We start from the raw sequence: 111,333 nt of genomic DNA on the forward strand, positions 1-111,333 counted from the left end.
TATGGCCCTGGTACGAGCGCTGAACAAAATGACGAAAGCAGGTATGCCTGAAAGCGTGCGTATTGCCTGAAAACACAACCCGCTACGGGGGAGACTTACCCGAAATCTGATTTATTCAACAAAGCCAGGTGCAGGTAGAGCTTCTGGATTCTCAATCAAATACTGTTCTATTCTTACTGCTGCATCAGTGATAGCTGCCCCGTAGTATCTTATCATACGTTCTTTAACCTGTTTTTTATTCTGTTGTACTTTAATCGTATTGATAGTACTGAATAGTAAATCATTTCGTATCTCATCTTCATTGCTTAATACTGTAAACACATCATATACACTAATTTTATCTCTTACTTTAAGTTTAGATACGGCATCCTTCATTATATCTTTAATATCCTCACATGGAATATCTTTATATAACTTGTACTGACTAATTAGTGATTTTAGATTTTTATTATCAAAGCTTGAATGTTTTCTTGCCATTTTATATGTTCCCTTTTAAATTAAAATCATGAAACATAAATACGTTTGTTAAGATGTTTTATATTTCATGATAACCCGGTGATGTTTACCGGGATTTTTTATTTCACAATGTTTGTATATGTATTACGAGAAGCCGTCACATTGAACTTAGTGTTAAAGTACTGAGTTAATTTTATCAATGAGTATTGACCACTTGCATATACATCTTTGATTTCTTGTTTTTGTTCTTCACTGAATTTTGTTCTTTTATTATTTCTTTTAGATTTGCGGATATTATCTGATTGGGTTAACCACTGTAGATTACTTTCTTCATTGTTATGTTTATTATTGTCGATATGATCTACAACTAATGATTTACTACTAGATGGTTTCAGTACAAATGCTTCTGCAACTAATCTATGAACTTCAATTGGTAATGATTTACGACTTCCTTTCATACCAACACTAAGTGTTACTTTATAATAATTATTACTTTTACTTAAACTGTTTGTTAGTACTAGACCAGTTTTAGTATTTCTTACATTACCTTGATTACTTACCTCATAATTAATATATTGTGTTTGTTTCCAGATTTCCATTTTGTTATTCCATTAATTTAGTACTAACTAATCCGTGTTAGTACTTCCCAATACTTTTTACGATAGTATCAAACGTTGTTAATTACTTACTGTTTAATATTGAGTACTGATTTATTATATAAACAAGTGCTTCACTAATTGTTTTAGCTTTACCATCATCGACAATCCTTAGTAGTGAGGTAATTTGACCTTCTGTTAGTCTTACATTTATTTGTTTTGTTTTATTACTCATATGGTTTCCTTGTGCTATACAAAATCGCCATTTCCCCATGCGATAAAAACCCCATGATTGCCATGGGGCTAAATTTTCATTGGAGGAGATTTTTATTAGACACTCTTATTATAGAATAAAATTTAATTTCATCCTGGTTTTCTTTTTTCATTACATATCTATTTATCATTTTCCGTATGGAAACATAGCCAAATACGAGAAAAAACAGATAAAACTATCAATATTAGTAGGTAAGCAAGATAACCCATGAACAAATATTCAATCAATCCTGTTACCATTACTAAGAAACCAATCAGTACTACTACTACTGTCATAATCCAATTTAACATTTAAATCCCCTCTTACGTTTCATTGTAAGAGTATTTATCATAAGACATAAAAAAAGGTATACCATTGGTACACCTATTAAATTGTAGTATTCAGTAGTGAGCATATTTAAACTACTAAAATAATTTCATCTTCTAGTACAATCAATGGTTCATAATACTTTCCATCGCTACCTACTGTAACAACTACAATCTGATCTTCAATAATACCAATCACTTTTACACCACGTTTTTCATTAGTACCTGGTGTTTTAATATAAACGATATCATCAATTTTTATTTTAACTAAACTTCCATTACGATTTAAAGCACGCATTATTACTACCTCACATTGTTATTAATTTAAAATTTTGACAAAAATAATGGAATAAAGAACCACCCTAACTTACATTGCTTTATAGCTGGAAAGCAACCAAAACAGTTTGAGATACTTCATTAATGATTCATTTTTCGTGTAGGTAATGCCTAGCATCTTTATATCGGTAGAAGGCAACCGATATTCTATCAAAAGCAGCTTTGCAACAACACGCCATTCGATGAAATTTATTATTTCATATTTTTTTATTTTAGCAAGCACTAATCTTTCATAGAAATAACCCGATCACTCTCAACACCTCTATTCATGCGACCTCCAAATACTTAAATTATTTTTGATTGAATACTTTTGAGAACTATAAGTTTTAATAGTACTTGAATAGTACATAATCAATAAAGCCCCAAAGTATGGGGCTAGTTTTGTTATCTGAAAGTATTGATAGTTGGTGGATAGGTGTATGACATTCAGTATTTCTTTAGCCATTTTCAGTACTGCTACTGTAGTATCCCCAGAACTACTAAGACTGGAATATAAATTGCTCATTACAGTTCATCCATACGGATGTTACTGATTCCTCACCTTCTAATTCACGTATATAATCACGTAATAATACGTATTCAATAAAGTTGATAGGTCTACTATCTAGTGTTCTAAACACTGGTAGTTCATCCCCTTCAGTGTATGTTAGGCTGAATGAGTCAGTTTTATAACTTCTTACATTATCACGCTGCTCAATAATGAATTCAGTCAGCATCTCACCACCACCTCGTTTATTATTAATCACTAAAACATGTGTAAGGTAGTCATTGAAATAATCCAAATGTATAAAGATAGCATTAGCAATAAGTCTATATCTGATCGTCTTAAGCACTAATCGTAGCTCCTTACGAACCTTAGCCCGTAGCTCTACGTTCATAGGGTCTAATACCTCATCAATGTTGAAATCGAGTTTTGGTATCTCTCGAACATCCTGTAATGCTATTAGTTCATCCTCTACCTGAATTATTCTATCCTGTACCTCAGTTAATCCATCACTAAGAATTAGACCTGCCCGTAACTTATTATTCTTACGCTCTTCAATACGAGTAATGAATGCTTTTTCTTCCGCACGTAATGAAGATAGTTCCTCACGTAATGTATCTACTGGGGAACTATTGTTTTCTTCTTTTTTCATCAATTGTTCAAAATCGACATTCTTCACTGTTTCTAGAATGTTCTTTTCAATCCTGATATATTGAATTGACTTAGCATCACAAGCTTTCTTCTCTTCACGTGTACGACAGATAACATACTTTGTTCTTACATGATTATAGTGAATAGCAATATTCCCACCGCAGCAACCACACTTGAGAATCTTAGGAAACAAGTTTGTTATGTAATCATCTTGAGCAATTGATAAATCTTTTCTGATGCGATTAGCTACACCATTTAATGATAACTTCTGGTTTACGCGTTCAAATGTTAAGTTGTCGATGATTTTCATCTTAACAACCTTTTTATCTCGCAGTACTCTTAAGACATTGACAGTACTCCAACCAGCTTCTAACTGCTTAACTATCGAACCAGTTCCAACACCATCTTCAAATAGTCGGAAAATCTTCTTCACAACTTCATGGTCTAATAGTAAATCTTCGCGTGGTTTCTTCTTCTCAAGACCAACGCGGTCCATCATACGGTTAGCTGTAATAAATAGCTCATCCTCAATCACAACTGGATATACGCCACGATATACCTCATCGTTATAACGTTTGTGCTCACCCAACAAACGACGATCACGAACCCAGTTTGAAACAGTCACCATCTGAAGCAAAACGCCCCTCTGTTTGTAATGCTTCACAATCTCACCAGTACTCATGCCAGCGGCGTACATCTGAAAACATGAACGAATCAACTCTACCTTCTCTTCATTTACCGCGTACTTACCTCCCTCATTGACTAGCCATACAGGCATTCTATTTGATATAACCTTACCTTCTTTGATGGCTTCTTTGATCTTTCTATCCCACGCAGCCTTTGCACGTACTGACTTCATAAGCGATTCATTGTGAGAACGCATCTGTATCAGTTCCATGATAAGTTTCGAGTGTGGATCATCTTTCCGTAACACAGTACTGGCAGAAATATCATGAACCTCGACACCACTGTTCACGATGAACCTGATAGTGTCCTCTGCCCAACTGGAACGGCGGCTAATACGGTCGAGTGACATAACTATGAGTGCGTCCCCTTCTCCGTACTTGCGATTTTGCACATCCTGCAAAAATATCCCAAGTTGTGACTCTGGTGATATATTAGAATTTTTAAACGCACTAACCCCTCTATCCTGAATGAATATTCTATCATCATTGAACAATGCAGCATTTCTATCTAAATAACCTTCCAGAGCTGAACGTTGGTCATCCAGACCACCACCCCCTTCGATTTGCTGAATGCTTGATACTCGCTCATAACATATAGGACGGAGCATAATTTTTATCCCGTTGAAGAACTACGCTAAAAGTATTAAATCAAAATGTTCCCATAGTATACGAAAGGACGGCATGCCATGAATATATTCGATCACTATCGCCAGCGCTATGAAGCTGCCAAGGACGAAGAGTTCACACTGCAGGAGTTTCTTACCATCTGCCGGCAAGATCGCAGTGCCTATGCCAATGCGGCAGAACGTCTGTTGATGGCCATTGGTGAACCCGTCATGGTTGATACGGCTCTCGAGCCGCGGCTATCCCGTCTCTTTTCAAACCGGGTTATCGCACGCTATCCGGCGTTTGAAGAGTTTTACGGTATGGAAGACGCCATTGAGCAGATCGTTTCCTACCTCAAGCATGCCGCCCAGGGGCTGGAAGAGAAGAAACAGATCCTCTATCTGCTGGGACCGGTGGGCGGGGGTAAATCATCGCTGGCTGAACGGCTGAAAGCCCTGATGCAGCGCGTGCCTATCTATGTGCTGAGCGCCAACGGCGAGCGCAGCCCGGTTAACGATCACCCGCTGTGTCTGTTCAATCCGCAGGAGGATGCGCAGATCCTTCAGAAAGAGTATGGCGTCCCTACCCGCTATCTCGGCACTATTATGTCGCCATGGGCGGCCAAACGCCTGCATGAGTTTGGCGGCGATATCACGAAATTCCGCGTGGTCAAAGTCTGGCCATCGATTCTCGAACAGGTCGCCATCGCCAAAACCGAACCGGGCGATGAAAACAACCAGGATATTTCGGCGCTGGTGGGTAAAGTGGATATCCGCAAGCTGGAACACTATGCGCAGAACGACCCGGACGCCTACGGCTACTCCGGTGCGCTGTGCCGCGCCAACCAGGGGATCATGGAGTTCGTCGAGATGTTTAAAGCGCCGATCAAGGTGCTGCATCCGCTGCTGACCGCGACTCAGGAAGGTAACTACAACGGGACCGAAGGGATCTCCGCCCTGCCGTTTAACGGGATCATCCTTGCCCACTCTAACGAATCGGAATGGGTGACCTTCCGTAATAACAAAAACAATGAGGCCTTCCTCGACCGCGTCTATATCGTCAAAGTGCCTTATTGCCTGCGGATCTCCGAAGAGATCCGTATCTATGAAAAACTGCTCAACAGCAGTGAGTTGACTCATGCGCCATGCGCCCCGGGCACTCTGGAAACGCTGGCGCGCTTCTCGATTCTGTCGCGCCTGAAAGAGCCGGAAAACTCGAGTATCTACTCGAAAATGCGGGTCTATGACGGCGAGAGCCTGAAAGATACCGACCCGAAAGCGAAATCCTATCAGGAGTATCGCGACTATGCCGGGGTGGATGAAGGGATGAACGGGCTCTCCACCCGCTTCGCCTTTAAGATCCTCTCAAGGGTGTTTAACTTCGACCATGTTGAAGTGGCGGCCAACCCGGTGCATCTGTTCTATGTCCTGGAGCAGCAGATTGAGCGCGAACAGTTCCCGCAGGAGCAGGCCGAGCGCTATCTGGAGTTCCTCAAAGGCTATCTGATCCCGAAATACGCCGAGTTTATCGGCAAAGAGATCCAGACCGCCTATCTGGAATCCTACTCCGAGTATGGGCAGAACATTTTCGATCGCTATGTCACCTACGCTGACTTCTGGATCCAGGATCAGGAATATCGCGATCCGGACACCGGGCAGCTGTTTGACCGTGAATCGTTGAATGCCGAGCTGGAGAAAATTGAGAAGCCGGCCGGGATCAGCAACCCGAAAGACTTCCGTAATGAAATCGTCAACTTTGTGCTGCGCGCCAGAGCCAACAACAGCGGACGTAATCCGAACTGGACCAGCTATGAGAAACTGCGCACGGTTATTGAGAAGAAAATGTTCTCCAATACCGAAGAGCTGTTGCCGGTCATTTCGTTTAACGCCAAAACCTCAACCGATGAGCAGAAAAAACACGACGACTTTGTCGACCGCATGATGGAGAAAGGCTACACCCGCAAACAGGTTCGCCTGCTGTGCGAGTGGTACCTGCGGGTTCGTAAATCGTCCTGATGCGTCCAGCCCGGCGGTGCGCCGCCGGGTCAACTGCAGCTGAATGATGATAAGTAAAGTTGGCTAATGCAGTACAGGAGGGCATATGACCTGGTTCATAGACCGACGCCTGAACGGGAAAAACAAAAGCGCCGTCAATCGTCAGCGCTTTTTGCGCCGTTATAAGGCGCAGATTAAACAATCAATCTCCGAGGCCATCAACAAGCGCTCGGTGACCGATATTGAGAGCGGAGAATCCGTCTCGATACCGACGGACGATATCAACGAGCCGATGTTTCATCAGGGTCGCGGCGGACTACGCAACCGCGTCCACCCGGGCAATGACCATTTCGTGCAAAACGATCGGATCGAACGCCCGCAAGGGGGCGGCGGCGGCGGTGGCGGCGGTCAGGGGCAAGCCAGCGCCGATGGCGAAGGGAAGGATGAGTTTGTCTTCCAGATTTCAAAAGATGAGTACCTGGATCTGCTGTTTGAAGATCTCGCCCTGCCGAACCTGAAGAAAAATCAGCACCGGCAGCTAAACGAGTTTAAAACCCATCGCGCGGGTTTTACCTCTAACGGGGTGCCGGCCAACATCAGCGTGGTGCGTTCGCTGCAGAACTCGCTGGCACGTCGGACGGCGATGACCGCCGGCAAGCGCCGTGAGCTGCGCGCTCTGGAGGAGGATCTGGAGACCATCAGCCGCAGCGAGCCGGTGCAGCTGCTGGAGGAGGAGCGCCTGCGCAAAGAGATTGCCGAACTGCGGGCTAAAATTGAACGGGTGCCGTTTATCGACACCTTTGACTTACGCTACAAAAATTATGAAAAACGGCCGGAGCCCTCCAGCCAGGCGGTAATGTTCTGCCTGATGGACGTCTCAGGCTCGATGGACCAGGCCACCAAAGACATGGCCAAGCGCTTTTATATCCTGCTGTATCTGTTCCTCAGCCGGACCTATAAAAACGTCGATGTGGTCTATATCCGCCACCATACCCAGGCGAAAGAGGTGGATGAACACGAATTCTTCTATTCTCAGGAAACCGGCGGCACCATCGTTTCCAGCGCCCTCAAGCTGATGGATGAGGTGGTGCAGGCGCGTTATGACCCGGCGCAGTGGAACATCTACGCCGCCCAGGCGTCGGATGGCGACAACTGGGCCGATGACTCCCCACTGTGCCACGAACTGCTGGCGAAGAAAATTCTGCCGGTGGTGCGTTATTACAGCTATATCGAAATTACCCGCCGGGCGCACCAGACCCTGTGGCGCGAGTATGAACACTTGCAGGCGACCTTTGATAATTTCGCCATGCAGCATATTCGCGACCAGGAGGATATCTACCCGGTATTCCGCGAGCTGTTTCACAAGCAGTCCTCTAAAAGTGAAGCGTAGTTAAATAAAATCAGCCAGTTAGCGTCACCTGCTGGCTGATTTATTTTTTAAATGCTTTTATTTCTCTATTAATCAATACGCTCATTTTTTGTGCAGAATAGATGCAAATGCCTCATCGCAAAATGCTTCTTTCCCCCTTGTTGTACATTCCAGGTACAAATCCCTAACCCTGTGTATTATAACTGCCTAATCTGCTTCAAACATTCACGCGATCGTCAGCGTTGCACTGTTTCCACTCTCAGGAGCCTGCTATGACCCCTTTTTATCAATTGACCGCCACCCGCCTGCGCGGCCAACCTCTCTCCATGGCTGACTATGCTGGCAAGGTGGTTCTGGTGGTGAATACGGCCAGCCATTGTGGTTTCACGTCACAGTATGCTGGCCTGGAAGCGCTCTACAAAAAGTACGCGGCTCAGGGGCTGGTGGTGCTTGGTTTTCCGTGCAACCAGTTTGGCAAGCAGGAACCCGGCGGTGCGGATGAAATCGAGCAGACCTGTCACGTTAACTACGGCGTGAGCTTCCCGATGTTTGCGAAAGTGGACGTCAACGGCCCCGCTGCACACCCGCTGTTTCGTTATTTGAAACAAGCGTTGCCCGGCGTGCTCGGCGGACGGATCAAGTGGAATTTCACCAAGTTCCTCATCGGTCGCGACGGCACACCCCTCACGCGTTTTGCGCCGTTCACGACACCGGAGAAAATGGAGGCCTCCATTGTTGCCGCCCTCAAGCGCTGAGTGTGCAGTCATTCCACGTTCACCCAACGGTGGCTGTCTGCCCATACAAGATAGATATTGGTTCCTGGCCTGTAGCCGACCGCGCCAGCTGTCGCCGGAACGCCCCATTTCACGTCAGGGGCTGTAAACGCGCAAAACCGTAAGATGCTATATGCGAAGCGCCTGTTTCTGGTTGACGAACTTATCAGTTGCGGGAGAATAATGCTGACAAACGCATGCCAGCTTATTCCCGTCAGGATCGCGCAGGTAGGCCACATAAAAGTCGGGGCCATAGGCGGGGCGTGTGCCCGGTGCGCCTTCATTTTGCCCTCCTGCAAGAAGGCCAGCGGCATGGAACTGTCTGACAATCTCTGCGTTATCAGCCTGGAATGCAAACATTGTCCCGTTTCCCGCCGTTGCGGAATGTCCGTCAAAAGGAGAGCAAATACAAAAGCTGAACGCCTTTTCCGGATTATTTTTATCTCCCCACATTGCCCAGCTTTCTGTCCAGGCCGGCAGACGTGAGTAGCCAAGAACATTAAAAATAGCGTCATAAAAATCTACTGAGCGCTGAAAATCATTGGTACCTATCGTGATATAAGCCAGCATCTTATGACATCCTCTTTGCCGTTTCCCAGAACAGGCAGGATACCTCTTAACGTAACAATAAACGATTTCCTCTGATGCGCCTGACGCCGTTTTGCCGTCTGAGCATCGGCGGTTTCGACATAGCCCCACCTGTTAAACGCTGGCGCAGTTGACCGGTCCAGGGTTAATTAACCGGTGACGTCAGTCGATCTCACGCGGCCAGCAACCGTCTGTTGCTGGCCGATCTTCCACCTGCCCGGTCATCAGTCTACAGCGGCGACACGGCCTCAACTTCATGCTGAAACACGTAGGGGTCGGAGAGGAGTTCGAATACTTCATCGTCCGGATAGGTGACCGCGACGTGATAGTCTTCGCCTGCGAAGGCTTTGACCGCCGCGAGATCCTGCCAGTAGGTGGCGAGAAAGAAATGCGCCCATTCGCCCTGATTTTCCCGGCGCACCAGGGCGCCTCTGTTGCCGGCGATGCTCTGAGCGTGTTCTACGCCGGTCCGCTCGAGGTGGCGGGCAAACCCCTCAGCATGCTGCAATGGCACACAGCCGTGCCAGGTCCTGACAATCATTTGCGTTCTCCTGTGGTGATAAACGTCTCACCCTAACATCGACAGGCATTTCTGGGGGAGCGCGACAATGCGGCGCTGGCCACAACACTAAATTATTTTGCCGGACGGGGATATCCTCTCACTCTGCACGATTTTCGACTGCGGAGCAGCATTGGGCCGAATATTGCGCGGCGAGTATCGCTGTTAGCTGGCGCGGAAAAAATCGTGGCTCGTCAGCCTCGGGCAGTCGTATCGCTACACGCCCCTTCAGGGCATCGCCAGCCGATCTTGATGGGCCGCAAAGAGGGTGATGAGATGGTCGGCGATAACCCGCACGCGTCTGGACCCGGCCAGGTCGGAATGCATCACCAGCCAGAGAGTCTGATCCGCGCCGATCTCCGGCTGCAGGCACTGCAGGCCGCTGGCCCGTGCCATAAAGTGCGGCAGAACGCCCAGTCCGAGGCCCGCGGATACCGCGGAAACCTGGGCCACGAGCGTATTGGCTTCGACTTTACACGGCCGCCCTCTCAGGGTGCGCGCGATCCATTGGGCGGCCGGCAGGTGCTGGTGAGTTTCCGGCCACCCCACAAAGTCCGCCTCGCTCAGCGACAGGCCGTCCGCACCGGCCAGATAGCCGGCGGCGCCATAGACGCCAAACCCCACCGTCCCCAGTCGCTTTAACGTCAAATGCCCGGCCTCAGGCTTGACCATGCGAATCGCCAGATCGGCATCCCGACGGTGCAGGTTCACCGGCTGCACGCCGCTCAGCACCTCCACCCGCAGCTCGGGATAATGGTCCAGGAGCCCTTTCAGGGAGGGCAGAATAAAATGCGTGGCCAGGTTATCCGAGGTGGCCAGGCGGACAACCCCGGCGACATGCCCCTGCAGTTGCGCCGCTTCGCCAAACGCCAGGCCTGCGTATTCCAGCGCCTCGGCCCGCGCGAGCAGGGCTTCGCCATCATCGGTCAGGCGATAGCCGCTCTGATGGCGGCTGAAGAGCGGAACGTTCAACGCCTGCTCCAGCCGATCCAGCCGGCGGGAGACCGTGGCTATCCCCATGTTCATCTTGTCGGCGGCGCCGCTCAGCGTTCCCGCCCGGGCGATGGCGAGGAATATGCGCGCATCATCCCAGTTAAATTCTGCGGTCATCTGTTTTCCATTTATGGAAAACGACTCTCCGTTTTCCGCTATTTTTTATCAGTTTCGCAGGGATGATACTGCACGCCACTCGCGGAGACAACCAGGCCATCCGGTCGCCTGCTCTCTCCTCACCTGAACGTCCGTGTACCGCGCGGAACGCTCCTTTCCTAAGGATACGCCTGATATGAAAGAGATTGCTTTACCCCTCCACCCGGCGCCGGCGCGCGTCTGGATAGCCGTCGTTGCACTCGGGATCTGCGCCTTTTCAATCGTCACCAGCGAACTGGCGCCGGTGGGCATGCTCAGCGCCCTGGCGGCGGATTTTCACCAGACTGAATCTGGCATGGGTCTCGCCGTCACCGCCTATGGCTGGGTGGGCGCCCTGGCGGCTCTGCTTTCCGGCGCAATGCCGGCGCGTATTTCCCGCAAGGCGCTGCTGGTCGGGCTGATGCTGATCCTCGCGCTTTCCTGCCTCGCCGCAACCCGGTCTTATTCGATGTTCGCCCTGATGAGCGCCCGCATGATTGGCGCCCTGGCGCATGGCGCCTTCTGGGCCTTAATTGGCATCGTCGCCGCGCAGATGGTGCCGCCGCACCGGCTGGGGCTGGCCACGGCGATCATTTTTGGCGGCGTGTCGGCGGCAAGCGTAGTGGGGGTGCCGCTGGCGAGCTTTATCGCCACCCTGGCGGGCTGGCGATACGCGTTTATGGCGATGGCCTTGCTGTCACTGGCCGCCGCTGCGGTGCTGTGCTCGACGCTGCCCGCGCTGGCCGCCCCAGCCCCCGTCAGGCTGCGCGTTTATCGTGATATTTTCCGCAATCCGCTGCTCGGTGGCCTGTATGGCGCCACGGCATGCATCATTACCGCTCACTTTGCCGCCTTCACCTACATTGAACCGCTGCTGATAAATCTGCAGGGAGTCCCGACGACCGCCCTCTCCGGCCTGCTGCTGCTGTCAGGGGTTTCCGGGCTGCTGGGTAACGTTATCGCGGGGAAGCTCATCGATCGTCATCTGAAGGGGCTGATTTTCGCTGCGCTGCTGCTGAGCGGGGGCGCGCTGGCGATCCTTGGCACCGCCCGTTTTGCGCCACTGCCATTCTGTTTTAGCGGGCTACTGTTAGCCCTGTGGGGCGCCGGCATCGCGATTGTGTTCGTCGGCTTACAGACCTGGCTACTGCGCAGCGCGGGCGCGGTCGCCCAGCCGGCGTCAGCCATTTACGTGGCTATTTTTAATGCCGCCATCGGCACCGGGGCGCTTGTCGGCGGCCAGCTGATCGCCTCAGCTGGCCTGTCGGGAATGGTGTGGCTGGCGGCGGGGATCATGGTGGGCAGTACGCTGCTGATCGCTCTGCTGAAAGCGCCCTCAGGCCGCTAAACGCTGCCCTGTAAAACCGCGTTTTCACGGTTCAGCGTGAAGACCTGCCACACGACGCGGGTCGCGCTCAAGGTAAAAATGGCCGTCGCCAGCGTATTTTCCTCATCCGGATCGTCGGGAGACAGCCGGTAAATCGGTAACAACGGATCCTGCTGGTCGGAGAGCATCGCTTTCGCTGTCACGCCATCCAGCGGCGGGTTCGTCGCCAGCCACGCGTCCAGGCGCCGCTGGCGCGAGCCGGAGCTGCCGGTCACGATCTGTTCAATAGCCGCAAGCTGGGGATGGATCAGATGGTTGGCATGCCCGCTGGTGGCGGACAACGCGAGCACCGAGCTGCCGGAGCCGGTGGCTTCCACGCTAAACAGACGGCTATCGCCCATCTGGCCCAGGGTGTGGTGAAACGCGCCCGCGCGAGGCGTGGCGCTCAGCAGAGTGACGGCTTCCTCTAAGGTGGTGGCGTTCAGCGAGGCGCGGGCCAGAATCTGGCGCGGCATCCCGTCCGGACGATGCACGGCGCGAATATTGTTGACCGTATTGACTATCCCCTTCTCATTCACTGCGAAGGTATGTCCGCACAGGGAGCCGGGATAGGCGAAGCTGGTAAAGGCGAGGCCCACGTCCGGGGTTATGCTGACGATGGCGCAGTCTTCACGCAGCTGCGGGAAGCCGTCTTCATTGTGCGCAATGATCAACTCGCCCTCTGCGCTTCTCCCCGCCAGGGTGGTGCAGCCATCCGACGTCGAACGCACCAGATCGCCGCGACAGTTCCAGGCGAACACCTCATCCACCGGCGCCTGCAGCCCCTCCGCCATGCCCTCCAGCTCCTGCCAGATCAGCGGGAACTGAGCCTGCACGGCTGCGCGCATGCGCTGGGTCTGTTCCGTCGTTTTCAGGGCGGCCACCGTTTGCCACAGCGCCGTTTGCCTGATTTTTGTCTGCCAGGCCTCACGACCAAACGCGCCAAGCTGCTGACCGACCGCAAAAGCGGAACCTCGGATTGCGATTGTTTTCATATTGTCATTATTCACTTATGTTCAGGATACGTGTTGCAAAAACTCTTGCAGACGCGGATTGCTGCTGGCCGTGAGCAGCGCCTCAGGTGAACCATCTTCGGCAATAGTGCCGCCATCAATAAAAATCAACCGGGAAGCCACCTCTCTGGCAAAGCCAATCTCATGGGTCACAATCACCATCGTCATGCCCTCGTCGGCCAGCGAGCGCATGACCTTTAACACCTCATGCCGCAGTTCAGGATCGAGGGCGGATGTTGGCTCATCAAATAACATCATTTTGGGTTTCACCGCCAGGGCGCGAGCTATCGCCACACGCTGCTGCTGACCGCCCGAGAGCTCGGCAGGATAGTGGTTAGCGCGTTCACGCAGCCCCACGCGATCCAGCAACGCCAGCGCCTGCTCCCGCGCTGTGGCCTTGCTCTGCTTGCGCACGCGAAGCGGACCGAACATGACATTCTCCAGGGCGGTCAGATGCGGGAACAAATGAAACTGTTGAAACACCATACCGGCTTCGCGGCGAATATCACACTCATTCGCGTGCGGATCCGTAATATGCATGCCCGCCACCAGCAGCGTGCCCGAGGAGATCTCTTCCAGTTTGTTAATACAACGCAGCAGGGTCGATTTTCCCGAGCCGGAAGGACCGATGATCACCACCACCTCGCCCGCTTCAATCTTTAAATTGATATCGTGCAGCACCTGAGTGGCGCCGAAGTTTTTCGCCACCGCGCTAAATTCAACCATGCTCATAAAATATGGATCCTTTTCTCAACTTGTTTTAGCAGGAAGCTCAGGCACAATGTCAAAAACAGATAAATCATCGCCACCGCCGTCCACACCTCCAGCGCCCGAAAGTTGCCGGCAATAATCTCTTGTCCCTGACGGGTTAATTCTGCCACGCCAATCACAATAAACAGCGACGTATCTTTAATACTGATAATCCATTGATTGCCTAATGCCGGGATCATCCGCCGAAAAGCCAGCGGCATAATGACATGCCACAGGGTGCTGCGCGGCGATAACCCCATCGCGAGGCTGGCTTCTTTAAATCCTTTATTGATCGACAGAATCGCGCCCCGGGTGATCTCCGCTATATAAGCCCCGGAGTTAATCACAATGGTGATAATGGCGGCAGGAACCGGGTCAATACGCACCGGCAACACCATCGGCAGGGCGAAGTAGATAAACATCACCTGCACCATAATTGGCGTCCCGCGGATTAATTCCACAAACACCAGCGATACCGTTTTGGATATTGTCCCACCTAATGCGCGGCAGGTCCCGGCCAGCAAACCAATGATTAATCCACCTAACAAACCTGATAACGAAATAATTAGCGTCAGCTGCAAGCCTTGCATCAGCAGCGGCAATGCATCCCAAATATAGCGACTGTCAAAATTCATGCTTCTACCCGTAAAGAAAATATGAGGTCGGATCGCTCCGACCTGGCAGGGTTATTTCGGCTGTTTAGCAAACCACTTTACGTAAATCTTGTCGTAGGTACCATCGGCGCGCAGGGCCTGCAGGGCCTGGTTGACTTTTGGCGTCAGGCTGCTGTTTTTCTGCATCGCAAAGCCATACTGCTGTGGCAGAATGCTGTCCGTCTCACCAGTGGATTTGACCTTGCCATTACCCGCCGTCTTCACGTAGTAAAGGACATTCGGCGAATCATGAACGACGGCATCGAGATTACCGGCCTGCAGGTCAAGGTAAGCGTTATCGATATTCGGGAACTCGATGTAATTCGCTTTATATTTGCTTTTCATAAAGCTGGCTGCCGCCGTCCCCTGCTTAAGGCCGACTTTTTTCCCGGTCAAATCACTGAATTTAACAATGGAATTGTCGGTACTTTTCACGGCTATTAACAGGTCAGCATTATAATATCCTTCACTGAAGTCCACGACCTGCTTGCGCGCATCGGTAATCGTTATTCCCGCCATCGCCACGTCCAGATTACGCGACTGCAGACCGGGGATCAGGCCACCGAAATCCATCGGCCTTAATTCGTAGCTGATATGCATTTTCTTCGCAATCGCGTCCCACAGATCGATATCAAAGCCGACATATTTATCGCCTTGTTTAAATTCAAATGGAACAAAGGCAGTATCGACACCCACCGTTATTTTATCTTCTGCTGCTGTAACAAAACTGGCTGAACAAATAACTAATGCCAGCGTCAGCTTTAATTTCTTAAATAATCCACTCATAATTACCCTCAGCGTCAGTGAAATAGCCTACAACGAACGTCACCCTGCGAAATATCTCGCCGGAAGAATCAATAACAAGAGCTGATATACCGGGCGCAGTTTTATGCGCCCGAATAAAAACGATAACTTATGCAGAAAACAGAGAGTCAGAGGTAGCCGGTGCTGGCGTCTGGGCGCTGTTCATCACCATGGAGAGAAAACTGTAATAACCGTTTATTCCAATCAGATCCACCACGCCCTTCTCGCCCCATAACTCAATGGCTTGTTGCCAGGTCTCATCGCTGACCTTTTGCTGTTGATGCAGCTGCTGACAGAAGTCATAGACCGTCTGCTCATCGGGCCGGAGATCCACGGGCCGGCGCCTTTCCTTAATCGCCTGCACCGCCGCGGCAGCAATCCCCTTCTCGCGTGCTATCGGCGCATGGATCGCCCACTCAACCGGCTGCGACCAGTGCCGCGCGGTCAGCAAAATCGCCAGTTCAGAAAGACGCTGGCCCAGCGCGCTGCGATAGCGCAGGTACTCCCCCATACGCTGGGCATGGGCCATCAGCTCGGGGCTCCGCAGCAGCGGTTCAAAGGGCGGCAGCAAGGCGCCGCGCGGTCCGTTGATAATCTCTTCCGCTAACTGACGCTGCTGAACGTCCCATTCCTGTTCCGCCAGGGGCGGTAAACGATTGCTCATAATTTCCCCGTCTCTTCACGGATCACGCAGTTCAGGGTATCGACCACAAAATCGAGCTGCGCCGGGGTGATGATAAACGGCGGTGCAATCAGAATGTGGTCGCCAGACTGGCCATCGATGGTGCCGCCCATGGGATAGACCATCAGTCCACGCGCCATGCAGTTTGCTTTGATCGCAGCGTGCAGCTTCAGGGAAGGATCGAACGGCGTTTTGTCGTCTTTATCACGCACCAGCTCGACCCCCGCAAACAGGCCGCGTCCGCGCGTATCACCGACATGCGGTAACTCCCCCAGCACCTCGCGCAGCGCCTTGTGCAGATAGGCGCCCTGCTGTTTGACGGCGTCCAGCAAATTATCCCGCGCGATCACTTGCTGCACCGCCAGGGCTGCCGACGCGGCGGTGGCATGACAAATGTAAGTGTGACCATGCTGGAACAACCCGCTGCCCGCCTTCAGCGCGGAGACGATAGTCTCACTCGCCAGCACCGCCCCAATCGGCTGATAGCCTCCGCCGAGTCCTTTGGCGATGGTCACTAAATCGGGCACCACGTCATCCTGTTCAAACGCATGCAGCGTCCCGGTCCGCCCCATACCGCACATCACCTCATCCGCGATGTACAGGATGCCGTATTTGTCGCACAGGCGGCGGACCCCTTGCAGATAGCCCGGCGTCGGCGGCGTGGCTCCCGTCGTCGCCCCCACCACGGTTTCGGCACAGAAACCGATGATCGTTTCCGGGCCGGCCTCAAGGATGGCTTGCTCCAGCTCATTGAGCAGGCGCTCGGTATATTGCTGTTGGGTCTCGTCAGCCCGACGATCGCGGTACTCATTGCAGGCGGAGACGCGGATAACATCCATTAATAAGGGAGCAAACTGACGACGGCGCCATTCGTTCCCCCCCACCGCCAGCGCGCCCAGCGTATTACCGTGATAGCTCTGTTTACGGGCGATAAAGCGGGTGCGCGATGGCTGGCCGATCTCCACAAAGTACTGCCGCGCCATCTTCAGCGCCGTCTCAACCGCCTCAGAACCGCCCGAGACAAAGTAGGCGTAGTTAAGCTCGCCGGGCGCCGTGCGGGTGAGATGTTCGGCAAGCTGCTCGACGGCATCGCTGGTGAAAAAGCTGGTATGCGCATAGGCCAGCCGATCGATCTGGCGGTGCATCGCCGCCAGCACATCAGGATGCGCGTGTCCGAGGCAGGAAACCGCCGCCCCGCCGCAGGCATCAAGATACGGTTTTCCCTGGGCATCAAAGATATAGGCCCCTTGCGCACGTGAAGCCACCATCGGCGTGCTACGCAGGCTGCGGTGAATGACATGACTCATACTGGGTTCTGCTCCTGAATCCGCTACATGAATTGAGCGTATCTTGCAGGATCCATTTGGATCACGTCAACGAATTAAAGATATAAATGCATCCGTTATTCTTATAATTGATACATTTGAATCATTTATCAGGACTTACCGGGGATCACGTAGGCGCCAGACTCAATAAGATAGCGTTCGGCATTTTCAATTTTACTCACCGCCTCCCGGCCGTGGCGCACCACCAGCATCGCCAGCAGGCACTCCGCCAGGCCCATGCCGGAGACCACGGAAGGGAAAAATGACGGACTGTCGATGGAGAACAGCAGCGTGCAGTCTGCCGCCTGCGCTAAGGGGGAAACCGGCGAGTCGGTAATGGCGAGGATCTTCGCCCCGGCCTGCCGGGCTGCCTGTAAAACATCCAGTGATTCGCGTGAATAGGGAGCAAAGCTGGTGAGTAAGACGCAGTCCCGGGCGGTTAGTTCGCGGGTAAAGACTTCGATATTGCTGGCCAGGCCATCGATCAATGACACCTGGCGGTTAAACAGTCGATAGACATAGAACAGCGACCACGCGATCGGAAAGCTGGCGCGGAATCCGCAGATATAGACATTCTCCGCGCTATCGAGCAAGGTCACCGCCTGCTCCATCTCCTGGGCATTTTCATTTTGCGTAAAGGTCAGATTCGCCTGATGCGCCTGAAAAACCTCTTTATACAGCTGCGTTTGCGTTCCGCGGGCCATCATTTTTTCCGCTTTTGATACGTATGTATCATTGCGCAGCCCCAGATCGTCAATGAAATCACTTTTCAGCTCGCTCCAGCCGCGGTAGCCCAGTCGCTGCGCCAGACGCAGCAGCGTCGCCGGTTTTACCCCGGCTTCCGCCGCGAAGGCACGCATTGATAACACCACCAGCTGACTGGCATTTTGCAGTGAGAACTCGGCGGCGCGTTGCAGCTCGGGCGACAACCCGCCGAATTCATTAATGATTTTTTCCCTGAGATTCATGGCAGCCACTGACTGGTTTTAAGTGAAAGCTATCTAATCATATTTGAGATCAAGACTCTATAGGCTGGTCTAACACCCGGGGGCCATCCTTTGCGCTCCTGAGCATGGCGAACCGCGCTGCCCGTCACTTCTCCAGCCAGTCGATAAAAAACGCCATAAACGCCGACACCTGCGGCGGTTGCAGCTTTCGCTGGGGAAAGACAAACTGCAGCCCAACCTCCTTGCGGTCTAAGGGGCTGAATCCGGTGAAGCGATCGGCAAACAGCACCTGAAGCCGCCCCTCCTCGACATCCCTCTTCACATCCCACCATGATTTACCGGCGATCCCCGACCCGCTGAGCGCCCACTGCCGCAGCAGCGCCCCATCGTCGCAGACCATCGCCGGCGTCACCCGGATGATCTGCTCTTTTCCCGCCTCCTCAAAGCGCCACTCGTTCATCACCACACCATGCCGCTCCAGCGCCAGGCAGCGGTGATGATGCAGCGCCTCGGGCGAAGCCGGCGTTCCACGGGCGGCAAGGTAAGCCGTCGAGGCCACCAGCACCCGGTGGTTAGGACGGATGTGGCGGATGGCCAGGCTGCTGTCCGGCAGATTACCGACGCGAATGCTCATATCCAGCCGGTTGGCGACCAGATCCTCCACGCGCTCGCCTAAGTAGACGGAAAAGGTCACTTCCGGGTGACGGCGGGTAAAGTCGACGATGGCCGGGCTAAGGTATTGTCGGCCAAAGTCGGAGGGGGCGGAAAGGCGAATATCGCCGCTCAGGACGCCCTCTTTTTGCGTCAGCAACGACTCGGCGTGGCGCGCCTCCTCCAGTACGCGCCGCGCGGCATGATAAAAATCTTCCCCCGCGTTGGTCAGGGTGATAGCGCGCGTGGAGCGATGGAACAGGCGGGTCTGGTAACGCTCTTCCATCGCCTTCAGGCGGGCCGTCATGGTGGCCGGCGAAAGCGACAACCGTCTACCGGCGGCGGAGAGTCCCCCCGCCTCGGCGACTGCCACCAGTAGCGCCATATCTTCCAGCTTGCCCATTTTTCGTATATCCCGAAAAGTGAATCTATTTTTCGTCTAATTATCAAAATCAGGTCCCGACTGTAAAGTGATTTCCATTCCACTCGCAAGGGACACCACTATGAACACGCTCTCACTTTTTGATCGTCATCGCATCGGTACGCTGCCGCTGAAAAACCGTATCGTCATGGCTCCCATGACCCGGGCGCGCGCGCTGCAGCCGGGAAATATCCCCTCCGCGCTGATGGCGGAGTATTACCGCCAGCGCGCCAGCGCGGGATTGATCGTTACGGAAGCGACGCAAATCTCTCCCGAGGGACAGGGGTATTCCTGGACGCCCGGCCTGCATTCCGCAGACCAGATTGCCGGCTGGCAGTTGACGACCCGAGCCGTACATCAGGCCGGCGGCGTTATTTTTTCTCAGCTCTGGCACGTGGGACGCATGTCGCACGCCCGTTTTCATGCGGATGGTCAACCCGTGGCCCCCTCGGCGCTGGCGCCGGACGCCCAGGTCTGGGTGGTGGATGAGCAGGGCCGGGGCCAGATGGTGGACTGTTCACCGCCGCGGGCGCTCTCCCGGTCGGATATCCAGCGTATTGTCGCCGATTACCGTCAGGCGGCGCGCAATGCGATCGCGGCGGGGTTTGACGGCGTGGAAGTACACGGCGGCAATGGCTATCTGATCGACCAGTTCCTGCGGCGGACCGCCAACCAGCGTACCGATGAGTACGGCGGCAGCCTGAACAACCGGATCCGTTTTGCCCAGGAGGTGCTGACCGCCATCGGCGACGCAATCGGCCGCGAGCGGACGGGCATCCGCCTTTCCCCCTTCATTACCCAGCGCGGGATGAATGACCCGCAGGTGATCGACGCCATCCTTGCCCTGGCGGCCTGGTGCGAACAGCAGGGCATCGCCTTTATCCATCTGGCGGAGGCGGACTGGGACGATGCCCCAGCCGTTCCCCGACACTTCCGCGACACGCTGCGCGCGACCTTCAGCGGCACGCTGATCGTGGCCGGGAATTACGATCAGCAGAAGGCGGAGCGCATTCTTGACGCCGGTCTCGCCGACCTCGTGGCTTTCGGCCGGCCGTTTATTGCCAATCCCGACCTGCCGCAGCGGCTTCTGCACCGCTGGCCGCTGGCGACCGTCAGCGATCCCGGCACGCTGTTTGGCGGCACGGCGGCGGGCTATACCGACTATCCCTTCTATACGGAGCATAAAGAGTGAAAATGACCCGCAAAATGTTACCTGCCGGCCGTGGTGTCGCGGTTGCCCGCACGCAGGCCAGACGCGGCCTCACGCGCCATCGCTGCGCCACCGCGCTGCTGCTTGTCGCAATGTCCGGCTCCGCGTATGCAGCCCAACAGGATCTGCTGAAGCCGGCGCAACTCATCGCTGACGACAGCCTTCCCGCAGCCACACGCGCCGCCAATGAATATGTCGCCAGGCAGTATGCCACGTTCTGGAATACCGGTGATGCCGCGCTGGCCCGGGCGGCGCTGGCGGAGAATTTTATCGATAAAACGCCCCCGGAAGGTCGCCGACAGGGGCCGGAAGGGGCGATCCTCGCCTCCAGAGCGTTTCGCCAGGCGGTGCCGGATTTACGCTGTGATGTCGAACAAATGATCGTGGCCGGTGACCGGGTGGTCTCACACTTACATTTTCATGGCCGCTTTACCGGGACCTTCGGCACCCGGCAGGGTAAGGGACAAAATATCGATTTTATCGCCACCGATATCTATCAGATCCGCGGCGGTAAAATTACCGCCAACTGGCATATTGAAGATAACCTGACGCTGATGAAACAGCTGGGCGCGCAATAAGCCGCCCCCGGACGGTGCGTCAGCGATCGCCAACACGGCGAGCCGCCCCGGTCTCCGCTGGGACGGCTCGCCTGGCGCCAGCCGGCGCTTAGATTTGCGCCAGCCCGCCGTCGACATAGATCTCTGCGGCGTTAATAAAGCTCGACTCATCCGACGCTAAAAACACCACCGTCCGGCCAATCTCCTCCGGCTCGCCCAGCCGCCCGAGCGGTACGCCGGCGGCCAGAGCATCGAACAAGCCCTGGCGATCCGCCTCCGCCACCAGCCCTCCCAGACCCGGGGTACGTACCGGCCCCGGGCTGACCACATTGATGCGGATCCCGCGGTCGCTAACCTCCAGCGCCCAGGAGCGCGCCAGGCTGCGTACTGCGGCCTTACTGGCGCTATAGATGCTGAAGTTAGCCGTCCCTTTTACCGCCGCCGTAGAGCCGGTCAAAATCACCGAGGCGCCGTCGGTGAGCAGCGGCAGCGCTTTCTGCACGGTGAACACCACCCCGCGCACGTTAGTGGCAAAAATCCGGTCAACGTGCGCTTCGGTAACGGCGCTGAGCGGCAGCATGTCTCCGCCGCCGGCATTGGCGAACAGTACATCCAGCCGGCCGGACTCGTCGGCAATGGTCGCAAATACCGCGTCAAGGTCGCTTAACACGCCGGCATCAGCGCGGATCCCGCGGGCGGCGGGTCCGATGAATCTTACCGCCGCATCCAGCTCCTCCTGACGGCGGCCGGTGATGTACACCTTCGCGCCCTGCTCCGCCAGCGCTTTCGCCGACGCCAGGCCAATCCCGGCGCTGCCGCCGGTGACTAACGCCACTTTATCCGCAAGTTTTTTGCTCATGGTGCATTTCCTTGGTTAGAGTATAAACAGGCCAGGCTCGCGAAAGCGCCCCGCCGGGTATGGAAAGCACTGTAATCGTCCCGGCGAGGCGGAAAAATGGCCTAATCTGAAAAACACTCTTCCCCTCGGTGGATAATCACCTCCAGTAACCAGGATAAAGCGAATAATGGACCGGTTTTCAGCTCTTAAAGCCTTCACCCGCGTTGTCGAAGCCGGCAGCTTTACCCGCGCCGCGGACTCGCTGAATATGCCCAACGCCACCCTCAGCAAAACCATTCAGCAACTGGAGGCGCATCTTGGGGTTTCTCTCCTGCAGCGCACTACGCGGCGTATCACCGTGACGCCGGAAGGACGGGAATACTATGAAAAGGCCCGGCGCCTGCTGGAAGACCTGGAAGAGATCGACGCCGCCTTCAATACCGCCCGCAATAAGCCAAAGGGCCATCTGCGGATCGCCATCGGCGGGTCGACCGCGCGCGATGTGCTGATCCCGCTGCTGGCGGACTTTATGACCACCTGGCCGGATATCCGTATCGATTTGCAAGTGGCCGATAAGCCCTCGGACCTGATCGGCGGCAATATTGACTGCGCCATCCGCGGCGGACCGATGGAAGACTCGACGCTGATTGCCCGTAAAATCGGCGAGGCGGCGCTGGTTACCTGCGCCACCCCGGGCTATCTTCAGCGCTATGGTACGCCCGCCTCACCGAATGAACTGAACCATGGCCACCGGCTCATCAGCTACCTGTCGCCGGCCAGCGGCAGAGCGTTTCCGTTTCGTTTTGCCCGTCACGGCGTCAGCACCGAGCTGAAGACGGAGCACCATCTCGGCATCAATGAGAGCAACGCGCATATTGCCGCCGGCGAGGCGGGCTTAGGCATTGTGCAGACCTTTACCTATTCGCTGAAACCGGCGCTGGCGAGCGGCAAGCTGGTGGAGATCCTCAGCGCCTGGCGCCCGGCCCCCTATCCTTTTCACGTTGTCTATGCCCGGCACCGGCACGTCCCGCCCCGGCTCCGCGTCTTTATTGACTGGCTGGCGGCGGTTTTTCCGTCTGCGGTGCAGGGATAGCGCGCGTTATCTGACGCGGAGCAGGTCGCCGTATCGCGTGGTGTAGCGCGGCGATAGCATCTCTCGCTTCATCTGCCACTGCTGCTGGACCCCCTGGCCGGCAAAATAGAGCGCCCCCCTGCCGTTTTTCGCATTCAGCTGGTCGAGCACCTGCATCAGCCTGGCGCTGTTCTGCCGCGGGGCAAGCTCGTCGAACAGGTTCAGCTGGGCGACGCCCTGGCTGTAGAAATCGCCGAGCATCACCCCGGCCTTCTGATAGCGATGCCCCGCTTTCCAGATGGCGTCCAGGCAGTTTGTCGCCGCGGCGATAATATCCCGGGAATCCTGCGTCGGCGTCAGCAGCTTCAGTGAGGCGCTGTTGCCGTAATAGGGTTCATTCAGCGCGAAGGGGCTGGTTTTGACAAAGGCGGAGACGAACCGGCAGTACTGATGCTCACCGCGCAGCTTTTCTGCTGCCCGCGCGGCATAGCTGCAGATCGCCTGGCGCATATCCTCATAGGCCGTAATGCGATCCCCGAACGAGCGGCTGCAGATAATTTCCTGCTTAGCGGGAGCAAACTCCTCCAGCGCCAGGCAAGGCTCGCCGCGCAGCTCCCGTACCGTTCGCTCAAGCACCACCGTGAAGTGCTTGCGGATAAAGCGGATATCGCTCTCCGCCAGCTGGAGTACCGTGCCGATCCCCATTGCCTCGAGCTTTTTACCGATCCGCCGCCCGATGCCCCAGACCTCACTCACCGGCAACAGCGCCATCAGCTTCCGCTGCCGCTGCGGGCAGGATAAATCCACCACCCCGCCCGTCTGCCGCTGCCACTGCTTCGCCGCGTGGTTGGCCAGCTTCGCCAGGGTTTTGGTCGGGGCGATCCCGACGCCCAGCGTCAGATGGGTGCGCTGCTGCACCGTGGCGCGGATTTCCCGGCCAAAGTCGGTCAGATCTTTGCAGTGGCGCACGCCGCTGACATCGCAAAAGGCTTCATCGATACTGTAAATTTCGCAGCGCGGGGCGAGCTCTTCCAGGGTGGTCATTACCCGGTTGGACATGTCGGCGTACAGCTCATAGTTGCTGCTGAACGCCACGACGCCGTGGCGAAGAAACGCCGCCTTCTGCTTAAAGTAGGGTTCGCCCATTTTCACAAACGGCTTCGCCTCCGCCGAGCGGGCGATCACACAGCCATCGTTGTTCGACAGCACCACCACCGGCCGCCCCTTCAGGTCTGGCCGGAATGCAGTCTGGCAGCTCGCATAAAAGGCGTTCACATCACAGTGCGCGAACATGATCAACCCGCCGCCTTGATGATGTAGGTCACCACGCCGAAAATATCGAGCGTCTCCTCGCGGCCGACCACGATGGGCGAATAGGCCGGGTTCATCGGGTTAAGCTGCACCCGGGACAGAAGTTGCAGCTTTTTTACCGTAAATTCGCCGCCGACGGCGGCAATGACGATATCGCCATGCTCCGCTTTACGCGCGCTGTCCACCACCAGCAGATCGCCTTCGTCAATGCCGGCATTGATCATGCTGTCGCCTGCGGCTTTGACAAAATAGGTCGCGCTGGGATGCTGCACCAGCAGCTCGTTGAGGTCGATTCGCTTCTCGACATAGTCCTGGGCCGGGCTGGGAAAGCCGCACTGCACCAGGTCGGCAAAAAAGGGAAAGGAGACAATCTGACGTAGCTCAACCGGCGTGTAAAAGTTCATTTTTTAACCCATCACACAATACTGAATATATATACAGTAGTTTTGCCTGTTTTGCCGGTCAATATCGGCTCCAGCTATCAATCGCCAGCACTGAAATAACTCCTTGATGTCAATGGGGGTCCTCTTCAGCGCCCGCGAACCGTTTGCTGCTTTTGCGCGCAGCCCGCCCGCCGCGCAAGGTGGTAGATGCGCCGCGCCGCGGCATTCTCTTGACACTGTACATTAATACAGTAAAACTAACGCCCGCGATCAGCATACAGAGGACAGAAGATGTTTGTGGAACTGATTTATGACAAGCGCAATTTTGCCGGGCTGCCGGGCGCCAGAGAGACCATTCTTAACGAGCTGACCAAACGCATGCAGCGCATTTTCCCGGAGGCGGAAGTGCGCGTGAAGCCGATGATGACGCTGCCGGCGATCAACACCGACGCCAGCAAGCATGAAAAAGAGCTGATCAGCCGCACGGTGCAGGAGATGTTTGAAGAGGCGGACATGTGGCTCACTGAAGAGTAATGCCGCCCGTTAGTCGCGGCGCCCCCCTCTTTAAGAGCTTTCCCGGATGTGGCAGAGCCACGGGCAACAGTACAATAGCGGCGGTTGCAGACTGGCAATGCAACCTTCGCTCACCTGCTGGCTCTTGCATACGGCCAGCAGGTGAGCCCTACCTGTCTCCCCTCATCGCCTCACAGCGTCTCCGGTAGCGCCGCTATAATTCTATCCACCAGCTCGCGATGCTCATGCACCTTCCCGCATTTAACAATAATCTGTCTGGCGTTGTCATAGCCCGGGGCCCACAGCCGATTATTAAGCAGAACGTCCTTGTAGACCGCGATCAGCGGTTTGTTCCACGCCGCTGCCATGTGCACCACCGAGGTGTCCGGGGAGATAATCAGCTCCGCCAGGGCGATCAGCGCCATCGCATGGTGTAACGTGTTAAATGGGTTAATCACCACCTCCGGCGGCAGCGGGATGCGGATCTCACGCCGGTGATCGAGCAGAATAACCGCGATCCCCGGATGGCGAGCCAGCAGCTTGTCGAGCAGTTCGACCAACTGCGTCTGCGAGAGACTGCGGTCGCCATGGCCGGCAAAAATATTAATCACTACCGCTTTTCTGCTCAGCGATGCCAGATACTGCGCCACCTCCTGCATAATCGGCCCGGGCACCGCCAGGTCGTAAGCGTCCAGCCCGCGGGTGTCCAGTTTGAGATAATCGGCGATCAACTCGAACGTTTTCGTCACGTGCCAGCGCTGGCAGTCAAAATCAAAAGAGTGGGAGTAATGCTTAATCGACGGCCATTTATTAAACCCGAGCACCGATTTCGCTTTTATTTGTCGGAAAAGCCGCAGGCGATGCACGGGAATATCGAACAGCGAAGGGTCAATAATAATATCGTACTTATTATTAGCCAGTTCATTAATAACATCGCGGGGAACGTTATGATTAAATTTTCGCAAAAAATCGGCTGACGTAACCGGGTCAGCTTCATAAATATAGCGGATCCGCGGGTTATAACGCATCACCTGGCTATTAGAGGTCGTCAGCAGGAAATCAACGATATAGCCTGACTGATGCAGGCATTTCACCAGCGCGGAATCCACCACCACATCGCCGACCGCCCCCTCATTGCGCATCAGTAAGACGGTTTTCGCGGACGACAAATCCACCGGCTGACGGCGTCGGCGATCCCAGAGCGCTTTCGCCACGCCCACCCGCAGGGCATTACGTACTTTCTTAGTAAAGTAATTTCGCCGTCTGTTGAGCTCCCTTATTTTATTAAACTTCTTGCGTGGGGAGCCCTGCATGGTTGCATCGTGCATCATCCTAACCTCATTACGGCAATCATTAATATTCTGTGTCGTCCGATAGAGACTGAGCGAAATAAAAAAAGTTCGATTAAAAATGAAAATCATTCTTTTTTTTATTTACAAAACTCATCCAGCCCTGCGGGATTGCACCACAGCACTGTGAAGCAATAATGAGTGAATAGTGAATTTGCCGGCCCACCGTTGGCAGGCCGGCGCAACAGCGCTAAGCTGGCTGCTTTATGAAGTCAGGAGGACGCTATGCTTGAAGCAGTAGAAGGTAATATCCATCAGCGGCTGTGCGCGCTGCTCGACGAACATCAGGCGCGCTATCGGGTGATGGCGCACGAGGCGGTCGGCCAGTGCGAAGCCGTCTCGGCGATCCGCGGCACCGCGCTTGGCCAGGGCGCGAAAGCGTTAGTCTGTAAAGTCAAAGGAAACGGCGTCAACCAGCATGTGCTGGCGATCCTCGCCGCCGATCGGCAGGCCGACCTCACCAGCCTGGCCCGGCATATCGGCGGCAGCAAAGCCTCGCTGGCCAGCCCGGCGGAAGTGGAAGCGCTCACCGCCTGCGCGTTCGGCGCCATTCCCCCCTTCAGTTTCCATCCGGCGCTGCGGCTGGTGGCCGACCCGCTGCTGTTTGAGCGCTTCCCACAAATCGCCTTTAACGCCGGGCGCCTGGACCGATCGATCATTCTCGATACCGAAGACTATTTACATATCGCCCGACCGGAGATCGCGACCTTTCGCCGTCTTAGCTAACCGGGCATCGGCCCTGATTTCCGCCGCATGGCGTAAAAATCCTGTTTATTCACGCCACGATGCGTAGAGTCAGCAGGATATTTTTTGGCATTCTTTTTTTGGCAAGGACCTCTGTACATGTTTGATACCACCCTGTTGATCCTGCTGGGTCTGGCGGCGCTCGGCTTTATCAGTCATAACACCACCGTAGCAATCTCCATCCTCGTGCTGATTATCGTGCGCGTCACGCCGCTGAACGCCTTCTTTCCCTGGATTGAGAAGCAGGGCCTGACCGTCGGGATCATCATTCTGACTATCGGCGTGATGGCGCCCATCGCCAGCGGCACGCTGCCGCCATCGACGCTGATCCACTCCTTTATGAACTGGAAATCGCTGCTGGCGATTGCGGTCGGGGTGTTTGTCTCGTGGCTTGGCGGACGCGGCGTCTCGCTGATGGGCTCCCAGCCGCATCTGGTGGCCGGGCTGTTGGTCGGTACGGTGCTCGGCGTCGCCCTGTTTCGCGGCGTCCCGGTCGGGCCGCTGATTGCCGCCGGGATCATCTCGCTGTTTATTGGGAAGTCGTAGCCAGGCTGCCGTGATAGCGGCCCGGCGTCTGCCCAAGCCCTTTCTTAAACATGGTGATGAAGGCGGTGGTGGAATCGTAGCCCAGCGCCTGGGCCGTCTGCTGTACCGTCTGCCCGCGGATCAGCTGCTGCAGTGCAAGGATCAGCTGCAGCTGATGGCGCCAGCGGCGAAAGCTCAGCCCCGTTTCACGCACCACCAGCCGCGCCAGATTGCGCTCGCTCATCGCGAACTCCGCCGCCCACTGGTTCAGGGTCTGCCAGCGCGCCGGATCCTCAGCCATCATCGTCACCATCTGGCGAATTTTCGGGTGGTTCGATACCGGCAGCTGCAGGTGCTCCTGCGGCTGACGGGGCAGCTCATCAAACAGAACCTGCACCAGCCGGGCCGTGGCGGGGGCGGCCAGCGACTCCCCGCCGCGTTCCGCCAGGGCGAGGATCAGCTCCCGCACCAGCGGGGAAATCTTTAACGTACAGCAGCGGTCCGGCATCGGCGCGGCGCCCGGCTCGATGAACAGGAAGCACACCTGGGCGCCGGGGGTGGCGCGGTTACTGTGGGAAAGCTGCCCCGGGACCCACACCGCATACTGCGGCGGCACCATCCACATCGCGTTCTCCACCTCGCAGGTTAAGGCGCCGTGCAGGGCGAGGATCAGCTGCCCCTTACGGTGGGAATGCGCCGGAATATACTGCTCCGCCTCCACCACCCGAATACGAAAGGCAATGGCCGATTCGTGGCCACTGTCCGGTTCATAACCATCCAGACCCAGTCCGATCATCATGTTGTCCGATATTAGCGATAATCTGTCATTTTAGCTTGATTTAAACAGAGGACAAAGTCGCTATCGTAACCCCCCTCTTTAGTTACTTTGAGAATGATATGTCTTCTGTGACCTCCTCCACCGGCCGCCGCTCCGCGCTGCTGATTGCCGGTATCCTGCTCATCGCCACCACCCTGCGCGTGGTCTTTACCGGCGCGGCGCCGCTGCTGGACGCGATTCGTAGCGACTATGGCCTGACCACCGCGCAGACCGGGCTGCTCACCACCCTGCCGCTGCTGGCCTTTGGCCTTGTCTCGCCGCTGGCGGCAGGGGTTGCCCGCCGGTTCGGCATGGAGCGCAGCCTGTTGCTGGCGATGCTGCTGATCTGCGCCGGCATTGCCCTGCGCTCCCTGCCCTCCGCTGCATGGCTGTTTATCGGCACGGCGGTGATCGGTTGCGGCATTGCGCTGGGAAACGTGCTGCTGCCCGGGCTGATTAAACGGGATTTCTCGCAGCATGTCGCGCGGATGACCGGCGCCTATTCCCTGACGATGGGCGGCGCAGCGGCGCTAGGCTCGGCGCTGGTGGTCCCCGTGGCGATGGCCGGATTCGGCTGGCGCGGGGCGCTGCTGCTGCTGATGATCTTTCCGCTGCTGGCGCTCCTCAGCTGGCTGCCGCAGTCCCGGCGTCAAGCGGAGGCCCCGCTGACCGGCTCAGGCGCCATGCATAACCGGGGGATCTGGCGGTCGGCGCTGGCCTGGCAGGTGACGCTGTTCCTCGGCATCAACTCGCTGGTCTATTACGTGATTATCGGCTGGCTGCCGTCGATTCTGCAGAGTATGGGCTATAGCGAAGCGCAGGCCGGCTCGCTGCATGGCCTGCTGCAGCTGGCGACCGCTGCGCCCGGCCTGGCGATACCGCTGATCCTGCATCGGCTGCGCGACCAGCGCGGGATCGCGGTGCTGGTCGCCCTGATGTGCGCCATCAGCGCCGCCGGGCTGTGGCTACTGCCAGGGCTGGCGATCGGCTGGACGCTGCTGTTCGGCTTTGGCTCCGGAGCCACGATGATCCTCGGCCTGACGTTTATCGGCCTGCGCGCCAGCTCGGCGCACCAGGCCGCGGCGCTGTCGGGGATGGCGCAGAGCGTCGGCTATCTGCTGGCCGCCTGCGGGCCGCCGCTGATGGGCAGGATCCACGATGCCAATGGCGACTGGCATATTCCGCTGCTGGCGGTGGCGCTGATTTCGCTGGTGATGGCGATCTGCGGCGCCCTCGCCGGGCGCGACCGGGAGATTCATCCCTGAAGATGACCGGCAGCGGGCGCTGCCGGTAGGGTTATTGTGCCGCGGCGCGCAGCAACGCCTGCACCAGCGGCGCAGGACGCCCGTCCAGCGCGTGGCGCTCATGCTGGAACAAGGTGGCGACAAAAAACGGGTGCGTCACCAGCTCGACGGCGCGGATCTCACCCTCTTCATCCCAGCCGGTGACGCGCAGATCGCCCTGCTCCAGCTCCGCGGCAAACGCGCTGTCCACACCGTAGCGGCAGTGGTAGCCCTCTTCAATGCTCTCCCGACCATAGGCGCGGGCAATCAGCGTATTCGCCCGCAGCTCGACGACGGCAGAAGCCTCCACCAGCGAGCAGCTGAGGGGCGCGATCACCATCCGCCCTTCGCTGTCGGTTTCCGCATGACCGGCATCCTGCCAGCCGAGCACGTTACGGGCGTATTCAATCACCGCGTGCTGAAAGCCGCCGCAGGTGCCGAGGAAAGGAATGCTGTTTTCACGGGCATAGCGGATAGCGGTAAACGCGCCTTCCGGGTGACGATACGGGCTGCCGGGAACGACCCAGACGGCATCGTACTCCGCCAGCGCGTCGCCGGAGGCGATCGACGGGGTGGCGAGCCAGTCATATTTCACCGGCTGCTCCAGCACGGCGGCAGCATCGTCTATTGCCAGGGGAATGGCCTGATGGGCAACAATATCGGGGTGATAATCGCCGACAAGGGCGAGGCGTAAAGGGGTTTTCATAGCAGGTTCCTTATGTCTGGACGAGACGAGCAGCACAAGGCACGTCAGGATAGCGATCCCCTCTGTGGAACACAATCCTTATTTTCCCCCCACCGCCGTGGCCAGCGGGTGAGGTATACTGGAGCAAGCGCAAAAGGGAGAGAGGATGAAAAGTAAGCTTTTGGTCAGCGCCTGCCTGATGGGATTCCAGGTGCGATATAACGGTAGCGAGAAGGCGCAGCTGGCGGCGACCCTGTCCCGCTGGCAGCAGGCGGATCGTCTGGTGATCCACTGCCCGGAGCTGGCGGCCGGTCTGCCGACGCCCCGCCTGCCGGCGGAGATCCTCGGCGGCGCCGGCGGCGATGTGCTTGCCGGGCGGGCGCGGATCGTGGAAAGCGACGGCCGCGACGTCACGGGACATTATCAGCTGGCCGCCTGGCTGGCGCTCAGCGCCGCCCGGGAAGCGGGCTGTCAGGCGGCGTTACTCACCGACGGCAGCCCCACCTGCGGCAGCCAGTTTATCTATGACGGTTCCTTTCGCGGGCGGCGCAAAGCGGGCGCCGGCGTGGCCGCCGAGCTGCTGCGCGCCCACGGCATCACGGTATTTTCCGACGGGCAGATCCCGCAGTTGCTCGCCTGGATGGCACAGAGGGAGCAGGATGATGATTCAATGTAAACGGGTGTACGATCCGCAGGAAAGCAGCGACGGCTACCGGGTGCTGGTCGACCGTCTCTGGCCGCGGGGGATTAAAAAAGAGGCGCTGGCCTGTGATGAGTGGTGTAAAGAGTTAACGCCGTCCGCTGAGCTGCGGAAAGCCTTTCACGGCGAGGCGATCGATTTCGACCACTTCAGCCAGCGCTATCTTCAGGAGCTCGACGCCCATCGCGACATGGGCCTGCGGCTGGCGGCGCTGGCGCAGCGCCAGACGCTGACGCTGCTGTACGCCGCGAAGAACACCGAGCAGAATCATGCCCGGGTGCTGGCCGCCTGGCTGGCGGCCCTGCCGGTTACGATTTAGCCGGATGGTCCCGGCGCCACAGCGCCCACTCATCAAGGGTTTCGCCGCTGGGCAGCTTGCACTGGGTGCTGACGCCCTGCGGCGTTTGCACCGGCACCCGGGTGCCGCCGGATTGCTGACAGTAGACCGCCGCGGGATTGGGCATGCCGATGGTTTTCGTCGGCGCGGTGGGCTGCGGCTGGGCACAGCCGGCCAGCGCCAGGGGCAAAATAGCCAGTAACTTTTTCATCTTTTCTCCCTTTCTCCAATTCCCGGGGATTTTAGCCTGAATCTCCATGGTTTCTCCATCTTGCCTGCACTTTTCCCCCGTAGAGTAGCCCCTGTTCTCGAACTGACCAGAGAACAGATCATTCCATAATCAATGAGTTTTTCCCCGTCGCCCCCGACGGGGCTTTTTTCCCGGCGAGTCGACAAGTATTCCCCAGAAAGATGTGATAAATTTAAAAATATCACTGTTTATTCGACGCTGATGTCCGTTTGCAGCCCAATATGCTGGGGTGACGTTTGGCGTGCTGGAGCTGTATTATTCATGTCAGATTTTATTCTTGCCCGGGTGTCGCAAACCCTCGCTACGGAACAGTCCCTGGAAACCCTGGTGCGCCAGCTGCTGGAGATGCTGGAGGCGGTGACGCGAATGGAGTCCACCTACCTTACCCGCATCGATATCAACGCCCAGCGGCAGCAGATCATGTTCGCCCACAACAGCAGCGAAATGCAGATCCCGGAAGGGTTTTCCGTCCCCTGGGATGAATCCCTGTGCAAACGCGCCCTTGAGGATCAGTGTACGTTTAGCAATGACGTCGCCCGTCGCTGGCACTCCTGTATCGCCGCCCAGGAGCTGGGGATCGCCACCTTTTTAAGCATTCCTGTGCGCCTGGCCGACGGATCTCTGTTCGGTACCCTCTGCGCCACCAGCCGGCAACAACAGCCTTATAACCTTGAAGGTGAACAGGTCATGGGCCTGTTCGCGAAGCTCATTTCCCACTACGTGGAAAAAGACACCCTGGTGCAACAGCTGCAGGCGGCAAACGTCGCGCTGGAGCTGCACTCGTCTACCGATGAGCTCACCCAGCTCCCTAACCGCCGCGCGCTATTTAAGCAACTGGCGCTACGCTTTGCCTCCGCCCGCGCTCAGCAGCAACAGGTCGCGCTCATTTTTATCGATCTCGACGGTTTCAAAGCCATTAACGATCGGTTCGGCCATCCGTGCGGCGACAGCTTTCTGGTGCAGGTCGGTGAACGACTCACCGCCGTCGCGCGCCGTGAAGATATCGTTGGCCGCCTTGGCGGCGATGAGTTTTTGATCGTCGGTAGCGCCCAGCCGCCTGCAGCGCAGCAGGCGTATGTCACCACCCTGCGCCAGGCCCTGTGCGGGGTCTACTTCCTCGGCGAACAGCGTATCAACTATGAGGGCGCCAGCTTCGGGGTGGTCATCTGCGATCCGCAGAGTATCGATGTTGAAGCGGCCTTACGCGCTGCCGATGAGGCGATGTATCAGGATAAGAAGTCTCGCCGGCAGGAGAATTTTATTCATATTGACTAAAGTCACGCGATATCCAGTATCATGCAGGGCATCATTCGTGGGTACAGGGACACTATCATGAAATTGGGTATTCTTTTCCCGGTGGCGATCTTTATCATCGCCGTCGTCTTTCTCGGCTGGTTTTTTGTCGGCGGCTATGCGGCGCCGGGCGGGGCATAATGAAAAAAAGCACCATTATTATGCTGGTTGTCGCCATCGTGGCGGTGGCCGGCGCCCAGTTCGGCTGGTGGTGATCGCCGCGACGATATTGCGGAGTTGTCCTATCCCATCAATAAGTTAACGCTTTACACTCACGTTATCCGCCGCGGCATTCTCGGCCACGGGGAAAGAAAAATAGCGGGAGAAGTAAGGATGAAAAAGCCGATCGTGTTACCGTTGATTATTGCGCTGTGCACGCTGTTATCGGGATGCATTGTTGACGATGGGTATCACCACCATCGCCACCACCACCATCACCATTATCATGACGATGATTAATGCTTCACGCTGTTGATGAGCCGATAAGACAGGGCGAACCGCGGTTCGCCCGTTGACGCTTAATCCTGACGCTCGTCGCCGAGGAAAATAAAGCCGAGCGGAATAGCGAAGAGCGCGGTAAAGACGATGCTGTAAACTGTCACCATCGCCCCCTGCAGGAAGAACATAGACGTCGTCCACTCCGAGTACGGCATATTGTACTCGCTCACCACGCCGCCAAAGGTCGCCCGTCCCACCACCGCCAGCGCGATAGCAAACACCGCCGCGAGCGACAGACAGTATTTTTTGCAGTTTTTATTGCTGAGGAGTTTTTGCAGAATCATCCGGGCTTCCTTTTTGCTGAGCGATAAACGGCTGTATATGTAACACCAATGCAATAAAAAATGAAGGGTTTTTGTTACAGGACAGAATAAGAGGCGGCGGGCCGGTCTGTGGGTAACCGGCCCGTGGGGATCAGGACTGCAGGGTAGCCAGGCGCGCGGCGAACCCAACGAAAACCAGGCCAATCAGGCTGTTGCCAAGTTTAGCCAGCTTCTTGCGGGTTTTGACGTAGCGGGTGACAAACGAGCCGGAGAGGATCAAAAAGCTCATATAGCAGAAGCTAATCACCTCAAGGGTCAGCGCCAGAATAAAGAACGCCACCCCGGGCGCTTTGGCGTTGACATCGATAAACTGCACGAAAAACGACACATAAAACAGAATCGCTTTCGGGTTGGTCAGGCTCAGGGTCAGGGAACGCTTGAGGATCGCGCTCGCCGGCTCTGCGCTGGCGTCGGCCTGGCCGTCACGCTGGGTCAGCACCGCATAGAGCATTTTGCCCCCCAGCCACAGCAGGTAAATCGCCCCGAGGTAACGGACGACGTTAAACAGCACCGGCGTGGTCTTAATCAGCGTCGCCACGCCGGCAAAGGCCAGAAACATCAGCACCGCGTCGCCAATAAAGACGCCCGCCGCCGCCAGATAGCCTTTCTTCACGCCGTGGGCAATGCCCGTCTTCAGCACAAAAAACGTATTAGGGCCAGGGACGAGGATGATAAACACCGCCCCGACCAGGTAAGTCAAATAATTCAGAACACCAAACTCAGCGAACACTCTGCACTCCTTCGCGCACGACTAAAACATGATCCGGCTCACGTTACCCCAACTGTCGGGATTTTGAAAGCGCAGCCTGTGCGGGAAGGTTAATAGACGGAAGGTTCACCCAGCGGGCGGGTTTTAAAACGGCGATGCACCCACAGATACTGCTCAGGGGCGCGGAGGATCTCGCGCTCAATCACCTTGTTGATATAGCCGGCGGCGATCTGCTTATCCTCACCGGGATAGTCATTCATCACTTCGCTAATGTGCAAGCTGTAGCCCTGGCGATCCAGCTTGCGCACCATGCTAATGCTCAGCATTTTCGCCCCCGATAAGCGGGAAAGCACATAGGTGCCGTTGGTGGTTGCCGCTTGCGGGACGGAGAAAAACGGCGCAAACACGCTGCCCTTGGGGCCGTAATCCTGGTCCGGAGCAAACCATACCGCCTCGCCTGATTTTAAGGCATGTACCAGGCCGGTCAGGTTGTTGCGATCGATCATCGCTTTGTTCGAGCGCAGGCGACCGCGGGTTTGCACCCACTCCATCAGCGGACTGTTATGCGGACGATAGGTGGCCATCATTGGACGACACAGCCCCATGGCGCGCCCGCCCAGCTCCAGCGACATAAAGTGCACGCCGACGACCATCACCCCTTTCCCGCCGCTAAGCGCATGATTAAGGTTGGCAAAGCCCTCGACATCAAACCATTTTTTGACCCGTTCGTCGCTCCAGAACCAGGCCATGCCGGTTTCAATCAGCCCCATTCCCAGCGACATAAAGTTTTGATCGATCAGGGTCTCGCGCGCCGCCGGCGACATCTCCGGGAAGCAGAGTTCAATATTGCGCCGGGCGATATGTTCGCGGCGTTTGAGAAAACGTCGGGAAAGACGACCCGCGCTGGTGCCGATAAAATGCAGCAGCGGATAAGGCAGTTGTACAATCAACCAGAGGATGCCGAGCCCAAACCAGGTCAGCCAGTTGCGCGGGTGTAAAAGTTGTTTATTAAATACGCAGGCCATGATTTTTCCTGTAAACATTAATTATGTGGTAACGCTTAAGGAAAACAGAATCCATTTATCATCATTAGGCGGTACGTACAGCATGTAGGACAATACTAATCCGCTGAAATTCCCTCCGGCAAGTAAAAAACAACGTGCTGACAAAAAAACATAATTGCGGCACAAATGTTACTAAATGTAAACTTAAATCTTATCCTCTTCTTAATATATTCATCGTGCATATCATTTTCACGCTAATCATCAGCGTTACTACCGGACATAATCGAAACCCGACGCGAGAACGCCTTGTCTGCCGGGGTCTGATGCCCGCTCAGCCACACGGCCCGCAGCCTGCCCGCGTCTCCAAGCTCTTCGTCTGTGCCGTGAAAAAATAAAAGGGTTCCCCCTTCAGCGTGACTCATTTTTTATCCGTGAGCATAAGGAATATTAAAATCGCCTTAAGGGAATAATTAAGAATAGACTTATTTAAAGATGCTTTAAAAATAAGCGCCCTGGCAATTGTTTGCGCGTTAATACCGCCCTTACCCGCCGCTGAAAAAATATTTCTTTACGCCTTACCGGCATAAAGCACCGCGTTTAGCGCGGACAGTGACCCGACATCGGGTCACTTTAGGGCAAACCGCAGCGAAGACGTGATGGACGCCCCGGCGGCAGAGGATCAGTAGGTGTGGAAATATTGCTGGATCAGCAGCGGATCTTTCGTTTGCGTCAGCGCCGTCATCAGCAGAATACGCGCTTTCGATGGATTGAGGGAATCGGCCACCAGCCCGGGCTGGCTGTCGTCCGGCGGCACCACGCCGCTGCCGGTGCGGGAGGCGCGCACCACCACGATGCCCGCTTGCTGCGCTTTTTTAATACCGGCGGCGCTACGTACCGACACCGAACCTGCCCCCGTGCCGGCGTAAATAATACCGTCGGCATGATGGGCGATCGCCGCATCGTACATATACTCCGGGTCGTCCTGGTAACCATAGATGATTACCACTTTCGGCAGGGCCTTCAGCTGACGCACATCGAAGACCGAGCGCAGAGTGTGGACCTTATCCACCCGCGTTTCAAACTGGGGTTTTCCCCCCACCACGACGCCAAGATAACCCTCCTCCGACGCCCGGAAAGTATCCAGCGAGGTGGCATTGGTTTTGGTGACGAAGCGCGCCGCGCCGATGCGGTCGTTAAGCACCACCATTACCCCGCGCCCGCGGGCATCCGGGTCGGCGGCGACGGTGACGGCTTCCAGCAGATTCATCGGCCCGTCGGCGCTGATCGCCGTCGCCGGACGCATCGCGGCGGTAAAGACCACCGGTTTATTGCTTTTCACCGTCAGATTGAGGAAATAAGGGGTTTCATCGAGGGTGTCGGTGCCATGCGTGATCACCACGCCATCGACATCATCCCGGGCTAATAACGCATTCACCCGCTTCGAGAGCTGCAGAATAATATCGCTGGTCATATTCTCACTGCCGATATTCGCCACCTGCTCACCTTCGACGTGGGCAATTTTACTGATTTCCGGCACGGCGTTAATCAGCGTCTGCACGCCAATTGCCCCGGCTTTATAGCCCGTCGTCTGGGTATTGCTGGCCGCCGAGCCGGCAATCGTCCCGCCGGTGGCTAAAATGACAATATGCGGTAAACGCGTCTCGCTAAACGCCAGGCTGCTTATCGTCAGTAACGCAATGGCAAGTAATGCTCTAAAATTCATACAGGTCACTCCCTTCATAGACATTAATCAAACTTACGCTTGCTTAATGCAAAGGGCTTGCCAGAATTGATATCTTTTACGGGGGGTAAATGGTTAACTATCAGACAATAATAAGGTTCTCGCCTCAACATCGCCCAAATCTGGTGCATGACTGGATCTGAACCGGGCAGGCGCCATGACCCCATACATTATGAGATTTTACCCGTTCAGCAACACACAACACGCATTGCGATCAGATTATCGACACTTCCGTCACCCTCAAGGTCATTTATGCCCGCCAGGTGACGCGAACGGAGAACAGAAATGCGCATTGCCCTGAAGTCGGCCCTGATGCTGACCACCAACGTCATTCAGATCATTAACCCTGAACTGCACCGGCATATGCAACGAACGGCCTTAATCGCGCTGACGCTGGCGCAAAGGCTGGAGCTGCCTGCCGAGCGTCAGCAGACCATTTTTTGCGCCGCGCTGCTGCACGATATCGGCGTACTGGGTGATAGACGCACCATCCATTCGCTGGATGCCATCGATAATATCCACGATCCGCATCAGCGCCAGGGGGCGGCGATGCTTGAGGGGTTAGCAACCTTCCAGCCCATCGTCCCCTTTATTCGCGACCACCACTTTAGCCCGGAGCACCGCGGCAGCCGCGAACAGCATATTGTCTATTTCGCCGATGCCTTTGAACGGCTGCTGCCGGCGGATAGCCGCGTGGCCGCGTGGCCCACGCGGGCAGTGGTGGAGCAGTTCGTCACCCTGCACCGGGAGATCGATCCGCTGCTCTGCGATACCCTGTGCGAGGTCGCTGAAAATGCGAGCTTCTGGCAGCACCTGCATCCCGGGCATATTCAACGGCTGCTGGAAATTATTGCTCCCATCAACACGCTATATCTGGATATTGACGGTCTGAAAGATGTCTGCCTGCTGATTGCCAAAATTGTCGACACCTACAGCAGCTTTACCGCCAGCCACAGTATTATGGTCGGGGAAATCGCCCGCCAGCTTGCCCATTGGATGCAGCTGCCAGAGCCCACCTGCCAGCAAATACAGGTTGCCGGCTATCTGCATGACATTGGTAAAGTTTATATCCCTCTTTCTATTCTGGAAAAAGAGGGCGAGCTGGATGACGACGAGCTGAGTCAGGTACGCGAGCACAGCTACATGACCGGAGATCTCCTGAGCGACTACAGCGAGCTTGGCGACATTATCAACTGGGCCTCGAATCATCATGAAAAACTGGACGGCAGCGGCTACCCTCTGCATCTCGAAAAGGATCACCTGACCCTCGCCGACCGGATTATCTCCATCGCCGATATTTTCACCGCCCTGACCGAAAATCGCCCTTATCGTAAAGGGATGGCCTGGCAGGAGGCCTTACAGATTATGGAAACGGATGTTATAAATGGCGCTCTGGATCGCGATGTCTTTCTCGTTTTACGCCACCATGCGGAAACGCTACACGCCATCATTCTTCAGACCCTTGAACACCCCCGCAGCGAGCACCGTCCCTGAAGCGGGCCGCCGTCATAACCGGGGGCGGGTTCTATAATTAAAACCGCTTCATCTGCATGCAAGGAAACACAGGGTGAGAATCGCCACCATCACCAACTGGGCCTACGGGATCACCGTCGGCCTGACGCTGGCATCCGGGAGCGCCATGCTCATGGCCTCCAGCGCTGACCGCGTCGAACGCCAGGCGGTACAGCAGCGCCAGGTCTTTGATACCCTCTCCGACGAGGTGGAAAACGACGCCTGGGCGTTGTCTGACCTCGCCCGGCTATACGTGGTTAAGCCCTCGCCGGAGACGCTGGAGCAGTATCAGCAGCTGCAGCGGAGCGACAAAAGCATTGAGCTGCGGCTGGCCAGATTGAAAGATAACGGCGCCAACCGCGAGGAGCTGGCGCTGCTGCACGATGGCCTGCAGATTGCCGCTGAACTTCAGGATGAACAGCAGGCCGCCCTGGCGCATGTCGCCAACGGCGATGCGCCAGCGGCCATCGCGATACTGTATGGCAAAGCGTACGAGACCGAGCTGGAACGTATGCAGACGCAGATCGATCGCTTCCGCCAGATGCTCGAAAATCGCGCCGCCGTTGCCATTGACCAGGCCACCGACCGCTCGCGGATCTGGCGAACCCTGTCGGAAATCATGGTCGGCCTGACCGCCCTGATGTTTTTGTTCGTCCTCGGCTTTATTCTCAAACGCCGGGTGCTCTACCCGGTGGTTCGCCTGAGCGACGTGGTGCAGCGTCTCGCCTCCCAGGACTATGCGGTGGAGACGCCGCAGTTCACTCAGGTGGATGAGATTGGCGATATGGCCCAGGCCATCCGCATTTTTCGCGAGAACGGCCTGGCCCGCCAGCAGCTGGATCAGCAGCGCGACGCCGACTGGGCGATCCGCGAACTGCTGGCGCGCATGACCCAGCGGCTGCAGGGCTGTGAAACCATTGAGGATGTGATTAAGGTGGCAGAACTGTTTGCGCCGAATATCGCCCCGACGATCCCCGGGAAACTGTATATTCTGGATACCGATCCCTGGCAGATGCGCTGCGTGGCGCAGTGGCTGGCGCCCCCGGGGGAGACGACGCCCTTTTCACCCGACGACTGCTGGGCGATACGTCGGGGACTCAGCCATCCGCCGGTGCAGGGCGAACCCGATATCACCTGCTATCATCTGCCGGAGGAGCACGCCGGCCAGTCGCTCTGCGTACCGCTTATCGCCCAGGGCGAAGCCATCGGGCTGCTGACCTTTCAGAACGTTACCGCCAGTGACGCCCCTTCCCGGGCCTACCTTGAGCTGATGGCGGAAGCGCTGGGCCTGGCGCTGGCCAATCAGCGTTTACGCAGCGCCCTGCTGGAAAAAGCGCTGTTCGATTCCCTGACCGGCCTGCGTAATCGCCATCATCTTGACGAAGCGCTGCATTCACAGATGGCGCTGGCGGTCCATACCCACACCCCGCTGAGCTGTCTGATGATCGACATCGATCATTTTAAAGCCATCAATGATCGCTACGGCCACGAGGCCGGGGATCTGGTGATTAAGAGCGTCGCCACCATCGTGCAGCGCGCGGTGCGCGATATCGGCATGGCTTTCCGCTACGGCGGCGAGGAGTTTCTGGTGCTGCTCCCCGGCATTGACGAAGCCGAGGCGCACCAGTGCGCCAGCGAGATCTATACCCAGGTGCATAATATGACGCTGCGCGATGGTCTGACCGAAATAGGTCAGGTGGATGTGTCGATTGGTATCGCCAGCTATCCGCAGCATACCCAAAGCGACAGCCTGCTGCGCGCGGCGGACGCCGCGCTGTACCGGGCGAAAGAGCTGGGCCGCTCAAGGATTGTCAGCTTTGGCCGCCTGAAGACCGGTTAACCGGGTGAGTGCTCAGTCGCATTGAGCAGCGAGATGACTTTCCGTACTACCGCCGAACGGATATGGCGGTGGTAAACCATGCTCAGCTCACTCTCCGCCAGCCGGTCCTGAAGATCGATGTACACCACGTTATCGAGGCGTAAGGCCCGCGCCGAGACCGGAACCAGGGCCACCCCGACCCCGGCGGAGACCAGGCTAATCATCGAGGTGACGTCGTTGACCCGCTGCGCCACCTGCGGCGTAAAGCCCGCGACGCGGCAGGCGTCAATAAATACCTGCTCCAGCCCGGTGCCCTGCGGATCGTTAAGAGAGATCCAGTTATCCGCGCGCAATGAGGCCAGATTGAGCGCCCCTACCCCTGCCAGTGGATGCTGCTGATAGAGCGCCAGACAGAGCTTTTCCCGCATAAACGGCCTGACCACCAGCGCGTCCGGCGGCGAGGCCAGCGGCGCGCGGATGATGGCGATATCCAGGCGCAGATCCAGCAGCGCTTCGTAGAGCATTTGCACATCGCCATGCACCAGCGACAGCTCAATCCCCGGCCAGTCGGCGCGCAGCTCGCGCAGGAGCCCCGGCAGTTTGCTGTCGTACATCGCGCTGGAGACATACCCCAGATGCAGTCTTCCCTGCTCGCCCCGCGCGGTGCGCTGGGCGTCCAGTGCCGCCTGGTCGACCATCTCCAGCGCCAGCCGCGTCTTCTGCCAAAAGGCCTCGCCCGCGGCGGTCAGGGTCAGACGGCGGTTAGCGCGGGAGAAGAGCACCACCCCCAGACGCTGCTCGAGCTGTTTGATCTGCTGGCTGAGGGCGGGCTGGGCGATATGCAACCGCTCCGCCGCCCGGTGCATATGTAACTCTTCGGCAACGACCACAAAATGGCGTAACGCTCGCAAGGACATGGCCGGACTCCGGTGGGTTTTATTGATAATAAAAATATTATCAATAAAGCATGAATGATGCAATTGATAACCATTAGCCTGCGAAGCATACTGTGCGCATCGACACGCTAAGGAGAACATCATGACCGCACCGATTCAGGATCTGCACGACGCCATCGCGCTGCTGCAACAGCATGACAATCAATACCTCGAAACCAATCATCCGGTGGACCCTAACGCCGAGCTGGCCGGCGTTTATCGCCATATCGGCGCCGGCGGCACCGTGAAGCGCCCCACCCGCATTGGCCCGGCGATGATGTTTAACAATATTAAGGGCTATCCGCATTCGCGCATTCTGGTGGGCATGCACGCCAGCCGCCAGCGGGCAGCGCTGCTGCTGGGCTGCGAAGCTTCGCAGCTGGCGCTGGAGGTGGGTAAAGCGGTGAAAACACCGGTCGCGCCGGTAGTCGTCCCGGCCGACAGCGCCCCCTGTCAGGAGCAGATCTTTCTGGCCGACGATCCGGACTTTGATTTGCGCACCCTGCTCCCGGCGCCCACCAACACCCCGATCGACGCCGGCCCCTTCTTCTGCCTGGGCCTGGCGCTGGCCAGCGATCCTGACGACGCCTCGCTCACCGACGTCACCATCCACCGCTTGTGCGTGCAGGGCCGGGATGAGCTGTCGATGTTTCTTGCCGCCGGCCGCCATATCGAAGTGTTTCGCCAGAAAGCCGAGGCAGCCGGAAAACCGCTGCCGATAACCATCAATATGGGTCTCGATCCGGCCATCTATATTGGCGCCTGCTTCGAAGCCCCCACCACGCCGTTTGGCTATAACGAACTGGGCGTGGCCGGCGCGCTGCGTCAGCGCCCGGTGGAGCTGGTGCAGGGCGTCAGCGTCCCGGAGAAAGCCATCGCCCGCGCCGAGATCGTTATTGAAGGCGAACTGCTGCCCGGCGTGCGCGTCAGAGAGGATCAGCACACCAACAGCGGCCACGCGATGCCGGAATTTCCCGGCTACTGCGGCGGCGCCAACCCGTCGCTGCCGGTGATCAAAGTCAAAGCGGTCACCATGCGGCACAATGCGATCCTGCAGACGCTGGTGGGACCGGGGGAAGAGCATACCACCCTCGCTGGGCTGCCGACGGAAGCCAGTATCTGGAATGCCGTCGAGGCTGCCATCCCGGGCTTCTTACAAAATGTCTACGCCCACACCGCGGGCGGCGGTAAATTTCTGGGGATCCTGCAGGTGAAAAAACGTCAGCCCGCCGACGAAGGTCGTCAGGGACAGGCTGCGCTGCTGGCACTGGCGACCTATTCCGAACTGAAAAACATCATTCTGGTTGATGAGGATGTCGATATCTTTGACAGCGACGATATCCTGTGGGCGATGACCACCCGCATGCAGGGGGATGTCAGCATCACCACCCTCCCCGGTATCCGCGGTCACCAGCTCGATCCTTCCCAGACGCCGGAATACAGTCCGTCGATCCGCGGGGAAGGTATCAGCTGCAAGACGATTTTTGACTGCACGGTCCCCTGGGCGCTGAAGCCACACTTTGAGCGTGCGCCGTTTGCCGATGTCGACCCGCGTCCGTTTGCTCCGGAGTATTTCGCCCGTCTGGAAAACGGCCACGGTCAGTAAGTCAGTCAAGCTGGGCGACTGGCGCCGGACACGCGGCGTCTGTCGCCCGATTCAGCGCCATCCGGAGCGGATGGCGAAGGCCGGGTTAATTAATCGCCGCGGCGAGGTCTTTTTTCACCTGCTCACGCTGCTCGGCAGTCAGCACCTGGCTGACGTCAAAGTAGTATTTCACACGATAGTAGCGCACCTGCTGATCCAGCTGGCCAAAAGCAGCCAGCTGCTGTTTGACTTTAGCTTCATCCCATTTCCCGGAGTGAATAACGTCGGCCAGGGCGCCGTCCTGATAGCCGCTGATTTTAATCTGGCTCACATTGTTTTCGAATCCCTGACGCAGCGCCTGGATTTTGGCGACCTGCTCCTCACTCAGCTTCAGATGCTGGACGACCGGGTCCTGCGAGACAGACGGCACGTCAGCCGAGGTCGACGCCTGGCTGGCGGCAGTGAAGCAGGTGGTCAGCGCAATGGCGATCAGGGTGTTACGCAAGCGTGTATTCACAATGAGTTATCCTTCAGGCAAGTAAAAGAGACGGGATTATCATCGCGGGAATAAAGCCTATCTGTAACAAAGCATTCGTTTAAAACTGGATAAGAAAAGAATGGCAGGTCACCGAAACCTCGCCCCGGTGGGGGCTCAGCAGCAGAGAAAGATATATTCATCCTTCCAGTAACGGCCCTGACCAATGATATCCCCGGCCGCAGTGATTAACCGTTTTTGCTTTTCGGTTTCGATCCCCTCCACAATCACATGCCCGGTCAGGGTATGAATAGCCTGTAACAGCCCAGGCAAAGCGGGATCGTTTTCTTTGTCCCAGAAATAATCTTTATCCACTTTGACGCAATCGAAGCGAAATCGCTCCAGCAGCCGGAAAGTCGTTCGTCCGCGTCCAAAGTCATCCAGCCAGACCGGGCAAAGCGCCGCCAGCGTGCTCAGCGCCGTCAGTTCGCGACCGGCGATAAACTCATGAAAATTCTCATTTATTTCCAGGGCGATGTATTTACTGGCGCGCAGAAAATCACACAGATAGCGATCGGTCAGAATAAAATGGCTTAATAAATCATCAATATTCAGCGAGATCGGCTTATTATCGACCTGGGAAAAATCAAAGACGGAAAGCAATTCGATTTGCCGGGTAAATAGTGCAAGCTTGTCGCGTTCGGTGAGCGTGGAGAAAGAAAACGTGGGCGCGGAGGTGTTATTTTGTGCGGGTGCTATAATGTCTTTAGTGAGCAATTCCCACGAGTGGTAGGCACCATCATCGCTAATAGCGGGCTCCAGAACGAAGCGATAAGAGGTATTTTTCACGTTTTCTTTAACCATTTAAAAAATACCAGAAATAAGAAAGGGTTAAAGCATGTCATATATTTCCCGCCAACAAAAATAGTTTAAAATGATCGATAAGAAACATTCGATAGCTAAAAGCTATCAAGATATAATTTATTGATCGGTAAAGTGAATTAATATAAATTTGCCACCGCTGTCATCCCCACCTAAGTCAAAATTAAAATATCGCTTCAAACCAGCTAGTTACAAAATAATCCAACACCAGGCATTGCGGCTTCATGCTTTTTCTCTACGGGGAAAAAAGCATGGAGTAATAAAACCGAAAAAAAACAAGCCGCCAGTTTTTGGCATTTTTATGCCGAAGATCAATAACGCATCACCCGGCACGGCCCGCCTGCCACGCCGTCTGCAGGCGATAAATCAGGCAGACGGGTCAACGAAACGTCATATTTTCCCGCTACCTTACTGGCAAAAGAGGCGAAGTGGGAAAAGGGTAGTGAGAAGAATATACGGGGTTCCGCTGGCGCTGATGCTAGTCATGCTCAGCGCCAGCGCGTGGCTGGAACCGGCTCCGCGGCATGCCGCCAGAGGCCTGTGCGTCTGGTTTGATGGAGCAATGGTCGACTGCCTGCAGAGGCAGCGGCTGGGCGAAGGGAGGCCCGCTCACGCGCTGGCCAGACGATAAACCGGTACCCGCCGGGTGGTATTGAACAGAGTGTCGCTGACCTCCACCTCCTCAGTGACAATGGCCATACCGGACCGGCGCAGCTGGGCAATGTCCGCCGCCACCCGCTGACTGCCGAACCAGAACAGGGCATCCAGCGCGGTAACCGGCAGGCCGGCGATTAATGCCTGCCGGAGTCGATCCCGGGCTGGTTTAATCTCCCGGGCGATCTGCTGGTACGGCGCCGCCGTTTGGCCCGTCGCCTCGACGCGACGAATACGGTTTGTCAGGTGGTAATGAAAGCTCTCCGGTACAGCCTGTAAATCCTGCTTCAAACTGTAGACGCAGCCGTAACGTTTGCCGTTGAAAACGGCGGCTTTACGACTGAGCTGCAGCGTCTCGCGAACGTCGGCGATCAGCTGCGGCGCGCGCACCAGCAGCAGGCGAAAAGGCAGCTCGAAGCTGGTGACATAGTCGACGTTCAGCAACGCAATGCGCAGACGCTCCTCTGCCCCGGCCTGCAGCTGACGGCACTCCTGATAGACTTCTCGCCACTGCTCCCGCAGCCGCGACGTTTCACCGGCTTCGGTAAACTGGTATTTTTCAATATCGTAATCAATTCTCCCGAGCACCGCACATTCCTTCCTGAATCAGTCCCGGCGTTATACTATCATCCTCCGGCGCGGTACCCTATGCCCAGCGCCGTCGCCTCTGTCGGTTATTTACGATAAAGATAACGGGTGATGACCACATCAAGAACAAACAGCAGGAAAATAACGCTGCTTAACCACAATAAGCCTGCGAATAAATCAAGTAATTGCATCGTTGTTCCCTCGCCGTTGGCCATAAAAATAAAGCCCCATCACCATAAGGTAGTTAAGAACTACCTTAACAGCCACAGATTAAAAATTATTTAGCGATATGAAATCCCGAGCCCTTGCAGGTTCATTTTACTGACATCAAATTGTCATCAAACAATGTCTATCATCAGCCGACGCCGCAGGATGGTTCCTGCCGTCATGGTATCGCCGGCAAACGCGCGACCGCACGGTTTAACAACACGGAATAATATCGCCCTACCTCACTCTTACTGTCATTGCATAATCTTATATCAGGCGCCATTACCATTCTGCTGAATAATCCGGAATGCGCTATAAGTCATAAACGCCCTGCTGATTGGTTGACCATGGAGAAATACGATGCCCAGCGAAAAAGCCCGCAGCCTTGACCATTTCTATGAGTTACTGGCGACAGGACAACATCAGAAAATCGAACTCGATTTTGACGTCGCCGCAGACGATTTTTTTAAAATCGCCACCGAGTTTGGCGACATTGGCGCGAGGATCACCCGGGTGAATGAGCGATTTATTATTAAGATCAAGTCGCCAAAAGGGTAAGCCTCTGCCCGCCTTCCCCGGCGGGCGTCAGGCCAGCATCATGCGGGCTCTGTGGCTCGCAGGGAGTCACAGCCTGCCCCTGATTGAACGCCCATCGCGTGGGTACGCTTTCCTGTTGGCGGGTGACACCTTGCGCCTGTTGGGCTTTGCCGCCGTCTCCAGGCCCGGAACCCTTTTTGACCCTGCGGTGATCCGGGTGGAGAAGATAACGATCGGTATCTTAAGCGCCGACCTGACCGACGGCTTCGGGCTGCCGGTGCGCCCCCATATTGACACCCTGCCCAAGCAAGAAGGGAACGGGGCCGGTCTGCCCGCGACTATCTGGTTCATTCCCGGGCCGCCGGCGCGTATCTCGCTCAGTGATAGCCTTCGCTGCCGGACACTTTGCCGCGAAAGACGTAATAGCTCCAGGCGGTATACATCAGGATCACCGGGATGATCAGCAGCGCCCCCGGCAGCATAAATACCTGGCTGGAGGGCGGCGCGGCGGCATCCCACAGGGAGATGTGCGGCGGAATAATGTTCGGCCAGACGCTGATTCCCAGCCCGCTGAAGCCGAGGAATATCAGGCCCAGCGTCAGGATAAAGGGACGAGCATGGCTTGCGGGGCGCGCACTCAGGCGCCAGATCCACAAGCTCAGGGTCAGCACCAGGATCGGCACCGGCACGAACCAGAAGAAATTGGGCAGCGTAAACCAGCGTTCCGCCACGTAGCGCCAGCCCAACGGCGTCCAGACGCTGACCACCGCGATCACCGCCATCAACGCCAGCAGCGCCTTGCGGGTCAGCTCGCGCATCCGTTGCTGCAACGCGCCTTCGCTTTTCATGATCAGCCACGTGGTGCCCAACAGCAGATAGGCTACTACCAGCCCCAGACCGCAGAACAGATTGAAGGGGGTAAGCCAGTCCAGCGTCGAGCCGGCGAAGCGGCGGTCAGCCACCGCAAAGCCGTTGATAAACGCGCCGACGACAATCCCCTGGCTGAAGGTCGCCAGCAGCGAGCCGCCAGCGAAGGCATAGTCCCAGAAGGTGCGATGCGAGGGAACCGCTTTAAAGCGAAACTCAAACGCCACGCCGCGGAAAATCAGGCCGATGAGCATCGCCGTCAGCGGGATAACCAGCGCATCGGTGATCACCGCGTAAGCCAACGGAAAGGCGCCGAACAGCCCTGCCCCGCCGAGCACCAGCCAGGTTTCGTTACCATCCCAGACGGGCGCCACGCTGTTAACCATCACGTCGCGCTCTTCGGCGTCATGCACCACGCTGAACAGCATTCCGATGCCTAAATCGAAACCATCCATCACGATATACATCAACGTGGCGAAGACAATGATGACAAACCAAATCACCGAGATATCGATGCTCATGATGCGTTCTCCTCATCCCGCACCGGCTCTGCCGCCGAGAGCGGACGCGCCGGGGTACCTGCGGTTTGCGAGGTCAGCTCCGTCACCGGCTGCGGCCCTTTTTTGATAAGCCGGAAGATATAGTAATACCCCACGCCAAACACCGCGCAGTAGACCACGATAAACACCAGCAGGCTAATAGCCATCTGCAGCGTACTGTGCAACGACACCGCGTCCCGGGTGCGCAGCAAACCGTAGATCACCCACGGCTGACGGCCCATCTCGGTGGTCACCCACCCGGCGACCAGCGCAATCAGACCGGCGGGACCCATACAGAGCGCAAACCACTGGAAGGGACGCGAATGGTACAGCCGCCGCCGATAGCGAAGCCAGGCGCTGCAGATCCCTAAGGCGATCATCAACACCCCCATCCCAACCATAATGCGAAACGACCAGAACACGGCGGGCGAATAGGGCCGGTCCTCTTTCGGGAAATCTTTCAGGGCCGGCACCTGCTTATGCAGGCTATGGGTGAGGATCAGGCTGCCGAGCGCCGGGATCTCCAGGCCATAGCGGGTGCGCTCCTGCTCCATATCCGGCAGACCAAACAGCAGCAACGGGGTGGCCTCGCCGGGCCGGTTTTCCCAGTGTCCTTCAATCGCCGCAATCTTCGCCGGCTGATGCTCAAGGGTGTTAAGGCCATGCATATCCCCCACCACCGCCTGGATGGGCGCCACCAGCAGCGCCATCCACATCGCCATCGACAGCATTTTGCGGATGGCCGGCGAGTCGTTGCCGCGCAGCAGATGCCAAGCGGCGGAGGCCCCGACGAACATGGCGCTACTGAGAAACGCGGCGATCGCCATATGGAATAAGCGATACGGGAACGAGGGATTAAAGATAATCGCCAGCCAGTCCTGCGGGATGAGGTGGCCATTTTCGAGGGTAAAACCCTGCGGCGTCTGCATCCAGCTATTGGAGGCGAGGATCCAGAAGGTGGAGACCAGGGTGCCAAGGGCTACCATGCAGGTGGTAAAAAAATGCAGCGCTGGCGGCACCTTGCTCCAGCCGAACAGCATCACGCCGAGGAATCCCGCTTCGAGGAAGAAGGCTGTCAGCACTTCATACAGCAGCAGCGGGCCGGTAATACTGCCGGCAAATTGAGAGAATCCGCTCCAGTTGGTGCCGAACTGATAGGACATGACTAATCCGGAAACCACGCCCATACCAAAATTGACGGCGAAAATTTTCAGCCAGAAGTTGTAGAGCGAGCGCCAGACGTTATCCCGGGTTCTCAGCCACATCCCCTCCAGCACCACAAGGTAGCTGGCAAGGCCGATGGTGATGGCCGGAAACAGAATATGGAAGGAAACGGTAAAGGCAAATTGCAGTCGGGCCAGATGAAACGCGTCAAATTCAAACATAATCCGCACCATCATTGTGAAACGCCCCGGCCGCAGCCGGGGCTTATGCGAACATCACTTAGCCGATGATGACGTGTTTTGCTTACCGGCGCCGAGTTCGGCGCCGGTCAAAGGATCACCCTGCGGGTCAGACTGTGTTCGCTTCAGCATCGCTTTGCACAGCGCTTCCTGCTCCGGCGTCAGGCCGACAGAGGCGCTGCCATCTCCGCCATCCACGGCCGGCTGCGGATCCTTGACATAATCGAAGTGTTTGTCACTGTTCCAGCTGCCGCGTACTTCTCCACCCTCAGACATATTGTAGTAGGTGTTCGCGTACTCGCTAATGGGCGGCAGTTTGCCCGGTGGATAGTTATTACGAATCGACTGCAGCGCTTTCTCAAAAGAGAGCTGATGCGCCGCTTCGCGAGTCATCAGGAACGCCAGCGCGTCCTTCACGCCGGGATCGTCGGTCACGTTGATCAGCCGTTCATAGACGATCTTCGCCCTCGCCTCCGCCGCGACGTTCGATCGCAGGTCTGCGGTGGGTTCGCCGATAGTATCAATGTAGGCCGCTGTCCACGGCACGCCCGCCGAGTTGGTCAGCGGAGTACCGCCGCCGTAGAGCAGCGACGTAATATGGCTGTCGTTGCCGTTGGCGGTGAGCGAACGATAGAGTTCCGCCTCGCTCTCGGTGCCCTCCGCCAGCGCCCCTTTGGCGCCTTTATTTAGCATGCCGACCAGGGTGCCAATGATCTCCAGATGGCTTAGCTCCTCTGTCGCGATATCCATCAGCATGTCTTTACGGCCGGGATCGTCATCGCTTAATCCCTGAGTGAAATAACGACACGCGGCGGCCAGCTCGCCCTGAGGGCCGCCAAACTGTTCGAGCAGTAAATTCGCGAGCCCCGGGTTGGGTTCAGCAACGCGCACGGTATACTGCAGTTGTTTCACATGACGAAACATAGGCCTGCCTCCTGGGTTATTTTTTCGCTTCTACGCCGTCAGCATCTGAACGCAGGAGAAACTGCTCCGTGGTCTGAGGAATATGTTTGATCAGCCAGTCGGCCATTTCCCGCTCTTCCGCCAGGATGGCCTCAATGGCTGGGATGGAGGCGGTATCGCCCGCTTTTTCAGCGGCCGCCAGCAGAGAGGTATAGCAGGCGATCTCAAACTGCTCGAAAACGTACCCGCTGATCGAGCCTTTGACGATTTCATCGGAAGGAAACATTCCGCCAATGGACTGGCCAAGAGCCGCCATTTTACTCATCGAATCTTTAATCACCGAGCGCGAAATGTCGTTGCGGTCGAGGATCTCTTCCAGCACGGTAATTTGCCGTTTGGTCTCATTAATATGCTGTTCGATTCTGGCACGGAGATCCGGATAATTATCGATACGGCCAGCCATTGATTCCAGCATGGATTCTGCCTGTTTTTCCATGGCATGCGCATCTCGTAGCCAGTCATGATAATGTTCAATGTGATTCATCGTGATTTCCTCGTGTCAGGGAGCGTTTATTTTTCCGCTTTTTTATTAATATTACCTACCGCCAGGTCGGTTAATTTAACATCGGTTTGCTTTTCTTCTTCCAGGGTTTCGGCCAGCAGTTTGACCGCTTTTTTATAACCCAACTGTTCCGCCAGGGTAACCAGGGTACCGTAACTGGCAATTTCGTAATGCTCGACCTTTTGCGCAGCGGCAATTAACGCGGCATCGCGTACCTCATTTTTTTCCGTGCTCTCAACGACTTCATTGGCCTCTTCGATCAATCCTTCCATGGCCACGCATTTCATGCGTTTGATTTTCAGACCAGATTCCTGCTCAATAATCTGGTCGATACGTTCAATCTGGCCCTGGGTTTCTTCAAGATGAGCATTGAACGCCGCGCTGAGTTTTTCACTGGACGCCGCTCTGGCCAGTTTTGCCAGCCCGCGGGTTAATTGTTTCTCTGCGCTGTAGGTATCTGAGAGCAGGTGAATAAATACATCTTCAATGCTTTTCATATTCATAGAAATACCTTCTGGAGTCAGAAAATAACTGCGAGTCTGTGACAGACTCGCAGGAGATACTTTCACTTCAGGGTGCAAGGAAAAGGATAATCAGGAATTATCGGACTTGCGGCCACCACCGTGGCTGTTTTGTCCGCCTTTTTTACCCGCTTCAGACGCACGCTGCGGATCGTTTTTAAAGTTCCCGCCGCTGTGCTGACCACCTTTACGACCTGCTTCAGAAGCTTTTTCACGGTCTTCAGCAAAATTTCCGGAACCACCACGATGCTCTGCCATATTTCACCTCATGTATATCGGTTATGTCAGTAAGATACGAAAATATTCCGTATCACTCGTCGTTCGATATTTAAATCTAGCGGGTAATGCTGGTTAGTCAAATTATTATCCCGTGTTTTTGATGCCTTTTAGGAGTAATTCGGAATAATTCTACAAAACACATCAAAAATAACCAGACGGTACATTACCGCTAACTTACTGTGTTCAGGGAAATAATGCACACAGAGCACCATTGTGGCAAAGAATTATTTATACCGGCGGAGTACTCCTGTTGGGTTATATAACGAAGCGGCAGTAATTCCCTTAGTCTGGTTGAAATTCAGATTTTTTCTTTTTTTAAGGCCAAAAAAAAAGCCGCTGGGGAAGCGGCTGGAAAATAAAACGGAGCGAATATCATGCCCTATTAAGCCTGGCATACATAAGGGGAATAGGCAAATAACCTAAAATAACCTCAACAAACCAGCCGCTAAATAAGCGAAGCGTGGAATACATTCACTGAGTGGAATATCACGCAGTTCCATTATAAGTACTCTACGCTTTATTTTTACTGTGGTTTATCGGCGGCAATAACGTTAGGTCACAATGCCTTTTCGCCTGCTGCTATCAGCCATTCTCTCCAGGAGAAGACTTTATGAAAGCACTCACTTATCATGGCCCCCATCATGTCAGCGTCGACACCATGCCCGACCCGGCCCTTGAGGCGCCGGACGATATTATTCTGCGCGTCACGGCGACGGCGATCTGCGGTTCCGATCTGCACCTTTACCGCGGTAAGATCCCCGGCACGCACCATGGTGATATTTTCGGCCATGAATTTATGGGGGAAGTGGTGGAAGCCGGTTCCGAGGTCACCGCGGTTCGTAAAGGTGATCGGGTGGTTATCCCGTTTGTCATCGCCTGCGGAGACTGCTTCTTTTGTCGCCTGCAGCAATATGCCGCCTGCGAAAGCACCAATAGCGGCCAGGGGGCGACGCTCAACCGAAAAGGCATTTCGCCACCGGCGGCCCTGTTCGGCTACAGCGATTTGTACGGCGGGATCCCAGGCGGCCAGGCGGAATATGTGCGCGTTCCCAAAGCCAATACCGGACCGTTTAAAGTGCCGGACACCTTACCCGATGAAAAGGTGCTGTTTCTGTCAGATATTCTGCCTACCGCCTGGCAGGCGGTAAAAAACGCCGAGGTCAAACCCGGCAGCAGCGTGGCTATTTTTGGCGCCGGCCCGGTTGGCCTGCTGTGTGCCTCCTGCGCCAGGCTCAATGGCGCAGAGCAGATATTTATCATCGATCATAACGATTACCGACTCGACTTCGCGCAGCGGCGCTATGGCGCGATCCCGATAAACTTCGACCACCATGACGATCCGGCGCAGTGGATTATCGACAACACCGCCGGCCATCGCGGCGTCGATGCGGTGATTGACGCCGTCGGCTTCGAGGCGAAAGGCAGCCTTACGGAAACCGTCCTCAGCACCCTGAAAATCGAGGGCAGCAGCGGGAAAGCGCTGCGCCAGTGCATCGCTGCCGTGCGCCGCGGCGGCATCGTCAGCGTGCCCGGGGTTTACGCCGGTTTCATTCACGGATTTATGTTTGGCGATGCCTTTGATAAGGGGCTGACCTTCAGAATGGGTCAAACCCACGTCCATGCCTGGTTGCCGGATCTACTGGCGCTTATTGAGCAAGGGTTGCTCACCCCGGAGGAGATTGTCACTCACCATATGCCTCTGGAGGAGGCCGCGCGCGGCTATCAGATCTTTGAGAAACGTGAAGAGGCATGCCGCAAAGTGATCCTCGTGCCGGGGATGCAGCCCGGAAAGGCAACGCTTTGAGGCGGAGATTAACGCAGCGAAATCCCTCGGAGGCCAGTCTGCGCCGTGCTATAAAAACAGCATGCGCTGGCCGGCCGTCGCTGATACAGCCGTTAACCACAGGGGAAGGAAATGCTCGAGTTACGCCCGAATTGCGAATGCTGTGATAAAGATCTGCCGCCAGACTCACGCGAAGCGTTTATCTGTTCGTTCGAGTGCACCTTTTGCCAGGACTGCATGACGGCGCGGCTTAACGGCCATTGCCCGAACTGCGGCGGCGAACTGGTGCGGCGCCCTGTGCGTCCCGAAGAGGCGCTCCGGCGCCACCCCGCCTCCACCCTGCGCCGCCATGGGCAGTAAAACCGGATGAGCAGGCGTAGCGAAAGGGAGCCCTCGGGCTCCCTTTCTTCATCCTTATTTCGCTGCCGAAAAGCGCCACTCTGCGGCGGTCGACAGCGTCACAAATGGCCCGGCAAGGGTGACATTGTGATGGCCAATGATGTCAGGCGCTGATAAACGTTCGTTATCCATGGTTGAGTGCGCATCTGAGATCAGCACCGTCCGTAATCCCAGCGCCGATGCCGCTCGGCAGGTCGTGTCCACGCAGAATTCGGTTTTCATCCCGGCAATAACCAGCTGTTTTACGCCGGCCTGAGCGAGCTGATGCGCAAGGTCAGTTTGCTGGAAACAGGAAGGGTACTTTTTAATAAAGACGATATCCCGCTCGCCGTTAACACCCATCTCAGGCAGCAGTTGAGTTAATGGACTTTGCGCGGAGAACGGAGAGTCGTCAGCTCCGGTATGGCGGGCAAAGAAGACGGGCACCTCAGCCTGTCTCGCTTTTTCAATCAGCAGGCAAACGTTCGCCAGAAGCGCATCGGCCTGATACGGGGAAACCGGGCCACGGAAAAGCCCCTGCTGCATATCGATAATTAACAGGGCATGCTCAGATGAAATCATGATGGGCCTCCATTCAGTCTGTCACGAACGGAGAGGTCTCTCCCCGTCCACATTGGCGGGGAGTGAGGATCTGTTTGTCAGGAGCCGGTCACAGATACGCCCACACCACCGCAGGTTACGGTCGTGGTGGTGACGGTGGTGGTTGGCTGCACTGACGTAATCATTATCTGACCTTCACTTATTCCTTACAGATAAAACATAAGCGCCATTAAAACGGCTCTTTTCTTATAGCATTGAGCTGAGACGGATGGCAATTTATGCGCGATCAACGCAGCCGCCAGCACATAAATCCCCCCTCCACAGAGAAAAGGCAAATCTATGCAACATGCTTATACCAGCAATATCACATGGACCGGCAATCAGGGCACGGGTACCTCGGGTTACAAGGCTTATGCCCGGACCTGGGATATCGCGGTAAAGGGAAAAGAACCCATTCATTGTTCAAATGATCCATTACTGGGCGGCGATCCCGGCAAAATGAACCCGGAAGATCTCCTGCTCTCTTCTCTCTCTGCCTGTCACATGCTGTGGTACTTACATCTGGCCTCAGATGCCGGCATTACGGTCATGGAATATCAGGACTCGCCGGTGGCAACGGGTGAAGTATTTAAAGGGGGCGCGGGTCGCTTTATTTCTGCCACCCTCAGGCCGAAAATCACCGTATTACCAGGAACCGATCTCGACGCCGCCACGGCCATTCATCAGCAGATCCATCACGTCTGTTTTATCGCCCGATCGGTCAATTTCCCGGTCAGTTACCAGCCTGAATTTATTATTTTTAACGCAGAGTAACGCGTTTCTGGGACGGTAATTCGGCGCGCAGGCGCTGTGCCGCACGGACAGATCAGATGGCTCCGCGCGGCAACAGCCACGTAGTGCCATCCATCGGTCTGTCAGCGCCCGGGTTAATCAGGAAGCATGCGAGGCCTTGCCGGTGGATGCCGCTAAGGCTGACAAAACCTGGGTATGGGCATAGCGTAATACTGATTTTATCTCGTCGGCAGAGATATCTGCCAGGCCAAACCCACGGAGCAAAAAAGCGCCTTCCACGGCAAGAAACGCGTGGCGCACGGCAACGTACTCCCCGCTCACCGAACGAAGCGGATCGAGGAGTGATCGGTAAAGACTTCGGACGGGTTCCAGCATGCCGGGAGCATGAACGAGCGCGGTGATAAGAAACGCCGCCATTTGGGTGGAGACGTCCTCTTCCGCCAAAGCCTCTTCGATATGCGCGAGTACGAGTTCGATCGGTCCCACCGGAGCGGCAGGAAGACGCTGCCGGACTGCCTCCTGAAAACGGGCCACTTCACGCTCCAGGACAGCGTGAATCAGACCGTCCTTGGAAGAAAAGGTATATACCAGGCCACCCTTGCTTATGCCGGCACGCTCGGCGACGGCATCCAGGGTGAATAATCGGCCACCCGACTCAAGAATCAGGCTTTCCGCGGCATCCAACACCTTTTCTTTATCGATCTCTTTTTTACGCGTCACAACTTCCCCTTGTCTTTTTCGACTGATCAGTCGCATAATATTTTCGACTAGCCAGTCAGATTAGCACTGCGACCCGGTAGCAACAAGATTGCTACTGCATTTTTCCACAACAACATATTTATAAGGCAATGAAATGGAAGAATTTGTACCATCTGCAGCCATCGCACATTTTGTCATGAAGGTGAAAGACGTTGAGTCGAGTTATGCCTTCTACCAGGGCCTGGGACTACGCGGTATCGACAAATTTCCGGAAATGGCAATCATTGAGCTTCGCGGCGGCACCCATCTCCTGTTAGCCGCGAAAGACGATCCCATGGCGGGTGCGCTTCACGCCAGCCGCGTTGGCCAGCGTCCTGATTTTATTAGCGAAAAGATTGATCTGATGATCGCCGGACACACCAGAGCCGATCTCGAAAAATATCGTGCCGAATTAATGGCTAACGGCTACTCCCCTGCGGATATTGCCGAAGCACCGCTGTATGGGCATGATTACTTCTCAATGCTGGATCCTGATGGCCATGGCGTGAGCGTCTATACCAGCCACTGTGGCGATAAGCCAGTGTGAGATAACGCCGGGTGGTGATGGCCCTCCTGTCCTGCTTCCCGCCTGTCGCCATCGTCCGCCCTGCCGTAGCTTACTGCAGCCTGACGCTCGTTAGCCCTGCGCCAGAGGCCGGTCTGATGTTGAAAAAGGCGTATCGGGTAGTGGTACCCACCGTCAGACCGTTTTTTTTCCTAACAGGCATATTTCGCTACAGACCGAAGCATCCTGCTCTGGTCGTCATTAGACTGCAGGGAAATTCACCACGGAGCAGACTTATGATTGCAGTACTTTTTGAGGCCGACGCCTTACCGGAAGCACAGGAAAGATATCTTCAGCTGGCGGCCGGGCTGACGCCTTTGCTTTCAGACACGCCGGGGTTTATTGCCATCGAGCGTTTTCAGAGCCTGAATTCGCCCGGCAAAATCCTTTCGCTATCCTGGTGGGAAGATGAAGCATCGGTGGCCAACTGGCAGCAAAATGAGCGGCATCTGGCTGCCCAGCGCGAAGGCAAAGCATCGATTTTTTCATACTACAGAATACGCGTTGCCCGCGTGTTCCGGGATTACTCATCGGATCGGGGAGCACAGCCAGATGTATGATATTCACATCATTCTCAGCAACACGCCGGGCTCGCTTGGCGCAATGGGTATAGCGCTGGGCAACAACGGTGTGGGCCTCGAAGGTGGTGGGGTATTCACCACGCCTGATGCCGGACATGCGCATTTTCTGGTGGAGGACGGTGAGACAGCCCGCAGGGTGCTGACCGAGGCCGGCTTTACGGTCAGCGATGTATGCCGTCCTCTGATACGTAAGTTACCCCAGGAACGCCCCGGGGAACTGGGAGACATTGCCGACACCCTTGCCCGCAACGGTATTAATATTCTGGTACAGTACAGCGACCACCGTAACCGGCTCATTCTTCTTACCGATGATGACACCCGGGCAGCGGAAGTGACCAAAAAATGGGCCATACTTTCTGAATGAATCTCCTGAAAACGCAGCAAGACAGTGAGCCAGAGGCGGCACTGGAAACCGCGATGGCGATGGTGGCCTCTGCCCTCTCTGACCCGTCAAGGGTCAGTATTCTCTGCGCGCTGATGGACGGGCGCGCATGGACGGCGACCGAGCTCAGCACGGTCGCCGAGGTCTCCGCCTCCACCACCAGCGGACATCTTGCCCGGCTGCTCAGCAACGGGCTGGTGGTGTGTCTCGCGCAGGGGCGCCACCGCTATTACCGCCTGGCGGGCCCGCATATCGCCGGGCTGCTGGAAAACCTGATGGGCGTCTCAATGCAGGCGCATAAGGCGCTGGCCACCAGCACGCCGGTGACGCTTCGCTACGCCCGCACCTGCTACGATCATCTGGCGGGCGAGCTGGCGGTGAAGATTTATGAGTGTATGCTGCGGGAAAAATGGCTGGCGGCCGATGGGCAGTCCCTGACGTCAGCCGGTAAAACCCAGCTTGAAAGCCTGGGCGCGGTACTTAACGCTCGCCCGCGACGTAAGCCTTGTTGCCCCTGTCTTGACTGGAGCGAAAGACGTTTTCATCTGGGAGGCGACGCCGGTTCGGCGCTGATGGCGCTGTTTGAGCAGAAAGGATGGATAACCCGCGCGCCGGGATATCGGGAAGTGCAAGTGACGGATAGCGGCAGAGCGGCGCTGTCCCGGCTGTTTAATCTGAAGGTGGGTGGATAGCCTGAGTTTAGGCTACATCACATTTTCGCCGAACGGCACCGGTTTAAGCCGGTCGGGCCATCAGTAAGACCCCTGGCGTTCAATCCATACCCACTTGCGATCTCGCGGTAAACTGAGCTAGCCCTGTTGTAAGCGCATGGCTTTGATGGACATTGTGTTGCGGGAAATCGACCATGGTACCGCGCAGCGAGCGTCCGGCAAAATAACGGCCTGAATGCGATAAAAAAACGGGAGCCCATCGGCTCCCGCTTTAACTTAATCCACTAACGGGATTACATGTTCGCGATGATCGCGTCACCAAACTCGCTACATTTCAGTAGTTTAGCGCCTTCCATCAGACGTTCGAAGTCATAGGTCACGGTCTTGGCAGCGATAGCGCCTTCCATGCCTTTAACGATCAGGTCTGCGGCTTCGAACCACTGCATGTGGCGCAGCATCATCTCTGCGGACAGGATGATGGAGCCCGGGTTCACTTTGTCCTGGCCAGCATACTTCGGCGCAGTACCGTGAGTCGCTTCGAACAGCGCGCACTCGTCGCCGATATTGGCGCCCGGGGCGATACCGATACCGCCAACCTGTGCCGCCAGCGCGTCAGAGATATAGTCGCCGTTGAGGTTCATACAGGCGATAACGTCGTATTCCGCCGGACGCAGCAGGATCTGCTGCAGGAAGGCGTCGGCGATCACGTCTTTTACCACGATCTCTTTGCCGGTGTTCGGGTTCTTGATTTTCACCCACGGGCCGCCGTCGATCAGCTCGCCGCCGAACTCTTCGCGAGCCAGCTGGTAGCCCCAGTCTTTGAACGCGCCTTCGGTGAACTTCATAATGTTGCCTTTGTGCACCAGAGTGACGGAATCACGATCGTTGGTGATCGCATACTCAATGGCTGCACGAACCAGACGTTTGGTGCCTTCTTCAGAGCACGGCTTGATGCCGATGCCGCAATGTTCCGGGAAGCGAATTTTCTTCACGCCCATCTCATCGCGCAGGAATTTGATCACTTTGTCTGCTTCAGCAGAGTCGGCTTTCCACTCGATGCCTGCATAGATATCTTCGGAGTTTTCACGGAAGATAACCATGTCGGTCAGTTCCGGGTGCTTAACCGGGCTCGGGGTGCCCTGGTAGTAACGTACCGGACGCAGGCAGACGTAGAGATCCAGCTCCTGGCGCAGCGCCACGTTCAGGGAACGAATGCCGCCGCCGACTGGGGTAGTCAGAGGACCTTTGATAGCAACGCGGTAGTCACGAATCAGATCGAGGGTTTCAGCTGGCAGCCAGACATCCTGGCCATAGACGTGTGTCGATTTCTCACCGGTGTAAACTTCCATCCAGGAAATTTTACGCTCGCCCTTATAGGCTTTCTCAACGGCGGCATCAACCACTTTCAGCATCGCTGGGGTAACGTCAACGCCGATACCGTCACCTTCAATGAACGGGATAATCGGATTGTGAGGGACGTTCAGTTTGCCGTTTTGCAGGGTGATTTTTTGACCTTCCGCCGGAACTACTACTTTGCTTTCCATTAACCTCTCCTTCGAGCGCTTCTGGTTCTGCTCTTCCCTCTTCACGCGAGCCTGGTGTTGGCTGAGTCGGCCAGCTTCGGAGTACCGGGTCTTCCCGCTAACCGGAGCTATCGCGTCCGTGTCGCCTTCCTGCCTGTAGTGCGAATCGGTTTGAGCAATTTTTTGTTAATAATTTGTAATGAGCATGTCAATACTACCTGAATGTTTGCGTCCATGAAAGGCATTCGTAATTAGGCTATAATGCGGCAATTGATAGAGCCTGAAAATACCATGCAGAAAACTTCATTTAGAAAACATCGCGTTGAGCGATTCAGCACACAACAAGTCACCAGACAACGTAAAGAACGCCAGCCAAAAACTGTGATCTTGTTCAATAAACCCTATGATGTGTTGCCGCAATTTACCGACGAGGCCGGGCGCAGCACGCTGAAAGATTTTATTCCGGTGGCGGGCGTCTATGCTGCCGGTCGGCTCGATCGCGACAGCGAAGGCCTGCTGGTGCTGACCAACGACGGCGCGCTGCAGGCGAAGCTGACCCAGCCGGGTAAGCGCACCGGCAAGATCTACTATGTTCAGGTGGAAGGCGAACCCACGCCCGAGGCGCTGACCGCCTTGCGCGACGGCGTCACCCTCAACGACGGCCCCACCCTGCCTGCCGACGTAGAACTTGTGGAGGAACCCGTCTGGCTGTGGCCGCGCAACCCGCCGATTCGTGAGCGCAAATCGATTCCCACCCGCTGGCTGAAAATTACGCTCTACGAGGGACGCAACCGCCAGGTGCGCCGGATGACCGCCCACGTCGGCTTCCCCACCCTGCGTCTGATCCGCTACGCCATGGGCGGCTATACACTCGACGGACTGGCCAACGGCGACTGGCGCAAAGCCGAATAACTGAAAAGGAAAAGCGATGTTTAAACCTCATGTCACCGTTGCCTGCGTGGTTCACGCCCAGGATAAATTTCTCATCGTCGAAGAAACCATTAACGGCAAAGCGCTGTGGAACCAGCCGGCGGGCCATCTCGAGGCCAATGAAACGCTGCTGCAGGCCGCTGAACGTGAACTGTGGGAAGAGACCGGCATTCGCGCCACGCCGCAGCACTTCATCCGTATGCATCAGTGGCTGGCTCCCGATAACACCCCGTTTCTGCGCTTCCTGTTCGCTATCGAACTTAGCGATCCGTGCGCCACTGAACCGCACGACAGCGATATCGATCGCTGCCTGTGGCTCAGTGCTGAGGAAATTCTTAACGCGCCAAACCTGCGCTCGCCGCTGGTTGCCGAAAGCATTCGCTGCTACCTGCAGGACCCGCGGCAGCCGCTGTCGCTGATTGGCGCCTTTAACTGGCCGTTCACAGGGGGTGAATGAACGGTGAGCGCGTGCTAGAATACGCCGCCTCGAAGTTCAATGTAGCGAGTATTTCCATGTCAGAAAGCCAGAAAAAAGTGATCGTCGGCATGTCCGGCGGCGTCGACTCCTCGGTCTCCGCGTACCTGTTGCTGCAGCAAGGGTATAAGGTGGAAGGCCTGTTCATGAAGAACTGGGAGGAAGACGACGGCGAGGAATACTGCACCGCCGCCGCCGACCTTGCCGATGCGCAAGCGGTCTGCGATAAGCTGGGCATTGAACTGCACACCGTTAACTTTGCCGCCGAATATTGGGATAACGTCTTTGAGCTCTTCCTGGAAGAGTACAAAGCCGGCCGCACGCCGAACCCGGATATTCTGTGCAATAAAGAGATCAAATTTAAAGCCTTCCTCGAGTTTGCTGCCGAAGACCTCGGCGCCGACTACATCGCCACCGGGCACTATGTGCGCCGCGCCGATGTCGACGGTAAAAGCCAGCTGCTGCGCGGCCTCGACGGCAATAAAGATCAGAGCTACTTCCTTTATACCCTCAGCCACGAGCAGATTGCCCAGAGCCTGTTCCCGGTGGGTGAACTGGAAAAACCGCAGGTGCGTAAGATCGCCGAAGAGCTGGATCTGGTCACCGCGAAGAAAAAAGATTCCACCGGCATCTGCTTTATCGGCGAGCGTAAATTCCGCGATTTCCTTGGCCGTTACCTGCCGGCGCAGCCGGGCAAAATCCTCACCGTCGACGGCGAGGAGATCGGTACCCATCAGGGGCTGATGTACCACACCCTGGGCCAGCGTAAAGGGCTAGGTATCGGCGGCACCAAAGAGGGTAGCGAAGATCCATGGTACGTGGTCGATAAAGACGTTGAGAATAATATTCTTATCGTCGCCCAGGGCCATGACCACCCGCGCCTGATGTCCGTCGGTCTGATTGCCCAACAGCTGCACTGGGTAAACCGTGAACCGCTGCAGGGCACCCTGCGCTGCACGGTGAAAACCCGCTATCGCCAGACCGATATCCCCTGCACCGTTACCGCGCTGGATGAAGACCGTATCGAAGTCCGCTTCGATGAGCCGGTCGCGGCGGTGACACCGGGCCAGTCCGCGGTATTCTATTTGGGTGAAGTGTGTCTCGGCGGCGGAATTATTGAACAACGACTGCCTCTGCAGTCCTGAACGCGCGTTATTTCCGCCGGGACGAACCGCCCCGGCGGCTGACAAGGAGTATGTGTGGCGAAGAATTACTATGACATCACCCTGGCGCTGGCTGGCGTTTGCCAGGCGGCGCGACTGGTTCAGCAACTGGCGCATCAGGGACATTGCGACAGCGATGCCCTGCATGTGTCGCTGAACAGCATCATCGACCTCGATCCCGAGTCGACGCTGGCGGTGTTCGGTGGCAGTGAAGCCAATCTTCGCCTCGGCCTTGAAACGCTGCTCGGGGTGCTCAATACCAGCAGTCGCCAGGGCCTCAATGCGGAACTCACCCGCTATACCCTGAGCCTGATGGTGCTGGAGCGCAAGCTCGCCGCCAGTAAAGGGGCGATGGACACGCTCGGCAACCGCATCGCCGGCCTGCATCGTCAGCTGGAGCACTTTGACCTGCAGTCCGAAACGCTGCTCAGCGCCATGGCGGGCATCTATGTCGACGTGATAAGCCCGCTGGGCCCGCGTATTCAGGTGACCGGCTCCCCTGCCGTGCTGCAAAGCCCGCAGGTGCAGGCGAAAGTTCGCTCAGCGCTGCTGGCGGGTATTCGCGCCGCGGTGCTCTGGCATCAGGTGGGCGGCGGACGTCTCCAGCTTATGTTTTCCCGTAATCGTCTGGTTAACCAGGCAAAGCAAATTCTTGCTCATTTAACCCCGGAGTTGTGATCTATGGAATTATCCTCACTGACCGCCGTTTCCCCTGTAGACGGCCGCTACGGCGATAAAGTCAGCGCGCTGCGCGGTATCTTCAGCGAATTCGGTTTGCTGAAATTCCGCGTTCAGGTGGAAGTACGTTGGCTGCAAAAACTGGCCGCCCACGCAGCGATCAAGGAAGTTCCTGCTTTTGCTGCCGACGCAAACGGTTTCCTTGACAAAATCGTCGCCGATTTCAGCGTCGAAGACGCCGAGCGCATCAAAACCATCGAGCGCACCACTAATCACGATGTGAAAGCGGTAGAGTACTTTCTGAAAGAGAAAGTCGCTGACATCGCCGAACTGCACGCCGTGTCGGAGTTTATTCACTTCGCCTGTACGTCCGAAGACATCAATAACCTCTCCCACGCGCTGATGCTGAAAACCGCCCGCGACGAAGTGGTTCTGCCTTACTGGCGCAAACTGATTGACGCGGTAAAAGATCTGGCGACCCAGTACCGCGATGTGCCGCTGCTCTCCCGTACCCACGGCCAGCCAGCGACACCGTCCACCATGGGTAAAGAGATGGCCAACGTCGCCTACCGTATGGAGCGCCAGTACCGTCAGCTGAACCAGGTGGAAATCCTTGGTAAAATCAACGGCGCGGTGGGTAACTACAACGCCCACATCGCCGCTTACCCGGAAGTCGACTGGCATCAGTTCAGCGAAGAGTTTGTTACTTCGCTGGGCATTCAGTGGAACCCGTACACCACGCAGATCGAGCCGCATGACTATATCGCTGAGCTGTTTGACTGCATCGCGCGCTTTAACACCATTCTGATCGACTTCGATCGCGACGTGTGGGGCTACATCGCGCTCAACCACTTCAAACAGAAGACCATCGCCGGGGAAATCGGCTCCTCCACCATGCCGCACAAGGTGAACCCGATTGACTTCGAAAACTCCGAAGGCAACCTCGGCCTGGCCAATGCGGTCATGCAGCACCTGGCCAGCAAACTGCCGGTTTCCCGCTGGCAGCGCGACCTGACCGACTCCACCGTCCTGCGTAACCTCGGCGTGGGCATCGGCTATGCGCTGATCGCCTATCAGTCCACCCTCAAAGGGATCAGCAAGCTGGAGCTGAACCAGGATCGCCTGCTGGACGAACTGGATCACAACTGGGAAGTACTGGCTGAGCCGATCCAGACCGTGATGCGTCGTTACGGTATCGAAAAACCGTACGAGAAGCTGAAAGAGCTGACCCGCGGCAAACGCGTGGACGCGGAAGGGATGAAGCAGTTTATTGACAGCCTCGCCCTGCCGGAAGAGGAAAAAGTGCGTCTCAAAGCGATGACCCCGGCCAACTATATCGGTCGGGCAACCACCATGGTTGACGAGCTGAAGTAATCGCCCTGCCCCTCTTTCCGCCGGAAAGAGGGGTGTTTTATCGCCGGAAAGCGATCAGATCCAAACGTCGTTCACTGCCGTCCGCTCGCCGCCCTCGTGGCCGGTATTTAACACCCCGCGCGGTTCAATCAGCATCAGCTTCGCTTCCGTCTCCGCCGAGGTCTTATGTTCCACCCCTCGCGGCACGACGATCATCTCCCCGGCCTTCACCAGCACATGTCCGTCGCGGAAGTCCACGCGCAATACCCCCTCCACCACCATCAGCGTCTCATCGGTTTCCGGGTGGCTGTGCCAGATAAAGTCGCCGGCGATGCGCACGATCTTGAACTGATAGTCATTCATTTCGGCCACCACTTTGGGCTGCCATTGTTCGCTGAACAGGGAAAATTTCTGAGCAAGATTAGCGAGTTGATACATAGGCTGTCTCCTTGTGATAAAGGCAGTCAGCATAGTTCGCCTCGCCGCGTTCACGCTTGAACGATTGTGCAACCTGCGCCGCCTTAGCCGCGGATCGCCCGCAGCCAGCGCCCCGGAGAGAGGCCAAAGCGGCTGATAAACTGGCGCGTCATGTGGCTCTGGTCGGCAAACCCCGCGTCAGCGGCAATATCCACCAGACGCTCCCCGGCGCGCATCCGCTGGCGACAAAAATCGAGCCGGCGCATCATGACGTAGCGCCACGGGCTGGTGCCGTACAGCGTTCTGAAATCACGGCTCAGGCTCCAGCGGTCCCGGCCGCTGACCTGCGACAAGGTGTCGAGGGTCATATCCTGCATAAAACAGGCATGGATATACTCCCGAGCCCTCTCCGCCGCCTGATAATCAAACGCCTGGCGACGGGAACGCTGCCCGCCGACCACGGCCAGGGTCTGCGCCAGGTCGTACAGGGCGTCTTCTTCCTCCAGCGGCTCGAAGGTATCCGTGACCGCTTTCAACAGCGGCTGCACGGCGCGACCTAGCCGTGGATCCGCCGACAGGCCGCCGGGGATAAACGGCAATGGCCTGCCGCCGAGTATCTTCTGGATCAGCGCTGGCTCAATGTAGACCATGCGGTAGTGAAACCCCGCCTCGGTGCCCGCCTCGCCATCGTGTATTTCGTCCGGGTGAAGGACCATCGTCCCGCCGGGCAGACTGTGCTGTAGCCCGCCGCGATAGTGAAAGCTCTGCACGCCGGCGATCGTCTGGCCGATGGCGTAGGTATCATGCCGGTGCGGCTCGTAGCCGTGGCCGCCGAAGAAGGCTTCGATGCGCTCCGTGCGGCTGGGCGATTGCGCCAGCCTGACCCAATCCGCGCTCTGCTGCTGAGACATAATGAATAACCTGCGGCGTTCTTGAGGGAGGATTCGAGCACTATTACACAAAAAATTAACATCACCAACCCGCTCACTGCCGCGCCCAGCCGCTGGGCGTTTGCTGAAATTACGCATAGAATGAAGGAGTTCCATACCCGCTGCGCAAAAGGCGCCGCTCAACGCCGGCCTGCCCGGCGATGCTCCACGCCGTTTGTATAAAAAGCTTTATTTAACAGCTGTTTATATTTTGCGTATATAATAAACGTCAGACTACTTTCGAAATTGCAAGGGAGAACAGCCATGCGCGTACTCGTGGTTGAGGATAATGCCCTGCTGCGTCACCACCTCAAAGTTCAGCTCCAGGAGCTGGGCCATCAGGTCGATGCCGCAGAGGATGCCAAGGAAGCGGATTACTATCTGGGCGAACATCTCCCGGATATCGCCATCGTCGATCTCGGCCTGCCGGACGAAGATGGATTATCGTTGATCCGTCGCTGGCGCAGCCATGACGTGTCGCTGCCGGTGCTGGTGCTGACCGCCCGCGAAGGATGGCAGGATAAAGTCGAAGTGCTCAGCGCCGGGGCGGATGATTACGTCACCAAGCCTTTCCATATTGAAGAGGTTGCCGCCCGCATGCAGGCGCTGCTGCGCCGCAACAGCGGCCTGGCCTCGCAGGTGATCTCTCTGCCGCCGTTTCAGGTCGACCTCTCCCGCCGCGAGCTGTCGGTGAACGATCAGCCGATCAAGCTGACGGCCTTTGAGTACACGATTATGGAAACCCTGATCCGCAACCGCGGCAAAGTGGTCAGTAAAGATTCCCTGATGCTCCAGCTTTACCCGGATGCCGAACTGCGTGAAAGCCATACCATCGACGTGCTGATGGGCCGGCTGCGTAAGAAAATTCAGGCTGAATACCCGCAGGACGTCATCACCACGGTGCGCGGCCAGGGCTATCTGTTCGAACTGCGCTGATGAAGGGACTGTTGCGGCATATTTTCCCGCTGTCATTACGGGTTCGCTTCCTGCTGGCGACCGCCGGGGTGGTGCTGGTGCTCTCCCTGGCCTATGGCATGGTGGCGCTGGTGGGCTACAGCGTCAGCTTCGATAAAACCACCTTCCGTCTGCTGCGCGGCGAGAGCAATCTCTTTTATATGCTGGCCAAATGGGAGAACGGCGCCATTGATGTCGATATCCCGGAAAATCTGAATATGGAAAGCCCGACGGTGACCCTTATTTACGATGAGAAGGGCAAACTACTGTGGGCGCAGCGCGATGTCCCCTGGCTGACGAAGCGCATTCAACCGGATTGGTTGAAACGCAATGGCTTCCATGAAATTGAAGCCGATGTCGACAGCAGCAGTATGCTGTTGCGCAATAACCATGAGGTTCAGGAACAGCTGGACGCCATCCGCGAACAGGGCGACGATTCGGAGATGACCCACTCGGTGGCGATCAACTTCTACCCAGCCACCAGCAAAATGCCCCAGCTCAGTATCGTGGTGGTCGACACCATCCCGGTGGAGCTCAAGCGCAGCTATATGGTGTGGAGCTGGTTTATCTACGTGCTGGCCGCCAACCTGTTGCTGGTGATCCCCCTGCTGTGGGTCGCCGCCTGGTGGAGCCTGCGCCCCATCGAGTCGCTGGCCAAAGAGGTGCGCGAGCTGGAGGAACATCACCGCGAGAAGCTCAATCCCAACACCACCCGCGAGCTGACCCGACTGGTGAGCAACCTTAACCGGCTGGTTCGCAGCGAGCGTGAACGCTATGACAAATACCGCACCACCCTCACCGATCTCACCCACAGCCTGAAAACGCCGCTGGCGGTGATGCAGAGCACGTTGCGCTCGCTGCGCGGCGAGAAGATCAGCGTCGACGAGGCGGAGCCAGTGATGCTGGAGCAGATCAGCCGCATTTCGCAGCAGATTGGTTACTATTTGCATCGCGCCAGCATGCGCAGCGGCGGTACCCTGCTGAGCCGGGAACTACACCCGATCGCCCCGCTGCTCGACAGCCTGACCTCCGCCCTCAATAAGGTCTATCAGCGCAAGGGGGTCAATATCTCGCTCGACATCTCGCCGGAGATCAGTTTTGTCGGCGAGCAGAACGATTTTATGGAAGTGATGGGCAACGTTCTCGATAACGCCTGTAAGTACTGTCTGGAGTTCGTGGAGGTTTCCGTGCGCCAGACCACCGACAGTCATCTGCACATCCTGGTGGAAGACGATGGGCCGGGGATCCCACCGAGCCAGCGCCGCGCCGTCTTCGACCGCGGCCAGCGGGCGGATACTCTGCGTCCCGGCCAGGGGGTGGGGCTCTCCGTCGCCCGGGAAATCGTCGAACAATATGACGGGGAGATCATCGCCGGCGAGAGCCTGCTCGGCGGCGCCTGCATGGAGGTGGTGTTTGGCCGCCAGCTGATGGAAGATAAAGAGAGTTAATCGTTGAGTTTTTTCACGGCGCCTGCATCGCCGGGGCGCCGCATCCGTTATAATCCCTGTCAGACACCTGCAGTGGAATATCAATATGGATTATCAATTAACGCTTAACTGGCCCGACTTTATCGAACGCTACTGGCAAAAACGGCCGGTGGTATTGAAGCGCGGCTTCGCCAATTTTATCGACCCGCTGAGCCCGGACGAACTGGCTGGACTGGCCATGGAGAGCGAGGTCGATAGCCGCCTTGTCAGCCATCAGGATGGAAAATGGCAGGTCAGTCACGGTCCCTTCGAAAGCTACGATCACCTGAGCGAAAACAACTGGTCCCTGCTGGTGCAGGCGGTTAACCACTGGCATGAGCCGTCTGCGGCGCTAATGCACCCGTTCCGCGCCCTGCCGGACTGGCGTATCGACGACCTGATGATCTCCTTCTCAGTACCGGGCGGCGGCGTCGGCCCGCATCTGGATCAGTATGATGTGTTTATCATTCAGGGCACAGGCCGTCGACGCTGGCGCGTCGGGGAAAAAGTGCCGATGAAACAGCACTGCCCGCATCCGGACCTGCTGCAGGTTGACCCCTTCGAGGCGATCATCGATGAAGAGATGGAGCCGGGGGATATTCTCTATATTCCGCCAGGATTCCCGCATGAGGGGTATTCGCTGGAAAACTCGCTCAACTATTCGGTCGGCTATCGCGCGCCGAATGCCCGCGAGTTGTTCAGCGGATTTGCCGACTACGTTCTCCAGCGCGAACTGGGCAGCCAGCGCTACGCCGATCCGGACGTGCCGTCGCGCGACCATCCGGCGGATATTTTACCGGCCGAACTCGACCGCCTGCGCGAGATGATGCTGGGGCTGATTAACCAACCGGAGCACTTTAAGCAGTGGTTCGGCGAGTTTATCACCCAGTCGCGTCATGAACTTGACGTCGCGCCGCCGGAGCCGCCTTATCAGCCTGACGAGATTTATGATGCCCTGCAGCAGGGCGATACCCTGGAACGCCTTGGCGGCCTGCGGGTGCTGCGCATTGACGGCGAGGTGTTCGTCAATGGCGAGAAGATCAACTCCCCGCACCGTCCGGCGCTGGACGCCTTAGCTACCCACCTGACGCTGCGCGCCGACCATTTTGGCGATGCGCTGGAAGATCCTTCCTTCCTCGCCATGCTGGCGGCGCTGGTCAACAGCGGCTACTGGTTCTTTGGCGACTGAGTCTCCATCCTGCCCGGCGGCGCTGCGCTTGCCGGGCCTACGGGTTCTGTAGTCACCGGCTGGACCGTAGGCCGGATAAGGCGAAGCCGCCATCCGGCATCTTATGCGACAAGCAGAATGACCGGCCTGGTTGCGAAGGTTATTTCCCTGTTCGTGCCGCCGTCAGCTCGGCGATACGCACGATCACCTGCACCGCTTTCTCCATCCCTTCCAGGGTGACAAACTCATGTTTGCCGTGATAGTTGTAGCCGCCGGTAAACAGGTTCGGGCACGGCAGTCCCATAAACGAGAGCTGCGCGCCGTCGGTACCGCCGCGGATCGGTTTCATCTGCGGTTCGATATCGCAGTCCACCATCGCCTGGCGGGCAATATCGACCACGTGCGGGTGGGCAATCACCTGCTCATGCATGTTGTAATAACTGTCCTCGATCACCAGCTCGATATAGCAGTCCGGGTGCAGCCCCTTGCCCACCTTTTTGGCGATCTCCATCATCTTGCGCTTGCGCGCCTCAAAGTGCTTGCGGTCAAAATCGCGGATGATGTAGTGCATCTCGGCCCGATCGACGCTGCCTTTGATGCTGGTGAGGTGATAAAAGCCTTCATAGCCTTCTGTGGTCTCCGGCGCCTCGTCGGCCGGCACTTCGGCATGAATGCGCGCGGCCAGCGACAGCGCGTTGACCATCACCCCTTTCGCGGTGCCGGGGTGCACGTTGTTGCCGACGATCTTAATGGTCACCGAGGCGGCATTGAAATTTTCAAACTCCAGTTCGCCGACCCCGCCGCCATCTACGGTGTAGGCCCAGCGGGCGTCAAAGGCCTCGACGTCGAAATGCTTCGCCCCTTTTCCCACCTCTTCATCGGGGGTGAAGGCCACGCGGATATCGCCGTGGGGGATGTTTTTCGCCTGCAGGGTCGCCAGCGCGGTCATGATTTCGGCGATGCCGGCCTTGTCGTCCGCCCCCAGCAGCGTCTTCCCGTCGGTGGTGATCAGCGTCTGCCCCAAAAGCTGATGCAAAACCGGGAACATCACCGGAGAGAGCACCTCATCGCCAATGCCGAGCGCGATATCGCCGCCGCGATAGTTTTCGACAATCTGCGGGTTAACGTTTTTGCCGCTGAAATCCGGGGAGGTGTCGACGTGAGAGATAAAGCCGATGGCCGGGATATCGCCCTCAACGTTGGCGGGCAGGGTTCCCATTACCGTCCCTTTTTCACTCAGCGTTACCTTGACCAGTCCCATTTCTTCCAGCTGCGCCTGCAACAGGCGTAACAGCTTCCACTGCCCTTCCGTGCTGGGGACCTGACGAACGCCAGGCTTCGACTGCGTGTCCAAAGAAACGTACTGCAAAAAACGCTCAAGCAATTTATCCATGTAGCCACCCTCTTCTTTTGTGACAACATTATTGATAAGCCAGAAAAGACAAATATTGCGTCAGGTCATTTTTAGCCCGTAAAGCGAAATTTAATAACGGAACCGACGTTATGGTGTAAAGGTAGACTATGCGGGCGTATCAAGGATTGGCGATTACCCTCGTTTGCCGTAGAATGCTGGCCCTTATTAAAAACGTGCAACCCCAAAGGTGGTTAATCACAAACCCCGCAGCGGCCGGAAATTTCCGTTGCGTCTACATGGGACAGAGTCAAAAATTGAATATACAACCGCGTTCGCGTTCGCCGCTGGTGCATCTGGCGGGAATTCGCAAGAGCTTTGATGGTAAAACGGTCATCGATAACCTTAACCTGACCATCAACAATGGTGAGTTTCTCACCCTGCTTGGCCCCTCTGGCTGCGGTAAAACCACCGTTCTGCGCCTTATTGCCGGCCTGGAAAACGTCGACAGCGGACGGATCCATCTCGAAGATCACGATATCACTCATGTTCCGGCGGAAAACCGCCACGTTAATACCGTATTCCAAAGCTACGCCCTGTTTCCGCATATGACGGTGTTCGAGAACGTCGCCTTTGGCCTGCGGATGCAGAAAACCCCGGCGGCGGAAATCACACCGCGGGTGATGGATGCCTTAAAGATGGTGCAGCTGGAGGCCTTTGCCCAGCGCAAACCGCACCAGCTCTCCGGCGGCCAGCAGCAGCGCGTGGCCATCGCCCGCGCGGTGGTCAACAAACCGCGCCTGCTGCTGCTCGATGAGTCCCTTTCGGCGCTGGATTACAAGCTGCGCAAGCAGATGCAGAACGAACTGAAAGCGCTGCAGCGTAAGCTCGGCATCACCTTCGTCTTCGTCACTCACGACCAGGAAGAGGCCCTGACCATGTCCGATCGCATCGTGGTGATGCGTGATGGCAAAATTGAGCAGGACGGCACCCCGCGCGAGATCTACGAAGAGCCAAAAAACCTGTTCGTCGCCAGCTTTATCGGCGAGATCAATATCTTCGACGCCACGGTCATTGAACGCCTCGACGAACAGCGCGTGCGGGCCAGCGTGGAAGGGCGTGAATGCAACATCACCGTCAATTTTGCGGTGGAGGCCGGCCAGCGCCTGCATGTCCTGCTGCGCCCGGAAGATCTGCGCGTCGATGAGATCCACCACAACAGCGACGCCGACGGCCTGATAGGCTATGTCCGCGAGCGCAACTATAAGGGCATGACCCTCGAGTCGGTGGTGGAGCTGGAAAACGGCAAAATGGTGATGGTCAGCGAATTCTTTAACGAAGACGACCCGGATTTCGACCACTCTCTTGATCAGAAAATGTCTATCAATTGGGTAGAGAGCTGGGAGGTGGTGCTGGCCGATGAAGAACACCAGTAAATTCCAGAATGTGGTGATCGCCACCATCGTTGGTTGGCTGGTGCTGTTTGTCTTTCTGCCCAACCTGATGATCATCGCCACCAGCTTCCTGACCCGCGACGACGCTAACTTCGTCAAGCTGGTCTTCACGCTGGACAACTACTCGCGGCTGCTGGATCCGCTCTATTACGACGTGCTGCTGCATTCGCTGAACATGGCGCTGCTGGCGACCCTCGCCTGCCTGGCGCTGGGCTACCCGTTTGCGTGGTTCCTTGCCCGGCTGCCGCAGAAGGTGCGCCCCCTGCTGCTGTTCCTGCTGATCGTTCCCTTCTGGACCAACTCGTTGATCCGCATCTACGGGCTGAAGATTTTCCTCAGCACCAAAGGCTACCTTAACGAGTTTCTCCTGTGGCTGGGAGTGATCGACACGCCGATACGCATTATGTTCACCCCGTCGGCGGTGATTATCGGCCTGGTATACATCCTGCTGCCGTTTATGGTGATGCCGCTCTACTCCAGCATTGAGAAACTGGACCGTCCGCTGCTGGAAGCGGCGAAAGATCTCGGCGCCAGCAAGCTGCAGACGTTTATCCGCATCATCATTCCGCTAACCATGCCGGGGATCATCGCCGGCTGCCTGCTGGTGATGTTGCCGGCGATGGGGCTATTCTACGTTTCCGACCTGATGGGCGGCGCCAAGAACCTGCTGATCGGCAACGTGATCAAGAGCCAGTTCCTCAATATTCGCGACTGGCCGTTCGGCGCGGCAACCAGCATTACCTTAACCCTGGTGATGGGCCTGATGCTGTTGATTTACTGGCGCGCGGCGCGCCTGCTGAATAAAAAGGTGGAGCTGGAATGATCGGTCGACTGCTGCGCGGCGGCTTTATGACCGCTATCTACGCGTATCTCTACATCCCTATTATTATCCTGATCGTTAACTCATTTAACCGGTCGCGCTTCGGCATCAACTGGCAGGGGTTCACCACCGACTGGTATAGCCTGCTGATGAACAACGATAGCCTGCTGCAGGCCGCCCAGCACTCGCTGACCATGGCGGTGCTTTCGGCGACCTTCGCCACCCTTATCGGCTCGCTGACCGCCGTGGCGCTGTATCGCTATCGCTTTCGCGGCAAACCGTTCGTTAGCGGTATGCTGTTTGTAGTGATGATGTCGCCAGATATTGTCATGGCTATCTCCCTGCTGGTGCTGTTTATGCTGATTGGCGTCCAGCTTGGCTTCTGGTCGCTGCTGTTTTCGCATATCACCTTTTGCCTGCCGTTTGTGGTGGTCACCGTATACTCCCGGCTGAAAGGCTTTGACGTGCGGATGCTGGAGGCGGCGAAAGATCTGGGCGCCAGCGAGATGACCATCCTGCGTAAAATCATCCTACCGCTGGCCCTGCCGGCGGTGGCCGCCGGGTGGCTGCTGAGCTTCACGCTGTCGATGGATGACGTGGTGGTCTCCTCGTTCGTCACCGGTCCGGGGTATGAAATCCTGCCGCTGAAGATCTATTCGATGGTGAAGGTCGGCGTTTCGCCAGAGGTGAACGCCCTGGCAACGATACTGTTGGTTCTGTCGCTGGTGATGGTCATCGCCAGTCAGTTAATTGCACGTGATAAAACTCAGGGGACGTTAAAATGAAAAAATGGTCACGCCACCTGCTCGCGGCGGGCGCTCTGGCAATCGGCATGAGCGCTGCCCACGCGGACGACAGCAAAACGCTCTACTTCTACAACTGGACCGAATATGTGCCGCCGGGCCTGCTGGAGCAGTTCACCAAAGAGACCGGCATCAAGGTTATTTACTCGACCTACGAGTCGAACGAAACCATGTACGCCAAGCTCAAGACCTATAAAGACGGAGCGTACGATCTGGTCGTCCCGTCGACCTACTTCGTCGACAAGATGCGCAAAGAAGGTATGCTGCAGAAGATCGATAAGAGCAAGCTGACTAACTTCAGCAACCTCGATCCGCAGATGCTGAACAAACCGTTCGACCCGAATAACGACTACTCCATCCCCTACATCTGGGGGGCGACGGCTATCGGCGTCAACAGCGACGCTATCGATCCGAAAACCGTCACCAGCTGGGCCGACCTGTGGAAACCGGAATACAAAAGTAGCCTGCTGCTAACCGACGACGCGCGCGAAGTGTTCCAGATGGCGCTGCGTAAGCTGGGTTATTCCGGCAACACGACCGACCCGAAAGAGATTGAAGCCGCCTATAACGAGCTGAAAAAACTGATGCCCAACGTCGCGGCGTTTAACTCCGATAACCCGGCGAACCCGTATATGGAAGGCGAAGTGAACCTCGGGATGGTATGGAACGGCTCGGCTTACGTCGCACGCCAGGCCGGTACTCCGCTGGAAGTGATCTGGCCGAAAGAAGGCGGCATCTTCTGGATGGACAGCCTGTCGATTCCGGCAAATGCTAAGAACGTCGACGGCGCGCTGAAGCTGATTAACTTCCTGCTGCGCCCGGATGTTGCCAAACAGGTCGCGGAAACCATCGGCTACCCCACGCCAAACCTGGCGGCGCGCAAAATGCTCAGCCCGGCAGTGGCCAACGATAAATCGCTCTATCCGGACGCCGCCACCATCGAAAAAGGCGAATGGCAGAATGACGTCGGCAGCGCCAGCGCCATTTATGAAGAGTATTACCAGAAGCTGAAAGCGGGCCGCTAATCCCGCAGGGCGGAACCACGGTTCCGCCCTTTTTTCCCCTCAGTTTAGCCTCTCAGCGCGCGCCAGAGGATCGCCGGCAGCTTGCGCCAGCGCGGCCGATGGTAAAAATCCACCAGCCGCTGCGCCACCGCTTCCTGCCCCCGGTGGGTAATAAACCAGGGCGGCAAAGGCATCAGCGTCAGTTCGCCATGCAACAGACTGCGCGGAAACGGCCGAAACGGCGCCTCAATCACCGTGCGCTCGGCTTTCTCCAGCATAAAGCTGTTATGCACCTTGCCCCGCCCGCTCTGAATATCGTCGAGCGTATGGCCAGGAAACGCCCCCCACGGGCAAGGGGCTAACAGGAAGGCCACCCCGCTCCAGCAGTTGATCGCCACCGTGCCGTAGCGCAGCTCGGCGATCAGCGCGTTAAAACGCTTACGCCCTATCGCTTTACGGGTGCGCGGGTGGATCACAATATTGGCTCCCAGCGTGCCCTGCAGCCGCTGATTGGCATAGCCGATCGCCTGACGCAGAAAGCTTTCCGCGCTGTCGGCCTCAAGGCGGGTGATCGACAGCCCCGGACCAAAGACCTCCTGCTGGCAGAAGTCGGGGTCATCCTCGGTGTTCGCCACAATCAACGGCAGCGCATCGCCGCGCGCTATCTCCAGCGGCTGGCGGGCGCGCAGGCGAAAGTTAGTCAACCGGTTTTCCGCACCGGGGTAATAGTCCTGGCGGGTATTGGCGGCGATCAGCCGGTACAGCTGGTTAAGCAGGGCCGACGCCGGCTCCCAGCCCTGCTGCAGGATCAGCACCTGGCTGGCCACGCAGTTAAACCCGCCGTTGTTCATTTTCTGCGTCGCCAGCTGCTGCGCCTGAAAAGCGATATCCGCCTCGCTCCATGGCCCGGGGACGATAATGGTGGGGCTGACCCCGCCCAGCTCTGAGGTCACCCGGCGCGGGTTCAGCGGCATCCCGGCGGCCCGACGCTGGCGAGCGGCCTCACCGTCGCCCCAGACGATGGCGTCATGGCTCTCCCGCGATCCGGTGATATGGATCTCATCGACAGCGGGATGGGTGGTCAGCCACGCCCCCGCCCGGGCGTCGCCGGTGACGATGCGGAGCGCATCCATGGCGATCAGCGGCGCCAGAGCCTGAGCCAGCAGATCGTGCAGATAATCATTCACCGGGTTGAGCTTCAGCAGGCAGACCTGATTTTCAATAAACAGCTTGTGTAACACGTCCAGCGGCGCGATAGAGGCCACATTTCCGGCGCCGAGCACCAGCGCCAGCTTGCCCTGCCGCGCGGCCGGCGGGATGTCGTATGCGGCTGCCGCGCAGCGATCGAGATTGGCCCGGGTGACTCCCGGCTGCATCCAAATTTCAGCGCGAATACCGGAGAGCAGCAACCGATCCCAGAGCGTGCCGGGCACCACCCGCAGCGCCAGCCGGCCGTCCGCCAGCGTCCTCAGCGGGATCCGCCGCAGAAAGGTTTTCTCCTCCAGTTGCTCCAGGGTGGTGATAAGCCCGTTGCAGCCGACCATTAGCGCGCAGGGGCCCGCCAGCCATTCTTCGCCCGTCAGCGGATCCCCCGGCGGCAGCCCTTTAGCCCTCGCCGCCGCCTCCACCCACGCCGGCGCTATGCTGGCCAGGGCATCCTTGATCTGGCGCAGGAGCGCCAGACGACGGTTCACTGAGGTTTCCGCCCAGCGCTGGCGCGCCGCCGACAAGGCGTGCAGCGCTGCGTCATACTGAGAGCAGGTCGTCAGACCGGGTCGCGCGTGGCTCATTGTCCCTCACTCATTAAAATTTCCCCGTAGGCCTGGCGCAGCTGGTTTTTAAGCACCTTACCCGTGGCGCTGACCGGTAGCGCATCGACAAATATCACCCGATCCGGGATCTGCCACTTGGGCACCCGTTTCTCAAACCAGGCCAGCAGATCGCTCTCCTCCACTTCCCCCCCTTCCGCACGGACGCACAGCAGCACCGGCCGTTCGTCCCAGCGCGGGTGGCGGGCGGCGATGGCCGCCGCGCTGCGTACCGCCGGATGCGCGATGGCAATATTCTCCAGCTCAACGGTGGAGATCCACTCGCCACCGGACTTGATAATATCCTTTGCCCGATCGCTGATCACCAGATAACCATTGGCGTCGAGCGTACCGATATCGCCGGTATCAAACCAGCCTGCCGCGGTCAGGGCGCTTTCGTCCTGACCATAGTATTGCTCTACCACCCAGTGCCCCCTCACCTGCAGATACCCCTGACTTTGACCATCCCGGGGCAACGGTTCGCCATCCACGTCGACCACCTGCAGCTCGATGCCAAAAATAGGCCGCCCCTGACCGGTACGCTGCTTTTGCTGCTCCTGTGCCGGGAGGGCGTCATGTTTGCTCAACAGCGTGTTGATGGTGCCGATAGGCGATGTTTCGGTCATTCCCCAGGCGTGGGTCAGCGCAATGCCGTAATCGCGCTGAAAGGCCTCGGCCATCGACGGCGGCAGCGCGGAGCCACCAACCAGCGCACGTTTGAATTCAGGCATTCTCACGTCTGTCCGACGCATCGCCGCCAGCAAGCCGGCCCAGATCACCGGTACGCCAAACCCCACGGTTACTTTCTCGGCAGCCAGCAGCTGCAGCAGGCTGTCGCCATCGAGGTGCGGCCCCGGCAGCACCAGCCGCGCCCCGACCATGGCGGCGATAAACGGCGTCCCCCACGCGTTGACATGGAACATCGGCACCACCGGCAACAGACTGTCCCTGGCCGATATCCCGGCGGCGTCCGGCTGATTGCCGCTCAAAGCGTGCAGGACCAGCGAACGATGGGTATTCAACACCCCTTTCGGCCGGCCAGTGGTTCCCGAGGTATAGCAGAGCGAGGCCGGCGTCAGTTCATTCAACTGCGGCCAGCGATAGTTTGCCATTCCCTGCTGCAACAGATCGTCATAAAACAGCAATGAGGGCAGCTGGCTGAGCGCCGCTTCGCTGCGCGGCTCCATCAGCACGAGGTGTTTCACCGTCGGCAGCTGCGCCTGCAGCTGCGCTACCAGCGGCAAAAAGGTCTGATCAAAGAACAGCACTTCGTCGGCAGCGTCGTTGAGGATATACAGTAGATGGTCAACCGACAGCCGCGGATTGACGGTATGCGTTACCCAGCCGCCGGAGGCGACGGCAAAATAGATCTCCAGGTGGCGACGGTTGTTCCATGCGAGGGTGGCGCAGCGGGCGCCCGGTGGCAGCCCCAATGATGCCAGCGCCGACGCCAGCCGCTGAGCGCGGCAGGCCACCTCCCCCCAGCTGCTGCGCTCCTTCTCACCGCCAGCGCTCACCGAGACGATCTCGGTCTCGCTGTGGTATTGCGCCGCATGGCTGAGCAGCGCGGTGGTGGTAAGATCCTGATAAATCATCGGTGACGGCATGGCGGGGTCTCCTTTGCAGACTTCCGGGCGGGGGAACAGGGTCGCGGCGCGAACGTGCGGACGCCTATTGAATCTGGTCTACATTTGCCGGTATGCACAAAAAAACGTACAGAAATCAGCGGTCACGCACAAAATAGAGTAGGGAATCGCTCAGAAAGGAGAAGCCGAGAATGGCAGGATGGAGGTCATTGCCCGGCGCCGGTCCGGGCGATATCGTCAGAGCGACCGCCGGGGGCTGACGGTAGCCAGGAGAAAGTTATGCGCGTCTCAGGGGGAAGCGGATCAGCATCGTCCGCCGTCGCGCTGGTCTTTGCCCTTCCCTTTTGCGGCTCGCCGCTGCAAAACACGCTCCATGATGCCGACAACGCCGTTGAGGGGTTTCCACAGCGCCACCAGCAGCAGCAACGGGCCGTATATTCGCACACCACCCTTCGCGGCCTGACCGGTGAACAGCAGGGCTAAACCATCCAGCAGCAGGCACAATGCGCTGCCGGTGCCGACGAACAGACACAGCAGGAAGAGGATCGGTCGGCTGTCGGCGTGTAGCGGTAAAGCACGCTGGCTCCAGACGCCAACGAGAATGGCCGCGAACAACATGATCGCTTCGATAACCAGCGGATTATGCATGGTCTGACTCCTGTCATGACGTGACATCCTTGTCAGCAGCGCTGCCGGAGGCGGCGGGCGTCGCCCTCGTCCCCGGCAGGCTGCTTCAGTTTACAGCGCGTTTTCCTGTAGCAGCTTATCGATAAAGGCGGGCACCACTTCGCTCGCCAGTCCGTAGTGCTTTTCGGCAAACTCGCTGCCCACCTGGCTGGGCTCCAGGTTCAGTTCAACGGTGTGGGCGCCGTGCAGCCGCGCCTCGTGCACAAAGCCGGCCGCCGGATAAACGTGGCCGGAGGTGCCGATGGCGATAAAGATATCCGCTTCGGCCAGCGCGCTGTAGATCTCGTCCATCCCCAGCGGCATTTCGCCAAACCAGACCACGTGGGGACGCAGCGCCGCCGGGAACTGGCAGCAGTGGCACTTGTCCTCTGCGGTGACGTCGCCGGTCCACTCCAGTACCTGGCCACTCCACGAACAGCGCACCTTCAGCAGCTCGCCGTGCATATGGATCACCCGGCGGTTGCCGGCGCGTTCGTGCAGATTATCGATATTCTGGGTGACCAGCAGAAAATGGTCGCCCAGCAGATCCTCCAGACGCGCCAGCGCCAGATGCGCCGCGTTCGGCGCGATCTCCGGACTCTGCAGCTGACGACGGCGGGCGTTGTAGAACGCCTGCACCAGCGCCGGGTCGCGGGCAAAACCTTCCGGCGTCGCCACATCTTCCACCCGATGCTCTTCCCACAGGCCATCGGCCGCGCGGAAAGTTTTGATCCCCGACTCCGCCGATATCCCCGCGCCGGTTAACACCACCACTCTCGGTTTGGCCATCGCTTCAGGCTTCATCCTGTCCTCCCTAAAGAAAATCCGCTGACGCAGACGGTCACGCAACTGACGTTTATTGCGACGAAAACGGCTCAATCGATGTAAACGGCGCGACTGCATAGCTACCTCTGTGATTAATGAGTCAGATGAAGGAAGGCCGCACCGCGCATTCCCCCGGCATCGCCGTGGCGCGCGCGCTCAATGCGCGGTACCCTGGCGACCGGCAGAAGATGGCGCGGTAATCGCTGCGCCAGCCCTTCGCTAATGGCCGTAAAGTTAGATAATCCACCGCCGAGCACCAGCAAATCCGGGTCGACAATGGTCAGTATATTCCCCAGACACACCGCCAGCAGATCGAGATAGCGCTCTACGTGCGCCTGGGCGCGCGGATCGTGCTGCTGCCACTGCGCCACAATCTCCGGCGAGGTGAGCGGTTGCTGATAAAAATGTTCATACAGCCAGGCAAAACCGCGGCCGGAGAGATAATTTTCAATGCAGCCCAGCTGGCCGCAGCCGCAGCGAAGCAGCGGAAAATCACGCCCGACCACCTCCAGGGCATCCACCGGCAGACGAATATGACCAAACTCGCCGGTGATATAGCTATGTCCGGTAATCGATTTACCGTTCAACACCAGGCCGCCGCCCACGCCGGTGCCGAGGATCAGCCCCATCACCAGCGGGTATTGCGTAAACTCATCGTCCCACGCTTCCGACAGCGCGAAGCAGTTGGCGTCATTATCGAGGCGCACATCGCGCCCCAGCCGCGCGCTGAGGTCGGCGCGCAGCGGCCGGCCGCTGGCGGCAGGCACGTTAGCGGCATACAGCGTGCCGTCCGCCGTTTCCGGCATCCCCGGGATACCGATCCCAACCGACCCCTGCTGGTCGAAGCGCTCATCGGCCTCGCGGACCAGCGCCTCTACCGCCTGAAGAAAATCCTCATAACTGCTTTTCGGCGTGGCGACGCGTTTTTCCCACTGCAGTCGCCGCTCCTGATTAAATACGCCCAGCGCTATCTTGCTGCCGCCAATGTCAAATCCATAGTACATTTCAGCAATTCCTCTTGTGTCGTCAGCCAGGCCGACGATGACGATAAATTACTGGCCACTCAGCACCCTCGCCGGGTCGATACGGCTGGCGCGGCGGGCGGGATACCAGCTGGCCAGCAAACTCAGCAACAGTGCTGTCACCAGCACATAAAAGACGTCCAGCCAGTGCAGTTCTGACGGCAGGAAGTCAATAAAATAGATGTCGCCGGAGAGGAATTTATGCCCAATCAGGTATTCGATGCCGTTGATGATTGACGTCAGGTTCAACGCGCAGATCACGCCGATCACCACCCCAAACAGGCTGCCTACCGATCCGGCTAATAAACCATACCACACGAAAATCGCGCGAATTAAGCCGTCTTTTGCGCCAAGCGTGCGCAGCACCGCAATATCGCCGCTTTTGTCTTTGACCGCCATCACCAGCGTCGAGACGATATTGAAGCAGGCCACGCCGATCACCAGCACCATCGCCAGGTACATAATGGCGCGGATCATCTGGATATCGCGATACATATAGCCGTAGGTGCCGATCCAGCTCTTGATATAGACGTAGCTGTTGGTCACCTCGCCGGCGTCGCGCACCAGCTTGTTAGCATGGAAAACGTCGGTGACCTTGATGGCGATGCCGGTCACGCTGCCGCCCATCTCCAGGTACTGCTGCGCATCCTGCATCGGGATCATGGCAAAACTATGATCGAGCTGGCCGCTCAGCTGCAAAATACCTGTCACATGCAGCCTGACGCGTTTCGGCTGCAGCAGCTGATGGTCGGCGTCGGCGTTAGGGATCATGATCGACACCCAGTCTCCCTGCTTCACGTGCAGCGCATCAGCGACGCCTTTACCCAGAATCACCTGCTGTTCACCGGCCTTGAAGCCGGCCCACGCGTTATTCTGCACAAAGGTGGGCAGCGCGCTGAGCCGGGTTTCCTGCTGCGGGTCGACCCCTTTCACCTGGATGGCGCGCATATTGCTGCCGCTTTCCACCAGGCCGGTGAAGTTAATATAGGGCGCCGCGGCGACTATCCCCTTCACTTTCTGCACCTTAGCCAGCGCCTCCTGCCAGTTATTCCACGGCTGGTTCACGGGTTCGATTTCACCGTGCGGCACCACCGCCAACACGCGGTTATTCAGCTCGCGCTCAAAGCCGTTCATCGCGCTGAGGCCGACGATCAGCACTGCCACCCCCAGCGCAATACCGATGGTGGAGATCACCGAGATCAGCGACACCATGCCGCCGCGCCGCCGGCCGCGGCTGAAACGCAATGCAATCAGTAACGATAACGGAGAGGCCATTACTCGGCCCCCATCAGGGTCAGGTCGGCGGTCAGGCGGCCATCGCGCATCTCCAGCTGGCGGCTCATCCGCTTCGCCAGCTGCAGGTCGTGGGTCACCACCAGAAACGCGGTGCGCTGCGCGAGGTTCAGTTCGCCCAGCAGCTGGAAGATGCTGTCGGCGTTGCGAGCGTCGAGGTTACCGGTCGGCTCATCCGCCAATACCAGTCGCGGTTTGTTCACCAGCGCGCGGGCAATCGCCACCCGCTGGCGTTCGCCACCGGAGAGTTCCGACGGACGGTGATGGCTGCGGTGTTCAAGCCCGACCGCCTGCAGCATCGCTTTCGCCTGGCGTTCAATGTCCGCCGGCTTCTTTTTGCCAATCAGCAGCGGCATCGCCACGTTTTCCAGTGCGCTAAAGTCCGGCAGCAGATGGTGGAACTGATAGATAAAGCCCAGCTCGCGGTTACGCAGGTCGGCGCGCGCGGCGGTGGAGAGCTTGCTCATCGGCTGGCCGGAGAAAATCACGTCGCCAGAGGTGGGGGTATCGAGGCCGCCCAGCAGATGCAGCAGGGTACTTTTGCCGGAGCCGGAGGTACCGACGATGGCCATCATCTCGCCTTCATCAATGCTGAAGCTGACATTGTGCAGGACATCGGTTTGCACATTGCCTTCCTGATAGCGTTTGCACAGGTTGTCGCATTGCAGCAGGATCTTATTCATAACGTAAAGCCTCAGCGGGTTGAGTGGCGGCAGCGCGCCAGGAAGGGTACAACGTAGACAACAATGCCAGCGCCATCGCCACCAGGGCGATAACGACGACCTGCAGCGGCTCAATCGCCACCGGCAGCGCCGCGCCGTCAAGGAAGGCGCCGATGATCGGCATTAAATTATTCAACTGGCTGGCCAGCAGCGCACCAAGCACCGCTCCCAGCAGCGCGCCGACGATCCCTGCGCTGGCGCCCTGCACCATGAAGACGGCCATAATCTGCCGCGGCGTCAGCCCCTGGGTCTGCAGGATCGCCACTTCGCCCTGCTTCTCCATCACCATCATCCCCAGCGAGGTAATAATGTTGAAGGCCGCGACGGCGACGATCAGGCTGAGCAGCAGGCCCATCATATTTTTCTCCATGCGCACCGCCTGGAACAGTTCACCCTTGCGCTCGCGCCAGTCCTGCCACTGGGTGCCCGGCGGCAGCGTCTGCTGGCTGAGGGTATCCACTTGCAGCGGTTTATCCAGCCACAGGCGCCAGCCGGTGATATTCCCCAGCGGATAGCGCATCAAACGGGAAGCGTCGTCGATGTTGGTCAGCATCTGATAACCATCGACTTCGCTGTTGGCAGCGAAGGTGCCGATGACCGTAAACAGGCGCTGGCTCGGCACGCGGCCCATCGGCGTAAACTGGCTGGCGGAAGGAACCATCAGGCGAATTTTATCGCCGCGATTAACCCCCAGCTGACCCGCCAGCTGCTCGCCGAGAATAACGTTATATTTACCCGCCTGCAGATCGCTCTGTTTGACGTTCACCAGATACGGGGTCAGGGGATCGTTCTGCGCCGGGTCGATGCCCAGCATGACCCCAACCGCCACGCTGCGCGCGCTCTGCAGCACCACGTCGCCGGTGGTGATCGGCGCCACCCGGGTTACGCCCTGGAGTTTCGCCTCGCGCTCCGGCAGCTGTTGGGGATTCACCGAACCCTGTTTGGCGCTAAGTATGGCCTGGGGCATCAGCCCCAGGATGTTGTTTTGCAGCTCGCGTTCAAAGCCGTTCATCACCGACAGGACCGTCACCAGCGCCATGACGCCGAGGGTAATACCGATGGTGGAAAGCCAGGAGACGAAGCGACCGAAGCGGTCGGCTGCTCGCCCACGCATATAGCGCAGGCCGATAAAGAGTGCGGCAGGTTGATACATGTCATCCATCTGGTTGCTGATAGCCGATTCCCGAGTATATAAGCGATTAGGGGCAGCGTAAATGACTGATACCTGACGACTTTATTAGCAAAAATCCTAAAACCCAAGCAAATACAAACGGATAGATAAGTACTTACTTATTTATCTTTACGCTTATCGACAGCACTGACCTTTCTTCACCCAACACGCGATGGCAATTCGGGTTGGCGAATCCAGACCAATCGCGGATAATCTCACTATTGAATATCAGCGAGTTGCCCTCCATATCGGCAGAGCGAATCCCTAAGAGACCATGAAACCGTCTATGCCTGAACAATATCGATACTCATTGCCGGTGAAAGCCGGTGACCAGCGCCAGCTTGGCGAGTTGACCGGCGCAGCCTGCGCCACCCTGGTGGCGGAGATGGCCGAACGCCACAAGGGCCCGGTGGTGCTGGTGGCGCCTGACATGCAAAACGCGCTGCGTCTGAACGACGAGATCAGGCAGTTCACCGACAGCATGGTGATGGGGCTGGCGGACTGGGAGACGCTCCCTTATGACAGCTTCTCACCGCATCAGGACATCATCTCCTCCCGTCTTGCCACCCTTTACCAGTTACCCACCATGCAGCGCGGGGTGCTGATCGTCCCGGTCAGCACGCTGATGCAGCGCGTCTGTCCGCACAGCTTCCTTCACGGCCACGCGCTGGTGATGAAAAAGGGTCAGCGCCTGTCGCGCGATGCGCTGCGCGATCAGCTCGAGGGGGCCGGCTACCGCCATGTCGATCAGGTGATGGAGCATGGCGAATATGCTACCCGCGGCGCGCTGCTCGATCTGTTCCCGATGGGCAGCGACCAGCCCTACCGCCTCGATTTCTTTGACGATGAAATCGACAGCCTGCGCCTGTTCGACGTCGACAGCCAGCGCACGCTGGAGGAAGTGGCGGCCATTAACCTGCTCCCGGCGCACGAATTCCCCACCGACCAGACCGCCATCGAGCTGTTCCGCAGCCAGTGGCGCGACCGCTTTGAAGTGAAACGCGATGCCGAGCATATCTATCAGCAGGTCAGTAAAGGGACGCTGCCTGCCGGTATCGAATACTGGCAGCCGCTGTTCTTCAGCGAGCCGCTGCCGCCGTTATTCAGCTATTTCCCGTCCAGCACGCTGATCGTCAACACCGGCGATCTCGAGGCCAGCGCGGAGCGTTTCCAGAATGAAGCCCGCGCCCGTTTTGAAAACCGCGGCGTCGATCCGATGCGCCCGCTCCTGCCGCCGGAACTGCTGTGGCTGCGCAGCGATGAGCTGTTTAGCGAACTGAAAAAGTGGCCGCGCGTACAGCTGAAAACCGAGCGCCTGGCGGACAAAGCGGCAAATACCAATCTGGGCTACCAGACGCTGCCGGACATCGCCGTCCAGGCGCAAAACAAAGCGCCGCTGGATAATCTGCGCCGCTTCCTCGAAGCGTTTACCGGCCCGGTTATCTTCTCGGTGGAAAGCGAGGGTCGCCGTGAAGCGCTGAGCGAAATGCTGGCGCGGATTAAAGTTGCGCCAAAACACGTGCTGCGTCTGGAGGAAGCCACCGGCAACGGCCGCTATCTGATGATTGGCGCCGCCGAACACGGGTTTATCGACAGCCAGCGCGGCCTGGCGCTGATTTGCGAGAGCGACCTGCTCGGCGAGCGCGTCGCGCGCCGTCGTCAGGATTCCCGTCGCACCATTAACCCTGACACACTCATTCGCAACCTTGCCGAACTGCATATCGGCCAGCCGGTCGTTCACCTGGAACACGGCGTGGGCCGCTACGCAGGCATGACCACCCTGGAGGCGGGCGGCATCACCGGCGAATACCTGATGCTGACGTACGCCAACGATGCCAAATTATACGTTCCGGTCTCCTCCCTGCATCTTATTAGCCGCTACGCCGGCGGAGCGGAAGAGAACGCGCCCCTGCACAAGCTGGGCGGCGATGCCTGGACCCGGGCGCGGCAAAAAGCGGCCGAGAAGGTACGCGACGTCGCGGCCGAATTGCTGGATATCTACGCCCAGCGCGCAGCGAAAGCCGGGTTTGCCTTTAAACACGACCGCGAACAGTATCAGCTGTTCTGCGACGGTTTCCCATTTGAAACCACGCCGGATCAGGCGCAGGCGATCAACGCCGTCCTCAGCGATATGTGCCAGCCGCTGGCCATGGACCGCCTGGTGTGTGGCGATGTGGGCTTCGGCAAAACTGAAGTGGCCATGCGCGCCGCCTTCCTCGCCGTGGAGAACCACAAACAGGTGGCGGTACTGGTGCCGACCACCCTGCTGGCTCAGCAGCACTATGACAACTTCCGCGATCGTTTCGCCAACTGGCCGGTACGCATCGAAATGCTCTCCCGTTTCCGCAGCGCTAAGGAGCAGGCGCAGATCCTCGAGCAGGCCGCGGAAGGCAAAATCGATATCTTGATCGGCACCCACAAGCTGCTGCAGAGCGAGGTGAAGCTCCGCGATCTGGGGCTGCTGATCGTCGACGAAGAGCACCGGTTTGGCGTGCGGCATAAAGAGCGTATCAAAGCGATGCGCGCCGATGTCGATATCCTGACCCTCACCGCCACGCCGATCCCGCGAACGCTGAACATGGCGATGAGCGGGATGCGGGATCTGTCGATCATCGCCACGCCGCCGGCGCGCCGCCTGGCGGTAAAGACCTTCGTTCGCGAATACGATGCGCTGGTGGTGCGCGAGGCGATCCTGCGTGAAACGCTGCGCGGCGGCCAGGTTTACTACCTGTTTAATGACGTCGAGAACATCCAGAAAGCCGCCGACAAACTGGCGGAGCTGGTGCCTGAGGCGCGGATCGCCATCGGCCACGGTCAGATGCGGGAGCGTGAGCTGGAGCGGGTGATGAATGACTTCCATCACCAGCGCTTCAATGTGCTGGTGTGCACCACCATCATCGAAACCGGGATCGACATTCCCACCGCCAACACCATCATCATCGAACGCGCCGACCATTTTGGCCTCGCCCAGCTGCACCAGCTGCGCGGCCGCGTTGGCCGCTCCCATCACCAGGCCTATGCCTGGCTGCTGACGCCGCATCCAAAGGCGATGACCACCGATGCGCAAAAGCGCCTCGAAGCCATTGCCTCGCTGGAAGATCTCGGCGCCGGCTTTGCGCTAGCCACCCACGATCTGGAGATCCGCGGCGCCGGGGAACTGCTGGGCGAAGATCAGAGCGGTCAGATGGAGACCATCGGCTTCTCCCTGTATATGGAGTTGCTGGAGAATGCGGTGGATGCGCTGAAAGCCGGGCGCGAGCCGTCGCTGGAGGATCTCACCAGCCAGCAGACGGAAGTCGAACTGCGCATGCCTTCCCTGCTGCCTGACGATTTCATCCCCGACGTCAATACCCGCCTGTCGTTCTATAAGCGCATTGCCAGCGCCAAAAACGAACAGGATCTGGAGGAGATCAAAGTCGAGCTGATCGATCGTTTTGGCCGCCTGCCCGACGCCGCCCGCAACCTGCTGGATATCGCCCGTCTGCGTCAGCAGGCGCAGAAGCTGGGGATCCGTAAACTGGAAAGTAACGAAAAAGGCGGCGTGATCGAATTTAACGAGAAAAACAACGTCAATCCGGTGTGGTTAATTGGCCTGCTGCAGAAGCAGCCGCAGCACTTCCGCCTGGACGGGCCGACGCGCCTGAAGTTCATGCAGGATCTCGAGGAGCGTAAGACGCGGATGGACTGGGTTCGCCAGTTCATCCGCCAGCTGGAAGAGAACGCCGTCGCCTGATCGCGGGGGGATATGGCCTTTACGCCGTATCCCCCTTTCCACATATCTGGCAATCTTTACAAACATTTTGCAATCCGCCTGGATTTCCCCACACAGACTCACGCCATAATCTCATCTCCTTTTTCATATAAAAATAACCACTTATATATTTTGGAGTTATGGTAATGAGAATCCGTTTCCCCTTGATGCTGGCGCTGGTCGCGCTGGTTGCTGCGCTGGCGCTGCCCGCGCGCGCTAACACCTGGCCCCTTCCCCCGCCGGGCAGCCGACTGGTGGGGCAGAATCAGTTTCATGTGGTGCAGGATAACGGCGGTTCGCTGGAGGCGATTGCCAAAAAGTACAATGTCGGCTTCCTGGCCCTGCTGCAGGCCAATCCCGGGGTGGACCCCTACGTTCCGCGCGCCGGCAGCGTGCTGACCATCCCCCTGCAGACGCTGCTGCCCGATACGCCGCGCGAAGGGCTGGTGATTAACCTTGCCGAACTGCGCCTCTACTATTACCCGCCGGGCAAGAATGAAGTGACCGTCTACCCGATAGGCATCGGCCAGCTGGGCGGAACCACCATCACACCGACAATGGTTACCACCGTGTCCGACAAGCGGGCCAATCCGACCTGGACGCCAACCGCCAACATTCGCGCGCGCTACAAAGCGATGGGGATTGAGCTGCCGGCGGTGGTGCCTGCCGGTCCTGACAACCCGATGGGACATCACGCCATCCGCCTCGCCGCCTATGGCGGAGTCTATCTCCTGCACGGCACCAATGCCGATTTCGGCATTGGTATGCGCGTCAGCTCCGGCTGTATTCGTCTGCGCGACAACGATATCAAGGCGCTGTACAACGCCATCTCGCCGGGCACGAAGGTGAATATTATCAACACGCCGATCAAGGCGTCGGTAGAGCCGGACGGTCGCCGTCTGGTTGAGGTCCATCAGCCGCTGTCTGAGCATATCGATGACGACCCGCAGACCCTGCCTATTACGCTTAACGCGGCCATTAAGGCGTTCAAACAGGCGCCGCAGACCGACGGAACAGTGATGGAGCGCGCGATGAATTACCGCTCGGGCATGCCCATTGACGTCACCCGTCATGCGGACCCCGGCCCGCAGTCGCTGTAACCTCACACCGCAGAAAACAAAAAACCCGCCTGAAGGCGGGTTTTTTGTTGGCAAGGGTCAAACAGGGGTACAACAGGGTTTTACTCATCGCTGACCGGTGAAGGGGGCCGGGCAGCGACGCATCGGGTTTACTTGTAGATAACCGCGGTACCGTGAAGGGTATTCGGACCGGTTACCGAAGTAATACGGTATGAGGTGGCGCCCATCTCATCCGCTTTCTGCGCCAGCTGGTCTTCCAGCGAACCCAGGTTAGTCCCTGCGGAAGCTGAGATAGTACCCACTTTATGCTGGCCGGCTGGGGTGGACTGCACCTCAACAGCGGCAAAGCTGGCGAAAGAGAGGGAGCTAAGAACGGCGGCAATAGCCAGAGTATTAACGGTTTTCATGATTATTATACCTATGCAGATGAATTTTATAGTAGGGTCGTAAGCATTAACTTAACGATCGATAGGTAAATATTAATGTGATCTAAGTCACACGTCAACGCATTTTTATAACGATCGTTTAACTATTTATAAAATGCTTAATTTTCATACGCATATGAATTATTTATTTTTGAACCAACAGCGCTGGCCCCGGCGATCGTTTATTTTTATAATGACGATTCACCAAACCAACATAGGTACAACGGCATCATGACAACTGACGTTCAAAGTTGCGCCAAAAAAAGCCGTGGCCGACCGAAGGTGTTCGACAGGGATGCGGCGCTGGACAAAGCCATGACACTCTTCTGGCAGCACGGCTATGAGGCGACCTCGCTCGCCGATCTGGTCGAGGCGACAGGAGCAAAAGCCCCCACCCTGTATGCGGAATTTGTGAATAAAGAAGGACTGTTCCGCGCAGTATTGGACCGTTACATTTCGCGCTTTGCCGCGAAGCACGAAGCCGTGCTGTTTGCTGAGGGAAAATCCGTCGATCGGGCGTTGCGCGACTACTTCACCGCGGTCGCCACCTGTTTTACCAGCAAAGAGACACCGGCCGGCTGCTTTATCATTAATACCTCCGCCGCGCTGGCCGCCTCCTCGACGGATATCGCCAATACCATCAAATCCCGCCATGCGATGCAGGAGCAGGCGCTAACCCAGTTTCTGCAGCAGCGGCAAGCACAGGGCGAACTGCCCGCGGGCCGCGACGTGGGGCAGCTGGCGCAGTTTCTCAACTGTGTCCTGCAGGGGATGTCCATCAGCGCACGGGAAGGCGCCGATTTTGACAAACTGATGCAAATCACTGACACCACCCTCCGTCTCTGGCCGCTGGTCCTCGAGTCCTGATGCGCCCCGCTTCCGGCGGTGTTCAACCGCCGGAACCGCCAGCCGTTTCGCTTTATCCCCACAAAATAGATTGATTTTTATTACCTTTTCTCGCGCAAGATAAACGCAAATGATATTGATTGCGATATTCATTATGTGCAAAATCCTTTTTTGAGTTTTTCCAGATGTTTCGCATTGTAACGAATACCGGCCCGACGCCGGCCCATAACAACGACAAAGCAACTTGCTCATAAAAGGAATGGATATGAAAAAGCGCCTCTGGGTGCTCCACCCTCTGCTGCTGGCCAGCGCGCTGCCTGCGCTGGCGGCTCAGTCTGAAGAAGACAGCATCATCGTTAGCGCGAACCGCACCCATCGCACCGTAGCCGAAATGGCCCAAACCACCTGGGTCATTGAGGGCCAGGAAATTGAGCAGCAGGTCCAGGGCGGAAAAGAGTTCAAAGACGTGCTGGCGCAGCTGATCCCGGGCATCGACGTCAGCAGCCAGGGGCGCACCAACTATGGGATGAACATGCGCGGGCGCGCCATCGTCGTGCTGATTGACGGCGTCCGGCTCAACTCTTCCCGCACCGACAGCCGCCAGCTCGACGCCATCGACCCGTTCAACATCGAGCATGTCGAAGTGATCTCCGGGGCAACCTCGCTGTACGGCGGCGGCAGTACCGGCGGACTTATCAACATCGTCACCAAAAAAGGGCAGCAGGATCGCCAGGTCGATCTTGAGGTGGGCAGCAAGAGCGGGTTTGCAAACAGCAACGATCATGATGAGCGTGTCGCGGCGGCGGTCAGCGGCGGGACAGACCACGCGTCCGGGCGTTTATCGGTAGCCTATCAGCGTTTCGGCGGTTGGTACGACGGCAATAACGATGCGCTGATCCTCGATAACACCCAAACGGGGCTCCAGCACTCTGATCGTCTGGACGTCATGGGGACGGGAACGATCGAGATCGACGACAACCGCCAGCTGCAGCTGGTCACCCAGTACTATAAAAGCCAGGGCGATGATGACTATGGCCTGTGGCTCGGGAAAAATATGTCCGCGGTCACCAGCGGCGGCAAAGCGTACACCACCGATGGGCTCAATTCCGATCGTATCCCCGGCACCGAGCGCCATCTGATCAGCCTCCAGTACTCCGATGCCGATTTCTTCGGCCAGAATCTGGTGAGCCAGGTGTACTATCGCGATGAGTCCCTCACCTTCTATCCATTCCCGACGCTCAGCAAAGGTCAGGTCAGCAGCTTCTCCTCGTCGCAGCAGGATACCGATCAGTACGGGGCAAAGCTGACCCTCAACAGCCAGCCGCTGGCGGGATGGGATCTCACCTGGGGTCTCGACGCCGATCATGAGACCTTCAATGCCAACCAGATGTTCTTCGATCTGCAACAATCGCTGGCGTCCGGCGGGCTGCACAACGAATCGATCTACACCACCGGCCGCTATCCGGGATACAGTATCTCCAACGTCGCGCCGTTCCTGCAGTCGAGCTATGATCTGAACGATATCTTTACCCTCAGCGGCGGAGTTCGCTACCAGTGGACCGAAAACCGGGTTGACGACTTTGTCGGCTACGCCCAGCAACAGGATATCGCCAACGGCAAAGCGCGCTCCGCCGACGCCATCAAAGGCGGCAAAACCGATTATGACAACTTCCTGTTTAACGCCGGGATCGTGGCCCATCTGACCGAGCGTCAGCAGACCTGGTTTAACTTCTCGCAGGGCGTTGAGCTGCCGGATCCGGGTAAATACTATGGCATCGGGAAATACGGCGCGGCGGTCAATGGTCATCTGCCGCTGCTCTCCAGCGTCAACGTCGATGACTCGCCGCTGCAGGGGATCAAAGTTAACTCGTATGAGCTGGGCTGGCGCTATACCGGCGATAACCTGCGCACCCAGCTGGCGGCGTATTACTCGACTTCGGATAAGACCATCGTCGTCAACCGTACCGATATGACCATCGATGTTCAGTCCGACAAACGGCGTATTTACGGCGTTGAGGGTGCGGTCGATTACTTTATTCCGGACAGCGACTGGAGCGTCGGCGGCAACTTCAACGTGCTGAAATCACAGGTGCAGACCGATGGCCGCTGGCAGAAGTGGGACGTCACCCTCGCCTCGCCGTCCAAAGCCACCGCCTGGGTGGGCTGGGCGCCGGATCCGTGGAGCCTGCGCGTGCAGAGCCAGCAGGTGTTTGACCTCAGCGACGCCGCCGGCAACAAGCTGGAAGGCTATAACACCGTCGATTTTATCGGCAGTTACGCGCTGCCGGTGGGGAAACTGACCTTCAGTATCGAAAACCTGCTTAACGAAGACTATATCACCATCTGGGGCCAGCGCGCGCCGCTGCTCTACAGCCCAACCTACGGCAGCTCGTCGCTGTATGAATACAAGGGCCGCGGCCGCACCTTCGGTCTGAATTACGCGTTAACCTTCTGATAAAAAAAGCCCCTCAGCCTGAGCGATTGAGGGGCTAATCAATACACAAATCTGTTTTTAGATTTTGTTGTTCAGGACCAGCTGGCCGTTGTTGTCCAGCGGGATCTGGCTGCCAGGATCGTGATCCATCCGGATTTTCCCCTGCTGATCGCCTATCTTATAGGTCACATCGTAACCCAGCATTTTGTCGGATTTGTCATACACCGTTTTGCAGCGCTGCTGCGTGGTGGTGTAGGTGTCGTTGTCCTGCATCGCGCCCTGGATCTGGTTACCGGCATAGCCGCCGCCCAGCGCGCCCACCACCGTCGCCACGCTGCGTCCGTGACCGCCGCCGAACTGGTGGCCAATCACCCCGCCCGCCACCGCGCCCAGCACGGAACCGGCGATGCGGTTTTCATCCTGTACCGGACGACGATGGGTCACGGTGACATTGCGGCATTCCTGGCGCGGGGTTTTCACGGTTTCTTTAATCGGTGTACTGGAGACCACTTGCGCATACTGCGGGCCGCGATCTAACACGTTGAGACCAGCGACAGCTGCAACGCCCAGCGCGGCAGCCACGCCTATCCCTATACCCGCCAACATAGATTTATTCACGGGAGATCCTCCTTTGTTGCTGTTGATACAATTTTGCAACCGGACCCGGGAAGGCGCAAATCAGATAGCGGATGAAAAGTGCGAGAATTCGCTGCAAATCAAAGGGATTCAGAGGATTCCGAGCGGGATCGCCGCCGGTTCAGCAGAAGAGCCCGGAGGCGCAGCCAGGGCGCGCTCCGGGTCGCAACAGCGATTAATGCAGCTTGAGGCGCGGGCGAATGATGCGGTTGATGCGCCCAACCAGCATCATCAGGCCGGTTTTGAAATAGCCGTGCAGGGCGATCTGGTGCATACGGTACAGGGAGATGTACACAAAGCGCGCAATGCGCCCTTCCACCATCATCGAGCCGCGCATCAGATTGCCCATCAGGCTGCCGACGGTGGAGTAGTTGGATAGCGACACCAGTGAGCCATGGTCTTTATAGGTATACGCCTTCAGCGGTTTACCTTTCATCTGCGCGAGGATGTTATTCAGCGCGCAGGTAGCCATCTGGTGCGCCGCCTGGGCACGCGGTGGCACAAAGCCGCCCTCCGGACGGGCGCAGGAGGCGCAGTCGCCAATGGCGAAAATATCCGCGTCGCGGGTGGTCTGCAACGTCGGCTCAACCACCAGCTGATTGATACGGTTGGTTTCCAGGCCGCCGATCTCTTTCATGAAATCTGGCGCTTTGATCCCGGCCGCCCAGACCATTAGATCCGCTTCAATATATTCGCCATCTTTGGTGTGCAGGCCGCCCGCATCGGCGCTGGTGACCATGGTCTGCGTCAGCACCCGTACACCCAGCTTGGTCAGCTCATTATGCGCCGCCCCGGAAATGCGCGGCGGCAGCGCCGGCAGAATGCGTTCGCCCGCTTCGACCAGCGTGACGTTCAGCGCTTCGTTGGTCAGCCCTTTGTAGCCGTAGCTGTGCAGCTGTTTCACGGCATTATGCAACTCAGCGGAGAGTTCCACGCCGGTGGCGCCGCCGCCGACGATGGCAATGTTTACTTTACCGTTAGCGCCGAGGTTCGCGGAGTATTTAAGGAACAGGTTGAGCATTTCCTGATGGAAACGACGCGCCTGGTGCGGGTTGTCGAGGAAAATGCAATTCTCTTTAACGCCAGGGGTGTTGAAGTCATTCGAGGTACTGCCCAGCGCCATCACCAGCGTGTCGTACGGCAGTTTACGCTCAGCCACCAGCAGCTCGCCTTTTTCATTGCGCAGCTCGCCGAGGGTGATGGTCTTCCCTTCGCGATTGATATCGACCACCGACCCCAGCTGGAACTGGAAGCCGTGGTTGCGGGCATGGGCCAGATAGCTCAGCGCATCGACACCTTCATCCAGAGAACCGGTGGCCACTTCGTGCAGCAGCGGCTTCCACAGATGGCTGTGGTTACGGTCCACCAGGGTGATTTTCGCTTTCTTATGGCGCCCTAACTTTTTCCCCAGCTGAGTTGCCAGTTCCAGTCCGCCTGCGCCGCCACCCACAATTACGATTTTTTTCAATGGCGTAGTCATGTGTACCCCTAAAATTATTAACCAATTGTTAAATAAAAGTTATTAAAATAGCCTTTATTTAACAACAAGTTACGTCAATGAAACCATTCAGCACTGTCGAGAATACCATGAACGGTGCATTGGTCATACCAAAATTGATGTGCATCAAGTTTTGTCGCGTATTTTTTCAGCGAAACCAATAAGTGTAGACATGAAAAAACCCGCGCGGCGAACCCGGCGCGGGTTTGGAGACAGGGGAAAGGCTTAACCGAGGGTTTTAAACGCTTTCAGCCGCTGCAGGTGCGGCGAAATGTTTTTAAACTTATGGGTCTGCTCTTCATCCCAGATAATTTCATAATAGTGGTGCAGAAGGTCGGCGGAACGCTGGCTGTCCAACGCTTCGTCCTGTCGGGAAAGCACCACCAGACAGCGATCGCGGTTCTTTTCGCGGAAGTTGGTCACGCATTTGGTGGCGATGTCAGCATACTCTTCCGGTCGGTCGATTTTGCCTTCCATATTCTCATGCGGAAACAGGTTCGGATTGAACACCGCCTGACGGATATCGCACAGGAAACCAATCCGCTCCGCCCAGTAACCGCCGAGTCCAACGCCGCAGATCAGCGGCCGGTCATCGGCGGTAAGCTGCAGCATTTTATCAACCTCTTTCAGCAGATGCTGCATGTCGTGCTTAGGATGGCGCGTGCTGTAGCTTATCAACCGCACGTCAGGGTCAATAAACTGCAACTGCATCACCTTCTCGTGGTTACCGGGGCTGTTCGAGTCAAAACCGTGTAAATAGATAATCATCGCATCCTCACCAGACAACAACGCCCCGCAGAGCGTTACGCGGACTTCGCCTCTTGCCAGCGCGCATGAAGCTGCTCCAGCTGGGCACTCACCGTTTTCCAACGGGCTGAATCCCTTAACTCCTGACGGGAAAAGGAACCTTTATGATACAATTTCGTAACACGCTCTGCTTTGATCGGCGACAGGTTATCCAGCACACTGACCGCGCCCTTACGATTATTGCAGACGAGTATCATATCGCAACCGGCGTCGAGCGATGCCTGGCCGCGTTCGGCATAGCTGCCCATGATCGCCGCCCCTTCCATCGACAGATCGTCGGAGAAAATCACCCCATCGAAGCCCAGCTCGCCGCGCAGCACCGTTTTCAGCCAATAGGCCGAACCGCTCGCCGGACGCGGGTCGAGCTCCGGGTAAATCACATGCGCCGGCATAATGGCATCCAGACGCTGCTCGGCGATAAGGCTTTTGAATACCGCCATATCGTGGTCGCGGATAACCGATGCCGGACGCGGATCGAAGGGGGTTTCTTTGTGCGAATCGGCAGTCACCGCCCCGTGTCCCGGGAAGTGTTTGCCGGTGGTTTTCATGCCCGCGGCGTGCATGCCGTCAATGACGTGACGCGCCATCGTCAGCGCTTTCTGCGGATCTTCATGATAAGAACGTTCGCCGATTGCGGCGCTGATGTGACCGACGTCCAGCACCGGCGCAAAGCTGATATCGATGTCCATGGCGATCATTTCGCTGGCCATCAGCCAGCCAGCCTCGGCGGCCAGTTTGCCCCCCTCTTCCATCCCCAGCAGCGCAGCGAAAGACTGGGCCGCCGGTAAACGGGTAAAGCCTTCGCGGAAACGCTGAACGCGTCCCCCTTCCTGATCGACCGCCACCACCAGATGGTTACGGGAGGCTTCGCGGATCTGGCGCACCAGCTCCCGCAGCTGCGCCGGATCGTGATAATTTCGGGTGAAGAGGATCAACCCTCCCACCAATGGATGCGCCAGAATCTCTCGCTCTTCCGCATCCAGTTCATACCCTTCAACATCCAACATCACTGGGCCCACACTGACCTCTCTTATCCTTTGCGTTCGTTGTCTAACTGACACCATGTTTCATCTGCCAGCATGATAAATTGCCGATCCCCGCTCTGCCGCCAGCGCATTTCATACCAGCCCACCATGAGCAGCAGTACCCACGGACGCCAGCGCGCCACCTGCCGCCATAGCTGCTGCGCGTCGATAGCCGCCCGTCGGGCATATGCCGCCACCAGCTGGCGGCGCTCGTCCGGGGCGATCCACACGGCGGCCAGCTCCAGCGCGATATCGCCATCGCCGGCATATTCCCAGTCGATCAGCTTCAGACCGGCGTCACTGTGGATAATATTGCCGGCATGGACATCCATATGCAGCGGCGCCAGCCGCAGAGGACGAGGCTCTCCCCGGCGGCACAGCCGCTGATGCCAACGTAGCCAGCGCGGCGTGCGCCGGGCCGGATCGCTCCTCTGCCAGTACTGCGCCAGCAGCGGCCCGAGACTAACACGCCAGCCGAACCGCGGTTGCTGATGCAAATCATACAATAAGCCAGACAGCTGCGGGCAGTCAGGTAACTCGCTTTTCACCTCACCCGCGCAATACTCCACCACCATCCAGCAGGGCGAGTAAAACAGAGGATTGGGCGCCAGCCTGGCAGGCAGCCGGCGCAGCGCACGATACTGACGGCGAAAATAACAGGCAGCGGCAGACGGGTCGTGCGGCTGACGCAGCACTCGTCGCTGGTCGCCATCGCTGATAATCACACTGCCGCCGCTGAGGCCGGTCTGGCTCAGCGAGGCGACAGGATGATAGTGGGGAAAGAAGCGCGACAAGAGCTCGTCGCGCGTTAGCTTATTGTTGCTGAACCGCACCTTTACCTGACCAGATAATCTCGCCGGTTTGCACCAGCATCAACTGCATCTTTAGCTCGGGCGCGTTGACATTGCCAGTGGCATTGGAATAAAGCACATACTGCGCGCCCACGTTGCGGGCGATGCCCATGGCTTTGCTGCGGCTGCCGAGGCTGTCCTGCGGCGACAGGCCCAGCTGCTGCTTGGCGACCGCCAGCTGCTGCGGTGAAACAAGGGTAAATTTGCCGTTGCCCGCCAGCGCGTTACGTAACGCGGTGGTGGCTTCTCCGGCATTCAGCGAACCGTTGGTGCGGTTGTTCACGCTGTCAACCAGCAGAATACTGCCGGCATTGACCCCGCCCGCCTGCAGCATCTGTCCCACCATCGGCTGCACCGCGCCGTTCCAGTCATAATGACGCACGCGCGGCGCCGGCTGACCCGACTGCTGATCCTGATGCTCAATCGGTCCTGGCTGCGACGGGACGGAGGGCACCGCCGGTACCGTCGGCACCGTGGGCTGTGGCTGCGCAGGCTGCTGCGGCTGCGGTTTGGCCTCTTCTACCGGCGCGGGCTGCTCACGCAGCCCCGCACAGCCTGCGAGGAATATCGCCAGTGCTGTGATTAACGCATAGCGACACATTTTCATCATTATAATTACCCCTTACAGATAAAGATAAAGGCGGGCCTTATGCGCCCCCAGGATATTGGCGCTGCCATACAACGTCACCGAGGAGCGAGCCGGGACCACGATGGTGCGCGGTGCCTCCAGCGGGTGCATCTCCAGCCCTCGGGCGTCATACCAGAAAAAACGATAATGCACGGTGACCGGCTGTTGGCGCTCGTTATACAGCGTAGAGGAGGCGGTAGCCTGTATCTCCGTCGCCACGACGACAGGCTCGCTGGCGCTGATCCCGGCGGCCAGCACGCTCGACTCCATCACCAGCGCCTGCTGGTCAGAAACCGGGATCTCCGGGTGTGAACTACATCCGGCCAGCAGCCCCGCCGCCAGACACGCGCCCAAAAGGGTCCTTAGCATGGCGTTAGCCTTTGTGCGCCAGCATCGGACCCAGCGGACGACCGCCCAGCAGATGCATATGGATATGGTAAACTTCCTGGCCGCCGTGGCGGTTGCAGTTGACGATCAACCGGTAGCCATCGTCGGCGAGGCCTTCATCGCGGGCAATCTTCGCCGCGACGGTCATCATCCGGCCCAGGGCCAGCTCATGTTCGGTGGTGACGTCATTTACGGTAGGAATCAGAACGTTCGGGACAATCAGAATGTGGGTGGGCGCCTGCGGGGAGATGTCGCGAAAAGCGGTCACAAGCTCATCCTGATAAACAATATCCGACGGGATCTCCCGGCGAATGATTTTGCTGAAAATCGTTTCTTCTGCCATGACTGATTCCTTATTAGTTTTATCCCGTACGCTGGCCTGCTTCTGCAGATAAACGCAGACGCACAGGTTCCGGTAAGAGTATGAGCGACATCCTCCCTCTCTTTCAACCTGAAAGCTCTTTTTCTTATTCAACTATAGACTTAGCTGCTGAGGGAATAAGCATTTGGCGGACAGTTAGCAGGGTTATCGCCTCTGGAAGGCCTATCTTGTCACGTAAAAAAGGCAGCCAGTTGGCTGCCTTAGTCTCCCCGATACTACGTCTTAACTGTTACGGATGTACTCATCCATTTCAGTTTTCAGGTTATCGGACTTGGTACCGAAGATGGCCTGTACGCCAGAACCTGCCACTACCACGCCAGCGGCGCCCAGTTTTTTCAGGCCAGCCTGGTCAACTTTCGCTACATCCGCCACGCTAACACGCAGACGAGTAATACATGCGTCGAGGTTGGTGATGTTCTCTTTACCGCCGAAAGCGGCGATCAGAGCCGGAGCCATCTCGCTGGTTGCGCCAGCTTTGCTCTCTTCGGTGGTATCTTCACGACCCGGTGTTTTCAGATCCAGGGCTTTAATCAGCACGCGGAAAATGACGTAGTACACGATCGCATAGCAGATACCGACGATCGGGAACAGCCACAGCTTGCTGCTGTTACCGGACAGCACGATAAAGTCGATCAGGCCGTGAGAGAATGAAGTACCGTCACGCATACCCAGCAGGATACAGATCGGGAACGCCAGACCCGCCAGGATGGCATGGATAACGTACAGGATCGGCGCCACGAACATGAACGAGAACTCGATCGGCTCGGTGATACCGGTCAGGAACGAGGTCAGCGCGGCGGAGATCATGATACCGCCCACTTTGGCGCGGTTTTCCGGTTTAGCAGAGTGCCAAATCGCGATAGCCGCTGCCGGCAGACCGTACATTTTGAACAGGAAGCCGCCAGACAGTTTGCCCGCGGTCGGGTCGCCTGCCATGTAGCGCGGGATATCGCCGTGGAATACCTGACCAGCCGCGTTGGTGTATTCGCCGATCTGCATCTGGAAAGGAACGTTCCAGATGTGGTGCAGACCAAACGGCACCAGGCAACGCTCGATGAAACCGTAGATACCAAACGCCACCACCGGGTTCTGATAAGCAGCCCACTGGGAGAAGGTCTGGATCGCGGAACCGATCGGCGGCCAAATGAAGGAGAGGATCACGCCGGTGAAGATAGCGGCCAGACCAGAGATAATCGGTACAAAGCGCTTGCCCGCAAAGAAGCCGAGATATTCTGGCAGCTTAATGCGATAGAAGCGGTTAAACATGTACGCGGCGATAGCACCGGAGATAATACCGCCAAGCACGCCGGTATCAGCCAGGTGTTTTGCCGCAATCTCGTCAGCAGGTAAATGCAGCACCAACGGCGCAACCACCGCCATGGTTTTCACCATGATGCCGTAAGCTACCACTGCAGCCAGTGCGGATACACCGTCGTTATTGGTGAAGCCGAGGGCCACACCGATAGCGAAGATCAGCGGCATGTTGGCGAAAACTGAACCGCCTGCTTCTGCCATAACGTGGGAGACCACGCCTGGCAGCCAGCTGAAGTTTGCGGAACCGACGCCCAGCAGGATACCTGCGATAGGCAGTACGGATACCGGCAGCATCAGCGATTTACCGACCTTCTGCAGGTTAGCAAATGCATTCTTAAACATAATTGAGAGTGCTCCTGAGTATTTGGTACTTTTTTACGTTTTCACGCATTGGCCCGGGGGGAGAACCGCGCCGTGGACAGGACATCTAAGCGCCCTTTATTTATTACACAGAGTAAAATAATTAACGGGATGATTGTTTGACGGCTATCACGTTTCAATCAGCCTTCCGGTAAAAATTTACATCAGCTTACATAAGTTGTATCCAGATGTTGCCAAAAAACCTTCACCGCCACTTTTGTGGCGGTGAACTTTACTCGCTTTGGCTATTAATTACGAGCCTTAAAATAATAAGCAGATCAAGCAGGTTGCAAGCGGGCGGGGTCAATGTGGAACAGCGTGGCAAAATTGTCGGTGGTCTGCTGAGCCAGTTGCTCCAGCGACACACCCTTCAGTACCGCCATGTATTCAGCAACGTCACGCACCAGCGCCGGCTGGTTCTCTTTGCCGCGATGGGGTACCGGCGCCAGGTATGGCGAATCGGTCTCCACCAGCAGACGATCCAGCGGAACATAGCGCGCCGCATCGCGCAGCTGCTCGGCGTTACGGAAAGTGACGATACCGGAAAACGAGATATAGAACCCCATGTCGAGCAGCTTACCCGCCGTCTCCCTGTCCTCAGTGAAACAGTGTAGTACGCCTCCGCAATCCGTCACCTTTTCTTCGCGTAAAATGGCCAGGGTATCGGCGCGAGCGTCACGGGTATGCACGATCACGGGCTTGTTCAGCTCCCGGCCGATGCGGATATGGTCACGGAACGAAGTTTGCTGCTGGACTTTGGTTTCCGGGGTATAAAAATAGTCCAGTCCGGTCTCTCCCATCGCGACGACGCCCTCTTCCGCCGCCAGCGTGCGCAGCGTCTCCACCTCGTAGGGCTCATCCTGGTTTAACGGGTGCACGCCGCAGGAGAAGACGACGTTGTCACGCCTTCCTACCAGCTCGCGCATACTGCGGTAGCCAGGCAGCGTCGTGGCGACCGCCAGGCAAAATTTCACATCGCGTGCGGCCGCTTTTGCCAGTACGTCATCGACGTTTTTGTGCAGGGTTTGATAATCCAGACCATCAAGATGGCAGTGGGAGTCGACTAAAAACATAATGTCTCACTCAGAGGTGGGAGACGGGTAAAACCGTCCCGGGTTGCAGGTAATGTTCCCAGCGCAGCAGGCGCTCGGTGAGCAGCAGTTCGCGGTTGACGCCGACGACGTTCAGCAATTGCTCGCGGCAGGTACAGACGTCATGGGCAATCGCCTGCAGCCGGGCGGCGGGCAGACTGTGCGCCAGCTGCTCCAGCAGCGGCCAGACATCCGGGTTACTCACCAGGGCAATTCCCTGCTGTCGTTTTTGCGCATCGACCAGCAGCGATGCCAGCCAGTGCAGGCGAACCGCCGCCTGTTCATGATTGAGTATCGGCAGCAGCGCCAGCCAGTCACCGCTCGCCAGTGTGGTCGCCAGCGCCTGACACAGCTGCTGTCGCGCCGTCCACTGCGGCTCTTTAAGCAGTTCGAGCGCGGCGGCCGGCGCGCTGGCGCACAGACGTAACGCGGCCAGCAGCGCCTCCTGCGGCAGGTTCACCTCACGCTCCAGCCAGGCCAGGGCATAAGATTCCGTCGGCGGCGACAGGTGGTGCAGGCGGCAGCGACTGCGCAGGGTGGTCAGCAGACGCGCCGGCTCCTCGCAGGCGAGGAAGAACCAGGTATTTTCCGGCGGCTCCTCCAGCGTTTTCAGCAACGCGTTGGCGGCAGCATCGGTCAGCAAGGCGGCATCGCTAATCCATACCACCTTCGCCCCACCGAGGCGCGCGCGCTCATAGAGCTTGTCGTTGACATCGCGCACCGCGTCAATACCCAGCGCGCTCTTGCCTTTCTCAGGGCTCAGCGGATAGTAATCGGGGTGCGTACCGGCCTGCATCAGCTGGCAGCTGTGGCAGTGACCGCAGCTTTTATGCCCTTCAGGCTGGCGGCACATCAGGAAGCGGCACAGCGCATAAATCAACGCCTCGCCGCCCATCCCGCTCAGAGACTGTAACAGTAAGGCGTGGTGGCCACGTCCGGCCTGATAGCTACCGACCAGTTGCTCGAACGAGGGGCGCAGCCACGGATACCATTTCATGCCGGTTGCTCCGCCATCCACTGGGCGATCGTGGCGCGAATATCGCGTGCGACGGCATCCAGCGGCTGCGTCGCGTCCACCGTGCGGATAGAAGGATCTGCCGCAGCCAGCTCAAGGTAGCGCGCGCGGGTACGATTGAAGAAGTTCATCGACTCCTGCTCAATGCGATCCAGTTCGCCGCGGGCGCGGGCGCGCTGCAGCCCCACTTCCGGCGTAACGTCGAGGTACAGCGTCAAATCGGGACGAAAATCGCCGAGAACGGCGTCGCGCAGCGTCGCCAGCATCGTGCGGTCAATGCCCCTGCCGCCGCCCTGATAGGCCTGGGTGGAGAGATCGTGACGATCGCCGATCACCCACTGGCCGCGAGCCAGAGCAGGCTTAATTACCGTCTCCACCAGCTGGACGCGCGCCGCGTAAAACATCAGCACTTCCGCTTTATCGTTAATCACTTCATCGCCCGTGGACTGGATATCCAGCACCAGGCTACGCAGTTTTTCAGCAAGGATTGTGCCCCCCGGCTCACGGGTAAACACCATATCGTGAATACCTGCCGACTGCAGCGTCTCCACCACCAGTTGACGTGCGGTGGTCTTCCCGGCGCCCTCCAGCCCCTCGATGACGATATAGTTACTGCGCATTTTTTTCCTTAAGTACTTTCAGATAGTCCTGCACCGCGCGGTTATGGCTGACCAGGTTTGTGGTAAACGTATGGCCCCCTTTCCCGTCGGCGACAAAATAGAGGTATGGTGTTTTCGCCGGATGGGCGGCCGCCTTCAGCGACGCTTCGCCCGGCACCGCGATAGGGCCTGGCGGCAGGCCGCTGATGGTATAGGTATTGTACGCGGTCGGCGTCTCCAGATCCTTACGCGTTAACTTTCCATTATACCCTTCGCCCATCCCGTAGATCACCGTTGGGTCGGTCTGTAAGCGCATGCCGATGCGCAGGCGGTTGATAAATACCGACGCGACGCGATCGCGCTCTTCCGCCACCGCGGTCTCTTTCTCAATAATCGAGGCCATGGTCAACAGCTGATTCTGATCGGCATAGGGCAGATTATCCATCCGTCCTTCCCAAATCTTCGCCACTTCAGTGACCATTTTCTGATGCGCGCGCTTGAGGATGGCGATGTCGCTAGTATTGGCGGTGTACATCCAGGTGTCCGGCCAGAACCAGCCTTCCACCCAGTCGGCATGGTCAAGACCTAACGCCTTAGCCACCGTCGCGTAGCTATCGTCTTCAAGCGTGTGCTTCACGTAGGGAGCATCGCGCAGCTGACGAAGGTAGTCGCTGACGCGCATGCCTTCGACAAAGCGCAGCGGAAACTGCGCCTCTTTGCCGCTGGCCAGCAGCTGCAGCATCTCGCGCACCGTCATTTGCGGCGTGAGGCGATAGGTCCCGGCCTTGAAGTGAGACAGCTCAGGCTCCATCCGCAGCAGCCACTGGAACACGCGCGGGCGATTGATCACCTTCTCGCGATAGAGATCCTGCCCCAGCGCCAGCCGGCCGGTGCCGGCTTCGAGGGTAAAGATGGTCTCTTCTTTAATCAGCAGCTTGCTGTCCGCCAGCTGGCGTACCTTCCACATTCCTGCCGCCGCGGCGATGCCCAACAGCACCACCAGCAACAGGATAAAACGTAACATTTTCTTCATACTAACCAGACAGCTCACACAAAGGGGCTAAAAAATGGTAAAGCTCGCGCGAGGACCAGACGGTCTCATCCCAGCGACGAACCGGCACCAGCGGCATCAGCGCATTGCAGATCAGCACTTCATCGGCCTCCCGCAACGCCTCGGGACGCGCTGTCACTTCGACAACGCGAAACGTCGATGGTGCCAGCTGCGCGATACAGCGCTGCCGCATTATGCCGTTGACCCCGGCATAATCGAGTCGCGGAGTAAATACATCCCGTCCCTGACGCCAGAATAAATTCGCGGCACAGCATTCCGTAAGCCACCCGTCACTGTCAAGGACCAGCGCCTCATCGGCGTCCGTCTGTTCAAGATGAGAGCGAATCAGCACCTGCTCCAGACGATTAAGATGCTTCAGGCCAGCCAGCCAGGGGTTGCGCCCCAGGGTCACCGGGCTCCGGGTCAGGGTAATGCCCTCCTCCCGCCAGCGCGTGTAGTGCGCCGGAAGCGGAGAGACGCTCAGAATACGGGTGGGCGACGCACAGCCCGCCGTGCTGTATCCCCTTCCCCCAACGCCGCGGGTAAGGGTCACCTTAAGCACGCCCTGCGCGTGCGGTCGAGCCAGACGCTGCATCTCGTCGCTTAGCGTCAGCCAGTCGTCAAACGGGATGCGTAATTTTTCGCAGGTTGTCTGCAAACGCTGCAGATGGGTGTCCAGTAACGCAACCTGTCCATGCTGTATACGGGCAGTGGTAAAACAACCGTCGCCAAACTGGACGGCGCGATCGTTCGCCGCCAGCGTGTCCTGTTCAACGCCATTTATCAAGAACATAAAGGACTCCTTTTCACTGGTCGGTGAGTGTCTCAGGACACGGAGCAGAGGACAAGCGGAGAAAGCCGAATAAAAAAGGCCCGACAATCGGGCCTTTTGTTAAAGCAGTATCGGGGCATGCCCTGTCACACTTTTTTGAAGATCAGCGAACCGTTAGTGCCGCCAAAGCCGAAGGAGTTGCACAGGGTGTACTCCATACCGGAAACCTGACGCGCTTCGTGCGGAACGAAGTCGAGGTCGCAGCCCTCATCCGGGTTGTCGAGGTTGATCGTCGGCGGAACCGCCTGATCGCGCAGCGCCAGGATAGAGTAAATCGACTCTACCGCCCCTGCCGCGCCCAGCAGATGCCCGGTCATGGATTTGGTGGAGCTCACCAGTACGCGGCTCGCCGCATCGCCGAAGACAGACTTAACCGCCTGCGCTTCCGCTTTATCGCCAGCCGGCGTCGAGGTGCCGTGGGCGTTGACGTAGCCGATCTGGCCCGGTTCGATGCCCGCATCGCGAATGGCATTCACCATCGCCAGCGCGGCGCCCGCGCCATCTTCCGGCGGTGATGTCATATGGTAAGCATCGCTGCTCATGCCGAAGCCGACGATCTCGGCGTAGATTTTCGCGCCGCGTTTTTTTGCGTGCTCGTACTCTTCCAGCACCACCATGCCCGCGCCGTCGCCCAGCACGAAGCCGTCGCGATCTTTATCCCACGGACGGCTTGCCGCCTGCGGGTTGTCATTGCGCGTGGAGAGCGCCCGCGCTGCGCCAAAGCCGCCCACGCCAAGCGGGGTACTGGCTTTTTCCGCACCGCCTGCCACCATCGCATCGGCATCGCCATAGGCGATAATGCGCGCAGCCTGACCGATGTTGTGCACGCCTGAAGTACAGGCGGTCGCGATGGAGATACTTGGTCCACGCAGACCAAACATGATGGTCAGATGGCCGGCCACCATGTTAACAATTGTGGAGGGAACGAAGAATGGGCTGATCTTACGCGGTCCGCCGTTGACCAGCGAACTGTGGTTTTCTTCGATCAAGCCGAGACCGCCAATACCAGAGCCGATTGCGGCACCAATACGGGTAGCATTCTCTTCCGTCACTTCAAGGCCAGAATCCTGCATGGCCTGAACGCCAGCGACAATTCCATATTGAATGAAGGCATCCATCTTGCGCTGCTCTTTGCGCGAGATGATGTCATCACAGTTAAAATCCTTTACTAAGCCAGCAAATTTCGTTGCATAGGCGCTAGTATCGAAATGGTCGATCAGGCTGATGCCACTCTGACCGGCAAGGAGAGCTTTCCAGGTAGACTCTACGGTATTGCCGACAGGAGACAACATGCCCAGTCCGGTCACAACTACACGACGCTTAGACACGTTTGTCCTCCAGGGAGGGAAAATAGATTCTTGTGGGACAAATAAAGATAAAACTCAGGCGGTCGAATGACCGCCTGGAGATGTTCACTTACGCCTGGTGGCCGTTGATGTAATCAATGGCAGCCTGAACGGTGGTGATTTTCTCAGCTTCTTCGTCCGGAATCTCAGTATCAAACTCTTCTTCCAGAGCCATTACCAGCTCAACGGTGTCAAGAGAATCAGCGCCCAGGTCTTCAACGAAGGAAGCATTGTTGGTAACTTCTTCCTGCTTAACGCCCAGCTGCTCGCCGATAATTTTCTTAACGCGTTCTTCGATAGTGCTCATACTCTTAAATTTCCTATCAAAACTCGCTTTCGCGATGGTTTTCGTAGTGTATAAAATGTTGAAAAATTTGCAACTAAATCCCGGCAGGTCTTACCACGATTTTGCGCTATTTTGAGGCCGTTTGCCCTAAGAACGCAAATCTTTTCGCACAAAACCGCACAGAGAACCGTGCGAAGTGCGCGGTTCCTGAACGTTTTGCACAAATCTCGGTCAGACCATGTACATTCCGCCGTTGACGTGCAGGGTTTCACCAGTGATGTAACTTGCTTCGTCAGAGGCTAAAAATGCAACCGCGCTGGCGATTTCATTTGGGGTGCCAAGGCGCCCCGCAGGAACTGCCGCCAGCGTACCCGCACGCTGCTCATCGGTCAGCGCACGCGTCATGTCCGTTTCAATAAAGCCCGGAGCAACAACGTTTACAGTAATACCGCGGGACGCAACTTCACGCGCCAGTGATTTACTGAAGCCGATCAGACCCGCTTTCGCCGCAGCGTAGTTGGCCTGACCCGCATTTCCCATGGTACCAACCACAGAACCGATAGTGATAATACGTCCATGACGCTTTTTCATCATAGCGCGCATTACCGCTTTTGACAGACGGAAAACCGATGACAGGTTGGTTTCGATGATATCGTTCCACTCGTCATCTTTCATGCGCATTAACAGGTTGTCGCGAGTGATCCCGGCATTATTCACCAGGATATCCACTTCGCCAAACTCTGCGCGCACATTTTCCAGAACAGATTCAATAGATGCCGGGTCGGTCACATTCAACATCAGACCTTTACCGTTGGCGCCTAAATAGTCGCTGATCGCCTGCGCGCCGCTTTCGCTGGTCGCAGTACCGATAACTTTCGCACCGCGGGCGACGAGCGTTTCAGCGATGGCGCGGCCAATACCGCGGCTTGCACCGGTAACCAGCGCGATTTTTCCTTCAAAACTCATGGTTTTCCTCTTTTATTGCTCAAGCGCCGCAGACATCGCCGCCGGCTCGTTAAGCGCGGAAGCGGTCAGGGTGTCAACAATACGTTTGGTCAGGCCGGTGAGGACTTTACCCGGGCCCACCTCATACAGATGCGTTACGCCCTGAGCAGCCATAAACTCAACGGTTTTAGTCCACTGAACCGGACTATACAGCTGGCGTACCAGCGCGTCGCGAATGGCGTCCGGCGCGGTTTCGCACTTCACGTCGACGTTATTTACCACCGGGATCGTCGGCGCGTTGAAAGTGATTTTCTGCAGCTCAAGCGCCAGTTTCTCCGCAGCTGGCTTCATCAGCGCACAGTGAGACGGCACGCTCACCGGCAACGGCAGCGCCCGTTTAGCGCCCGCGGCCTTACAGGCGGCGCCTGCGCGTTCAACGGCCTCTTTGTGACCGGCGATAACCACCTGGCCCGGGGAATTGTAGTTCACCGGAGAGACGACCTGCCCTTCGGCCGATTCTTCACAGGCTTTGGCAATAGCCGCGTCGTCCAGACCGATAATCGCTGACATGGCGCCAGTACCTTCCGGTACAGCTTCCTGCATGAATTTGCCGCGCAGTTCAACCAGGCGAACGGCATCAGCGAAAGCGATAACGCCCGCGCAAACCAGCGCGGAGTATTCGCCGAGGCTGTGGCCAGCCAGCAGCGCCGGCGCTTTGCCGCCCTGCTGCTGCCAGACGCGGTACAGCGCCACGGAGGCGGTCAGCAGCGCTGGCTGGGTCTGCCAGGTCTTATTCAGTTCTTCTGCCGGGCCCTGTTGCGTCAGCGCCCACAGATCGTAACCCAACGCTGCGGAAGCTTCACCGAAGGTCTCTTCAATGACCGGCCAGGTCGCCGCCATATCGGCCAGCATGCCTACGGCTTGCGAGCCCTGTCCCGGGAACACAAAAGCAAATTGCGTCATGTTTAAATCCTTATACTAAAAACGAACCAGCGCGGAACCCCAGGTGAAACCGCCACCAAAGGCTTCCAGCAAAATCAGCTGCCCACGTTGAATGCGGCCATCGCGGACGGCCTCATCCAGCGCGCAAGGGACTGACGCCGCGGAGGTGTTGCCATGGCGGTCGAGGGTCACTACGACGTTATCCATCGACATGCCCAGTTTCTTCGCCGTCGCGCTGATGATCCGCAGGTTTGCCTGATGCGGTACCAGCCAGTCCAGCGCAGAACGTTCAAGATTATTCGCGGCCAGCGTCTCATCAACGATGTGCGCTAACTCAGTGACCGCCACTTTGAAGACTTCATTGCCGGCCATCGTCAGATAGATCGGATTTTCCGGATCGACGCGATCGGCGTTCGGCAGGGTCAGCAGTTCGCCATAGCTACCGTCAGCATGCAGATGCGTCGAGATAATGCCAGGCTCTTCGGAGGCGCCCAGCACCACCGCCCCGGCGCCATCGCCGAAAATAATAATCGTCCCGCGATCGGCCGGATCGCAGGTGCGCGCCAGCACATCGGCGCCGACGACCAGCGCATAGTCCACCGCGCCGTTCTTGACATACTGATCGGCGACGCTCAGCGCATAGGTGAAACCGGCGCAGGCGGCCGCGACGTCAAACGCCGGGCAGCCCTTGACGCCCAGCATAGACTGAATCTGGCATGCCGAACTCGGAAACGCGTGCGTGCCGGAGGTGGTCGCAACGATGATCAGACCAATTTGCTCCGCGGACACGCCCGCCATCGCCAGCGCCTGCTTTGCGGCTTCAAAGCCCATCGTAGCAACTGTTTCATGCGCTGCGGCAATACGACGCTCACGGATACCTGTGCGGGTGACAATCCACTCGTCAGAGGTCTCTACCATTTTTTCCAGGTCGGCGTTTGTACGCACTTGCTCGGGCAGATAGCTGCCGGTACCAATAATCTTCGTATACATGTACGCTCAGTCACTCTTGGGTAATATACCCGCCTCGTTCAACCGCCGCGGCGTCAGTGGTGTCCATTCGTCCCGCTTTGCTGTCGGGCGTTCACGTCACTGTCGCTTTCCGGCAGCTCGAAACCAGCTGGGTATAAAGATTCCAGGCGCGCGGCGATCCGTTGGGGAATTTGCCGCTGCACCGCCTGCACTGCCTGCTCTATCGCGACGCTAAAGGCGCGTTGATTGGCAGCACCATGACTCTTGATCACGGAACCGCGCAATCCTAACAGACAGGCGCCATTATACTGGTCGGGGTTGAGGTGACTGAATCGCCTCGCCAGGCTTTTTTGTAACCAACGTTTTAGTAACAGCAGCCACCACGACCGTTTTTTGCCCTCTCCCTGAGATTTCAGCAGTGAAAGGAACATTCTGACAACACCTTCCATGGTTTTTAATGTGACGTTGCCCGTGAATCCATCACAAACCAGCACATCGGTTTTTCCGGTCAACAGTTCATTGGCTTCAAGATAGCCGATGTAGTTGAGGGAAGGCAGCGTTTTGAGCACTGCGGCAGCATCGCGGATGCTGCTGAGGCCTTTCATCTCTTCTTCGCCGATGTTCAGCAAGGCGACGCGAGGATTGGCAATGCCAACCACCTCTTCCGCCAGCACTGACCCCATCACCGCGAACTGCACCAGCATCGTGCTGTCGCAATCGACGTTGGCGCCGAGATCCAGCACCACGGTTTTGCCCTTCTGCTGGTGCGGCAGCACCGTCACCAGCGCCGGCCGCTCAATACCTTCAATCGGTTTGAGCAGCAGTTTCGCCAGGCCCATCAGCGCGCCGGTGTTGCCGGCGCTGACGCAGGCTTCCGCCCGCCCTTCTTTCACAAGCTCCAGCGCCACGCGCATTGAGCTTCCGCGACTGCTGCGGATAGCCTGTGCGGGTCGCGCATCACTGGCAATAACTGTCTGCGCAGGAATAATCTGCAGACGCGAACGTTGTTCGAAGTCAGCTTTGGCGAGTAATGGCGTGATGGCGTCGGGATCGCCGACTAAAAGAAGTGTGAGTTGCGAATTAGAGTTCAGTGCCTGCAGTGCTGCAGGCACTGTCACGGATGGGCCGAAATCGCCCCCCATGACATCTAACGCCAGGGTTAGACGTGTCAAGGTATCGTCGCTGCCCGGTTCGGTGATTCCCCAGTTGCCCGGGGAGTCCTCACTAAGCTTCATCACGCTGGCACCCGCGAATTTTCACGCTGCAGACGCAACAATCCGGGCATTGACGCCTCTGGTTATCGGGTTAACCGAGTGCCCAGGTACGTACAAACCCGCCATGGCCTGCAACGGGAAATCCTGCGAGTATCGCGTGATTACTTAGCGATAACCTTGCGACCGCGGTAGAAACCGTCGGCAGTGATGTGGTGACGCAGGTGTTTCTCACCAGAAGTTTTGTCTACAGACAGGCTGGTGACTGCGGTCAGCGCGTCATGGGAACGACGCATGCCACGTTTGGAACGGGTTGGTTTATTCTGTTGTACGGCCATGGACCTTACTCCTCAATTACTTACGCTTTAAGCTGGCTAATACGGCAAATGGGTTTGGTTTTTGTGCCTCTTCAGGCAGTTCGCCAAAGACCATGTCCGCGTCGGACACTTCACAGTGTTCAGAATCATGCACCGGAACTACGGGCAGGGAGAGGATAATTTCATCCTCGACCATTGCCTGCAGGTCGATTTCACCGAATTCGTTAACCTCAATCGGCTCATACGCTTCCGGTAGTGCTTCGGCCTGTTCGTCATTTCTGACGGGGCTAAAACAATACGTGGTGTGGACGTGATGGGAAAACGGTTTCCCGCAACGCTGGCATTCGAGGGTTACCGTCACCTTCGCATCGCCTGTAATAACGGCGAGACGCTGGTTATCGATAGCGAACGACATGCTGCATTCCACATCGCTGTCCACGCTGACTA

Annotated in this window: 125 protein-coding genes and 1 pseudogene (1 of these 126 only partly in view); 49 read left to right on the plus strand and 77 right to left on the minus strand. The window is 57.2% G+C overall.

Annotated features, from left to right (window positions below):
* Positions 1–70 (plus strand): hypothetical protein (locus tag MKS11_RS09180; protein WP_223349232.1); only part of this gene is annotated, 70 nt, incomplete at its 5' end.
* Positions 71–111: 41 nt separating this feature from the next.
* Here the strand turns inward: MKS11_RS09180 and MKS11_RS09185 are convergent.
* The 5 genes from MKS11_RS09185 to MKS11_RS09205 all read right to left on the minus strand — a co-directional run bounded on the left by MKS11_RS09185 (position 112) and on the right by MKS11_RS09205 (position 4,396).
* On the minus strand, positions 112–477 hold the full coding sequence (locus MKS11_RS09185; RefSeq protein ID WP_284109507.1) for a hypothetical protein: 366 nt from the start codon (positions 475–477) through the stop codon (positions 112–114).
* Between the two features lie 98 nt (positions 478–575).
* A complete protein-coding gene (locus tag MKS11_RS09190) occupies positions 576–1,055 on the minus strand; it encodes an HNH endonuclease (RefSeq protein ID WP_186474314.1) in 480 nt (159 codons plus the stop codon).
* Positions 1,056–1,137: 82 nt separating this feature from the next.
* Entirely contained in the window at positions 1,138–1,287 is a 150-nt protein-coding gene (locus MKS11_RS09195; protein ID WP_186474317.1) for a hypothetical protein, read from the minus strand.
* Between the two features lie 435 nt (positions 1,288–1,722).
* Positions 1,723–1,929, minus strand: coding sequence for a hypothetical protein (locus tag MKS11_RS09200; RefSeq protein ID WP_186998145.1), 207 nt, complete (start codon positions 1,927–1,929; stop codon positions 1,723–1,725).
* A gap of 517 nt (positions 1,930–2,446) precedes the next feature.
* A complete protein-coding gene (locus MKS11_RS09205; protein ID WP_186998144.1) occupies positions 2,447–4,396 on the minus strand; it encodes a recombinase family protein in 1,950 nt (649 codons plus the stop codon).
* Between the two features lie 78 nt (positions 4,397–4,474).
* Here MKS11_RS09205 and yeaG point away from each other — a divergent pair, with 78 nt between their 5' ends.
* The 3 genes from yeaG (at position 4,475) to MKS11_RS09220 (ending at position 8,512) form a co-directional block, all read left to right on the plus strand.
* Complete coding sequence (yeaG, locus tag MKS11_RS09210) at positions 4,475–6,409, plus strand: protein kinase YeaG (protein WP_004203779.1); 1,935 nt, start codon at positions 4,475–4,477, stop codon at positions 6,407–6,409.
* Positions 6,410–6,494: 85 nt separating this feature from the next.
* On the plus strand, positions 6,495–7,778 hold the full coding sequence (locus tag MKS11_RS09215) for a YeaH/YhbH family protein (RefSeq protein ID WP_012968476.1): 1,284 nt from the start codon (positions 6,495–6,497) through the stop codon (positions 7,776–7,778).
* Between the two features lie 251 nt (positions 7,779–8,029).
* Complete coding sequence (locus MKS11_RS09220; protein ID WP_004203776.1) at positions 8,030–8,512, plus strand: glutathione peroxidase; 483 nt, start codon at positions 8,030–8,032, stop codon at positions 8,510–8,512.
* 147 nt (positions 8,513–8,659) lie between these two features.
* On the opposite strand, the gene MKS11_RS09225 is transcribed toward MKS11_RS09220, so the two are convergent.
* Both MKS11_RS09225 and MKS11_RS09230 read right to left on the minus strand, forming a co-directional pair.
* Complete coding sequence (locus MKS11_RS09225) at positions 8,660–9,100, minus strand: VOC family protein (protein WP_087771639.1); 441 nt, start codon at positions 9,098–9,100, stop codon at positions 8,660–8,662.
* Positions 9,101–9,347: 247 nt separating this feature from the next.
* Complete coding sequence (locus MKS11_RS09230) at positions 9,348–9,659, minus strand: hypothetical protein (protein ID WP_004203773.1); 312 nt, start codon at positions 9,657–9,659, stop codon at positions 9,348–9,350.
* A gap of 91 nt (positions 9,660–9,750) precedes the next feature.
* On the opposite strand from MKS11_RS09230, the gene MKS11_RS09235 reads away from it, so the two are divergent.
* The gene (locus MKS11_RS09235; protein ID WP_226549950.1) at positions 9,751–9,846 is read left to right on the plus strand and encodes a hypothetical protein; all 96 of its coding nucleotides are present in this window, start codon (positions 9,751–9,753) and stop codon (positions 9,844–9,846) included.
* A gap of 59 nt (positions 9,847–9,905) precedes the next feature.
* Here the strand turns inward: MKS11_RS09235 and MKS11_RS09240 are convergent, their stop codons facing one another.
* Positions 9,906–10,787: a LysR family transcriptional regulator gene (locus MKS11_RS09240; protein WP_017898598.1), complete on the minus strand. Its 882-nt coding sequence runs from the start codon at positions 10,785–10,787 to the stop codon at positions 9,906–9,908.
* A 175-nt stretch (positions 10,788–10,962) separates the two neighbouring features.
* On the opposite strand from MKS11_RS09240, the gene MKS11_RS09245 reads away from it, so the two are divergent.
* Positions 10,963–12,153: an MFS transporter gene (locus tag MKS11_RS09245; RefSeq protein WP_049115125.1), complete on the plus strand. Its 1,191-nt coding sequence runs from the start codon at positions 10,963–10,965 to the stop codon at positions 12,151–12,153.
* Here the strand turns inward: MKS11_RS09245 and MKS11_RS09250 are convergent.
* From MKS11_RS09250 to MKS11_RS09285, 8 genes are all read right to left on the minus strand, one after another.
* Positions 12,150–13,166: a C45 family peptidase gene (locus MKS11_RS09250; RefSeq protein ID WP_087771658.1), complete on the minus strand. Its 1,017-nt coding sequence runs from the start codon at positions 13,164–13,166 to the stop codon at positions 12,150–12,152. The genes MKS11_RS09245 and MKS11_RS09250 overlap by 4 nt on opposite strands.
* A gap of 21 nt (positions 13,167–13,187) precedes the next feature.
* Positions 13,188–13,910 (minus strand): glutamine ABC transporter ATP-binding protein GlnQ, encoded by a 723-nt coding sequence (gene glnQ, locus MKS11_RS09255; RefSeq protein WP_048326304.1) that lies wholly within the window; start codon positions 13,908–13,910, stop codon positions 13,188–13,190.
* 2 nt (positions 13,911–13,912) lie between these two features.
* On the minus strand, positions 13,913–14,569 hold the full coding sequence (gene glnP / locus MKS11_RS09260; RefSeq protein WP_004203767.1) for a glutamine ABC transporter permease GlnP: 657 nt from the start codon (positions 14,567–14,569) through the stop codon (positions 13,913–13,915).
* Between the two features lie 51 nt (positions 14,570–14,620).
* Entirely contained in the window at positions 14,621–15,373 is a 753-nt protein-coding gene (glnH, locus tag MKS11_RS09265) for a glutamine ABC transporter substrate-binding protein GlnH (RefSeq protein ID WP_017898602.1), read from the minus strand.
* Between the two features lie 127 nt (positions 15,374–15,500).
* Positions 15,501–16,055, minus strand: a complete 555-nt coding sequence (locus MKS11_RS09270) for a carboxymuconolactone decarboxylase family protein (protein WP_023317981.1) — start codon at positions 16,053–16,055, stop codon at positions 15,501–15,503.
* Positions 16,052–17,380: an aspartate aminotransferase family protein gene (locus MKS11_RS09275; protein WP_017898604.1), complete on the minus strand. Its 1,329-nt coding sequence runs from the start codon at positions 17,378–17,380 to the stop codon at positions 16,052–16,054. Before MKS11_RS09275 ends, MKS11_RS09270 begins: the two co-directional genes overlap by 4 nt.
* Before the next feature lie 128 nt (positions 17,381–17,508).
* Positions 17,509–18,366 carry a MurR/RpiR family transcriptional regulator gene (locus MKS11_RS09280; protein WP_004203760.1) on the minus strand — a complete coding sequence of 286 codons (858 nt, stop codon included), beginning with the start codon at positions 18,364–18,366 and terminating at the stop codon, positions 17,509–17,511.
* A 124-nt stretch (positions 18,367–18,490) separates the two neighbouring features.
* Positions 18,491–19,399, minus strand: coding sequence for a LysR family transcriptional regulator (locus MKS11_RS09285; RefSeq protein WP_004203758.1), 909 nt, complete (start codon positions 19,397–19,399; stop codon positions 18,491–18,493).
* A 100-nt stretch (positions 19,400–19,499) separates the two neighbouring features.
* On the opposite strand from MKS11_RS09285, the gene MKS11_RS09290 reads away from it, so the two are divergent.
* Together MKS11_RS09290 and MKS11_RS09295 are read left to right on the plus strand one after the other, a co-directional pair.
* Positions 19,500–20,609: an alkene reductase gene (locus MKS11_RS09290; protein WP_049092540.1), complete on the plus strand. Its 1,110-nt coding sequence runs from the start codon at positions 19,500–19,502 to the stop codon at positions 20,607–20,609.
* A 2-nt stretch (positions 20,610–20,611) separates the two neighbouring features.
* Positions 20,612–21,205, plus strand: coding sequence for an ester cyclase (locus MKS11_RS09295; protein ID WP_049092539.1), 594 nt, complete (start codon positions 20,612–20,614; stop codon positions 21,203–21,205).
* Positions 21,206–21,293: 88 nt separating this feature from the next.
* On the opposite strand, the gene MKS11_RS09300 is transcribed toward MKS11_RS09295, so the two are convergent.
* Positions 21,294–22,043, minus strand: coding sequence for an SDR family oxidoreductase (locus MKS11_RS09300; RefSeq protein WP_023317977.1), 750 nt, complete (start codon positions 22,041–22,043; stop codon positions 21,294–21,296).
* Between the two features lie 166 nt (positions 22,044–22,209).
* On the opposite strand from MKS11_RS09300, the gene MKS11_RS09305 reads away from it, so the two are divergent.
* Positions 22,210–23,115 carry a LysR family transcriptional regulator gene (locus MKS11_RS09305; RefSeq protein WP_017898609.1) on the plus strand — a complete coding sequence of 302 codons (906 nt, stop codon included), beginning with the start codon at positions 22,210–22,212 and terminating at the stop codon, positions 23,113–23,115.
* A gap of 6 nt (positions 23,116–23,121) precedes the next feature.
* Here MKS11_RS09305 and MKS11_RS09310 read toward each other — a convergent pair whose 3' ends face one another.
* Together MKS11_RS09310 and MKS11_RS09315 are read right to left on the minus strand one after the other, a co-directional pair.
* Entirely contained in the window at positions 23,122–24,387 is a 1,266-nt protein-coding gene (locus MKS11_RS09310; protein WP_004203752.1) for a Y-family DNA polymerase, read from the minus strand.
* Positions 24,388–24,389: 2 nt separating this feature from the next.
* Positions 24,390–24,809: a translesion error-prone DNA polymerase V autoproteolytic subunit gene (locus MKS11_RS09315; protein WP_284109508.1), complete on the minus strand. Its 420-nt coding sequence runs from the start codon at positions 24,807–24,809 to the stop codon at positions 24,390–24,392.
* Between the two features lie 270 nt (positions 24,810–25,079).
* Between MKS11_RS09315 and MKS11_RS09320 the strand changes: the two genes are divergently transcribed.
* Positions 25,080–25,322: a DinI family protein gene (locus tag MKS11_RS09320; RefSeq protein WP_004203750.1), complete on the plus strand. Its 243-nt coding sequence runs from the start codon at positions 25,080–25,082 to the stop codon at positions 25,320–25,322.
* 170 nt (positions 25,323–25,492) lie between these two features.
* Here the strand turns inward: MKS11_RS09320 and MKS11_RS09325 are convergent, their stop codons facing one another.
* The gene (locus MKS11_RS09325) at positions 25,493–26,629 is read right to left on the minus strand and encodes a glycosyltransferase family 9 protein (protein WP_075201759.1); all 1,137 of its coding nucleotides are present in this window, start codon (positions 26,627–26,629) and stop codon (positions 25,493–25,495) included.
* On the opposite strand from MKS11_RS09325, the pseudogene MKS11_RS09330 reads away from it, so the two are divergent.
* From MKS11_RS09330 to MKS11_RS09340, 3 genes and pseudogenes are all read left to right on the plus strand, one after another.
* Positions 26,624–26,780: pseudogene (locus MKS11_RS09330) on the plus strand (hypothetical protein). The gene MKS11_RS09325 and the pseudogene MKS11_RS09330 sit on opposite strands and share 6 nt — an antisense overlap.
* 95 nt (positions 26,781–26,875) lie before the next feature.
* Positions 26,876–27,376: a YbaK/prolyl-tRNA synthetase associated domain-containing protein gene (locus MKS11_RS09335; RefSeq protein ID WP_048294505.1), complete on the plus strand. Its 501-nt coding sequence runs from the start codon at positions 26,876–26,878 to the stop codon at positions 27,374–27,376.
* 117 nt (positions 27,377–27,493) lie between these two features.
* The gene (locus tag MKS11_RS09340; protein WP_004203746.1) at positions 27,494–27,940 is read left to right on the plus strand and encodes a DUF441 domain-containing protein; all 447 of its coding nucleotides are present in this window, start codon (positions 27,494–27,496) and stop codon (positions 27,938–27,940) included.
* Here the strand turns inward: MKS11_RS09340 and MKS11_RS09345 are convergent.
* The gene (locus MKS11_RS09345; RefSeq protein ID WP_072500731.1) at positions 27,924–28,718 is read right to left on the minus strand and encodes a helix-turn-helix domain-containing protein; all 795 of its coding nucleotides are present in this window, start codon (positions 28,716–28,718) and stop codon (positions 27,924–27,926) included. The two genes, MKS11_RS09340 and MKS11_RS09345, sit on opposite strands and share 17 nt — an antisense overlap.
* Positions 28,719–28,825: 107 nt before the next feature.
* On the opposite strand from MKS11_RS09345, the gene MKS11_RS09350 reads away from it, so the two are divergent.
* Positions 28,826–30,001, plus strand: a complete 1,176-nt coding sequence (locus MKS11_RS09350) for a CynX/NimT family MFS transporter (RefSeq protein ID WP_072140547.1) — start codon at positions 28,826–28,828, stop codon at positions 29,999–30,001.
* A gap of 31 nt (positions 30,002–30,032) precedes the next feature.
* On the opposite strand, the gene MKS11_RS09355 is transcribed toward MKS11_RS09350, so the two are convergent.
* The gene (locus MKS11_RS09355) at positions 30,033–30,725 is read right to left on the minus strand and encodes a CTP synthase (RefSeq protein ID WP_004203741.1); all 693 of its coding nucleotides are present in this window, start codon (positions 30,723–30,725) and stop codon (positions 30,033–30,035) included.
* Positions 30,726–30,870: 145 nt separating this feature from the next.
* Between MKS11_RS09355 and MKS11_RS09360 the strand changes: the two genes are divergently transcribed.
* A complete protein-coding gene (locus tag MKS11_RS09360) occupies positions 30,871–31,380 on the plus strand; it encodes a DUF523 domain-containing protein (protein WP_049004563.1) in 510 nt (169 codons plus the stop codon).
* A gap of 4 nt (positions 31,381–31,384) precedes the next feature.
* Positions 31,385–31,723: a DUF488 domain-containing protein gene (locus tag MKS11_RS09365; RefSeq protein WP_072140546.1), complete on the plus strand. Its 339-nt coding sequence runs from the start codon at positions 31,385–31,387 to the stop codon at positions 31,721–31,723.
* Here the strand turns inward: MKS11_RS09365 and MKS11_RS09370 are convergent.
* A complete protein-coding gene (locus MKS11_RS09370; RefSeq protein ID WP_004203736.1) occupies positions 31,713–31,952 on the minus strand; it encodes a DUF333 domain-containing protein in 240 nt (79 codons plus the stop codon). The genes MKS11_RS09365 and MKS11_RS09370 overlap by 11 nt on opposite strands.
* Positions 31,953–32,252: 300 nt before the next feature.
* On the opposite strand from MKS11_RS09370, the gene MKS11_RS09375 reads away from it, so the two are divergent.
* From MKS11_RS09375 to MKS11_RS09385, 4 genes are all read left to right on the plus strand, one after another.
* Positions 32,253–33,266, plus strand: a complete 1,014-nt coding sequence (locus MKS11_RS09375) for a sensor domain-containing diguanylate cyclase (protein ID WP_017898645.1) — start codon at positions 32,253–32,255, stop codon at positions 33,264–33,266.
* Positions 33,267–33,323: 57 nt separating this feature from the next.
* The gene (locus tag MKS11_RS09380) at positions 33,324–33,425 is read left to right on the plus strand and encodes a YoaK family small membrane protein (RefSeq protein WP_004150782.1); all 102 of its coding nucleotides are present in this window, start codon (positions 33,324–33,326) and stop codon (positions 33,423–33,425) included.
* Positions 33,425–33,499, plus strand: coding sequence for a protein YoaJ (gene yoaJ, locus MKS11_RS27680; protein WP_137910537.1), 75 nt, complete (start codon positions 33,425–33,427; stop codon positions 33,497–33,499). Before MKS11_RS09380 ends, yoaJ begins: the two co-directional genes overlap by 1 nt.
* 118 nt (positions 33,500–33,617) lie before the next feature.
* Complete coding sequence (locus tag MKS11_RS09385; protein WP_004203733.1) at positions 33,618–33,743, plus strand: hypothetical protein; 126 nt, start codon at positions 33,618–33,620, stop codon at positions 33,741–33,743.
* Positions 33,744–33,802: 59 nt separating this feature from the next.
* Here MKS11_RS09385 and MKS11_RS09390 read toward each other — a convergent pair whose 3' ends face one another.
* The 4 genes from MKS11_RS09390 to fraE all read right to left on the minus strand — a co-directional run bounded on the left by MKS11_RS09390 (position 33,803) and on the right by fraE (position 37,541).
* Positions 33,803–34,066, minus strand: coding sequence for a DUF2534 family protein (locus MKS11_RS09390; protein WP_004203731.1), 264 nt, complete (start codon positions 34,064–34,066; stop codon positions 33,803–33,805).
* Positions 34,067–34,196: 130 nt separating this feature from the next.
* Positions 34,197–34,835: a leucine efflux protein LeuE gene (leuE, locus tag MKS11_RS09395; protein ID WP_004203730.1), complete on the minus strand. Its 639-nt coding sequence runs from the start codon at positions 34,833–34,835 to the stop codon at positions 34,197–34,199.
* Between the two features lie 89 nt (positions 34,836–34,924).
* On the minus strand, positions 34,925–35,839 hold the full coding sequence (lpxP, locus tag MKS11_RS09400) for a kdo(2)-lipid IV(A) palmitoleoyltransferase (protein ID WP_017898648.1): 915 nt from the start codon (positions 35,837–35,839) through the stop codon (positions 34,925–34,927).
* A 658-nt stretch (positions 35,840–36,497) separates the two neighbouring features.
* Positions 36,498–37,541, minus strand: a complete 1,044-nt coding sequence (gene fraE / locus MKS11_RS09405; protein WP_284109509.1) for a fructose-asparagine asparaginase — start codon at positions 37,539–37,541, stop codon at positions 36,498–36,500.
* 303 nt (positions 37,542–37,844) lie between these two features.
* On the opposite strand from fraE, the gene MKS11_RS09410 reads away from it, so the two are divergent.
* Both MKS11_RS09410 and MKS11_RS09415 read left to right on the plus strand, forming a co-directional pair.
* Positions 37,845–39,053 carry an HD domain-containing phosphohydrolase gene (locus tag MKS11_RS09410; RefSeq protein WP_004203727.1) on the plus strand — a complete coding sequence of 403 codons (1,209 nt, stop codon included), beginning with the start codon at positions 37,845–37,847 and terminating at the stop codon, positions 39,051–39,053.
* Positions 39,054–39,126: 73 nt separating this feature from the next.
* On the plus strand, positions 39,127–40,911 hold the full coding sequence (locus MKS11_RS09415) for a sensor domain-containing diguanylate cyclase (protein WP_284109510.1): 1,785 nt from the start codon (positions 39,127–39,129) through the stop codon (positions 40,909–40,911).
* Here the strand turns inward: MKS11_RS09415 and MKS11_RS09420 are convergent.
* Complete coding sequence (locus MKS11_RS09420) at positions 40,908–41,807, minus strand: LysR substrate-binding domain-containing protein (protein ID WP_032425984.1); 900 nt, start codon at positions 41,805–41,807, stop codon at positions 40,908–40,910. The genes MKS11_RS09415 and MKS11_RS09420 overlap by 4 nt on opposite strands.
* Positions 41,808–41,928: 121 nt before the next feature.
* Here MKS11_RS09420 and MKS11_RS09425 point away from each other — a divergent pair, with 121 nt between their 5' ends.
* The gene (locus MKS11_RS09425; RefSeq protein WP_284109511.1) at positions 41,929–43,431 is read left to right on the plus strand and encodes a UbiD family decarboxylase; all 1,503 of its coding nucleotides are present in this window, start codon (positions 41,929–41,931) and stop codon (positions 43,429–43,431) included.
* A gap of 85 nt (positions 43,432–43,516) precedes the next feature.
* On the opposite strand, the gene MKS11_RS09430 is transcribed toward MKS11_RS09425, so the two are convergent.
* The 4 genes from MKS11_RS09430 to MKS11_RS09445 all read right to left on the minus strand — a co-directional run bounded on the left by MKS11_RS09430 (position 43,517) and on the right by MKS11_RS09445 (position 46,009).
* Positions 43,517–43,927, minus strand: coding sequence for a Spy/CpxP family protein refolding chaperone (locus MKS11_RS09430; RefSeq protein WP_017898654.1), 411 nt, complete (start codon positions 43,925–43,927; stop codon positions 43,517–43,519).
* Between the two features lie 135 nt (positions 43,928–44,062).
* Complete coding sequence (locus MKS11_RS09435; protein WP_004203719.1) at positions 44,063–44,749, minus strand: EAL domain-containing protein; 687 nt, start codon at positions 44,747–44,749, stop codon at positions 44,063–44,065.
* Between the two features lie 426 nt (positions 44,750–45,175).
* Complete coding sequence (locus tag MKS11_RS09440) at positions 45,176–45,331, minus strand: hypothetical protein (RefSeq protein ID WP_032425982.1); 156 nt, start codon at positions 45,329–45,331, stop codon at positions 45,176–45,178.
* 45 nt (positions 45,332–45,376) lie between these two features.
* Positions 45,377–46,009 carry a helix-turn-helix domain-containing protein gene (locus MKS11_RS09445; RefSeq protein ID WP_114267605.1) on the minus strand — a complete coding sequence of 211 codons (633 nt, stop codon included), beginning with the start codon at positions 46,007–46,009 and terminating at the stop codon, positions 45,377–45,379.
* 567 nt (positions 46,010–46,576) lie between these two features.
* On the opposite strand from MKS11_RS09445, the gene MKS11_RS09450 reads away from it, so the two are divergent.
* Both MKS11_RS09450 and MKS11_RS09455 read left to right on the plus strand, forming a co-directional pair.
* The gene (locus tag MKS11_RS09450) at positions 46,577–46,774 is read left to right on the plus strand and encodes a hypothetical protein (RefSeq protein ID WP_284109512.1); all 198 of its coding nucleotides are present in this window, start codon (positions 46,577–46,579) and stop codon (positions 46,772–46,774) included.
* A gap of 40 nt (positions 46,775–46,814) precedes the next feature.
* Entirely contained in the window at positions 46,815–47,213 is a 399-nt protein-coding gene (locus tag MKS11_RS09455; protein ID WP_072042507.1) for an FUSC family protein, read from the plus strand.
* Here MKS11_RS09455 and cydB read toward each other — a convergent pair.
* The 6 genes from cydB to MKS11_RS09485 all read right to left on the minus strand — a co-directional run bounded on the left by cydB (position 47,131) and on the right by MKS11_RS09485 (position 51,806).
* Positions 47,131–48,141, minus strand: coding sequence for a cytochrome d ubiquinol oxidase subunit II (cydB, locus tag MKS11_RS09460; RefSeq protein WP_023317966.1), 1,011 nt, complete (start codon positions 48,139–48,141; stop codon positions 47,131–47,133). The genes MKS11_RS09455 and cydB overlap by 83 nt on opposite strands.
* A complete protein-coding gene (locus MKS11_RS09465) occupies positions 48,138–49,544 on the minus strand; it encodes a cytochrome ubiquinol oxidase subunit I (RefSeq protein WP_004203714.1) in 1,407 nt (468 codons plus the stop codon). Before MKS11_RS09465 ends, cydB begins: the two co-directional genes overlap by 4 nt.
* 54 nt (positions 49,545–49,598) lie before the next feature.
* Complete coding sequence (locus tag MKS11_RS09470; RefSeq protein ID WP_004140512.1) at positions 49,599–50,486, minus strand: manganese catalase family protein; 888 nt, start codon at positions 50,484–50,486, stop codon at positions 49,599–49,601.
* Positions 50,487–50,502: 16 nt separating this feature from the next.
* Complete coding sequence (locus MKS11_RS09475) at positions 50,503–51,009, minus strand: ferritin-like domain-containing protein (protein ID WP_004203713.1); 507 nt, start codon at positions 51,007–51,009, stop codon at positions 50,503–50,505.
* Positions 51,010–51,035: 26 nt separating this feature from the next.
* Positions 51,036–51,530: a ferritin-like domain-containing protein gene (locus MKS11_RS09480; RefSeq protein ID WP_008807707.1), complete on the minus strand. Its 495-nt coding sequence runs from the start codon at positions 51,528–51,530 to the stop codon at positions 51,036–51,038.
* A gap of 90 nt (positions 51,531–51,620) precedes the next feature.
* Positions 51,621–51,806 (minus strand): general stress protein, encoded by a 186-nt coding sequence (locus tag MKS11_RS09485; protein ID WP_004150795.1) that lies wholly within the window; start codon positions 51,804–51,806, stop codon positions 51,621–51,623.
* Between the two features lie 631 nt (positions 51,807–52,437).
* Between MKS11_RS09485 and MKS11_RS09490 the strand changes: the two genes are divergently transcribed.
* Together MKS11_RS09490 and MKS11_RS09495 are read left to right on the plus strand one after the other, a co-directional pair.
* Positions 52,438–53,631 carry a zinc-dependent alcohol dehydrogenase gene (locus MKS11_RS09490; RefSeq protein WP_004203711.1) on the plus strand — a complete coding sequence of 398 codons (1,194 nt, stop codon included), beginning with the start codon at positions 52,438–52,440 and terminating at the stop codon, positions 53,629–53,631.
* 111 nt (positions 53,632–53,742) lie between these two features.
* Positions 53,743–53,970: a DUF1272 domain-containing protein gene (locus MKS11_RS09495; RefSeq protein ID WP_004203710.1), complete on the plus strand. Its 228-nt coding sequence runs from the start codon at positions 53,743–53,745 to the stop codon at positions 53,968–53,970.
* Positions 53,971–54,024: 54 nt separating this feature from the next.
* Here MKS11_RS09495 and MKS11_RS09500 read toward each other — a convergent pair whose 3' ends face one another.
* Positions 54,025–54,570 carry a cysteine hydrolase family protein gene (locus MKS11_RS09500; RefSeq protein WP_048294493.1) on the minus strand — a complete coding sequence of 182 codons (546 nt, stop codon included), beginning with the start codon at positions 54,568–54,570 and terminating at the stop codon, positions 54,025–54,027.
* Between the two features lie 318 nt (positions 54,571–54,888).
* Between MKS11_RS09500 and MKS11_RS09505 the strand changes: the two genes are divergently transcribed.
* On the plus strand, positions 54,889–55,362 hold the full coding sequence (locus MKS11_RS09505; protein WP_087771623.1) for an OsmC family protein: 474 nt from the start codon (positions 54,889–54,891) through the stop codon (positions 55,360–55,362).
* 117 nt (positions 55,363–55,479) lie between these two features.
* On the opposite strand, the gene MKS11_RS09510 is transcribed toward MKS11_RS09505, so the two are convergent.
* The gene (locus MKS11_RS09510; protein WP_025368242.1) at positions 55,480–56,061 is read right to left on the minus strand and encodes a TetR/AcrR family transcriptional regulator; all 582 of its coding nucleotides are present in this window, start codon (positions 56,059–56,061) and stop codon (positions 55,480–55,482) included.
* 133 nt (positions 56,062–56,194) lie between these two features.
* On the opposite strand from MKS11_RS09510, the gene MKS11_RS09515 reads away from it, so the two are divergent.
* From MKS11_RS09515 to MKS11_RS09530, 4 genes are all read left to right on the plus strand, one after another.
* Positions 56,195–56,626, plus strand: a complete 432-nt coding sequence (locus tag MKS11_RS09515) for a VOC family protein (protein ID WP_023339918.1) — start codon at positions 56,195–56,197, stop codon at positions 56,624–56,626.
* Between the two features lie 254 nt (positions 56,627–56,880).
* On the plus strand, positions 56,881–57,204 hold the full coding sequence (locus tag MKS11_RS09520) for an antibiotic biosynthesis monooxygenase (RefSeq protein ID WP_004203706.1): 324 nt from the start codon (positions 56,881–56,883) through the stop codon (positions 57,202–57,204).
* Complete coding sequence (locus tag MKS11_RS09525) at positions 57,197–57,589, plus strand: amino acid-binding ACT domain-containing protein (RefSeq protein WP_004203705.1); 393 nt, start codon at positions 57,197–57,199, stop codon at positions 57,587–57,589. Before MKS11_RS09520 ends, MKS11_RS09525 begins: the two co-directional genes overlap by 8 nt.
* Positions 57,586–58,299 (plus strand): helix-turn-helix transcriptional regulator, encoded by a 714-nt coding sequence (locus MKS11_RS09530; protein ID WP_023317962.1) that lies wholly within the window; start codon positions 57,586–57,588, stop codon positions 58,297–58,299. The genes MKS11_RS09525 and MKS11_RS09530 overlap by 4 nt, the downstream gene beginning before the upstream one ends.
* A gap of 272 nt (positions 58,300–58,571) precedes the next feature.
* Here MKS11_RS09530 and icd read toward each other — a convergent pair whose 3' ends face one another.
* Positions 58,572–59,822: an NADP-dependent isocitrate dehydrogenase gene (gene icd, locus MKS11_RS09535; protein WP_004150800.1), complete on the minus strand. Its 1,251-nt coding sequence runs from the start codon at positions 59,820–59,822 to the stop codon at positions 58,572–58,574.
* A 240-nt stretch (positions 59,823–60,062) separates the two neighbouring features.
* On the opposite strand from icd, the gene rluE reads away from it, so the two are divergent.
* Genes rluE through purB form a run of 5 tightly spaced genes read left to right on the plus strand, consistent with a single transcriptional unit; the run spans position 60,063 to position 64,421 of the window.
* Positions 60,063–60,713: a 23S rRNA pseudouridine(2457) synthase RluE gene (gene rluE / locus MKS11_RS09540; protein ID WP_004206640.1), complete on the plus strand. Its 651-nt coding sequence runs from the start codon at positions 60,063–60,065 to the stop codon at positions 60,711–60,713.
* A 16-nt stretch (positions 60,714–60,729) separates the two neighbouring features.
* A complete protein-coding gene (locus tag MKS11_RS09545) occupies positions 60,730–61,188 on the plus strand; it encodes an NUDIX hydrolase (protein ID WP_004206639.1) in 459 nt (152 codons plus the stop codon).
* A gap of 56 nt (positions 61,189–61,244) precedes the next feature.
* Positions 61,245–62,351 (plus strand): tRNA 2-thiouridine(34) synthase MnmA, encoded by a 1,107-nt coding sequence (gene mnmA / locus MKS11_RS09550; protein WP_064177984.1) that lies wholly within the window; start codon positions 61,245–61,247, stop codon positions 62,349–62,351.
* 54 nt (positions 62,352–62,405) lie between these two features.
* The gene (gene hflD, locus MKS11_RS09555) at positions 62,406–63,047 is read left to right on the plus strand and encodes a high frequency lysogenization protein HflD (RefSeq protein WP_004140557.1); all 642 of its coding nucleotides are present in this window, start codon (positions 62,406–62,408) and stop codon (positions 63,045–63,047) included.
* Positions 63,048–63,050: 3 nt separating this feature from the next.
* Positions 63,051–64,421 carry an adenylosuccinate lyase gene (gene purB / locus MKS11_RS09560; RefSeq protein WP_004150804.1) on the plus strand — a complete coding sequence of 457 codons (1,371 nt, stop codon included), beginning with the start codon at positions 63,051–63,053 and terminating at the stop codon, positions 64,419–64,421.
* A gap of 54 nt (positions 64,422–64,475) precedes the next feature.
* Here the strand turns inward: purB and MKS11_RS09565 are convergent, their stop codons facing one another.
* On the minus strand, positions 64,476–64,838 hold the full coding sequence (locus MKS11_RS09565) for a cupin domain-containing protein (protein ID WP_087771214.1): 363 nt from the start codon (positions 64,836–64,838) through the stop codon (positions 64,476–64,478).
* Between the two features lie 83 nt (positions 64,839–64,921).
* On the minus strand, positions 64,922–65,728 hold the full coding sequence (locus MKS11_RS09570; protein ID WP_004206637.1) for an AraC family transcriptional regulator: 807 nt from the start codon (positions 65,726–65,728) through the stop codon (positions 64,922–64,924).
* A gap of 282 nt (positions 65,729–66,010) precedes the next feature.
* Here MKS11_RS09570 and phoP point away from each other — a divergent pair, with 282 nt between their 5' ends.
* The 3 genes from phoP (at position 66,011) to MKS11_RS09585 (ending at position 69,355) form a co-directional block, all read left to right on the plus strand.
* Positions 66,011–66,682 (plus strand): two-component system response regulator PhoP, encoded by a 672-nt coding sequence (gene phoP / locus MKS11_RS09575; protein ID WP_004206636.1) that lies wholly within the window; start codon positions 66,011–66,013, stop codon positions 66,680–66,682.
* The gene (gene phoQ / locus MKS11_RS09580; RefSeq protein WP_004206635.1) at positions 66,682–68,148 is read left to right on the plus strand and encodes a two-component system sensor histidine kinase PhoQ; all 1,467 of its coding nucleotides are present in this window, start codon (positions 66,682–66,684) and stop codon (positions 68,146–68,148) included. Before phoP ends, phoQ begins: the two co-directional genes overlap by 1 nt.
* Positions 68,149–68,233: 85 nt before the next feature.
* The gene (locus MKS11_RS09585; RefSeq protein ID WP_004206634.1) at positions 68,234–69,355 is read left to right on the plus strand and encodes a cupin domain-containing protein; all 1,122 of its coding nucleotides are present in this window, start codon (positions 68,234–68,236) and stop codon (positions 69,353–69,355) included.
* Positions 69,356–69,494: 139 nt separating this feature from the next.
* Here the strand turns inward: MKS11_RS09585 and pepT are convergent, their stop codons facing one another.
* Complete coding sequence (gene pepT / locus MKS11_RS09590) at positions 69,495–70,727, minus strand: peptidase T (RefSeq protein WP_004206633.1); 1,233 nt, start codon at positions 70,725–70,727, stop codon at positions 69,495–69,497.
* Between the two features lie 257 nt (positions 70,728–70,984).
* Between pepT and potA the strand changes: the two genes are divergently transcribed.
* The 4 genes from potA to potD are packed head-to-tail and all read left to right on the plus strand — an operon-like array spanning position 70,985 to position 74,787.
* On the plus strand, positions 70,985–72,121 hold the full coding sequence (gene potA / locus MKS11_RS09595; protein WP_004150811.1) for a spermidine/putrescine ABC transporter ATP-binding protein PotA: 1,137 nt from the start codon (positions 70,985–70,987) through the stop codon (positions 72,119–72,121).
* On the plus strand, positions 72,105–72,962 hold the full coding sequence (gene potB, locus MKS11_RS09600) for a spermidine/putrescine ABC transporter permease PotB (RefSeq protein ID WP_004150812.1): 858 nt from the start codon (positions 72,105–72,107) through the stop codon (positions 72,960–72,962). Before potA ends, potB begins: the two co-directional genes overlap by 17 nt.
* Entirely contained in the window at positions 72,959–73,744 is a 786-nt protein-coding gene (gene potC, locus MKS11_RS09605; protein WP_004150813.1) for a spermidine/putrescine ABC transporter permease PotC, read from the plus strand. Before potB ends, potC begins: the two co-directional genes overlap by 4 nt.
* Positions 73,741–74,787 (plus strand): spermidine/putrescine ABC transporter substrate-binding protein PotD, encoded by a 1,047-nt coding sequence (gene potD / locus MKS11_RS09610; RefSeq protein ID WP_004206631.1) that lies wholly within the window; start codon positions 73,741–73,743, stop codon positions 74,785–74,787. Before potC ends, potD begins: the two co-directional genes overlap by 4 nt.
* A 44-nt stretch (positions 74,788–74,831) precedes the next feature.
* Here potD and MKS11_RS09615 read toward each other — a convergent pair whose 3' ends face one another.
* The 9 genes from MKS11_RS09615 to MKS11_RS09655 all read right to left on the minus strand — a co-directional run bounded on the left by MKS11_RS09615 (position 74,832) and on the right by MKS11_RS09655 (position 84,106).
* Positions 74,832–76,556: an aldehyde dehydrogenase family protein gene (locus MKS11_RS09615; RefSeq protein WP_087771213.1), complete on the minus strand. Its 1,725-nt coding sequence runs from the start codon at positions 76,554–76,556 to the stop codon at positions 74,832–74,834.
* Complete coding sequence (locus tag MKS11_RS09620) at positions 76,553–78,181, minus strand: long-chain fatty acid--CoA ligase (RefSeq protein ID WP_101865473.1); 1,629 nt, start codon at positions 78,179–78,181, stop codon at positions 76,553–76,555. The genes MKS11_RS09615 and MKS11_RS09620 overlap by 4 nt, the downstream gene beginning before the upstream one ends.
* Positions 78,182–78,463: 282 nt before the next feature.
* Positions 78,464–78,808 carry a hypothetical protein gene (locus MKS11_RS09625; RefSeq protein WP_087771211.1) on the minus strand — a complete coding sequence of 115 codons (345 nt, stop codon included), beginning with the start codon at positions 78,806–78,808 and terminating at the stop codon, positions 78,464–78,466.
* Between the two features lie 90 nt (positions 78,809–78,898).
* Positions 78,899–79,729 (minus strand): Sir2 family NAD+-dependent deacetylase, encoded by an 831-nt coding sequence (gene cobB / locus MKS11_RS09630; RefSeq protein ID WP_017898959.1) that lies wholly within the window; start codon positions 79,727–79,729, stop codon positions 78,899–78,901.
* 14 nt (positions 79,730–79,743) lie between these two features.
* On the minus strand, positions 79,744–80,655 hold the full coding sequence (nagK, locus tag MKS11_RS09635) for an N-acetylglucosamine kinase (RefSeq protein ID WP_032455829.1): 912 nt from the start codon (positions 80,653–80,655) through the stop codon (positions 79,744–79,746).
* A 48-nt stretch (positions 80,656–80,703) separates the two neighbouring features.
* Positions 80,704–81,948 carry a lipoprotein-releasing ABC transporter permease subunit LolE gene (gene lolE / locus MKS11_RS09640; protein WP_008806005.1) on the minus strand — a complete coding sequence of 415 codons (1,245 nt, stop codon included), beginning with the start codon at positions 81,946–81,948 and terminating at the stop codon, positions 80,704–80,706.
* Positions 81,948–82,649 carry a lipoprotein-releasing ABC transporter ATP-binding protein LolD gene (lolD, locus tag MKS11_RS09645; RefSeq protein WP_004204584.1) on the minus strand — a complete coding sequence of 234 codons (702 nt, stop codon included), beginning with the start codon at positions 82,647–82,649 and terminating at the stop codon, positions 81,948–81,950. The genes lolE and lolD overlap by 1 nt, the downstream gene beginning before the upstream one ends.
* Positions 82,642–83,841, minus strand: coding sequence for a lipoprotein-releasing ABC transporter permease subunit LolC (lolC, locus tag MKS11_RS09650; protein ID WP_004204582.1), 1,200 nt, complete (start codon positions 83,839–83,841; stop codon positions 82,642–82,644). Before lolC ends, lolD begins: the two co-directional genes overlap by 8 nt.
* Positions 83,842–83,974: 133 nt before the next feature.
* Entirely contained in the window at positions 83,975–84,106 is a 132-nt protein-coding gene (locus MKS11_RS09655; RefSeq protein ID WP_020803207.1) for a hypothetical protein, read from the minus strand.
* Between the two features lie 39 nt (positions 84,107–84,145).
* Between MKS11_RS09655 and mfd the strand changes: the two genes are divergently transcribed.
* Both mfd and MKS11_RS09665 read left to right on the plus strand, forming a co-directional pair.
* Positions 84,146–87,592, plus strand: coding sequence for a transcription-repair coupling factor (mfd, locus tag MKS11_RS09660; RefSeq protein WP_065802211.1), 3,447 nt, complete (start codon positions 84,146–84,148; stop codon positions 87,590–87,592).
* A 164-nt stretch (positions 87,593–87,756) separates the two neighbouring features.
* A complete protein-coding gene (locus tag MKS11_RS09665; protein WP_284109514.1) occupies positions 87,757–88,710 on the plus strand; it encodes a L,D-transpeptidase family protein in 954 nt (317 codons plus the stop codon).
* Positions 88,711–88,838: 128 nt separating this feature from the next.
* On the opposite strand, the gene bhsA is transcribed toward MKS11_RS09665, so the two are convergent.
* On the minus strand, positions 88,839–89,096 hold the full coding sequence (bhsA, locus tag MKS11_RS09670; protein ID WP_002900788.1) for a multiple stress resistance protein BhsA: 258 nt from the start codon (positions 89,094–89,096) through the stop codon (positions 88,839–88,841).
* A 133-nt stretch (positions 89,097–89,229) separates the two neighbouring features.
* Between bhsA and MKS11_RS09675 the strand changes: the two genes are divergently transcribed.
* Together MKS11_RS09675 and MKS11_RS09680 are read left to right on the plus strand one after the other, a co-directional pair.
* Positions 89,230–89,349 carry a hypothetical protein gene (locus MKS11_RS09675; RefSeq protein WP_048294479.1) on the plus strand — a complete coding sequence of 40 codons (120 nt, stop codon included), beginning with the start codon at positions 89,230–89,232 and terminating at the stop codon, positions 89,347–89,349.
* Positions 89,346–89,981, plus strand: a complete 636-nt coding sequence (locus MKS11_RS09680; RefSeq protein ID WP_004204579.1) for a TetR/AcrR family transcriptional regulator — start codon at positions 89,346–89,348, stop codon at positions 89,979–89,981. The genes MKS11_RS09675 and MKS11_RS09680 overlap by 4 nt, the downstream gene beginning before the upstream one ends.
* 52 nt (positions 89,982–90,033) lie before the next feature.
* On the opposite strand, the gene MKS11_RS09685 is transcribed toward MKS11_RS09680, so the two are convergent.
* On the minus strand, positions 90,034–90,156 hold the full coding sequence (locus MKS11_RS09685) for a hypothetical protein (RefSeq protein WP_004140642.1): 123 nt from the start codon (positions 90,154–90,156) through the stop codon (positions 90,034–90,036).
* 69 nt (positions 90,157–90,225) lie between these two features.
* Between MKS11_RS09685 and MKS11_RS09690 the strand changes: the two genes are divergently transcribed.
* On the plus strand, positions 90,226–92,415 hold the full coding sequence (locus MKS11_RS09690) for a TonB-dependent siderophore receptor (protein WP_043519501.1): 2,190 nt from the start codon (positions 90,226–90,228) through the stop codon (positions 92,413–92,415).
* A 57-nt stretch (positions 92,416–92,472) separates the two neighbouring features.
* On the opposite strand, the gene MKS11_RS09695 is transcribed toward MKS11_RS09690, so the two are convergent.
* From MKS11_RS09695 to yceD, 22 genes are all read right to left on the minus strand, one after another.
* The gene (locus MKS11_RS09695; protein ID WP_002900781.1) at positions 92,473–93,012 is read right to left on the minus strand and encodes a glycine zipper 2TM domain-containing protein; all 540 of its coding nucleotides are present in this window, start codon (positions 93,010–93,012) and stop codon (positions 92,473–92,475) included.
* Between the two features lie 193 nt (positions 93,013–93,205).
* A complete protein-coding gene (locus MKS11_RS09700) occupies positions 93,206–94,510 on the minus strand; it encodes an NAD(P)/FAD-dependent oxidoreductase (protein WP_008805997.1) in 1,305 nt (434 codons plus the stop codon).
* Between the two features lie 243 nt (positions 94,511–94,753).
* Positions 94,754–95,296: an alpha/beta hydrolase YcfP gene (gene ycfP / locus MKS11_RS09705; protein WP_002900775.1), complete on the minus strand. Its 543-nt coding sequence runs from the start codon at positions 95,294–95,296 to the stop codon at positions 94,754–94,756.
* A 35-nt stretch (positions 95,297–95,331) separates the two neighbouring features.
* Positions 95,332–96,342, minus strand: a complete 1,011-nt coding sequence (nagZ, locus tag MKS11_RS09710) for a beta-N-acetylhexosaminidase (RefSeq protein WP_072140424.1) — start codon at positions 96,340–96,342, stop codon at positions 95,332–95,334.
* 23 nt (positions 96,343–96,365) lie between these two features.
* Complete coding sequence (gene thiK / locus MKS11_RS09715; RefSeq protein ID WP_064178151.1) at positions 96,366–97,193, minus strand: thiamine kinase; 828 nt, start codon at positions 97,191–97,193, stop codon at positions 96,366–96,368.
* Positions 97,174–97,812 (minus strand): penicillin-binding protein activator LpoB, encoded by a 639-nt coding sequence (lpoB, locus tag MKS11_RS09720; protein ID WP_072096711.1) that lies wholly within the window; start codon positions 97,810–97,812, stop codon positions 97,174–97,176. Before lpoB ends, thiK begins: the two co-directional genes overlap by 20 nt.
* A 21-nt stretch (positions 97,813–97,833) precedes the next feature.
* Positions 97,834–98,208: a YcfL family protein gene (locus MKS11_RS09725; protein WP_004204572.1), complete on the minus strand. Its 375-nt coding sequence runs from the start codon at positions 98,206–98,208 to the stop codon at positions 97,834–97,836.
* 4 nt (positions 98,209–98,212) lie between these two features.
* Entirely contained in the window at positions 98,213–98,569 is a 357-nt protein-coding gene (hinT, locus tag MKS11_RS09730; RefSeq protein ID WP_004204571.1) for a purine nucleoside phosphoramidase, read from the minus strand.
* A gap of 261 nt (positions 98,570–98,830) precedes the next feature.
* Positions 98,831–100,264 (minus strand): PTS glucose transporter subunit IIBC, encoded by a 1,434-nt coding sequence (ptsG, locus tag MKS11_RS09735; protein ID WP_087771208.1) that lies wholly within the window; start codon positions 100,262–100,264, stop codon positions 98,831–98,833.
* 296 nt (positions 100,265–100,560) lie between these two features.
* Positions 100,561–101,355 carry a metal-dependent hydrolase gene (locus tag MKS11_RS09740; RefSeq protein WP_004204569.1) on the minus strand — a complete coding sequence of 265 codons (795 nt, stop codon included), beginning with the start codon at positions 101,353–101,355 and terminating at the stop codon, positions 100,561–100,563.
* Positions 101,356–101,365: 10 nt separating this feature from the next.
* Positions 101,366–102,370 (minus strand): DNA polymerase III subunit delta', encoded by a 1,005-nt coding sequence (gene holB / locus MKS11_RS09745; protein ID WP_060656436.1) that lies wholly within the window; start codon positions 102,368–102,370, stop codon positions 101,366–101,368.
* Positions 102,367–103,008, minus strand: coding sequence for a dTMP kinase (gene tmk / locus MKS11_RS09750; RefSeq protein ID WP_004204566.1), 642 nt, complete (start codon positions 103,006–103,008; stop codon positions 102,367–102,369). Before tmk ends, holB begins: the two co-directional genes overlap by 4 nt.
* Positions 102,998–104,020, minus strand: coding sequence for a cell division protein YceG (yceG, locus tag MKS11_RS09755; protein WP_004204565.1), 1,023 nt, complete (start codon positions 104,018–104,020; stop codon positions 102,998–103,000). The genes tmk and yceG overlap by 11 nt, the downstream gene beginning before the upstream one ends.
* 1 nt (position 104,021) lies before the next feature.
* On the minus strand, positions 104,022–104,831 hold the full coding sequence (pabC, locus tag MKS11_RS09760; RefSeq protein ID WP_032455825.1) for an aminodeoxychorismate lyase: 810 nt from the start codon (positions 104,829–104,831) through the stop codon (positions 104,022–104,024).
* 125 nt (positions 104,832–104,956) lie between these two features.
* Positions 104,957–106,198, minus strand: a complete 1,242-nt coding sequence (gene fabF, locus MKS11_RS09765; protein WP_002900666.1) for a beta-ketoacyl-ACP synthase II — start codon at positions 106,196–106,198, stop codon at positions 104,957–104,959.
* An 88-nt stretch (positions 106,199–106,286) separates the two neighbouring features.
* Entirely contained in the window at positions 106,287–106,523 is a 237-nt protein-coding gene (acpP, locus tag MKS11_RS09770) for an acyl carrier protein (protein ID WP_000103754.1), read from the minus strand.
* Positions 106,524–106,733: 210 nt separating this feature from the next.
* Positions 106,734–107,468 (minus strand): 3-oxoacyl-ACP reductase FabG, encoded by a 735-nt coding sequence (fabG, locus tag MKS11_RS09775; RefSeq protein ID WP_002899294.1) that lies wholly within the window; start codon positions 107,466–107,468, stop codon positions 106,734–106,736.
* A gap of 12 nt (positions 107,469–107,480) precedes the next feature.
* Positions 107,481–108,410 (minus strand): ACP S-malonyltransferase, encoded by a 930-nt coding sequence (gene fabD / locus MKS11_RS09780; protein WP_004204563.1) that lies wholly within the window; start codon positions 108,408–108,410, stop codon positions 107,481–107,483.
* Positions 108,411–108,425: 15 nt separating this feature from the next.
* Positions 108,426–109,379 carry a beta-ketoacyl-ACP synthase III gene (locus MKS11_RS09785; protein ID WP_002899288.1) on the minus strand — a complete coding sequence of 318 codons (954 nt, stop codon included), beginning with the start codon at positions 109,377–109,379 and terminating at the stop codon, positions 108,426–108,428.
* A gap of 53 nt (positions 109,380–109,432) precedes the next feature.
* Positions 109,433–110,530, minus strand: a complete 1,098-nt coding sequence (gene plsX / locus MKS11_RS09790) for a phosphate acyltransferase PlsX (RefSeq protein WP_284109539.1) — start codon at positions 110,528–110,530, stop codon at positions 109,433–109,435.
* Between the two features lie 203 nt (positions 110,531–110,733).
* A complete protein-coding gene (gene rpmF, locus MKS11_RS09795; protein WP_000290724.1) occupies positions 110,734–110,907 on the minus strand; it encodes a 50S ribosomal protein L32 in 174 nt (57 codons plus the stop codon).
* 16 nt (positions 110,908–110,923) lie between these two features.
* Positions 110,924–111,333, minus strand: the 3' portion of a protein-coding gene (yceD, locus tag MKS11_RS09800) for a 23S rRNA accumulation protein YceD (protein WP_017900733.1). 112 nt of this gene lie beyond the right edge of the window; 410 of the gene's 522 nt are visible here — the last part of the coding sequence; the start codon falls outside the window, past its right edge — the gene reads right to left on this strand; the stop codon is at positions 110,924–110,926.

The sequence above is a fragment of the Klebsiella sp. K5-45 genome (genome assembly GCF_030128605.1).
GTDB lineage: Bacteria > Pseudomonadota > Gammaproteobacteria > Enterobacterales > Enterobacteriaceae > Klebsiella > Klebsiella quasipneumoniae.

Coding starts and splice junctions, on each gene's coding strand:
- potD (WP_004206631.1), top strand. CDS start 73,741: ATGAAAAAATGGTCACGCCACCTGCTCGCGGCGGGCGCTCTGGCAATC.
- MKS11_RS09515 (WP_023339918.1), top strand. CDS start 56,195: ATGGAAGAATTTGTACCATCTGCAGCCATCGCACATTTTGTCATGAAG.
- MKS11_RS09205 (WP_186998144.1), bottom strand. CDS start 4,396: ATGCTCCGTCCTATATGTTATGAGCGAGTATCAAGCATTCAGCAAATC.
- MKS11_RS09525 (WP_004203705.1), top strand. CDS start 57,197: ATGTATGATATTCACATCATTCTCAGCAACACGCCGGGCTCGCTTGGC.
- MKS11_RS09690 (WP_043519501.1), top strand. CDS start 90,226: ATGAAAAAGCGCCTCTGGGTGCTCCACCCTCTGCTGCTGGCCAGCGCG.
- MKS11_RS09300 (WP_023317977.1), bottom strand. CDS start 22,043: ATGAGCAAAAAACTTGCGGATAAAGTGGCGTTAGTCACCGGCGGCAGC.
- MKS11_RS09495 (WP_004203710.1), top strand. CDS start 53,743: ATGCTCGAGTTACGCCCGAATTGCGAATGCTGTGATAAAGATCTGCCG.
- yeaG (WP_004203779.1), top strand. CDS start 4,475: ATGAATATATTCGATCACTATCGCCAGCGCTATGAAGCTGCCAAGGAC.
- MKS11_RS09675 (WP_048294479.1), top strand. CDS start 89,230: ATGCTTAATTTTCATACGCATATGAATTATTTATTTTTGAACCAACAG.
- pepT (WP_004206633.1), bottom strand. CDS start 70,727: ATGGATAAATTGCTTGAGCGTTTTTTGCAGTACGTTTCTTTGGACACG.
- fabG (WP_002899294.1), bottom strand. CDS start 107,468: ATGAGTTTTGAAGGAAAAATCGCGCTGGTTACCGGTGCAAGCCGCGGT.
- ptsG (WP_087771208.1), bottom strand. CDS start 100,264: ATGTTTAAGAATGCATTTGCTAACCTGCAGAAGGTCGGTAAATCGCTG.
- MKS11_RS09240 (WP_017898598.1), bottom strand. CDS start 10,787: ATGACCGCAGAATTTAACTGGGATGATGCGCGCATATTCCTCGCCATC.
- MKS11_RS09225 (WP_087771639.1), bottom strand. CDS start 9,100: ATGCTGGCTTATATCACGATAGGTACCAATGATTTTCAGCGCTCAGTA.
- lolD (WP_004204584.1), bottom strand. CDS start 82,649: ATGAATAAGATCCTGCTGCAATGCGACAACCTGTGCAAACGCTATCAG.
- MKS11_RS09505 (WP_087771623.1), top strand. CDS start 54,889: ATGCAACATGCTTATACCAGCAATATCACATGGACCGGCAATCAGGGC.
- rpmF (WP_000290724.1), bottom strand. CDS start 110,907: ATGGCCGTACAACAGAATAAACCAACCCGTTCCAAACGTGGCATGCGT.
- MKS11_RS09500 (WP_048294493.1), bottom strand. CDS start 54,570: ATGATTTCATCTGAGCATGCCCTGTTAATTATCGATATGCAGCAGGGG.
- glnQ (WP_048326304.1), bottom strand. CDS start 13,910: ATGGTTGAATTTAGCGCGGTGGCGAAAAACTTCGGCGCCACTCAGGTG.
- glnP (WP_004203767.1), bottom strand. CDS start 14,569: ATGAATTTTGACAGTCGCTATATTTGGGATGCATTGCCGCTGCTGATG.
- MKS11_RS09245 (WP_049115125.1), top strand. CDS start 10,963: ATGAAAGAGATTGCTTTACCCCTCCACCCGGCGCCGGCGCGCGTCTGG.
- phoP (WP_004206636.1), top strand. CDS start 66,011: ATGCGCGTACTCGTGGTTGAGGATAATGCCCTGCTGCGTCACCACCTC.
- rluE (WP_004206640.1), top strand. CDS start 60,063: ATGCGGCAATTGATAGAGCCTGAAAATACCATGCAGAAAACTTCATTT.
- MKS11_RS09325 (WP_075201759.1), bottom strand. CDS start 26,629: ATGCACGATGCAACCATGCAGGGCTCCCCACGCAAGAAGTTTAATAAA.
- MKS11_RS09320 (WP_004203750.1), top strand. CDS start 25,080: ATGTTTGTGGAACTGATTTATGACAAGCGCAATTTTGCCGGGCTGCCG.
- MKS11_RS09685 (WP_004140642.1), bottom strand. CDS start 90,156: ATGCGAAACATCTGGAAAAACTCAAAAAAGGATTTTGCACATAATGAA.
- MKS11_RS09345 (WP_072500731.1), bottom strand. CDS start 28,718: ATGATGATCGGACTGGGTCTGGATGGTTATGAACCGGACAGTGGCCAC.
- MKS11_RS09295 (WP_049092539.1), top strand. CDS start 20,612: ATGACCCGCAAAATGTTACCTGCCGGCCGTGGTGTCGCGGTTGCCCGC.
- MKS11_RS09435 (WP_004203719.1), bottom strand. CDS start 44,749: ATGGTTAAAGAAAACGTGAAAAATACCTCTTATCGCTTCGTTCTGGAG.
- MKS11_RS09220 (WP_004203776.1), top strand. CDS start 8,030: ATGACCCCTTTTTATCAATTGACCGCCACCCGCCTGCGCGGCCAACCT.
- hinT (WP_004204571.1), bottom strand. CDS start 98,569: ATGGCAGAAGAAACGATTTTCAGCAAAATCATTCGCCGGGAGATCCCG.
- MKS11_RS09200 (WP_186998145.1), bottom strand. CDS start 1,929: ATGCGTGCTTTAAATCGTAATGGAAGTTTAGTTAAAATAAAAATTGAT.
- MKS11_RS09185 (WP_284109507.1), bottom strand. CDS start 477: ATGGCAAGAAAACATTCAAGCTTTGATAATAAAAATCTAAAATCACTA.
- icd (WP_004150800.1), bottom strand. CDS start 59,822: ATGGAAAGCAAAGTAGTAGTTCCGGCGGAAGGTCAAAAAATCACCCTG.
- MKS11_RS09665 (WP_284109514.1), top strand. CDS start 87,757: ATGAGAATCCGTTTCCCCTTGATGCTGGCGCTGGTCGCGCTGGTTGCT.
- MKS11_RS09700 (WP_008805997.1), bottom strand. CDS start 94,510: ATGACTACGCCATTGAAAAAAATCGTAATTGTGGGTGGCGGCGCAGGC.
- lpxP (WP_017898648.1), bottom strand. CDS start 35,839: ATGGCCTGCGTATTTAATAAACAACTTTTACACCCGCGCAACTGGCTG.
- MKS11_RS09390 (WP_004203731.1), bottom strand. CDS start 34,066: ATGATTCTGCAAAAACTCCTCAGCAATAAAAACTGCAAAAAATACTGT.
- MKS11_RS09190 (WP_186474314.1), bottom strand. CDS start 1,055: ATGGAAATCTGGAAACAAACACAATATATTAATTATGAGGTAAGTAAT.
- purB (WP_004150804.1), top strand. CDS start 63,051: ATGGAATTATCCTCACTGACCGCCGTTTCCCCTGTAGACGGCCGCTAC.
- MKS11_RS09420 (WP_032425984.1), bottom strand. CDS start 41,807: ATGTCCTTGCGAGCGTTACGCCATTTTGTGGTCGTTGCCGAAGAGTTA.
- potC (WP_004150813.1), top strand. CDS start 72,959: ATGATCGGTCGACTGCTGCGCGGCGGCTTTATGACCGCTATCTACGCG.
- ycfP (WP_002900775.1), bottom strand. CDS start 95,296: ATGATTATCTATTTACACGGTTTTGACTCGAACAGCCCCGGTAACCAC.
- MKS11_RS09615 (WP_087771213.1), bottom strand. CDS start 76,556: ATGAGCCACGCGCGACCCGGTCTGACGACCTGCTCTCAGTATGACGCA.
- nagZ (WP_072140424.1), bottom strand. CDS start 96,342: ATGTTGGATGTTGAAGGGTATGAACTGGATGCGGAAGAGCGAGAGATT.
- MKS11_RS09725 (WP_004204572.1), bottom strand. CDS start 98,208: ATGCTAAGGACCCTTTTGGGCGCGTGTCTGGCGGCGGGGCTGCTGGCC.
- MKS11_RS09305 (WP_017898609.1), top strand. CDS start 22,210: ATGGACCGGTTTTCAGCTCTTAAAGCCTTCACCCGCGTTGTCGAAGCC.
- potB (WP_004150812.1), top strand. CDS start 72,105: ATGAAGAACACCAGTAAATTCCAGAATGTGGTGATCGCCACCATCGTT.
- MKS11_RS09355 (WP_004203741.1), bottom strand. CDS start 30,725: ATGAAAACCCCTTTACGCCTCGCCCTTGTCGGCGATTATCACCCCGAT.
- MKS11_RS09385 (WP_004203733.1), top strand. CDS start 33,618: ATGAAAAAGCCGATCGTGTTACCGTTGATTATTGCGCTGTGCACGCTG.
- cobB (WP_017898959.1), bottom strand. CDS start 79,729: ATGCAGTCGCGCCGTTTACATCGATTGAGCCGTTTTCGTCGCAATAAA.
- MKS11_RS09565 (WP_087771214.1), bottom strand. CDS start 64,838: ATGTATCAACTCGCTAATCTTGCTCAGAAATTTTCCCTGTTCAGCGAA.
- MKS11_RS09455 (WP_072042507.1), top strand. CDS start 46,815: ATGCGGGCTCTGTGGCTCGCAGGGAGTCACAGCCTGCCCCTGATTGAA.
- potA (WP_004150811.1), top strand. CDS start 70,985: ATGGGACAGAGTCAAAAATTGAATATACAACCGCGTTCGCGTTCGCCG.
- MKS11_RS09275 (WP_017898604.1), bottom strand. CDS start 17,380: ATGAGTCATGTCATTCACCGCAGCCTGCGTAGCACGCCGATGGTGGCT.
- MKS11_RS09620 (WP_101865473.1), bottom strand. CDS start 78,181: ATGCCGTCACCGATGATTTATCAGGATCTTACCACCACCGCGCTGCTC.
- MKS11_RS09655 (WP_020803207.1), bottom strand. CDS start 84,106: ATGGAGGGCAACTCGCTGATATTCAATAGTGAGATTATCCGCGATTGG.
- MKS11_RS09470 (WP_004140512.1), bottom strand. CDS start 50,486: ATGTTTCGTCATGTGAAACAACTGCAGTATACCGTGCGCGTTGCTGAA.
- MKS11_RS09520 (WP_004203706.1), top strand. CDS start 56,881: ATGATTGCAGTACTTTTTGAGGCCGACGCCTTACCGGAAGCACAGGAA.
- MKS11_RS09230 (WP_004203773.1), bottom strand. CDS start 9,659: ATGATTGTCAGGACCTGGCACGGCTGTGTGCCATTGCAGCATGCTGAG.
- MKS11_RS09530 (WP_023317962.1), top strand. CDS start 57,586: ATGAATCTCCTGAAAACGCAGCAAGACAGTGAGCCAGAGGCGGCACTG.
- mnmA (WP_064177984.1), top strand. CDS start 61,245: ATGTCAGAAAGCCAGAAAAAAGTGATCGTCGGCATGTCCGGCGGCGTC.
- MKS11_RS09545 (WP_004206639.1), top strand. CDS start 60,730: ATGTTTAAACCTCATGTCACCGTTGCCTGCGTGGTTCACGCCCAGGAT.
- yceG (WP_004204565.1), bottom strand. CDS start 104,020: ATGAAGAAAATGTTACGTTTTATCCTGTTGCTGGTGGTGCTGTTGGGC.
- MKS11_RS09410 (WP_004203727.1), top strand. CDS start 37,845: ATGCGCATTGCCCTGAAGTCGGCCCTGATGCTGACCACCAACGTCATT.
- cydB (WP_023317966.1), bottom strand. CDS start 48,141: ATGAGCATCGATATCTCGGTGATTTGGTTTGTCATCATTGTCTTCGCC.
- MKS11_RS09285 (WP_004203758.1), bottom strand. CDS start 19,399: ATGGGCAAGCTGGAAGATATGGCGCTACTGGTGGCAGTCGCCGAGGCG.
- MKS11_RS09625 (WP_087771211.1), bottom strand. CDS start 78,808: ATGCATAATCCGCTGGTTATCGAAGCGATCATGTTGTTCGCGGCCATT.
- MKS11_RS09485 (WP_004150795.1), bottom strand. CDS start 51,806: ATGGCAGAGCATCGTGGTGGTTCCGGAAATTTTGCTGAAGACCGTGAA.
- MKS11_RS09465 (WP_004203714.1), bottom strand. CDS start 49,544: ATGTTTGAATTTGACGCGTTTCATCTGGCCCGACTGCAATTTGCCTTT.
- lolC (WP_004204582.1), bottom strand. CDS start 83,841: ATGTATCAACCTGCCGCACTCTTTATCGGCCTGCGCTATATGCGTGGG.
- nagK (WP_032455829.1), bottom strand. CDS start 80,655: ATGTACTATGGATTTGACATTGGCGGCAGCAAGATAGCGCTGGGCGTA.
- MKS11_RS09340 (WP_004203746.1), top strand. CDS start 27,494: ATGTTTGATACCACCCTGTTGATCCTGCTGGGTCTGGCGGCGCTCGGC.
- MKS11_RS09680 (WP_004204579.1), top strand. CDS start 89,346: ATGACAACTGACGTTCAAAGTTGCGCCAAAAAAAGCCGTGGCCGACCG.
- fabD (WP_004204563.1), bottom strand. CDS start 108,410: ATGACGCAATTTGCTTTTGTGTTCCCGGGACAGGGCTCGCAAGCCGTA.
- MKS11_RS09480 (WP_008807707.1), bottom strand. CDS start 51,530: ATGAATATGAAAAGCATTGAAGATGTATTTATTCACCTGCTCTCAGAT.
- MKS11_RS09375 (WP_017898645.1), top strand. CDS start 32,253: ATGTCAGATTTTATTCTTGCCCGGGTGTCGCAAACCCTCGCTACGGAA.
- glnH (WP_017898602.1), bottom strand. CDS start 15,373: ATGAGTGGATTATTTAAGAAATTAAAGCTGACGCTGGCATTAGTTATT.
- MKS11_RS09450 (WP_284109512.1), top strand. CDS start 46,577: ATGCCCAGCGAAAAAGCCCGCAGCCTTGACCATTTCTATGAGTTACTG.
- MKS11_RS09475 (WP_004203713.1), bottom strand. CDS start 51,009: ATGAATCACATTGAACATTATCATGACTGGCTACGAGATGCGCATGCC.
- phoQ (WP_004206635.1), top strand. CDS start 66,682: ATGAAGGGACTGTTGCGGCATATTTTCCCGCTGTCATTACGGGTTCGC.
- MKS11_RS09740 (WP_004204569.1), bottom strand. CDS start 101,355: ATGTTTTTAGTCGACTCCCACTGCCATCTTGATGGTCTGGATTATCAA.
- MKS11_RS09380 (WP_004150782.1), top strand. CDS start 33,324: ATGAAATTGGGTATTCTTTTCCCGGTGGCGATCTTTATCATCGCCGTC.
- MKS11_RS09215 (WP_012968476.1), top strand. CDS start 6,495: ATGACCTGGTTCATAGACCGACGCCTGAACGGGAAAAACAAAAGCGCC.
- MKS11_RS09250 (WP_087771658.1), bottom strand. CDS start 13,166: ATGAAAACAATCGCAATCCGAGGTTCCGCTTTTGCGGTCGGTCAGCAG.
- mfd (WP_065802211.1), top strand. CDS start 84,146: ATGCCTGAACAATATCGATACTCATTGCCGGTGAAAGCCGGTGACCAG.
- MKS11_RS09195 (WP_186474317.1), bottom strand. CDS start 1,287: ATGAGTAATAAAACAAAACAAATAAATGTAAGACTAACAGAAGGTCAA.
- MKS11_RS09360 (WP_049004563.1), top strand. CDS start 30,871: ATGAAAAGTAAGCTTTTGGTCAGCGCCTGCCTGATGGGATTCCAGGTG.
- tmk (WP_004204566.1), bottom strand. CDS start 103,008: ATGCGCAGTAACTATATCGTCATCGAGGGGCTGGAGGGCGCCGGGAAG.
- MKS11_RS09335 (WP_048294505.1), top strand. CDS start 26,876: ATGCTTGAAGCAGTAGAAGGTAATATCCATCAGCGGCTGTGCGCGCTG.
- MKS11_RS09280 (WP_004203760.1), bottom strand. CDS start 18,366: ATGAATCTCAGGGAAAAAATCATTAATGAATTCGGCGGGTTGTCGCCC.
- MKS11_RS09585 (WP_004206634.1), top strand. CDS start 68,234: ATGGATTATCAATTAACGCTTAACTGGCCCGACTTTATCGAACGCTAC.
- MKS11_RS09310 (WP_004203752.1), bottom strand. CDS start 24,387: ATGTTCGCGCACTGTGATGTGAACGCCTTTTATGCGAGCTGCCAGACT.
- MKS11_RS09315 (WP_284109508.1), bottom strand. CDS start 24,809: ATGAACTTTTACACGCCGGTTGAGCTACGTCAGATTGTCTCCTTTCCC.
- holB (WP_060656436.1), bottom strand. CDS start 102,370: ATGAAATGGTATCCGTGGCTGCGCCCCTCGTTCGAGCAACTGGTCGGT.
- MKS11_RS09370 (WP_004203736.1), bottom strand. CDS start 31,952: ATGAAAAAGTTACTGGCTATTTTGCCCCTGGCGCTGGCCGGCTGTGCC.
- MKS11_RS09785 (WP_002899288.1), bottom strand. CDS start 109,379: ATGTATACGAAGATTATTGGTACCGGCAGCTATCTGCCCGAGCAAGTG.
- acpP (WP_000103754.1), bottom strand. CDS start 106,523: ATGAGCACTATCGAAGAACGCGTTAAGAAAATTATCGGCGAGCAGCTG.
- MKS11_RS09290 (WP_049092540.1), top strand. CDS start 19,500: ATGAACACGCTCTCACTTTTTGATCGTCATCGCATCGGTACGCTGCCG.
- MKS11_RS09425 (WP_284109511.1), top strand. CDS start 41,929: ATGACCGCACCGATTCAGGATCTGCACGACGCCATCGCGCTGCTGCAA.
- MKS11_RS09490 (WP_004203711.1), top strand. CDS start 52,438: ATGAAAGCACTCACTTATCATGGCCCCCATCATGTCAGCGTCGACACC.
- lolE (WP_008806005.1), bottom strand. CDS start 81,948: ATGGCCTCTCCGTTATCGTTACTGATTGCATTGCGTTTCAGCCGCGGC.
- bhsA (WP_002900788.1), bottom strand. CDS start 89,096: ATGAAAACCGTTAATACTCTGGCTATTGCCGCCGTTCTTAGCTCCCTC.
- lpoB (WP_072096711.1), bottom strand. CDS start 97,812: ATGTGTCGCTATGCGTTAATCACAGCACTGGCGATATTCCTCGCAGGC.
- pabC (WP_032455825.1), bottom strand. CDS start 104,831: ATGTTCTTGATAAATGGCGTTGAACAGGACACGCTGGCGGCGAACGAT.
- MKS11_RS09270 (WP_023317981.1), bottom strand. CDS start 16,055: ATGAGCAATCGTTTACCGCCCCTGGCGGAACAGGAATGGGACGTTCAG.
- MKS11_RS09570 (WP_004206637.1), bottom strand. CDS start 65,728: ATGTCTCAGCAGCAGAGCGCGGATTGGGTCAGGCTGGCGCAATCGCCC.
- fraE (WP_284109509.1), bottom strand. CDS start 37,541: ATGAATTTTAGAGCATTACTTGCCATTGCGTTACTGACGATAAGCAGC.